Source organism: Deltaproteobacteria bacterium (genome assembly GCA_021737785.1).
GTDB lineage: Bacteria > Desulfobacterota > DSM-4660 > Desulfatiglandales > Desulfatiglandaceae > AUK324.
This window is the reverse complement of sequence record JAIPDI010000018.1, coordinates 1-94379: the sequence shown is the minus strand read 5'-3', so window position 1 is coordinate 94379 and position 94379 is coordinate 1. Positions and strand designations below refer to the sequence as shown.

At 53.4% G+C, this 94379-nt stretch carries 83 protein-coding genes, 1 tRNA gene and 1 pseudogene; 43 read left to right on the top strand and 42 right to left on the bottom strand.

Going from position 1 to position 94379, the window contains the following annotated elements:
* The first annotated feature begins 416 nt into the window (after positions 1-416).
* The 8 genes from K9N21_10880 to K9N21_10845 all read left to right on the top strand — a co-directional run bounded on the left by K9N21_10880 (position 417) and on the right by K9N21_10845 (position 13340).
* Positions 417-872 (top strand): response regulator, encoded by a 456-nt coding sequence (locus K9N21_10880; GenBank protein MCF8144412.1) that lies wholly within the window; start codon positions 417-419, stop codon positions 870-872.
* A 306-nt stretch (positions 873-1178) separates the two neighbouring features.
* Positions 1179-4250, top strand: a complete 3072-nt coding sequence (locus K9N21_10875) for a PAS domain S-box protein (protein MCF8144411.1) — start codon at positions 1179-1181, stop codon at positions 4248-4250.
* A 683-nt stretch (positions 4251-4933) separates the two neighbouring features.
* Positions 4934-5431, top strand: coding sequence for a chemotaxis protein CheW (locus K9N21_10870; GenBank protein ID MCF8144410.1), 498 nt, complete (start codon positions 4934-4936; stop codon positions 5429-5431).
* A gap of 160 nt (positions 5432-5591) precedes the next feature.
* Positions 5592-7502, top strand: a complete 1911-nt coding sequence (locus K9N21_10865; protein ID MCF8144409.1) for a GNAT family N-acetyltransferase — start codon at positions 5592-5594, stop codon at positions 7500-7502.
* 102 nt (positions 7503-7604) lie between these two features.
* Positions 7605-8093 carry a GNAT family N-acetyltransferase gene (locus tag K9N21_10860; protein ID MCF8144408.1) on the top strand — a complete coding sequence of 163 codons (489 nt, stop codon included), beginning with the start codon at positions 7605-7607 and terminating at the stop codon, positions 8091-8093.
* A gap of 139 nt (positions 8094-8232) precedes the next feature.
* Entirely contained in the window at positions 8233-10188 is a 1956-nt protein-coding gene (acs, locus tag K9N21_10855; GenBank protein MCF8144407.1) for an acetate--CoA ligase, read from the top strand.
* A 300-nt stretch (positions 10189-10488) separates the two neighbouring features.
* Positions 10489-11550, top strand: coding sequence for a histone deacetylase (locus tag K9N21_10850; GenBank protein MCF8144406.1), 1062 nt, complete (start codon positions 10489-10491; stop codon positions 11548-11550).
* 59 nt (positions 11551-11609) lie between these two features.
* Entirely contained in the window at positions 11610-13340 is a 1731-nt protein-coding gene (locus K9N21_10845) for an AMP-binding protein (GenBank protein ID MCF8144405.1), read from the top strand.
* Positions 13341-13411: 71 nt separating this feature from the next.
* Here the strand turns inward: K9N21_10845 and K9N21_10840 are convergent, their stop codons facing one another.
* From K9N21_10840 to selA, 9 genes are all read right to left on the bottom strand, one after another.
* On the bottom strand, positions 13412-14035 hold the full coding sequence (locus K9N21_10840; GenBank protein MCF8144404.1) for a MarC family protein: 624 nt from the start codon (positions 14033-14035) through the stop codon (positions 13412-13414).
* Between the two features lie 194 nt (positions 14036-14229).
* The gene (rlmB, locus tag K9N21_10835; GenBank protein MCF8144403.1) at positions 14230-14988 is read right to left on the bottom strand and encodes a 23S rRNA (guanosine(2251)-2'-O)-methyltransferase RlmB; all 759 of its coding nucleotides are present in this window, start codon (positions 14986-14988) and stop codon (positions 14230-14232) included.
* Positions 14985-16976, bottom strand: coding sequence for an excinuclease ABC subunit UvrB (uvrB, locus tag K9N21_10830; GenBank protein MCF8144402.1), 1992 nt, complete (start codon positions 16974-16976; stop codon positions 14985-14987). Before uvrB ends, rlmB begins: the two co-directional genes overlap by 4 nt.
* Positions 16969-18405, bottom strand: a complete 1437-nt coding sequence (gene cysS / locus K9N21_10825) for a cysteine--tRNA ligase (GenBank protein MCF8144401.1) — start codon at positions 18403-18405, stop codon at positions 16969-16971. Before cysS ends, uvrB begins: the two co-directional genes overlap by 8 nt.
* A complete protein-coding gene (gene ispF / locus K9N21_10820) occupies positions 18402-18935 on the bottom strand; it encodes a 2-C-methyl-D-erythritol 2,4-cyclodiphosphate synthase (GenBank protein MCF8144400.1) in 534 nt (177 codons plus the stop codon). Before ispF ends, cysS begins: the two co-directional genes overlap by 4 nt.
* 144 nt (positions 18936-19079) lie before the next feature.
* Positions 19080-19298: a zinc ribbon domain-containing protein gene (locus K9N21_10815; protein ID MCF8144399.1), complete on the bottom strand. Its 219-nt coding sequence runs from the start codon at positions 19296-19298 to the stop codon at positions 19080-19082.
* Entirely contained in the window at positions 19298-20266 is a 969-nt protein-coding gene (locus K9N21_10810) for a hypothetical protein (protein ID MCF8144398.1), read from the bottom strand. The genes K9N21_10815 and K9N21_10810 overlap by 1 nt, the downstream gene beginning before the upstream one ends.
* A gap of 67 nt (positions 20267-20333) precedes the next feature.
* Positions 20334-20924, bottom strand: a complete 591-nt coding sequence (locus K9N21_10805; protein MCF8144397.1) for a D-sedoheptulose 7-phosphate isomerase — start codon at positions 20922-20924, stop codon at positions 20334-20336.
* 1 nt (position 20925) lies between these two features.
* Positions 20926-22359: an L-seryl-tRNA(Sec) selenium transferase gene (gene selA / locus K9N21_10800; protein MCF8144396.1), complete on the bottom strand. Its 1434-nt coding sequence runs from the start codon at positions 22357-22359 to the stop codon at positions 20926-20928.
* Positions 22360-23022: 663 nt separating this feature from the next.
* Between selA and K9N21_10795 the strand changes: the two genes are divergently transcribed.
* The 4 genes from K9N21_10795 (at position 23023) to lgt (ending at position 27530) form a co-directional block, all read left to right on the top strand.
* Positions 23023-23098: transfer RNA gene (locus tag K9N21_10795), tRNA-His, on the top strand.
* Between the two features lie 351 nt (positions 23099-23449).
* A complete protein-coding gene (gene ileS / locus K9N21_10790) occupies positions 23450-26251 on the top strand; it encodes an isoleucine--tRNA ligase (protein MCF8144395.1) in 2802 nt (933 codons plus the stop codon).
* Positions 26218-26715, top strand: coding sequence for a signal peptidase II (gene lspA, locus K9N21_10785; protein MCF8144394.1), 498 nt, complete (start codon positions 26218-26220; stop codon positions 26713-26715). The genes ileS and lspA overlap by 34 nt, the downstream gene beginning before the upstream one ends.
* A 47-nt stretch (positions 26716-26762) precedes the next feature.
* Positions 26763-27530, top strand: a complete 768-nt coding sequence (gene lgt, locus K9N21_10780; GenBank protein MCF8144393.1) for a prolipoprotein diacylglyceryl transferase — start codon at positions 26763-26765, stop codon at positions 27528-27530.
* Between the two features lie 50 nt (positions 27531-27580).
* Here the strand turns inward: lgt and gltX are convergent, their stop codons facing one another.
* Together gltX and K9N21_10770 are read right to left on the bottom strand one after the other, a co-directional pair.
* Positions 27581-28996: a glutamate--tRNA ligase gene (gene gltX, locus K9N21_10775; protein ID MCF8144392.1), complete on the bottom strand. Its 1416-nt coding sequence runs from the start codon at positions 28994-28996 to the stop codon at positions 27581-27583.
* 290 nt (positions 28997-29286) lie between these two features.
* Complete coding sequence (locus K9N21_10770) at positions 29287-30348, bottom strand: hypothetical protein (protein ID MCF8144391.1); 1062 nt, start codon at positions 30346-30348, stop codon at positions 29287-29289.
* 472 nt (positions 30349-30820) lie between these two features.
* On the opposite strand from K9N21_10770, the gene K9N21_10765 reads away from it, so the two are divergent.
* The 10 genes from K9N21_10765 to ribD all read left to right on the top strand — a co-directional run bounded on the left by K9N21_10765 (position 30821) and on the right by ribD (position 38655).
* The gene (locus tag K9N21_10765) at positions 30821-31354 is read left to right on the top strand and encodes a DUF177 domain-containing protein (GenBank protein ID MCF8144390.1); all 534 of its coding nucleotides are present in this window, start codon (positions 30821-30823) and stop codon (positions 31352-31354) included.
* A gap of 84 nt (positions 31355-31438) precedes the next feature.
* The gene (rpmF, locus tag K9N21_10760; protein ID MCF8144389.1) at positions 31439-31621 is read left to right on the top strand and encodes a 50S ribosomal protein L32; all 183 of its coding nucleotides are present in this window, start codon (positions 31439-31441) and stop codon (positions 31619-31621) included.
* 1 nt (position 31622) lies between these two features.
* Positions 31623-32618 carry a phosphate acyltransferase PlsX gene (gene plsX, locus K9N21_10755; GenBank protein MCF8144388.1) on the top strand — a complete coding sequence of 332 codons (996 nt, stop codon included), beginning with the start codon at positions 31623-31625 and terminating at the stop codon, positions 32616-32618.
* A gap of 20 nt (positions 32619-32638) precedes the next feature.
* The gene (fabG, locus tag K9N21_10750) at positions 32639-33388 is read left to right on the top strand and encodes a 3-oxoacyl-[acyl-carrier-protein] reductase (protein MCF8144387.1); all 750 of its coding nucleotides are present in this window, start codon (positions 32639-32641) and stop codon (positions 33386-33388) included.
* A gap of 179 nt (positions 33389-33567) precedes the next feature.
* Positions 33568-33807 carry an acyl carrier protein gene (acpP, locus tag K9N21_10745; protein ID MCF8144386.1) on the top strand — a complete coding sequence of 80 codons (240 nt, stop codon included), beginning with the start codon at positions 33568-33570 and terminating at the stop codon, positions 33805-33807.
* Between the two features lie 107 nt (positions 33808-33914).
* Positions 33915-35159 (top strand): beta-ketoacyl-ACP synthase II, encoded by a 1245-nt coding sequence (gene fabF, locus K9N21_10740; GenBank protein ID MCF8144385.1) that lies wholly within the window; start codon positions 33915-33917, stop codon positions 35157-35159.
* Positions 35160-35237: 78 nt separating this feature from the next.
* Positions 35238-36527 carry a serine hydroxymethyltransferase gene (locus K9N21_10735; protein MCF8144384.1) on the top strand — a complete coding sequence of 430 codons (1290 nt, stop codon included), beginning with the start codon at positions 35238-35240 and terminating at the stop codon, positions 36525-36527.
* 18 nt (positions 36528-36545) lie between these two features.
* Positions 36546-36992, top strand: coding sequence for a cytidine/deoxycytidylate deaminase family protein (locus K9N21_10730; protein MCF8144383.1), 447 nt, complete (start codon positions 36546-36548; stop codon positions 36990-36992).
* Positions 36989-37471, top strand: a complete 483-nt coding sequence (gene nrdR, locus K9N21_10725) for a transcriptional regulator NrdR (protein MCF8144382.1) — start codon at positions 36989-36991, stop codon at positions 37469-37471. The genes K9N21_10730 and nrdR overlap by 4 nt, the downstream gene beginning before the upstream one ends.
* Positions 37472-37560: 89 nt before the next feature.
* Positions 37561-38655, top strand: coding sequence for a bifunctional diaminohydroxyphosphoribosylaminopyrimidine deaminase/5-amino-6-(5-phosphoribosylamino)uracil reductase RibD (gene ribD, locus K9N21_10720; GenBank protein ID MCF8144381.1), 1095 nt, complete (start codon positions 37561-37563; stop codon positions 38653-38655).
* 92 nt (positions 38656-38747) lie between these two features.
* Here ribD and K9N21_10715 read toward each other — a convergent pair whose 3' ends face one another.
* Positions 38748-39569: a purine-nucleoside phosphorylase gene (locus K9N21_10715; GenBank protein ID MCF8144380.1), complete on the bottom strand. Its 822-nt coding sequence runs from the start codon at positions 39567-39569 to the stop codon at positions 38748-38750.
* Positions 39570-40164: 595 nt separating this feature from the next.
* Here K9N21_10715 and K9N21_10710 point away from each other — a divergent pair.
* The 13 genes from K9N21_10710 to K9N21_10650 all read left to right on the top strand — a co-directional run bounded on the left by K9N21_10710 (position 40165) and on the right by K9N21_10650 (position 53329).
* Positions 40165-40794, top strand: a complete 630-nt coding sequence (locus tag K9N21_10710; protein ID MCF8144379.1) for a lytic transglycosylase domain-containing protein — start codon at positions 40165-40167, stop codon at positions 40792-40794.
* Positions 40795-41214: 420 nt separating this feature from the next.
* A complete protein-coding gene (locus tag K9N21_10705; GenBank protein MCF8144378.1) occupies positions 41215-42264 on the top strand; it encodes a Coenzyme F420 hydrogenase/dehydrogenase, beta subunit C-terminal domain in 1050 nt (349 codons plus the stop codon).
* A gap of 3 nt (positions 42265-42267) precedes the next feature.
* Positions 42268-44172, top strand: coding sequence for an indolepyruvate ferredoxin oxidoreductase subunit alpha (locus K9N21_10700; protein ID MCF8144377.1), 1905 nt, complete (start codon positions 42268-42270; stop codon positions 44170-44172).
* Positions 44169-44780 carry an indolepyruvate oxidoreductase subunit beta gene (locus K9N21_10695; protein ID MCF8144376.1) on the top strand — a complete coding sequence of 204 codons (612 nt, stop codon included), beginning with the start codon at positions 44169-44171 and terminating at the stop codon, positions 44778-44780. The genes K9N21_10700 and K9N21_10695 overlap by 4 nt, the downstream gene beginning before the upstream one ends.
* Complete coding sequence (locus tag K9N21_10690) at positions 44770-45663, top strand: PHP domain-containing protein (GenBank protein ID MCF8144375.1); 894 nt, start codon at positions 44770-44772, stop codon at positions 45661-45663. Before K9N21_10695 ends, K9N21_10690 begins: the two co-directional genes overlap by 11 nt.
* 56 nt (positions 45664-45719) lie before the next feature.
* Positions 45720-46661 carry a gluconokinase gene (locus K9N21_10685; protein ID MCF8144374.1) on the top strand — a complete coding sequence of 314 codons (942 nt, stop codon included), beginning with the start codon at positions 45720-45722 and terminating at the stop codon, positions 46659-46661.
* A gap of 173 nt (positions 46662-46834) precedes the next feature.
* A complete protein-coding gene (locus K9N21_10680) occupies positions 46835-47440 on the top strand; it encodes an ATP-binding protein (GenBank protein ID MCF8144373.1) in 606 nt (201 codons plus the stop codon).
* 15 nt (positions 47441-47455) lie between these two features.
* Positions 47456-49195 carry an adenine deaminase gene (gene ade / locus K9N21_10675; GenBank protein ID MCF8144372.1) on the top strand — a complete coding sequence of 580 codons (1740 nt, stop codon included), beginning with the start codon at positions 47456-47458 and terminating at the stop codon, positions 49193-49195.
* Positions 49196-49207: 12 nt separating this feature from the next.
* Positions 49208-50092: an NAD(+)/NADH kinase gene (locus K9N21_10670; GenBank protein MCF8144371.1), complete on the top strand. Its 885-nt coding sequence runs from the start codon at positions 49208-49210 to the stop codon at positions 50090-50092.
* A gap of 280 nt (positions 50093-50372) precedes the next feature.
* Entirely contained in the window at positions 50373-50624 is a 252-nt protein-coding gene (locus K9N21_10665; GenBank protein MCF8144370.1) for a DUF4911 domain-containing protein, read from the top strand.
* Between the two features lie 169 nt (positions 50625-50793).
* Positions 50794-52107, top strand: a complete 1314-nt coding sequence (gene miaB, locus K9N21_10660; GenBank protein ID MCF8144369.1) for a tRNA (N6-isopentenyl adenosine(37)-C2)-methylthiotransferase MiaB — start codon at positions 50794-50796, stop codon at positions 52105-52107.
* Between the two features lie 30 nt (positions 52108-52137).
* The gene (locus K9N21_10655; protein ID MCF8144368.1) at positions 52138-53046 is read left to right on the top strand and encodes a diguanylate cyclase; all 909 of its coding nucleotides are present in this window, start codon (positions 52138-52140) and stop codon (positions 53044-53046) included.
* Positions 53047-53239: 193 nt separating this feature from the next.
* Positions 53240-53329, top strand: a complete 90-nt coding sequence (locus K9N21_10650; protein ID MCF8144367.1) for an aurora kinase A-interacting protein — start codon at positions 53240-53242, stop codon at positions 53327-53329.
* A gap of 86 nt (positions 53330-53415) precedes the next feature.
* Here the strand turns inward: K9N21_10650 and K9N21_10645 are convergent, their stop codons facing one another.
* The 5 genes from K9N21_10645 to murJ form a co-directional block, all read right to left on the bottom strand.
* On the bottom strand, positions 53416-54276 hold the full coding sequence (locus tag K9N21_10645) for a 3-hydroxyacyl-CoA dehydrogenase family protein (GenBank protein MCF8144366.1): 861 nt from the start codon (positions 54274-54276) through the stop codon (positions 53416-53418).
* Positions 54277-54474: 198 nt separating this feature from the next.
* Entirely contained in the window at positions 54475-54702 is a 228-nt protein-coding gene (locus K9N21_10640; protein ID MCF8144365.1) for a NifU family protein, read from the bottom strand.
* A 156-nt stretch (positions 54703-54858) separates the two neighbouring features.
* A complete protein-coding gene (locus tag K9N21_10635; protein MCF8144364.1) occupies positions 54859-55965 on the bottom strand; it encodes a DNA photolyase in 1107 nt (368 codons plus the stop codon).
* The gene (locus tag K9N21_10630) at positions 55962-56954 is read right to left on the bottom strand and encodes a ParB N-terminal domain-containing protein (GenBank protein MCF8144363.1); all 993 of its coding nucleotides are present in this window, start codon (positions 56952-56954) and stop codon (positions 55962-55964) included. Before K9N21_10630 ends, K9N21_10635 begins: the two co-directional genes overlap by 4 nt.
* A 19-nt stretch (positions 56955-56973) precedes the next feature.
* Positions 56974-58593 (bottom strand): murein biosynthesis integral membrane protein MurJ, encoded by a 1620-nt coding sequence (gene murJ, locus K9N21_10625; protein ID MCF8144362.1) that lies wholly within the window; start codon positions 58591-58593, stop codon positions 56974-56976.
* A gap of 108 nt (positions 58594-58701) precedes the next feature.
* Between murJ and rpsT the strand changes: the two genes are divergently transcribed.
* The gene (gene rpsT / locus K9N21_10620) at positions 58702-58977 is read left to right on the top strand and encodes a 30S ribosomal protein S20 (protein ID MCF8144361.1); all 276 of its coding nucleotides are present in this window, start codon (positions 58702-58704) and stop codon (positions 58975-58977) included.
* A gap of 26 nt (positions 58978-59003) precedes the next feature.
* On the opposite strand, the gene holA is transcribed toward rpsT, so the two are convergent.
* From holA to K9N21_10575, 9 genes are all read right to left on the bottom strand, one after another.
* On the bottom strand, positions 59004-60002 hold the full coding sequence (gene holA, locus K9N21_10615) for a DNA polymerase III subunit delta (protein MCF8144360.1): 999 nt from the start codon (positions 60000-60002) through the stop codon (positions 59004-59006).
* The gene (locus K9N21_10610; GenBank protein MCF8144359.1) at positions 60002-60601 is read right to left on the bottom strand and encodes a hypothetical protein; all 600 of its coding nucleotides are present in this window, start codon (positions 60599-60601) and stop codon (positions 60002-60004) included. Before K9N21_10610 ends, holA begins: the two co-directional genes overlap by 1 nt.
* Positions 60602-60605: 4 nt before the next feature.
* Positions 60606-63182 carry a leucine--tRNA ligase gene (gene leuS / locus K9N21_10605; protein ID MCF8144358.1) on the bottom strand — a complete coding sequence of 859 codons (2577 nt, stop codon included), beginning with the start codon at positions 63180-63182 and terminating at the stop codon, positions 60606-60608.
* Positions 63172-63630, bottom strand: coding sequence for a transcription antitermination factor NusB (nusB, locus tag K9N21_10600; protein MCF8144357.1), 459 nt, complete (start codon positions 63628-63630; stop codon positions 63172-63174). Before nusB ends, leuS begins: the two co-directional genes overlap by 11 nt.
* A 92-nt stretch (positions 63631-63722) precedes the next feature.
* Entirely contained in the window at positions 63723-64193 is a 471-nt protein-coding gene (ribE, locus tag K9N21_10595) for a 6,7-dimethyl-8-ribityllumazine synthase (protein MCF8144356.1), read from the bottom strand.
* A gap of 37 nt (positions 64194-64230) precedes the next feature.
* Positions 64231-65436 (bottom strand): bifunctional 3,4-dihydroxy-2-butanone-4-phosphate synthase/GTP cyclohydrolase II, encoded by a 1206-nt coding sequence (locus K9N21_10590; protein ID MCF8144355.1) that lies wholly within the window; start codon positions 65434-65436, stop codon positions 64231-64233.
* A gap of 95 nt (positions 65437-65531) precedes the next feature.
* On the bottom strand, positions 65532-66191 hold the full coding sequence (locus K9N21_10585; protein ID MCF8144354.1) for a riboflavin synthase: 660 nt from the start codon (positions 66189-66191) through the stop codon (positions 65532-65534).
* Between the two features lie 104 nt (positions 66192-66295).
* Entirely contained in the window at positions 66296-67276 is a 981-nt protein-coding gene (locus K9N21_10580) for an alcohol dehydrogenase catalytic domain-containing protein (GenBank protein ID MCF8144353.1), read from the bottom strand.
* An 8-nt stretch (positions 67277-67284) separates the two neighbouring features.
* Positions 67285-68241, bottom strand: coding sequence for a diguanylate cyclase (locus tag K9N21_10575; GenBank protein MCF8144352.1), 957 nt, complete (start codon positions 68239-68241; stop codon positions 67285-67287).
* 233 nt (positions 68242-68474) lie between these two features.
* Here K9N21_10575 and K9N21_10570 point away from each other — a divergent pair, with 233 nt between their 5' ends.
* Together K9N21_10570 and K9N21_10565 are read left to right on the top strand one after the other, a co-directional pair.
* Entirely contained in the window at positions 68475-69356 is an 882-nt protein-coding gene (locus K9N21_10570) for an MBL fold metallo-hydrolase (protein MCF8144351.1), read from the top strand.
* A 39-nt stretch (positions 69357-69395) separates the two neighbouring features.
* On the top strand, positions 69396-70088 hold the full coding sequence (locus tag K9N21_10565; GenBank protein MCF8144350.1) for a transcriptional repressor: 693 nt from the start codon (positions 69396-69398) through the stop codon (positions 70086-70088).
* A gap of 25 nt (positions 70089-70113) precedes the next feature.
* Here K9N21_10565 and K9N21_10560 read toward each other — a convergent pair whose 3' ends face one another.
* From K9N21_10560 to K9N21_10510, 11 genes are all read right to left on the bottom strand, one after another.
* A complete protein-coding gene (locus tag K9N21_10560) occupies positions 70114-70788 on the bottom strand; it encodes a hypothetical protein (GenBank protein MCF8144349.1) in 675 nt (224 codons plus the stop codon).
* A 7-nt stretch (positions 70789-70795) separates the two neighbouring features.
* Positions 70796-71893: a hydrogenase formation protein HypD gene (gene hypD, locus K9N21_10555; protein ID MCF8144348.1), complete on the bottom strand. Its 1098-nt coding sequence runs from the start codon at positions 71891-71893 to the stop codon at positions 70796-70798.
* Complete coding sequence (gene hypF / locus K9N21_10550; GenBank protein MCF8144347.1) at positions 71877-74198, bottom strand: carbamoyltransferase HypF; 2322 nt, start codon at positions 74196-74198, stop codon at positions 71877-71879. Before hypF ends, hypD begins: the two co-directional genes overlap by 17 nt.
* A complete protein-coding gene (gene hypB / locus K9N21_10545) occupies positions 74195-74866 on the bottom strand; it encodes a hydrogenase nickel incorporation protein HypB (protein MCF8144346.1) in 672 nt (223 codons plus the stop codon). Before hypB ends, hypF begins: the two co-directional genes overlap by 4 nt.
* Positions 74867-74915: 49 nt before the next feature.
* On the bottom strand, positions 74916-75257 hold the full coding sequence (hypA, locus tag K9N21_10540; protein ID MCF8144345.1) for a hydrogenase maturation nickel metallochaperone HypA: 342 nt from the start codon (positions 75255-75257) through the stop codon (positions 74916-74918).
* 303 nt (positions 75258-75560) lie between these two features.
* Positions 75561-76520: a DUF2333 family protein gene (locus K9N21_10535; GenBank protein ID MCF8144344.1), complete on the bottom strand. Its 960-nt coding sequence runs from the start codon at positions 76518-76520 to the stop codon at positions 75561-75563.
* A 144-nt stretch (positions 76521-76664) separates the two neighbouring features.
* Entirely contained in the window at positions 76665-78230 is a 1566-nt protein-coding gene (locus tag K9N21_10530) for a long-chain-fatty-acid--CoA ligase (GenBank protein ID MCF8144343.1), read from the bottom strand.
* Between the two features lie 229 nt (positions 78231-78459).
* Complete coding sequence (pgl, locus tag K9N21_10525) at positions 78460-79188, bottom strand: 6-phosphogluconolactonase (protein ID MCF8144342.1); 729 nt, start codon at positions 79186-79188, stop codon at positions 78460-78462.
* Between the two features lie 18 nt (positions 79189-79206).
* A complete protein-coding gene (ilvD, locus tag K9N21_10520; protein MCF8144341.1) occupies positions 79207-80844 on the bottom strand; it encodes a dihydroxy-acid dehydratase in 1638 nt (545 codons plus the stop codon).
* A gap of 243 nt (positions 80845-81087) precedes the next feature.
* Positions 81088-81927 (bottom strand): MBL fold metallo-hydrolase, encoded by an 840-nt coding sequence (locus K9N21_10515; protein MCF8144340.1) that lies wholly within the window; start codon positions 81925-81927, stop codon positions 81088-81090.
* Positions 81928-81950: 23 nt separating this feature from the next.
* Positions 81951-82424 (bottom strand): flavin reductase family protein, encoded by a 474-nt coding sequence (locus K9N21_10510; protein MCF8144339.1) that lies wholly within the window; start codon positions 82422-82424, stop codon positions 81951-81953.
* Positions 82425-83029: 605 nt separating this feature from the next.
* On the opposite strand from K9N21_10510, the gene K9N21_10505 reads away from it, so the two are divergent.
* Both K9N21_10505 and K9N21_10500 read left to right on the top strand, forming a co-directional pair.
* Positions 83030-83350 carry a hypothetical protein gene (locus K9N21_10505; protein ID MCF8144338.1) on the top strand — a complete coding sequence of 107 codons (321 nt, stop codon included), beginning with the start codon at positions 83030-83032 and terminating at the stop codon, positions 83348-83350.
* Entirely contained in the window at positions 83347-83637 is a 291-nt protein-coding gene (locus K9N21_10500) for a BrnA antitoxin family protein (GenBank protein MCF8144337.1), read from the top strand. The genes K9N21_10505 and K9N21_10500 overlap by 4 nt, the downstream gene beginning before the upstream one ends.
* Before the next feature lie 317 nt (positions 83638-83954).
* On the opposite strand, the gene K9N21_10495 is transcribed toward K9N21_10500, so the two are convergent.
* The 3 genes from K9N21_10495 to K9N21_10485 all read right to left on the bottom strand — a co-directional run bounded on the left by K9N21_10495 (position 83955) and on the right by K9N21_10485 (position 88709).
* Positions 83955-84332, bottom strand: a complete 378-nt coding sequence (locus K9N21_10495; protein MCF8144336.1) for a DUF2845 domain-containing protein — start codon at positions 84330-84332, stop codon at positions 83955-83957.
* Between the two features lie 503 nt (positions 84333-84835).
* Positions 84836-86209, bottom strand: coding sequence for a peptidase S41 (locus K9N21_10490; protein ID MCF8144335.1), 1374 nt, complete (start codon positions 86207-86209; stop codon positions 84836-84838).
* 916 nt (positions 86210-87125) lie between these two features.
* Entirely contained in the window at positions 87126-88709 is a 1584-nt protein-coding gene (locus K9N21_10485) for a hypothetical protein (GenBank protein MCF8144334.1), read from the bottom strand.
* A 1119-nt stretch (positions 88710-89828) separates the two neighbouring features.
* On the opposite strand from K9N21_10485, the pseudogene K9N21_10480 reads away from it, so the two are divergent.
* The 3 genes and pseudogenes from K9N21_10480 (at position 89829) to K9N21_10470 (ending at position 92101) form a co-directional block, all read left to right on the top strand.
* Positions 89829-90592, top strand: a pseudogene (locus K9N21_10480) (crotonase/enoyl-CoA hydratase family protein).
* Between the two features lie 542 nt (positions 90593-91134).
* Positions 91135-91839, top strand: a complete 705-nt coding sequence (locus tag K9N21_10475; protein ID MCF8144333.1) for an HAD hydrolase-like protein — start codon at positions 91135-91137, stop codon at positions 91837-91839.
* 52 nt (positions 91840-91891) lie between these two features.
* On the top strand, positions 91892-92101 hold the full coding sequence (locus K9N21_10470) for a hypothetical protein (GenBank protein ID MCF8144332.1): 210 nt from the start codon (positions 91892-91894) through the stop codon (positions 92099-92101).
* A gap of 337 nt (positions 92102-92438) precedes the next feature.
* On the opposite strand, the gene K9N21_10465 is transcribed toward K9N21_10470, so the two are convergent.
* Positions 92439-93173 carry a DUF1566 domain-containing protein gene (locus K9N21_10465; protein ID MCF8144331.1) on the bottom strand — a complete coding sequence of 245 codons (735 nt, stop codon included), beginning with the start codon at positions 93171-93173 and terminating at the stop codon, positions 92439-92441.
* A 757-nt stretch (positions 93174-93930) separates the two neighbouring features.
* A partial coding sequence (locus K9N21_10460; protein MCF8144330.1) for a site-specific integrase occupies positions 93931-94379 on the bottom strand: 449 nt, incomplete at its 5' end.

Sequence of the window (94379 nt, the reverse complement as noted above, 5' to 3'; positions counted from 1 at the left end):
TTATTTATGTTGTCAAAGAGCATTTTTTAGATGCTTGGAACCGAAAGGAAAAAACTTACACTTTATCCGTTCGCCATTATGAGCATATGCTCATAATGGCGGCTTGATTGAGTTCTGACTTTTTACGAGACCGTCAAGAATGAGATGGAAAAAGGCCTTTGAAAAGAAGAGGGGTTCAAATGACAAAGCGCAAAGTGGAGGTGTTACCCTTGGCGTGGCCAATGACGCCTGAGAGAACGGTTGTTACCGAAAAATTCGTCGTGTGTCCGGCCATGCCTCAGGGGAAAGTAAGCAAACCACAGGAATGACGCGTGAATAGCGATTGAGGATGCCATGTGGAAATACATACTTGTTTTATTCGTGTGCGCACTGGTCGTGTGCATGGCCCCGGACATCAGCAGGGCCGGGCAGGAAGCGTGTTCCGGGTTTATTTTCCACTCTTTTCCGAAGCGACCCTCCAGCCGGCCCCGGAGAAACCACCGGGTGGGAAGGAGATCGACACAGGCGGGGTTATCCTGCTGGTGGAGGACCAGAAGATGGTCCGTGATGCGGCCAGGGTCATGCTGAAACACCTTGGATTCGAGGTGCTCACGGCGAAAGACGGGATCGAGGCGGTGCACATCTTCCGTGGCAGGCAGCACGACATCCGTCTGGTGCTCACCGATCTGAGCATGCCCCACATGAACGGGTGGGAAACGCTCGCGGCCATGCGCAAGATACGGCCGGACATCCCCGTGATCCTGGCCAGCGGCTATGATGAGGCCCGGGTCATGCGCGGAGATTACGTCGATAATCCCCAGGTCTTCCTCCCCAAGCCGTATCAGATGGCAACCTTGAGAGCGGCCCTGAACAAGGCCCTTGGGGAAAATTGAGCATAGGTTGCTGGTCCGAGCGAAGCGTAGATCCCGCGGTACGCGGGATTGCGGGTTGCTCGTTGCTGGTTCGTTGGGTTTCTTGAGTTCATTGGTTTTGGCTGGCCTCCGACCTCTGACTTCCGACCTCTCTCTTTGTTCGGTGTTGCTTTGAGCTTTCAGCTTTGAGCCTCGGGCGTAGTGTGCCCGTGAGGGCATGGGTGAGGGATTAATTAAACAGACAGAATTGGGGGTATACTCTTTTGCGCTCGGTACAGAGGCTGTGACTGAATAATTGTTTGCGGATTGTCATCAGAGAGGAAATCCATGAAGATACTTTTTATTAACGACAACCCGGAAGACCAGACGCGCTTTAAAGGTGTTGCAGGGAAGGCCTTTGCCCAAGTAGAGGTTTTGTCTGCCTTGAGTGGGGAAAGCGGGGTCAAACTGGCCTTGGCCGAAGAGCCGGACATGATCCTCCTCGATATTGGGATGCCCGAAATTGACGGGTTTAAGGTGTGCCGGAGGCTTAAACAGGATGCGCGGGCGCGACATATCCCCATCGTCTTTCTCACGGGCCTCGAAACGGATCGTCAAAGCCGTATCAAGGCCCTGGAAGCGGGGGCCGAGGGGTTTCTCGCCAAACCCATAGATGACCTGGAACTGATTGCCCTGACTCGGGCAATGGTTAAAATTAAGACAGCCTCAAAACAACGGCGAGAGGACAGGGACACGGAACTGCGCAGGGGGGAGGAAAAATACCGAAACATCTTCAACAACGCCCAGGTGGGGATATTCAGGACGCGTCTCAGTGATGGGAAGGTCCTTGAGTGCAATGAGCGTTTTGCCCGGACGTACGGGTATGAAACCCCGGAGGCATGTATAACGGATTTTATCGCATCCGAGCACTACATCGATTCCCATGCGCGGCAAAAGATGCTTGATTCCCTTGTGGAAAAGGGGAGCGTGACCGACTTCGAGGCCCGCTTTTCACGAAAAGACAACACAGAGATCTGGACACGGTTTTCCGCCCGTGCCTGCCCCGAAGAAGGGTATCTGGAGGGCATCGGATACGAAATCACCCAGGAAAAAAAGACGCTGGAGGCCTTGCGGAGAAGCGAGGAAAAATATCGAATCATTCTTGAGAACATGGCCGAAGGCTATCACGAGGTGGATCTGGCCGGTAGGTTTACCTTTATTAATGAGGCATGCCAGAAGATCCTCGGATACTCTCATGAGGAGTTGGGGGGCATCAGCTACCAAGACTATTCCGCAGATCAGGAAAACAGGGAAAAGGTGTTTGAGGCCTACAACCGGGTTTTCAAGACCGGCGAGCCGCTGCGTGCTTTTACCTGGGATATCATCCGCAAAGACGGCGTTAGAAGGACAATCGAGGTCTCTTGCTCTCTCATCAGAAACGAGAAGAATGAAAGGACGGGTTTCAGAGGCATTGTCACGGATGTTACGGATCGCAAACGGGCCGAAGAGGCGCTTTCCAAAAACCAGAAACTCCTTGCCGCCACACAACAGCTGGCCAAGGTCGGCGGTTGGGAGTGGGACGTGGAAGCGCAGGCCATGACCTGGACGGAGGAGGCCTATCGGATCCATGATCTGGAAATGGAAGCATTCACCCCCGGATCGCCGGAGCATATCGCCGGGAGCCTGGCATGTTACGCGCCTGAAGACCGGTCAACGGTCCTGGCCGCCTTCCAACGCTGTATAGAACACGGTGAACCCTATGACCTGGAACTCCCCTTCACCTCCGCCAAAGGCCGTCGGCTCTGGATCCGCACCACGGCCAAAGCGGTGACGGCAGAGAACCGCATCGTCAAGGTCGTCGGAAACATCATGGACATCACCGAACTCAAACAGGCAGAACAAAACTATCAGACCTTGTTCCGGGAGATGCTGAACGGATTCGCGCTTCATGAGATCGTCTGCGATGGAGAGGGACGGCCCGCGGACTACCGATTCCTGGCCGTCAACCCGGCATTTGAGGAGATGACCGGCTTGAACGCCTCGGACATATTGGGAAAGACCGTCCTCCAAGTATTTCCCGGGACAGAGCCGCGCTGGATAGAGATCTACGGCAACGTGGCGCAGACGGGCGAACCGGCCTCTTTCGAGGACTACTCGGGCGAACTGAAGAAGCATTTCGAAGTGACGGCCTTCCGTCCATCGCTCAACCAGTTCGCCTGCATCTTTGCCGACATCACCGAACGGAAGCGGGCCGAAGCGGAGAGGCGCAAACTCCAGGCCCAGTTGAACCAGGCCCAGAAGCTCGAGGCCGTCGGGCGGATGGCCGGCGGCGTGGCCCATGATTTCAACAACATGCTGGCGGTGATTCTCGCCCATACGGAGTTGGCCCTGATGGATACGGATCCGGATGACCCGATACAGGAGAGGCTCCAGCAGATCCAACAGACCACCCATCGTTCCGCCGACCTGGTGCGGCAGTTGCTCGCCTTTGCCCGTAAACAGACCGTTGCACCGGTGGTCTTAAATCTCAACGATACGGTAGAGGGGATGCTCAAAATACTCCGGCGGCTCATCGGCGAAGACATTGACCTGGCCTGGATGCCGGGGGCGAAGCTGTGGCCGATCAAGATGGACCCCTCCCAGATCGACCAGATCCTCGCCAATCTCTGCGTCAATGCCAGGGATGCGATCAAGGACGTCGGCAGGATCGTCATCCAGACGGAAAATATACGTCTTGATGGTCCCTATTGCAGCGCTAATCCGGAAGGTGCAATCGGGGACCACGTGGTCCTGTCAGTAAGCGACCAAGGCTGCGGTATGGAAAAAGAGGTCCTCGAAAATCTTTTTGAGCCTTTTTTCACTACCAAAGGAGTGGGCAAGGGGACCGGTCTTGGTCTGGCCACGGTGTACGGTATTGTCAAACAAAATGAGGGATTCATTACCGTATACAGTGAGCCCGGCGAAGGGGCCACATTCAGGATCTACCTGCCGCGGCATGTGGGCGAGGCCACGGAGTTTCAGCAAGACCCAGTGGAGGCACTCAGGGGCGGCCATGAGACCATCCTGGTGGTGGAAGATGAGCTCACGCTTTTGGAAATCGGCAAGAGCATGCTGGAACGGTTGGGATATGAGGTTTTGGTTGCGAACACCCCGAACGAGGCTATCCGTGCGGCAGGTAATTATGCGGGCGAAATCCATCTCCTCATGACCGACGTGATCATGCCTGAGATGAACGGCCGGGATCTATCTGATCGGCTCCTCACCCTATACCCAAATCTCAAGTGCCTGTTCACGTCCGGCTACACCGCTGAAGTGATCACCCACCATGGGGTCCTGGATCCGGGCGTCCATTTTATCCAGAAACCCTTCACGCTTCAGGCACTGAGCAACAAACTTCGGCAGGTGCTGGAAGAGGTGTGACAGTTGCTGGTTGCTCGTCTTTGGGGTTTTTGAGTTCGTCGGGTCTATTGGGTTTGTTGAGTTTTTGCTGGCCTCTGAGTTCTGACCTCCGGGCTCCGGTCTTTGATGTAGGCCCGTGAGGGCGTGGAAATGAAACCGGGTGCCACCCCATAGCACCCCAGAGGGTCTCTGATGTCAACGAATTGACGAAATCCCAAGTTTCACACGCTGCATCGAGCGGTCACGTCAAAGTGTCCGTCTCCATCCACAACTTATTGAAACCAAGATAAGCTCTATCAGGTAACCGTTCGCCGGTCCAGGGAGAGCGTTAATATCCGTCTGATGCGGACGGACTCTGAATCCTTGCCGAGTTAAGCCCCCCTCACGCCTGATTCGATGTTCGTAGTGCCGGGGACCAGGCCGATTTTGGCTGCGTTTCGACCCTGCCCTCATGGGCACATTCCAAATTTTCCCCAACCGATCCGCGGCAAACGCTGCTGCTGAGAACCGTTTCCATCTTCCATGCCCCTTTGGCATAGTTCCTGCTTTAAACGTCCCAGGAAAGAATATTTTCGTTGTTGCTCTGTTCTGATGAGGTTGTCTGCACCACGATTGTTGAGGGGGAAAAGAGGAGTCGATGCTCAACTGACGGTTCCCGGAAGGGTTTTTATCAAACATACGAATAGGAAAGGATGGGAAGAAAAATGTCGGAACTTGCACAAACAATGGACCAGGCAGTAAAGGCCATGGCGGAAAAGGAGGGGAAATATCTGACCTTCACGCTGGCCGATGAGGAGTATGGCATCAGCATACTGAAAATCAAGGAGATCATCGGGATGATGCCGATCACCTCCGTGCCCCAGACCCCGGATTTTGTGAAAGGGGTCATCAACCTTAGGGGGAAGGTGATTCCGGTCGTGGACTTGAGGGGGAGGTTCGGGATGGAGGAAATCGATTACACGGAGCGTACCTGTATCATCGTTGTAGAGATCCGGGGCGAGAACGGGATGGTGATGATCGGTATTGTGGTGGATTCGGTATCCGAGGTCCTGAACATTAAAAAGGAGGATATCGAGGCCACACCCACCTTCGGCGCCCGGCTCAATACGGACTATATCCTTGGAATGGCCAAGATGGAAGGGGGGGTAAAGATACTTCTGGACATCGATCGTGTACTGGGATTGGAGGAGATTGCCGTTTAAAAATAGGCGGGGACTTTGGGTTGTCTGCAGGAAGACTGCCGGGTTGGTAGTGTATTGACACAACCCGGGGATTCCCCGTATACTCCCTTTTCATGAGCAGCAAAAGAACAGAGGGCCTGTACGGTAACCGGGATGTCATACTGAGCAAGAGGCGACCCCAATGGGCCTGAACCCGAATAGAGACCAGGGCTATTGGCCGGACGCGTACCTGGGCAAACGGCAGAGCGCGGCCAGTGCGATCCGGCGGATCAAACGGGGCCGGAGGGTCTTCATCGGGTCTTCCTGCGGAGAACCCCAGGCCCTGGTGAGGGAACTGGCGGGTCAGTTTGAAAATTTCACTGATCTGGAGATCGTTCGCATCCTGAGTCTTGAAACCACCCCGCTCACCGACATCGCGGACAAGACCGCCACCCAGAGCTTCAACATCCGCTCGTTCTATCTCGGTTCGGCCAAACCCAAGGCCCTCTCCAGGAACAAACGATTCATTACCCCCATCAATCTTTCGGCCATTCCCCGCCTGTTCAAGAGCCGGCAACTCCCCATCCATGTAGCCCTGATCCAGGTGTCGGAGCCGGACGATTTCGGATGGATGAGCCTGGGCGTCAGCGTGGATGTATCGATTGCGGCTGCCCAGTCTGCGGATATGGTTATTGCGCAGGTCAATCCGCGAATGCCCCGTGTCATGGGACGGAGCTTCATCCATGTGAATGAAGTGGACTGGATCGTGGAACAGGAAGAGGAACTCCTCACCATAGGCAAACCTCCCGAATTTGAATCGGCCAAGCAGATCGCCCGATATGCGGCTCGGCTCATAGAAGACGGGTCGACCCTCCAGATCAGCCTCGGCACCACCCCGGAGGCCCTTTTCCTCGGCCTTTCCGAGAAAAACGACCTTGGGGTTCATACCCAATTCCTCAGCGACGGCATCATGAACCTCTTTTCACGGGGGGTGATCACCAACCGGAAGAAGGGCTTCAATGAAGGGAAACTGGTGGCCAGCGGTGCTATCGGATCCGCCAATCTTTATGAGTTCCTTCATGACAATCCGGGCATCGAATTTCATCCGTCCGATTATGTGAACGATCCGATGATCATCGCCCGTCACCACAAGATGGTGGCCCTGAACGTGGCCATGGCCATCGACCTGACCGGTCAGGTGGCGGCCGATGCCCTCCCTTACAACAATTTTTCCGGGGTGATCGGGATCATGGACTTTGTCAGGGGGGCCAGCCAGAGCCCGGGCGGAAAGAATATCCTGATGCTCCCCTCAACCACCCTGGACGGCAAGAGCAGCCGTATCGTACCGCTTCTGGAAAGCATCCCTGTAGTGGTGCCGAGGGGCGATATCCAGTACGTGGTGACCGAGTACGGGGTGGTGAATCTCTTCGGCAAGAGCCTTCAGGAACGGGCCATCGCCATGATCAGCATCGCCCATCCCGACTTTCGGGACGAGCTGTTTTACAAGGCCAAGGAGATGGGGCTCTTAGGTCCGGAGCGCACCCTGGTGGAAAGCATCCGGAGTGTGTATCCGCTGAAGATCGAAGAAACCCGTATTATTGACGGCCAGCCGACCCTTTTTCGGCCCGCCAGGCTGACCGATGAAAGGATGATACAGGAGCACTTCTACGGCCTCGATCAACAGGATGTGATGAAACGGTTTTTTCTTCCAAAAACCGCTTTTGTCAGCGAGGATGTGGCCGAGGTTTTCCAGGTCGACTACATCCACAACATGTCGATCGTCGCCGTGATCGGCAGCCCCGGGTTCGAGAAAGTGATTGCAGTGGGATGTTATTTTCTCGATCCGGCAAGCAATATGGCAGAGGTCGCCTACAGTGTGGACAAAGAGTGGCAGGGAAAGGGGATTTCCACAATTCTTCAGGAAAAATTGGTCCATGCGGCCATGGAACATGGGATCAGCGGGATGGTGGCCTATACCACGCCCGGGAACAGATTTATGATCGGGCTCTTTTACAAACTGCCGTATCAGATTCAGACCTCGTGTGACGGAGAAGTGCTCACCCTCAGGGCGCGATTCGATCAATCGGGGATACCCGAGTCTTGCAGCACATAAGACCTTTACACCGGCTGCCGGAATGACATTTTTTTATGGGTTGGGTGTGGCAAGGCAGAACCCGACCGAGCGGCCGTGAACCCCTGAACCCGCGGTTGCGCTATGGGATCCTGCATCTCTATCCATTTGAAGGACAAACGGGATGATCCCCTTGAAATCCGGAGCTGTTCCGAAGGGGACCTATCCTGCCTGTTGGAGATGTATGCGACTTTTTCTCCCAAACCCGCCTCCCAAGGCCTCCCTCCCCAGGACCCCGAGGCATGCAGGCGATGGGTTCAGAAGCTGCTGAAGGAAGGGGAAAACTTCCTGGCATGGAAGGGGGGCCGGGTCATCGGGCATGTCTCTCTTTTGCCGGACTATAAAAAAAAAGACGGGGAATTTCTGATTTTTGTGGACCGGGCCCATCGGAATCGGGGAGTGGGGAGGGCGCTGACGGATGTGGCCCTTAAGCGGGCCGCTGAGCTCTGCCTCAAGACGATTTGGTTGACTGTGGAGCCATATAATTTCAGGGCCATTCACCTCTATAAGAAATGTGCTTTTCAGACCTGCGGAAAAGACGACTGCGAGAGGAAAATGGTTTGCACTATTTGAGGGGTGAAAAGAACGAACGTCCAACATCGAATGAAAGGGAACGATCACCCTCGATCATTTAGCTCGTTTGTGTCCTTTTAGTTATTTTAGTTTAGTTAATACTCACTATATTCTCACGCAGGAAAGGGGGACTTCACCCATGACAGAGACGCCCAAGTGGTATGATGCCCATATAAGTCATTTTCAAGAGGTGGCTTACATCAAGAACCGGGAGGATTACGACCGGCTGTACCGTGAGTCCATTGAATCCCCGGAGACCTTCTGGGCCGAACAGGCCGAGGAGTATCTCACGTGGGAGAAGAAATGGAACTCAGTGCTCGATTATGATTTTGAAGAAGGGCGGATCGCATGGTTCAACGGCGGCAGACTCAATGTCTGCGCCAACTGTCTGGACCGGCATCTGGAGAATGCCGGGGACAAGACCGCCTATTACTGGGAGGGCGACAATCCGTCGGATGCCAAGTCGGTCACCTACCGGGAATTATACGAACAGGTCAACCGGATGGCGGCGGTACTGAAGGCGAAGGGGGTTCGGAAAGGCGATCGTGTAATCATCTACATGCCGGTCATCATCGAACTGCCGGTGACCATGCTGGCCTGTGCCAGGATCGGGGCCGTCCACAGTGTGGTTTTCGGGGGATTCAGCTCAGAGGCCCTGGCAAACCGCATCAAGGACTGCGGGGCAAGACTGGTAGTGACGGTGGACGGGAGCTTCCGTGCAGGCAAGGCCATCCCCCTCAAAAATACCGTTGATGACGCATTGAAGGACTGCCGCGACGTGGAGACCGTGATCGTAATGGACCGGGCGGGTCTGGGCCTCGAGCTCGATCCCCGTCGCGAGGTGTGGTGGCATGAGGCCATGTCGGATCCGTCGCTCCCCGACCATGTGGCCCCTGTATCCATGGACGCCGAAGACCCCCTCTTCATCCTCTATACGAGCGGCAGCACGGGAAAACCCAAAGGCGTGGTCCATACCCATGGGGGCTACCTCCTGTATGCGGCCATGACCACCCGGCTGGTCTTCGATCTCAAGGAGGACGAGGTCTTCTGGTGCACTGCGGATATCGGCTGGGTCACCGGGCACACCTATGGCGTCTACGGCCCCCTGGCCAACGGGCTCACCAGCGTTTTGTTCGAAGGAGTCCCCACGTACCCGGATTACGGGCGATACTGGGAAATCGTGGAACGTTACAGGGTCAGCAAATTCTATACGGCCCCGACCGTGATCCGCGCCCTGGCCAAGGAAGGGTCCAGCTATGTCGAGGCGCACGACATCTCCTCCCTCAAGATTTTAGGTTCGGTGGGCGAGCCGATCAACCCGGAGGCCTGGCGGTGGTATTATCACCATGTGGGGAGGGACTGGTGCCCGATCATGGACACCTGGTGGCAGACCGAAACAGGCGGGCATATGCTGACGCCCCTTCCGGCGGTTTCGCCTATCAAGCCTGGGTCATGCGCATTCCCCTTTTTCGGGGTGGATCCGGTGATTCTTGACGATACCGGGGAGGAGGCGCGCTTTCCCGGGCAAGAGGGGGTGCTCTGCATCCGCAGACCCTGGCCGGGGATGGCGCGAACGGTCTACGGGGATCATGACCGGTTTATCGAGACCTATTTCAGTCAGGTTCCGGGGATGTATTTTTCCGGCGACGGCGCCAAGAAGGATGAAGACGGCTATTTCTGGATCATCGGAAGGATCGACGACGTGATCAATGTCTCCGGGCATCGCCTGGGGACGGCTGAAATCGAATCCGCCCTGGTCCTCCACGAAAAGGTGGCTGAGGCGGCGGTGGTGGGCTATCCCCACCCGGTGAAAGGGCAGGGGATCTATGCCTTTGTCACCCTGAATACGGCTGTTCAGAAGTCAGACGATCTGAAAAAGGAGCTGGTCAAGCTGGTCCGGACCGAGATCGGACCGATCGCCAGCCCCGACGTAATCCAATGGGCCGACGGTCTCCCCAAGACCCGGAGCGGCAAGATCATGAGACGGATCCTCCAGAAGATCGCCGCCGGAAAGATCGATGAACTGGGGGATACCTCCACCATTGCAGATCCCGCAGTCATCCAGGACCTGATACAGGGGAAGGGCGGGGACTGATGATTGTCGATGGATGATGGTTGATTGAACAGTCCCGGGAATGGACCCTCGTGGTGAACGCGGAGCGCGGAAGGAAGAAACTGGAACAGCTTCACAGCCATGAATAACACCCGGCAACCCGTAACGAGCAACCAGAGTCGGAAGAAGAAGGTGAGAAGTTAAGAGGGTCAGAGGGGGAGCCCCCTACCAGCAATCCCGCGTAACGCGGGATCTCCGCTTCGCTCCGACCCGTAACGAGCAACCAGCAACGGGCAACCAGCAGCGAGTAACCAGAAGGTGAGAAGTTAAGAGGATGAGAGGGTGAGCCCCCTACCAGTAACGAGCAACCGGCAAACCCGGGTCGGCATTGTCCGGGATGAAAGATACCTCCTCCACAAACCGGGCCACACCCATCCGGAACATCCGAACCGCCTCAAAGCGGTATACCGGATGTTGGATGGCGATTTCAGCGGGGATCTGATTCCTATTGATCCGCAGCCGGCAACCTTGGAACATCTGGAGCTGGTTCACACCCCGTCCTATGTCAAGCGGGTCCTGAAGACGGCCGATCACCGGTATACCAGCCTGTCCCCGGATACGCCTGCGAGCGCCGAGACCTATCTGGCAAGCTGGCTGGCGGTGGGCGGCTGCGTGAAGGCCCTCGACCGCCTGATGGACCGTTCAGTGGATGTCGCCTTCTGTCTGATCCGGCCGCCGGGTCACCATGCCCTCAAGGACCGGGCCGGGGGATTCTGTGTGTTCAACAACATCGGGATCGCGGCGCGATATGCCATGCAGGCATATGGACTGCGGCGAATTCTCATCATCGATTTTGATATCCACCACGGCAACGGGATTCATGACCTGTTTCACAGTGAAAATGAGATTCTCTATTTTTCCACCCACGACCCGATGCTCTATCCGTATACCGGAGACTGGGAGGATGTTGGAGAAGGGGCGGGGACAGGCTATACCATCAATATCCCGCTGCCCAGGGACCTGACGGATGGGGAATTCGTGCATCTCTACCAGGCGATGGCGGGTCCTGTGATGAGGGCCTACCAGCCCCAGTTGATCCTGGCGGCTGCGGGTTTTGACGCCCATGAGGAAGATCCTATCGGGCGTTCGCACCTGAGTGAGAAGGTATTCGGCAGGCTGGCCCGTCTTCTTATGGAATGGCGGGCGGAGATCGGCGACCCTCCGATCCTTTTTGCCCTGGAAGGCGGTTACTGCCCCAGGGCCCTGGCCGCCTCTGTGAAGGAGGTGGTTCTTGCCCTGCTCACGCCCGGCCATGTGGAGGACGCGGCCGGTATGGAGACCCAACAGGTAGTTGATATGGTGGCGAGGGCCCGCGCCATTCACCAGGGGTACGGCGTCTGGTAGACCGGAGCATTCCAACGGGGGGCGAAACCCCTGAATTCTGAAAAAAAGGGAGGGCATTCATGATCAAGGCCCGGGTGCCGGCAGAGGATCCTGAGGCGAATCTCGGTGACTATAACGAGAGGTATCGGAGCTTCAACTGGTCGGATATCGAGGAACAGTTCACCTGGCACACCACCGGCAGGGTCAATATCGCCCATGAGGCCGTAGACCGGTGGGCCATGGATCCGGAGCGAAAGGACCGGAAGGCCCTTATCTTTGAAAAGGGAGATACGGTTGCCGCATACACCTATCTCCAGTTAAAGGAAAAGTCATCCCAGTGGGCCAACCTCCTGGTACGATACGGGTTCGAAACCGGGGACCGGTTGTTTGTCTTTCTCCCTCCCTGTCCGGAGATCTATTTCGCCCTCCTGGCATGCGCACGGATCGGCGCCCTCTTCTGTCCGGTCTATGCCACATCCACCTTTGATGAAGTCAGCGTCCGCATTTCGGATGCAGTCCCCAGGGGGATACTGACCCATCCTGACCTGGCCGAGATGCTCCCGGCGGATATCCAGGACCACACGGATTTCGTCTTTCTGACCGAAGGTCCGCTTCCGAATCTCCTCCCCAATGAGATTTTGGTGAGCGGCATTCCCCAACAGATGCCCACCGAGTTTTCCACTATCTGGATGCCGCCTCGCGCCCCGCTCTATCTCAGCTATACGTCGGGCTCCACCGGTCCTCCCAAAGGGGTCGTACACGCCCACGACGACATGGTGGGGATACTCAGTACGGCCAGAGACGCCCTCGATATGCGGGAGGATACCATCTTATGGGTGGATGCGGACCCGGCCTGGGTCACGGGGATCGTGTACGGGGTGCTTGGCCCCTGGCTGTGCGGGGCCACGGCCCTTGTTCAGGGCGATCCATTTGAGCCTGCCAACTGGTATTGGACCCTCGAAAAGCACAACGTCTCGGTCTGGTACACCACTCCCCGCACCCTGATGAGGCTGAAAGAGGCGGGAGCCAATCTGGCCAGCCGCTACGACATGTCCCATCTGCGGCACATGGCGACGGTGGGCGCCCCCCTGGTGCCGGATATCTTCTACTGGGTAAAACAGCACCTGGGGCGATCGCCTCACGATACCTACTGGATGACGGAGACCGGGATGATCTGCGTGGCCAATTTTCCTTCCATGGACATCAAGCCCGGCGCCATGGGAAGGCCGGTCCCCGGGGTCCAGGTCGCTATTCTGGATGAAGAGGGCGAACCCATGCCCCCCCTGAGCCTTGGAGAACTGGCCATCAGGTCCGGATGGCCCGCCATGATGACCGGTCTATGGCTGGATGAGGGCCGGTACCGGGCGTATTTCAATGAGAATGGATGGTTTCTTACAGGCGATATCGCCATTATGGATGACGAAGGGTACTATTTTCACCAGGGCCGCAACGACGATCTCATCAAGGCCGGCGGGCACAAGGTGATCGGGCCTTACGAGATCGAGCAGATCCTCTGCATGCACCCGGCGGTGTCAGAGGCGGCAGTCATTTCAAAGGGTGCGGAACCGGACGAAGGGGTCTCTTATCTGAAGGCCTTTATAACCGTCAACAAGGGCTTTACGCCGTCGGCACGGCTCAATCACGAGATCAAGACCTTTGTCAAGGCGAGCCTCTCCGCCGATATTATCGTCAAGGAATTGAGCTTCCTGGAACGGCTCCCCAAGACCCGGAGCGGAAAACTCCTCAGGCGGGTGCTGCGGGCCGGAGAACTGGGGCTTCCGGCCGGAGAGATCGCAAATATGGAGGATTGAGATCCGGCATGGATGATCAGCCCCGCATCACCGGCATGGGTCCGTATCGCAGCATCACTCCCAGATGCTTCCTATGAACCGGGAAATGGTATCTGAACCATGCCGTTTAAAATGAACTGAACGGCAATCGCCGTAAGAATGAGGCCCATCACCCGCACCATTATCTTCAGGACAATTATGTTGAGATGCCGGGTCCGAAGAGTCACAAAGGAAAGGATGGAAAAGGTGAGAGCAATGACGATGAGAATATTGATAACCAGAATGCCTCTTTGAACCCAGGTTGATGCCTGGCTGCTCAGAAGAATGACGGTGGTAATGGCGCCGGGCCCCGCCAGCATGGGAACCGCCAGAGGGGTGACGGCAATATCCTCTTTGCTTGTACCTTCCACCTGTTCTTCATAGGTTTCTTTCACCTGGGTGCGCCTGGCCTGAAGCATGTCTATCCCCACCAGCAATAGAATCACTCCGCCTGCGATTTCAAAGGCCGGCAAGGTGATGCCGAAAATACTCAAGAGGGTATTTCCCATTAAGGCGAAAGCGACCAGGATTAACAGAGAAATGACACAGGCCAATCCTGCCATTTTGATCCTTTCTGCGGCAGTGTTGTGGGGGGTCATGGCAAGGAAAACAGGGATAATGCCGATCGGATCGACAATGATGAAGAGAGATGCAAACGAGAGGATTGCGAATTCCATAGGCAAGGGCCTTTCGCTTCTCTTTGGGCGTTATTCAGAAAGCCGGCAACGTAACCAGCAGGACCGCCCGACCAGAGCTGTCCATCGGCCTTTAATTACAAAAATACTACAGCAGGATATTCCGGGGCAAGGGGAAAGAGAGGAGCGCCGGGCAAAGGATAGGTAATCCGGGTGGCCATCTCAGGTGTGGTGGGTCAGGAGGTTCTCTGGCGGGCAATTTCGGAAAGGACGGCGCCGGCAGCCACGGATACATTAAGGGATTCAACCGGGCCCTGCGTAGGGATCCCCACGATCTCGTGACATGATTTCAGGGCGGGCCTGCTGAGGCCCTTTTGCTCATTTCCCAGGACCAGGACCACGTGCCGGTTCCAGTCGAATCGGTAGATGGACGTGGATGCATCGCCCGAGGTGCCGATGATCCAGAATCCCTTCCTGGCCAGGAGATCCAGTGTGCGTCCGATGTTGACCACCTTGGCTATCGGGATATGGGCGCAGGCTCCGGCTGCACGCTTGAGCATGGCCGGATCCATCCGGGCCGACCGGTCCGCCGGGATGATGATGCCGTGGGCACCGAAGAAGGCCGCGGTCCGGATGAGGGCGCCCAGATTCCCCTGGTCGGTAATGTGGTCGGCCACCAGGATGAGCCCGTGGCCCCCGCCCTGAAGCGCGTCTTCCACAACGCGGTCCAGCTCAGCGTAGCTGAACGCCTCTACCACGCCGACGATCCCCTGATGGGCCACACCCGGAAGGCGTCGGGAAAGCTCTGCCGAATCTTTGAAAGCGATGGGGATCTTCCGTTCTTTTGCCATCCGGAGGATTTCTTCGGATCTTCCCAGTTTTTTTCCGGACGCGATCCAGATCTCCTGAACGGTCCGGTTTCCCTGGATCAATGCCTCCCTGACCCCGTGAAAACCGGGAATCAGAGAGGGGATTTCGGATTTCCGGGGTTTCATCCGCCCAGCACCTCCATCCCTCTCTGTTCGATGGCGGTGATCCGGTCCCTGAACCGGGCAGCTTCCTCGAACTCCAGCTTTGCGGCTGCGTCGAACATTTTTTCCTTAAGCGCTTCTATCATCTTGTCCAAAGATTCCTGGTTCATGTAGACGGCTTCGTCTTCTGCCACCGTCGGAACAGTGACATAGTCGGCCTCATAGGGAGACGACAGGATGTCGTCAATATTCTTCTGAATGGATGCCGGGGTGATATGGTTCACCCGGTTGTATTCCAGTTGAATCTCGCGGCGCCGGCTGCTCTCCGAGATCGCCCGTTCCATGGAACCGGTGACGCGATCCGCGTAAAGAAGGACCGTGCCGTTGATATTCCTGGCGGCCCGGCCGCAGGTCTGTATTAGGGACCGTTCGGACCTTAGAAACCCCTCCTTATCCGCGTCCAGAATGGCCACCAGGGAGACCTCGGGGAGGTCGAGTCCCTCCCGCAACAGGTTGATCCCCACCAGGACGTCAAAGATCCCCAACCGAAGGTCCCGGATGATCTCCATCCGTTCGATGGTCTTGATATCCGAATGCATGTACTGGACCCTGACATCCAGGTCTGCATAGTACTCGGTGAGATCTTCGGCCATCCGTTTGGTCAGGGTGGTCACCAGGACCCGTTCGCCCTTTTCCACGGTTTCCCGGATCCGACCCAGGAGGTCGTCCACCTGATTGGCGGCGGGCCTGATCTCGATCTTCGGATCGATGAGCCCGGTAGGCCGGATGATCTGTTCCACGGTCAACTCGCTCTTCTGGAGTTCATAAGGCCCGGGGGTGGCCGAGACATAAATGACCTGACGGACCCGTTCCTCGAATTCCTCAAACCTGAGGGGCCGGTTATCCAGGGCCGAGGGGAGGCGGAACCCGTAGCGGACCAGGGTCTCCTTTCTGGATCGGTCCCCCCGGTACATCCCGATGAGCTGAGGCACCGTGATATGGCTCTCATCGATGAACAGGAGAAAATCTTTGGGAAAATAATCGAGAAGGGTAGGGGGGGGCTCGCCAGGACCCCTGCCGGTGAGGTGCCGGGAGTAGTTTTCGATCCCGTGGCAGTACCCCATCTCGGCCATCATCTCCAGATCGAACCGGGTCCGCTCCTCGATCCGCTGGGCCTCCAAAAACATTTCCTGCTCCCGGAAGTAGGTCAGCTGTTCGCCCAACTCCTTCTTGATTTCGCGGATGGCCCGTTCCCGGATCTCTCCGGTGGTGACATAGTGGGTGGCGGGATAGATGGCGACGCGGTTGAGGTGATGCAGGGTCTTCCCGGTCAACGGGTCGATTTCCTGAATCGATTCCACCACATCTCCAAAGAAATTAATCCTTACGGCCCGGTCTTCTTCATGGACCGGATAGATGTCGAGGACATCCCCCCTGGCGCGGAACCTGCCCCGGTAAAAATCAGTGTCGCCCCGCTCATAGTGGATGTCCACCAGTTTTCGAACCGCATCTTCCCTCGACATGACCGAATCGGTCTCGAGATAGAGGAGCATGTCGTAATAGGCCTCGGGCGAACCGAGCCCGTAGATGCATGAGACACTGGCCACGATAATGACGTCATCCCGGTCCAGAAGAGAACGGGTGGCCGCGTGTCGCATCTTGTCGATCTGTTCGTTGATGTGGGAATCCTTCTGGATATAGGTATCGGACTGGGGGATATAGGCCTCGGGCTGGTAGTAGTCATAATAGCTGACAAAATACTCCACGGCGTTGCGGGGGAAAAGACGCTTCAGTTCGCCGTAGAGCTGGCCGGCCAGGGTCTTGTTGGGAGCGATGATCAGGGCGGGCTTCCGGGAGGCCGCAATGACATGGGCCATGGTAAAGGTCTTCCCCGAGCCGGTGACCCCCAGAAGCACCTGGTTATGCAATCCCTTCCGAACGCCCTCTGTCAACGCCCGGATGGCCTGAGGCTGATCGCCGCAGGGCGCGAGATCGGTTTCGATCTCAAACATCGAGTCTCCAGGTTGTCCCCTTGGGACCGTCTTCCAGGACAACGCCCATTTTCTTGAGACGGTCGCGGATGGCGTCGGAAGCGGCCCAGTCCTTCTGTGCCCTGGCAGCGGTCCGCTTTTCGATGAGGGCCTCGATCTCCCGGGAATCGATCCGGGGGAAGGCGCCTGTCAATTGCGCGAAAAAGTCAGAAGGGGTTTCATTCAACAGGCCGAGGATGCGGCCGGCGTTCAGAAGCTGGATGCGGTCGCCTTCGAGACCCATGCGGGTATTCTCATCAGTCGATCCATCCGATGCATCCATGACCCGGTTCATCTCCCTGACCTTCTCAAAGATGAGCCCGATCGCCCCGCCTGTATTGAGATCGTCGTCCATCATCTCTAAAAAGCGTTCCATGAATGGGGAAGGGGAAGGCGCGTCAGCTCCCGCAGAGGGGGGGCCATACAGCTCTTCCAGTCGCTGAAGGGTCCTATAGATGCGAACGAGCCCTCCCTGCAGGCCTAAGACATCGTTCTTCGAAAAGTCGAGGGGACCCCTGTAATGTTTCGAGAGGAGGAACAGCCTCAGGACCTCAGGATGATATTCCTGGAGCGCGTCACGGATGGTCAGGAAATTACCCAATGACTTGGACATCTTTTCGGATTCGACGGTCACAAAGCCGTTGTGGACCCAATACCGGGCAAATCCCCCGCCGTTGGCGCAGATGGACTGGGCCCGTTCATTCTCGTGATGGGGAAAGAGGAGATCCCTGCCGCCCCCGTGGATGTCAAAGGTGGGACCCAGGTACCGATTGCTCATGACCGAACACTCCAGGTGCCATCCCGGCCTTCCGGGGCCCCAGGGACTGGGCCATTGGGGCTCCCCTGGTTTGGCGGCCTTCCACAACACAAAGTCCATCGGGTGGCGTTTATGCGCATCCACGGCGATGCGGCACCCCGCCTTCATATCCTCTAATTTCCTGCCGGAGAGCTGGCCGTATCCTTTATATGCCTCTACGGAAAAATAGACATCCGTCCCTTCGGCATAGGCATGTCCCCGATCCAGCAGAGTGGAGATCATGTGGATCATGTCGTGGACGTGTTCCGTGGCCCGGGGTTCCACATCGGCCTTCAGCACCCCCAATTTCCCCATATCCTCATAAAAGGCGTCGATGAATTCCTGGGCCAGGGCCCCGGTATCCTTGCCGGTCAGCCTTGCCCTTTCAATGATCTTGTCATCCACATCCGTAAAATTGCGGACATAGGTCACTTCATACCCCTTTGCCCGGAGATACCTCACCAAAACATCAAACACGATGGTCGACCGGGCATGACCGATATGGCAGAGATCGTATACCGTCACCCCGCACACATAGATGCCGACCTTTCCTTCCTGGAGCGGTTGAAATTCTTCTTTCTTTCGGGTTGCGGTATTGTATAGCTTGAGGGTCATTCCTCAGCTCCTTCTGAATTTTTGAGGGGACGTTCGCCTGGGCCTTGGTCATTTTGATCTTTAATGAGACTGACCACTGCAAATGCCTCCATGCCTTGACCTTTGCCGCAGAAGCCGAGGCGCTCGGAAGTGGTGGCCTTGATATTGACCCGGTCAGTGGAGACCGCCAGTATCCCGGAGAATTGTCTCCGCATGGTGTTGAGATAGGGGGCCAGCCTGGGGGCCTGTGCAACTATGGTGGCGTCCAGATTATTCAGCCGAAAGCCTTCCCCGTGCATCAGATCGGTCGCTGTTTTCAGCAGCAGAAGGCTGGAAACCCCCTTGTAAACAGGGTCGGTGTCCGGGAAATGCTGTCCGATATCTCCGGCCCCCATCGCACCGATGATGGCATCGATAAGGGCATGGGTCAGGACATCTGCATCCGAATGGCCGTCCAGGCCCAGCGAATGGGGGATTTCCACCCCCCCTAATATCAGGGGCCGGCCTTCAACCAGGCGGTGTACATCATAACCGAAACCGATGCGAAACACGGCGCCTCCTGTGAAACTTCGTCTGGATATGGGGTATCAACTCCGGATACTCGTCCCCCCACGAAAATGTCAATGGCCCGCAGGGTCGGACACCGTATGGCCCCATGTCTTTCATATAATCATTTTGCCGGAGTATGAGAAGGCTCAATGACACGTGCTGCAGTTGGTGCTGGAGCAGCCTGAACAACCGGAAGACCCTGAGGAGGGGGTAAAACTGCCGCTGCTCTTGAAGCCGCAGGCGGACATGAGACGCTTTACATCCTCTCCATTGCAGCGGGGACACGTCACGTGCGCATCATCCCCCAGAACGATGGTCTCGAACTCTTCGTTGCACTTGGCACATTTATATTCATAAATAGGCATTAGCTGTTTCCTTTCCACTCTGGATTATCCAGGCCCTCGATGACCGCGGCCGCCAGCAGGGGGAACATAATCTCATGGTGCCCCACCAGGCTGAATCCTTTTCCATTGTCGAGGGTGGGCCGGTGAACCACATTGGTCATGGGTCTGTACTGTCGAATAAAGTCCATGTTGACGGTGGTGATATTTTTGACCGAATGCCCGAGATTCCGCACCAGGGTCAGGGCCTTTAGGAAGACCTCCGGCATAATGACCGCAGAGCCGAGGTTAATGAATACGCCCCCTTCCAATTCTGAAACGAGCCTGGAGAATATCCGAAAATCGCGATGGGAGGTCTTTCCGATGGCGGCCCCATCCGCACTCGGGTGAAAATGAATGATGTCGGTTCCGATAGCGACATGCACGGTCACCGGGATGTCGAGCTCATGGGCCGTTGCCAGGAGGCTGTGGCGGTTATAGGGGAACCCCCCCTCAACCAGTATGGCCCCCACGGATTCCCCCAGGCCGAGCCCTTTGTCCGCGCCTTCGATAATGGCCCTGTTAAGTACCCTCCCGGTCTCTTCGGCCATGCCGAATCTGCCGTCTCCGATGGCCTCGGCCACATCCTCCGAGGTCTTTCCGGCCATGGCGATTTCGGCGTCATGGATAATGCAGGCGCCGTTCATGGCCAGCCCGGTGATAATCCCGCGCCTTAACAAATCGATAATGATCGGGTTGAGCCCCACCTTGATGGCATGGGCGCCCATGGCAAGGATCACCGGTTTCTTCGATGCGACGGCCGTGATAATCCGGTTGCGGATTTCCAGGAGGTCACCCGCGGCCAGGATTCCTGGCAGCGACGCCAACCATCTGCGCATGGGCAGGCCGGCGGTCCATGGATTACCGAAATCGTCGACGGTTACCTTGCTTTTCCTCTCTTCCAGAGGATAGGAAATTACCTTATTCAGGGATATGGGTTTCGGTATAGTCATAATTGCACATTGCGAATGCAGGGAGTCCGGTCCAGTCTGCAGAACGTCTCACCCTGGGGCCATATATTTACGAATCGCTCTCCAGGTGTTTCTGAAAAAGGATGTAATCCACAAGGTGACAGATGATATGCTCTGTCAGGAGATGGGCCTCCTGAACACGGGCGGTTACATCACAATTTGCAGCAAGGGCCGTGTCAACCATTTCCAAGAGGTTCCCGCCATTACATCCCAGAAGTCCCACCGTGTAAATCCCCTGCCTTTTTGCGGTCTCAACGGCTGAAATGATGTTTCTGGACGCTCCGCTGGTGCTGATGGCCAGGAGGATATCCCCTTTCATGCCGAGGGCCTTTACCTGTTTGGAAAAAACCTCGTCAAAAGAATAATCATTTCCAATACTGGTAATCACGGAGGTGTCTGTTGTCAAAGCCAGTGCAGGGAGAGGGGGGCGCTCCAGGTGAAACCGGTTGACGAATTCCGCTGCCATGTGCTGGGCATCGGCGGCGCTTCCACCGTTTCCGCAGATCAGCAGCTTACGGTCCCTCAGGAAGGCCGAGGCGATCCTTTCAGCCACGCCGACAATCGCCGATCTGTTCTCGAGGACAAACTTTTCACCGGTTTCCATACAGCTCTGCACGATGTCCTGAATGATCTGCTCCATCTCAGGCCCCTTTCTCCGGTTGACCCGGTCCGCTGAGCTCTCGAATGGCCCCCACAACCACCTTGAAATCGCCTTCCTGAATGGTCCTTATGTCGAGCATCACCCTGTCTCTCTCCAGCCTGGCAATCACAGGGGGGTCATAGGACCTGAGCCAGAGTTCCATCTGATGGGAGGAGAGGGTCCCCGGAATCAGGCAGAGGAGCCGGCTCTTTAATTCCTGAAGGGGGAGGGCCCCCCCACCGACTTTTGAGGCCCCATCTGCCAACTCTATGGAAAAGCGATCGCTCCCACAGGAATTGACCAGGGCGTACAGACGCTCGGCCTTTGCCGCCAGGGAATCATATCCCTGAGATATCATTCGGAGGGTTGGAATATTCTCTATAACCCTTTGCGGGTCCCTGTAGAGCCTGAGGATTTCTTCCAGGGCCAAAAGCGTCAATTTGTCGATTCGAAGGGCCCGGTTCAGTGGATTCTTGCGGATCGCCTCCACCAGGGCCCTCTGTCCCAGGATAATCCCTGCCTGAGGACCGCCCAGCAGTTTATCGCCGCTGAAGGTGACCAGACCGGCCCCCTGCGCCAATGCCTCCTGTACGGTGGGTTCCTTGATCAAGCCATAGGTGGAGAAATCGATCAGACACCCGCTCCCCAGATCTTCCATAACCGGCACCCCGTGCCGATCTCCCAGGTGAACGAGCTCAGAAAGGGGGACGTCGGAGGTAAACCCCACCACCTGAAAATTACTGGTGTGGACCTTGAGCAGGAGCGCCGTCTCAGGGCCGATAACCTCTGCATAATCCCTAAGATGGGTCTTGTTGGTGGTCCCCACCTCCACCATCCGTGCCCCGCTCTTGCGCATGACGTCCGGGATACGGAACGACCCGCCTATCTCCACCAACTGTCCGCGAGACACCACCACCTCGCGGCCTCTGGCCATGGTTTCCAGGGCGATTAGCACGGCCCCCGCATTGTTGTTGACCACCATGGCGGCTTCCGCCCCGGTCAACTCCTTAAGGATCTCCTCAACGTGCACATACCGGCTCCCCCGTTGACCCCGGGCCAGGTCATACTCAAGATTGCTGTACCCGCCGGCAATGGACTGGAATTTCTCGATCACCTTTTCAGGGAGGATGGACCGGCCCAGGTTGGTATGAACGATAACGCCGGTGGCATTGATGACCCTTCTGAGACTGGGTCTGGATATCACTGTCAGGGTTTTGATCACTCGGAAGGAGACCGATTCAACATCCAGTCCGCCCGCTGTTTCTGAAATTCTTCCTTCCTTGATGTCTGTTCGAAGCAGGTCAAGCACCTGATGGATGGCCTTCAGGACGAGTGCCTTTGGATGGGACGTCAGCGCCCTTTGAACGGCCGGATGGATCAGTAATTGGTCTACGCCGGGTATCTGCCTGAATAACAGCTGCTTGTCTGTAGTCATGACGCTGCACACTCCTGAGGCACCTTATTGACTCTCTTTATCACGGGTCTTCCCTGGAGCGCTACTATAGGAGACTTTTGTCGGAGCGTCAAATGTTTCGTAACCCGTGCAGCAGTCCGCCTGTGCATGGCCGGCCCCCCCTCTTTTTGTGACGTTGGTAGCTTATTCCCTGGTCTTCTGTCATGAAAAACAAGAAAACATGGCCGTCCTTCCTTCGCACGCTTAGCCTTCCGTCATTCCGGCACGATTCCAGCCGGAATCCAGAAATACGGCGGACTGGATTCCGGCCAAGGGCATGCCGGAATGACGGGACAGCACACAGCCGTTTTGGTTGCGGATATCCGCTTTAGTAATATATTTCCAATAACTGCCCTGCACCCTGGGGAGAAGCTGGCGCCGTATCGGTAAGCGTACGAAAGATTTCCGGGAGTTGCACCAATACCTTTTTTTATCTGCGACTGTCAGCCCGCCTTAAGCCCTGTTCTCTGGTGGCTGGCAGGTCGTGAAAAAAACCGCACCTGTTACCAGTAAATGAGGATTTGTGGTTATGATATCCTCACAATTTTCCGGTGTGTACCGAAAAGCTGAACCAGGGGGAATGGGTTTCGGGAAAATTTATGTTGCAAAGGAGATGAAGGCCTGTTATATTATCTTTTTTAAATGGTGGATGTAGCTCAGTTGGTAGAGCACTGGGTTGTGGCCTCAGTGGTCGAGGGTTCGAGCCCCTTCATCCACCCCAAGATAACCACTAAGGGGTGAGTTTAAAAACTTAACCCCTTATTTTTTAGTGCCTGAACGAAAACCCCGTTCAGGCACTATTGAATATTCAAGAATTGAAAAGTGAAAATTGATGGAACAAAATTTACATTAACAGAACCTCTTCTCATGGTTCACTGTTTCTTGATTTTCCGGGTTTCCGTTCGGGTACTATTTATATTGAAAAGGCCGCCACGCACCTTTTTTCCCTCCAAGCAGCTCGCCTTTAAAAAATCCGAATGATAATTTTTCCAGTGAATGCGATGTTGAAATTGACTCGATAAGCGATATCTGATATTTTAATAAATTATCCCAATTTCCGGAGGCGCATTTCATGGACTACAAGCAAACCCTCAATCTGCCCAACACCCCATTTCCGATGAAGGCGAACCTGGTGAAACGGGAACCGGAAATCCTCGAGAGATGGGAGCGCATGGATCTCTACAGGATCATCCGAGAATCCTCCACCGGTCGAAAACGCTATATGCTGCATGACGGTCCCCCTTATGCCAACGGCAATATCCATATGGGTACCGCCTTTAACAAGGTGTTGAAGGATATCATCGTCAAATCAAAGCAGATGTCCGGGTTTGATGCGCCCTATGTCCCGGGCTGGGACTGCCACGGCCTCCCCATAGAGCACCGGGTGGATGGTGAACTGGGGCCCAGAAAGCTGGAAATGTCACAGGTGGAGATTCGCAGGTTCTGTCGTAAATATGCTGAAAAATTTATCGATATCCAGCGGAATGAGTTCAAACGACTGGGCGTCCTGGGGGAGTGGGACAAGCCCTATCTCACCATGAATTATCCTTATGAGGCCACCATCGTCAGAGAATTCGGCAAATTCGCACTGAACGGGAGCCTGGTGAGGAGCAAAAAACCGATATACTGGTGCATCTCGTGTAAGACGGCCCTGGCCGAGGCGGAGGTGGAATATGACGAACATCGCTCCCCTTCTATCTTTGTCAAATTTCCGATGGCATCCGAACTGGACCAGTTGGACCCGAAGTTGAAGGGAAAAAAGGTTTCCATTGTGATCTGGACCACCACGCCCTGGACACTCCCTGCCAATCTGGCCGTGGCCCTTCACCCGGGTTTTAAGTACGCGGCGGTTGAAACCGACCCTAATGAAGTCCTGATCTTGGCGGAAGGGCTCGTGAATTCCTGCATGCGCACCTTCGGTATAAATTCCTATGAGATCCTCAATCAGTATAAGGCCTCCGATCTGGAAGGCCTTGAGGCGAAACACCCGTTATATGACCGACGGTCTGTGATTGTCCTGGCCCCTTATGTGACATTGGAGGCGGGAACCGGATGTGTTCACACCGCCCCCGGACATGGGCGGGAGGACTATGAGACGGGACTTCAATATAATCTGGAGGCCTATTCCCCTGTGGATGACGCAGGCCGCTTTACCCCGGACGTTGAATACTTTGCCGGAATGGAGGTATTTGAGGCGAATCGGGCGGTCAATGACAAGCTCAAAGAGGTGGGGGCACTCCTCAAGGAGGAGGGCATCTCCCACGAATACCCCCACTGCTGGCGGTGCAAAAAGCCCGTAATTTTCCGCTCCACAGAACAATGGTTTATCTCTATGGAGAAAAACAATCTCAGGAAGAACGCCCTGGATGCCATCAGAAAGGTCTCCTGGATACCGTCATGGGGAGAGGACCGGATTTTTAAAATGATCGCCAACCGGCCGGATTGGTGTGTTTCCCGCCAGAGGGCATGGGGCGTTCCAATCACCGTGCTCTTCTGCCAAGATTGCGGCGAACCCTTGGTCTCGCAGGAGATCATCGATCATGTGGCCGCTATGGTTGAAACATCCGGGGCGGATATCTGGTTTATGAAGTCTGAACAGGAGCTGGTCCCCCCGGGGGTACAATGCCCTAAATGCGGATCGGATCGGTTTAGGAAAGAGACCGATATCCTCGACGTCTGGTTCGACTCGGGCGTCAGTTATGCAGCGGTGATGGAGAACCGGAGCTATCTGGACAGCCCGGCAGACCTCTATCTGGAAGGGAGCGATCAGCATAGGGGGTGGTTTCACAGTTCGCTCCTCTGCTCGGTCGGGACCCGCAACCAGGCCCCGTACAAGAATGTCCTGACGCACGGCTTTGTGGTGGACGGGGCGGGCAAGGCCATGCACAAGTCGGCTGGCAACGTAATTTCGCCCGAGGCGTTGATAAAGAAGTACGGTGCTGAAATCCTGCGACTCTGGGTGGCGGGAGAAGATTACCGGGACAACATCCGTCTATCAGAAGAAATCCTTCAGCGGTTGACAGAGGCCTATCGCCGGATCCGGAATACCTGCCGCTATCTTTTAGGCAATTTGAATGATTTTGAGCGCGGAAAGGACCAGGTCCCTTACCAGGAGATGGAAGAACTGGACCGCTGGGCCCTCAGTCGGGTTCAGGGATTGAGTCAGCGGGTTCTGAAGGCATACGAAGACTTTAATTTTCATCTGGTCTATCACAATCTCCACAACTTCTGCGTACTGGACCTCTCATCCTTTTATTTGGACATCATCAAAGACCGGTTGTATACATCTCCAAAGACATCCCGGGCAAGACGCTCGGCCCAGACTGCCATGAATGAAATTCTGGAGGTTCTGACCCGGCTGATGGCCCCTGTTCTCTCTTTTACCGCCGATGAAATCTGGCAGTATATGGAGGACGTAAAAGATCGGGCCCAAAGTGTCCATGCCGATTGTTTCCGTCCGGTAAACGACGCATACAGAGATCCGGAATTGGAAAGGGTGTGGGAACAGATTATCGCTGTTCGAAAAGAGGTCACCAGGATCCTGGAAATCGCACGAAAAGAAAAGCGGATCGGCCACTCTCTGGATGCATCTGTACGTTTAGGTGTTTCCGAGGAATTAAATGATTTATTAGCAAGTTACGTATCCCAACTAAAGTTTATATTTATTGTTTCATCAGTGGTGATGGTAGATATCGACCAGATGGATGGGGGGCATGAGAGTGAGCTGGTCCCCGGACTGAAGGTGGCGGTGTCTTCCGCAACCGACCCCAAGTGCGAACGGTGCTGGGTCCATGATCCCTCTATCGGGGAGGACAGTCAATATCCCACGATCTGCAAGCGATGCCGGAACGTTTTAGAAGAAATTACACCTTGATGATCGGTCCCGCCCTTGGCGTGGTCATCCTGGATCAGATAACAAAGGCAATGATTACCGGTGCCTTGAAGGTTCACGAGTCGATACCTCTGATACAGGGTTTCTTTAATCTGGTCCACGTCAGAAACCGGGGCATGGCCTTCGGGCTTATGAGCAGGTCCCATGCGGATGCGGCCTTCTGGTTTCTGGTGGGGGCCAGTTGCGTCGCCATCGGGCTGTTGCTTTTCTGGTTTTTCCGCCTCAAAGGTGACGATACCCGGATGACGCCGGGACTTTCACTGATCCTGGGCGGTGCCATCGGGAACCTGATCGATCGGATTCGGTTCCGAGAAGTGGTGGATTTTCTCGATGTTTTCTGGGGCCCCTACCACTGGCCCGCATTCAACGTGGCGGACGCGGCCATCACCATCGGCACCATCTGGGTGGCCATCACGATAATTTCCCGGCCGTCATCCGCGGATTGACTGCGTTAAAAAAAGTCCTGCAAATATAATAATATCCGGGGTGCGTCATGTTTCCAGATCTTTTTTCCATAGGTCCGTTTAGCCTCCATACTTACGGCCTTTTTGTGGCCACCGGCTTTCTGGTCGGTCTCATGGTGGCCATCAAGATCGGAAAGTCCGAAGGGATACCGCCGCAGCAGACCACGGATATCGGTTTTCTGATGATCGTGGCCGCCATCGCTGGATCCAGGATCATGTATGTCCTCATGAATCTCTCTTATTATATGGAACGGCCAACGGATATTTTCAAGATGTGGCAGGGAGGGCTTGTTTTTTCAGGGGGGATTGTCTGTGTGGTATTGGCGGTTGTGTGGTATACCAGGAGGCATCAGCTTTCATTCTGGAAAATGACCGATATGTGGGCGCCTGCAATGGCCATCGGTCAGGCCATCGGCCGAATCGGCTGCTTTATGGCCGGATGCTGCTATGGTAAACCCACAGGGTCCAGTTGCGGGGTGGTGTTTACAGACCCCCATTCGCTGGCGCCCTTGAACATCCCCCTCCATCCGACGCAGCTCTACTCCTCTGCCGGCAATTTCATTATTTTTGTTATCCTTCTATTGCTTCACCGCAAAAAGACCTTCGACGGACAGGTCTTTCTCTGGCTCCTGGTGCTGCACAGCACGGCACGCCTTTTTGTGGAGCGTTTCAGGGGGGATGACCGGGGAATGCTGCTGGGAAGCGGCATGACCATCACCCAACTGGTCACGCTGGTGATCCTCATTGCCGCCATCGTGACGCTCTTCATCTTCAAGCGGCGGGGGGCCGGGAATTAAGAGGCTCCGCGGATCAGCTGGAGATGCGGCGATAATCGCCAATGGCCGCTTCACCCTTCCTTCTTGGCCTTGATATGGACAACGGCCTTTTTGATCCTCTCGATCACCTTATTCTTTCCCAGCACTTCCATGACTTCAAAGATTCCAGGGCTGGCCGTCCGGCCTGTGAGCGCGACCCTGAGCGGCTGGGCAAGTTTCTTGAGCGGGACCTGTTCCGCAGCCAGGAATTCCGCAAAGAGGGTTTCGATGCCCTTCCGATCGAAATGGGAGAGGACTTCAATCCTGCCACACAGCGATTCAAACAGGTCCACAACATCCTGTTTCAGAAACTTGTTATCGCCTTTTTTTTCATAATCGATATCATCGGACAAGCAGAAACGGGCGCCTTCAACCATGTCGACCAAGGTCTTACTCCGAACCTTGAGTATAGAAGCGACAGCGGCGATTTTCTCAATATCGAGACCCTGGAACCCCTCTTTTTCCAGAAAAGGCCTCAGGCGTTCTGCCAGGAACCGGTCTGAAGACTCCCGGATATGCCAGGCATTGAGGTCCAAGAGTTTTTCTGCATTGAAGACCCCTGCAGCCTTGCCCACGTGGTCCAGTGAGAATTTTTCTATCAATTCTTCCATGGAGAATTTCTCCTGATCCCCATGGGACCATCCCAATCTGGCCAGTCCATTCAGGAGCGCATGGGGGAGGTACCCCATCTCCCGATACGCCAGGACCGACATGGCCCCGTGTCGTTTGCTGAGCCTGGTTCGGTCAGGCCCAAGGATCATCGGCAGATGCGCGTATTGGGGAATCGGTTCTTCAAGGGCCTTGTAGATCAATATCTGGCGCGGGGTGTTGTTGACGTGGTCATCTCCTCTGATGATATGGGTCATCCCGAGGCTGATGTCGTCGGCCACCACCGCAAGGTGATAGGTGGGGCTTCCGTTCGATCTGCGGATGACGAGGTCGTCAAGTTCCTCGTTATTGAAGCGAATCGGACCTTTTACCAGATCATTGAACTGCGTGATCCCTGCGTGTGGGGTCTTGAGCCTGACGACCGATCCCTGGGCCGGGCAGAGACCCAGGTCCCGGCAGGTGCCGTTGTATTTGGGTTTGAGTCCTTTTTTTCTGGCCTCCTCCCGTTGTCGATCCAGGGTTTCAGGTGAACAATGACAGTGGTAGGCCTCGCCTTTCTCAAGAAGGCGATCAATCACCTCGTTATAGATATGGTATCTGCGGGACTGGAAATACGGTCCTTCATCCCAGTCAAGGCCGAGCCACTCCATCGACTCCAGAATAGCGGTTGTGGCCTCTTCTGTTGATCTCTGTTCATCGGTGTCTTCAATCCGCAGGATGAATTTCCCACCCCGCTGCCGGGCAAAAAGCCAGTTGAACAGGGCCGTCCGGGCCCCCCCGATATGAAGATAGCCGGTGGGGCTGGGTGGAAACCGGGTCACCACGTTCGTATTTGACATAACGGCCAACGTATCCTCCGCTCAATGAAAATCATCAATTCAACCTGAATAGATGATTTAAGTGAATTTAAAAAAGCGTTGCTTATATGCGTGACCTTCTCTTCTGTACAGCAAAAGGTCTCTTCGATATTGCAACCGGCGATGCCCCTCTTGAATCGTATGGGGGCCAGCGCCACTCTTCCCAATCGAGATATCCTCTTCCCCCATGTTCCAGCCGGAACAGAATGTCCGGCCGCCGGCGCCTCTCTGACCCTCGAGTTTCACTCGGGCTTTTGCGGCACGAAAAAGGATCAGTCATCCGTTGAATAAACCCAGTTGTAATGGAGCGGAGTTGCGTGAAGGGCCTCCAGTTTGGGATGGAGGAGTTCGTTTCTAAGGGTAAGCCAGTTGTACGCCGGCCGGATTTTTCTCAGCTTGCCGTCTTTCGGCGGTCTTGAATGGGTCGTATAGGAATAGGATGCCTCAAGGATGCCCAGGCAGGAACCGTCTCCGTCGTAAAGGTAGTTGGACCGAAGGCCATCCAGGGGGATATTCTGCGCCTTGGACAGTGCGGCGATCTGGTTTTCATTAAATTGTATCAGAAAAAATTTTGATACGCCCCTTTCAGAATATCTGTACATGGTCCGTGACTCTGCACTCGACACATATACCGTTGAGACGGAATCCAGTTTCCTCAATAGCTGGGCTGCAATGAGACCGGCCGTTCGTCTTCCCCCGACGCTGTGATGACAGCCGTAATATTCGAAGAGTTTGTTTTGGAGAATCCGGGCTTCTTTCTCTCCATTTTCATACAGATTGTTCTGAATATACTTGAGCCATTTGGCCAGATCTTCCGAAGCATCCGCAATAGGCCAGTCGATTTTGACATGAAAATGGGTGAGGGCATACCGGTTTTTCTTCTTGACAGTGGGATCCTGCTGTATGAGCAGGGCATAATCGATATCCAATAGGTTTTCAAGAAGATCAAAAAATCCGGGACTCTCAAAATAGCGGAGGTTTTGATGGAAGGCCTTGTAAAGCGTGAATTCGGGCAAGTATTGAAGGTTTTTTTTGACGATACTGTTTTCCGGAGAAAACCGGATATAATTTTTCAATTCCGTGCTGAGCACGCCTTCGCAGAGGATGACAAGAAAGGTGTTGAAAAATTCCGACTCCTTTTCCATCTTTTTTGATTTGGGTTTAAGTTCGCTTTTTTCAACAAAGCTGTATTGCGCCCCATTTTTCTGGTAATTATAAAAAGAGTCTATCATTGAGATCTTCATGAGACGGCGTTCGAGCGCGTCTCTCAGCAGCTCGTAAATCGAGCGACGCAACCGTTCATAATAGCTTAACTGTTCTCTGTATTTCCACATGAAAAAATCGTCCCGGCACCCGCGCCGCAGGTATGCCTTTAAAAAATAATAAATTCCATCAATGACAGGTCAATTGATAATCTTAACCACAGGGATGTGTGGGATATTTCGATGCTCCATCCCGGCCTTCAGCGGGATGGGTCCTGTCGCAGAGATCGGGCCTCTGGTTCGTAGTGCCGGGCCTACGCCCCGGAGGGCAAAAGGGGCATGTTCAGAGGTTCTGCCTAATCTATTTTACTCTGGGCACAATTCGATACAAAATTGAGGTATGATATTATTTGAAAATGTGCTAAGTGTCAATAAAAAAAGAAACTTTTCCGGATGGAGAGATCTCCTTGCAAGTGTTCCCCGGAGGGTGTTCCCGAAACAGCCTACATAAATATATTGACAAAATAGGAATTTTTCATATATTCACTAACTTTTGCCTTCAAACGCATCGGATGTGCCCATTTCAAATGTGGGTCACCACCCAATGATTATTCGTTTAAAAGAGATACTGCAGGCGCCCCGTCACATTGACCTCAGTTTTGGATCGAACTGGTGGCGGATGGAGGATTCCGGTGACCCGGTCCTGGATCTTGACGGGCCTTTGGAGGTTCATCTGACGATTTTCAAGGAAGGAGGCCACTATGTTGTGGACGGCAGCCTTTCAGGTAAAATCCGAGTAAGGTGCGACAGATGTCTGGAAGTCTATTCCCGTGAAGTTCAGTCTGATTTCAGACTCCTTCTTGCGTCTCCGCTCCCTGAACCGATCGGCAGCGAGATTGTGCTCTCGGAAGAAGATATGTCGGTCGACTTCTCAGCTGATGATGCAATTGAGATAGATCACCTTGTCAGAGAACAACTCTATCTCACCTTGCCGATAAAATTTCTGTGCCAGGAGCGTTGCCGAGGGCTTTGCCCCGTGTGTGGGATAAACCTGAATCAGGAAGAATGCACATGCCGGACGAAAAGGGGGCATCCGGCATTTTTGAAGTTAAAGGAACTGGAATTGAACAGAGATTAAATCTGGTATTAATCACATATATCTTGAGCCATCCGTCGGGAATATCGATTTCCGCCGGAGGTGAAGCGGAGTGAATTTTAAGTCATGGCTGTACCCAAAAAAAAGAAATCAAAGTCTAAGCGGGATACGAGACGTGCCCACGATGCCATCCAACTGCCTAATACCGGCACTTGCCCACAGTGTCACGAGCCTGTTTTGCCTCATCATGTGTGCCCCGAGTGCGGGACCTACAGGGGTAAAACAATCATAAAAATTAAAGAGAGCTGATATGAACGTGGCCGTGGACGCCATGGGGGGTGATCATGCCCCTGGATTGGTGGTTCAGGGTGCATTGGATGCTGTTGCTGAACTCGGCATCCATATCATTCTTGTCGGTCATGAGAAGAGGGTGGCAGAGGCGCTCAATGGTCATCCGGTGGATAGTCATATTTCCTTCCATCACTGCGAAGATGTCGTGCGAATGGAGGAGTCGCCGCTTAAGGCCTTGCGCAAAAAAAAGGACGCCTCAATCCGGGTTGCGTTTGAACTCGTAAAAAGCGGCCATGCGGACGCCGTGATCAGTGCCGGCAATTCAGGGGCAACACTGGCTGCCGCCGTCATGACATTGGGCCGGATGAAAGGGGTAGACCGACCTGCGATCGCGGGCATTCTCCCTACAGAGAGGGGCCCCATCGTGCTGATCGATGTCGGTGCCAATGTAGATAGCAGGCCATCTCACCTTTTTCAATTCGGGGTGATGGCCAACGCCTTCGCCTCTTCTTGTCTCGGAATAAGCGACCCGACGGTGGGGCTTCTGAGCATCGGCGAGGAAGAAGGTAAGGGAAATGAACAGGTCCGCCTGGCGCGGGAGCTGTTTGTCAAGAGTGACCTCAATTTTGTAGGAAACGTGGAGGGACGCGACATTCTTTCAGGCAAGGTCAAGATCATTGTCTGCGACGGGTTTGTCGGAAACGTGGTGCTGAAATTGACCGAGGGGACAGTGGCGGCCATGGGACAGGTCATTGAAAGGGAATTGATGGGGTCTTTCTTAGGCCGGGCCGCCTTGATGCTGGGCCGCAATGCCATCTATAACTTCATTCGGAAACTGGATTATGAGGAGCATGGCGGGGCTCCCCTGCTGGGCATCAACGGTGTCGGGATGATCTGCCATGGAGGGTCTTCGGCCAAAGCAATCAAAAATGCCATCTCCATCGCGGTTCAGTATGTGAACAACCGGGTCCTCGAAAAAATGACGCTTCAATTGCAGACATCCAAATCCTGCTAATCAGATCAATGGGGAAAACCATGGAGCACTCACGCTCAAGAGTCGTTGTTATTACTGGAGGGTCCAGAGGAATCGGGCGCTCAGTGGCCTTCAAATTTGCGAAAGAAGGCGCCCGGATTATTCTGGCCCACTTTGATGCAGACGAGTCTGCGGCCCGGGAGACTCTGGACAACCTGGAGAGTAAAGGGATAACCGCAGAGGCCCACAAGCTGGACGTATCTTCATTCGAATCCGTAGATCACTGGTTCGGGGATATTTTCACGCGATTTGAGGGCGTTGATGTCCTCGTGAACAATGCCGGCATCACCAGGGACACCCTTTTGATGCGAATGGGTGAAGAGGAGTGGGATGCCGTTTTAGGCGTGAATCTGAAGGGTGTATTCAACTGCACCCGGGCCGTTGTACGGCCCATGATAAAACAGAGAAGCGGGCGGATTGTTAATATTACCTCCGTTGTGGGACAGATTGGAAATGCGGGACAAGCCAATTATGCCGCTTCCAAGGCCGGGGTCATGGGCTTGACCAAGACGACCGCCCGCGAGTTGGCCGGAAGGGGCATTACTGTTAACGGGGTGGCCCCGGGGTTCATTGACACCGAAATGACGGCCGCGCTCTCTGACAAAGTCAAGGAGAGTTTCCTGAGCCAGATTCCAATGGGGAGAATGGGGATGCCCGACGATGTGGCCGAGACCGTATACTGGCTCTGTTCCGATGCCGCCGGCTATATCACCGGACAGATTATTCATGTAAATGGCGGGATGTATATGTAGCGGGGGCGTCCTCTTGCCCGGCATCCGGATAGCCGTACAAGGTCATGTCTTCGGTCGTGAATACCGGCTTCAAAATGATGCCTGAATATCCGGGCTCTAATATCCCTATATCAAATATGCGACACAGTCGATTTTTCGCGGTAATGCGAACATCATTTAAATTATGGAGGTAACGGTTTATGTCAGCAGTTGAGGACAAAATTAAAAAGATCATTTGTGAACAGTTGGACGTTGGCGAAAAGGATGTCGTTCCGGAGGCGTCGTTTGTGGATGATTTGGGTGCCGATTCATTGGACCAGGTGGAATTGATCATGGCGATGGAAGAAGAGTTTGACGTCTCTATCCCGGATGAAGATGCAGAAAAAATAGGGACCGTGCAGGATGCCATTGACTATATCCAAAAGGCGCTTGAAAAATAGTCTGTGGCCGGCCTCCTGAGAGCCTCATCAGAACGCAGGGTCTCGACGTTCACACGTCCCGCCGCAGACATGCAACATCGAACAATAGCATCTGAAGGAGCAGGAAGATGGCCAGAAGGGTTGTGGTAACAGGTCTGGGGATGGTTACTCCCCTGGGAACCGGTGTCGAGAAAAGCTGGGAAGCGGCATGCTCCGGTGCGTCGGGGATTGCTCCGATCACCAAGTTTGACGTGTCGGGATTTTCCTCGCAGATTGCCGGTGAAGTCAAAGACTTCAGATCACAGGACTTCATGGATAAACAGGAGATCCGGCGCTTCGATATATTCATCCACTATGCCATTGCATCAGCAAGGATGGCCCTGGAGGATTCGGGGTTGAGAATCGACGCCGGCAACTGCCATCGGGTCGGCTGTGTGACCGGAACCGGTCTGGGCGGGCTTACCATGCTGGAAAATTATCACTCCATCCTCTTAGAGAGAGGACCGAAGCGCATCAGCCCGTTTTTTATCCCCGGAATCATTGCCAATATGGTCCCCGGACAGATCGCCATCGAGTTTGGGGCCAAAGGACCCAATCTCTCTATCGAGACGGCGTGCGCAGCCAGCGCGCATGCTATCGGCGAATCCTTCCGGATGATACGGGACGGCATTTCAGATGTCATGATCACCGGTGGCGCAGAGGCGGTTATTACGCCCCTGGCCCTCGGAGGCTTCTGCTCCATGCGTGCGCTTTCCACAAGGAATGATGCACCGGAAAAGGCCTCCAGACCTTTTGATCTGAATCGGGATGGGTTCATCATGGGTGAAGGTTCCGGCATACTCATTCTGGAGGATCTGGAGACCGCGCTCGAAAGGGGTGCAAAGATCTACGCCGAGGTCGTCGGCTACGGACTGACAGCGGATGCCTATCATGTGTCAGCGCCCGACCCCGAGGGGGAAGGGGCGATTCAATGCATGAAAATGGCCCTTGATTTTGCAGGACTAACCCCTGAGAGGATCGATTATATCAATGCCCACGGCACCTCTACAAAACTAAACGACCTGTCTGAAAATAAGGCCATAAAGGCGGTATTCGGAGCGCACGCGTACAAACTCTGTATCAGTTCCACAAAATCGGTCACGGGGCATCTCCTCGGCGGGGCAGGGGGAGTGGAGGCCATTTTTACGGCACTGACCTTAAAAAATGGAATCATTCCCCCAACCATGAATTATGAGACCCCTGATCCGGAATGCGATCTGGATTATGTGCCCAATGTTGCACGGAAGGCGGATGTCAAGCTGGCCATGTCTAATTCATTCGGCTTTGGCGGCACCAACGCCAGCCTCATCTTAAAGGCCTATGAAGAAAATTAGATAAGAACTCATCCCCTTTTCCCCTGTTTTCAAATTCGCAACGCCTTCATGAAAATCGAGGTTTGGCTAAACAAAGCGATGGTAAACGGACAAAGACTCATAGATCTGGACCCGGAAGTCTATAACGCGATCAGCGCGGAACTGAAAAGAGAACAGCGCACCCTGGTCATGATTGCTTCGGAGAACTATGCCAGCCGTGCCGTAATAGATGCCCAGGCCAACGTGATGACCAATAAATATGCAGAGGGCTATCCCGGAGCCCGTTATTACGGCGGGTGTGAATCCGTGGACAGGGTTGAAATACTGGCAATTGATCGGGTGAAACGGTTATTTGGTGCCGAGTATGCAAATGTACAGCCCCATTCCGGTTCTCAGGCGAATATGGCCGCTTATCTGGCCTTTCTCACGCCCGGCCACACCATCATGGGCATGGATCTCTCCCATGGAGGGCATTTGACCCATGGGAGTCCTGTGAACTTTTCAGGTAAATTTTTCAAGACGGTTTTTTATGGGGTAGATCCAAAAAGCCACCTGATAGATTATGGTAAGGTGAGAACACTGGCCAGGGAATGCAAGCCTCAGATGATTGTGGCCGGGGCGAGCGCCTACCCCAGGCGCATCGACTTTGCGGAATTCGCAGATATTGCACGTGAATGCGGAGCATATCTCATGGTGGACATGGCGCATATCGCCGGGCTGGTGGCTGCCGCGCTCCATCCCTCACCCGTTGGAAACGCCGACGTCATCACCTCCACCACCCATAAGACCCTGAGAGGCCCCAGGGGCGGATTCATCCTCTCTTCTGAAAAATATGGTGCCAGACTGGATAAGGGCGTTTTCCCCGGTACGCAGGGGGGGCCATTGATGCATGTGATCGCGGCCAAGGCGGTTGCATTCGGAGAATCCCTTGATCCGTCTTTTGTCGATTACCAGAAACAGGTGGTTATAAACGCGAGGGTGCTCGCAGAGGCGCTTATTGGACGTGGTTTTGAGCTGGTATCGAGAGGTACCGATACTCACATGGTCTTAATTGACCTGACGGCAAAAGGGATCACAGGCCTGGAGGCAGAGCAACGTCTTGGAAACGCCGGAATTGTTGCAAATAAAAATAGCGTCCCCTTTGACCGGCGGGGTCCCAAGATAACGAGCGGTCTGAGACTGGGCACGCCGGCCCTTACGACTCGGGGCCTTAAGGAACCTGAAATGAAACAGATCTCGGCCGTGATCACGGACCTGCTGGAAAACCCAAAGGACGCCCGGATTCTGGAGCGGGCTCAGGGAATCGTCTCCGATCTATGCAACAGCTTCCCGATATATGATCAGGATTGCGGAATTCAGGGATTGAGAAATTTTTGGGGAAGATCTTAACTCGCTGTAGGTGGCCTTATGCCCAGACCTTCCTGGGACGAATATTTCATGTCCATCACCGAGATGGTGGCCACTCGATCCACATGTCTCAGACGGTTTGTGGGCGCTATCCTGGTCAAGGATAAGAGGATCCTTGCGACCGGCTACAATGGTGCACCCGCCGGTCTCAAACACTGTGAGGAGACCGGCTGCCTTCGAGCGAATGGGTCTGTACCTTCCGGTATGAGGCATGAACTCTGCCGGGGGTTGCACGCGGAACAGAACGCCATTATTCAGGCGGCCTGCTACGGAATTTCCATTCGCGGATCCACTCTCTACTGCACGAATAAGCCCTGTATCATCTGCTCCAAAATGATTATCAATGCGGGCATCAGAACCGTGTTCTATAAGGAGGGATATGATGATCCGCTGGCCGACAAAATGCTGGCTGAGGCCGGCGTCCAGATTGTGAGGTTTCCTCCGTGATTTGTCCCTACTGTACCAAAATCGACAATAAGGTGATCGATTCCCGACTCAGCAAGGATGCCAGGACCATTCGACGGAGACGGGAGTGTATTGCCTGCGGCCGCAGATTTACCACCTTCGAGAGGCTGGAAGACGTCCTTCCGATGGTGGTCAAAAAGGACGGCAGGCGTGAGGCGTTCAGCCGCGAGAAGATCATATCCGGTATTCGGCAGGCATGCCAGAAACTGCCGATCAGTGTGGCTCGGATCGAAGAGTTTGCAGATTCTCTCGAGACCCAGTTCCAGGATCTGGGCAAAAAGGAAATTAACAGTTCGGAGATTGGGGAACGGGTCATCAATACGCTGAAGGAATGGGATGAAGTCGCCTATGTCCGGTTCGCTTCTGTATACAGGCAATTCAAGGATATCAATGAGTTTATGTCGGAACTTGAAGAGATACTTAAGGCCAAGCAGGACATGGGGAATCCCCGATCCGTATAAACCGCGAAAAGTGCCGAATGACTCCCGATGTGATTCCCCGAAACAAACCCCGTTGAAACTATCCACCAATGAGAAAAGATCCGAATAAAATGGATGCCGAATTCATGAGGCTGGCTCTTCGAGAGGCGCGAAAAGGTTCAGGCCGGACCTCGCCTAATCCTGCGGTAGGGGCGGTCATTGTTAGAAATGGAACAGTCGCCGCAAAGGGATATCACAGACAGGCGGGCCTCCCCCACGCAGAGGCGGAGGCATTAAACCGGTTGGGAAACCGGTCCCCGGGAGATACCCTTTATGTCACCCTGGAGCCCTGCAATCACACGGGTAAGACGCCGCCCTGCACCGAGGCGATACTTAAGAGCGGCATCCGAAGGGTGGTGGTCGGAATGAAAGATCCGAATCCACAGGTGACCGGCGGAGGGTGTGAATTCCTGGAGGCCCATGGTATTGAGGTGACGGTGGGTGTTCTGGCGGCCGAATGCCGGCGGCTCAATGAAGATTTTCTGAAATTTATTGGAGACGGACAACCCTTTGTGATCGCAAAGTCGGCCATGACCCTGGACGGGTGGATTGCAACCTCCACCGGTCACTCAAAATGGATCACCAACGAGGAATCCAGAGCCTTTGTGCACCGTCTGAGAGACAGGGTGGATGCCGTTATGGTGGGAATCGGAACGATTCTTGCGGACGACCCCTCCCTGACCACGCGACTGAAAAGGGGGAGAGGGAGAGATCCTCTTCGAATTGTAGTGGACACACACTGCAGGATCCCGCGCAATGCAAAGGTTTTAAGGCAGCATTCTTCTGCCGATACCCTGATCGTAACGGGTGAAGGTGCGGAGGCCGCGGATCTCCGGTCTTTTCGAGAAAGCGGGATGTCCACTGTCACATGCCCGGTGAGGGAGGGTAAAATCGATCTCGAGGCATTGATGAAACAGTTGGGAAAGATGTCTGTCATGAGTGTCCTGGTGGAAGGGGGCGCCGCCCTCACCGGATCCATGATCAGAGGGAGATTGATCGACAAATTCTACCTTTTCAAAGCGCCCAGGCTCCTTGGCGGAGATGACGGCATTCCGATGGCAGTCGGCCCGGGCCCCAAGAAGATGGAGGATTCCATGGTCCTGAAAGAAATCCGGGTGAGAAGATTTGGAGATGACATCTTGATAAGGGGATACCCCTCGTATTGAATTTGAGAGAGGTTGAGACGGGCATACCACAAATGGAGCGCGCCTGAACAAACATTTCCCAGGAGTCAATTCTCATTCTCGAACACGGTCGATCACTTGGCCGGCAGCCTGCCGATAATCCGTTCCCAGAGATCCGTCAGTACCGGCCCAGCCTTTTGGGATGCGGTGATTACATCTTCCATTGAGGTCTGCTCCATGCAGTCGGGAAGATTTACATTGGTGATAACGGCGATAGCGAGGACCCTGAGGCCGCAGTGGACCGCGACAATGGTTTGTGAAACCGTGGACATCCCCACTGCATCCGCGCCGATCATCCTTAAAAATCGTGTTTCGGCGGGCGTTTCCAAGGACGGCCCCAAGACGCCCACGTAGACCCCCTGGCAGATCATAATCCCCGCCTGAACGGCCTCCTGCCTGGCGATCCGGATCAGATCTTTTGAATAGGCCCTGCTCATATCAGGAAAGCGGGGACCGAACTGATCAAGATTGGCTCCCGGCAACGGATTGGACCCTTTCAGATTGATATGGTCCGTAACAATCATAAGGTCTCCGCTATTGAACTGTGGGTTGAGCCCGCCGGCCGCGCTTGACATCAGCAGATAGCGCACGCCGAGACCGGCCATGACCCTCACGGGAAAGGTGACCTCCTGAGGGGAATACCCCTCGTAGAGATGAAAACGGCCTTCCATGGCAATAATCGATCTGTCGGCGACTCTGCCGGCTACCAGGGTCCCCTTATGACCTTCAACCGTTGATCTGGGAAAATGGGGGATCTTTTCATAGGGAAGACGCAGGTCAGCGGTGATCCTTTCCGTTAGCGCCCCCAATCCTGTTCCTGTAATCATCCCTATTTCAGGGGGTTCCTTCAGCCTGTCTTTCAAGAACGCCACGGTGTTTGATATCTTTTCTTCCATTTGGGCCTCCTTTTCGTCCTCAAGCATTCAGCAGTCAGAAAATTTCAATATACTGCAACGGACGTCAGTATGCCACGTTGAAAATGAGCCGGTCGAATCAGGGACCCACTTAAACGGTCATCCTGTGGTCGACATCCTGTTAAATGAGGCGTCAGCGCCACACTGGCCAAGCGTCATTCATATCCTTTGTCACCGTGCATATTACAAAAAAAACATAAAATCAATAGCATACTCTCCAATACGATGTTGTGGCGCACATTTTGCTTACTTTGGCAAATCCTGAGAAATGCTCTTCCGGGGTGGAATGGTATCAAACAGTCGATCGGATGAAAACAGGATATCCTCTTTCTTCAACACCCGAAAATAGTTGACAGACATTAAATAGTCATTAAATTTTTTAACTTGAGAGTCCAAAGTTCTTACGTCATGCCGGACTTGATCCCCGCAAGTACGGGGAACATTTAACTTATCAAAAAGACACTGGATTCCGGCTTTCGCCGGAATGACGACCTGGAATTTATGCATTCAATAAAATCAATACATTACGAGAACTCTGGACTGTGGAGTTTTTAATCATTAAATCAGGAGTTGAAAAATGGATGAGGACGTATTCATACGATCGATTTTCCTTAAGAAATCTGCTTTTATTCTCTGTATTGTAGTCGCCTCCACCTTCCTTGCATTCAGTTCTTCCGGAGTGACAAGTCTTCGACCCCAGCCTCAATACGAACAGGTGGAAAAAGAACCCGCCGTGGATGTCTATATGCCTCCCGCCTTGAATATCGATATGCCTCCCGCCTTGGGAAAAAAATCCAAGCGCTATCATGATATCATCCTTAAGGCTGCAACCCGTCACATGGTAGATCCTGCGCTTATCAAGGCGATTGTCATGGCTGAATCCGGATACGATCCTCAAGCCGTTTCCAGCCAGGGAGCCACCGGGCTCATGCAGCTAATGCCCAGAACGGCTGAGTCATTGGGCGTGGAGGACGCGTTCAATCCCGAGCATAATGTGAATGGTGGCGTCAGATATTTCAAACAACTCTTGGAAGAGTTCAATTGCGATATCGAATTGGCATTAGCGGCCTACAATGCCGGAAGCAGCACGGTCAAACGGCATCACGGCATCCCTCCCATAAAGGCGACCCAGCATTACGTAAAAAAGGTCTTTGCGTATTATCACTATTACACGAACGAAATCATCGGCCAAGCAGACAACGTTTAGCAATACAGGCCGATGGCATTTCTATTTCCTTTTTATCGGTTTCAACCTTTTTTTCGCCTTGACCTCCTCTCCACCCTGATATAAGTATACGCCGAAGTTGTGTGAGAACCCGGCCGGAGAGGAAATGGGGCGCCGGCATTTCGCACGACTCGCCGATTGATTCAACCAAACAAATCTTCAGTCTGTGAACTCCCGGTGGAATACCGATGGCGGGGGCTCACCGCAGGCGCCTGTAAGACTGTGGAGGGTGTTCTGCACCGTCGTAACATATGCTGAATAGAATCTTTGGTCATAATGTCTCTGCGCCATGCGGAGATGTTGGCGCCATATCAATAAGTGCTCGGAAAAATTTCCGGGATTGCCACCAATACCTTTTTTGGTTGCGGCTGTCAGGCCCGCCTTAGGGGAAATCCGCAAGAGATGAACATACCGAATCCAGAAGGGCAGGGGCGGTTAATTGCACGGGTGATCAACAAAGGCCTTTGTGTTCGATGCGGGGCCTGCGTCGGATTATGTCCCTATTTTAATTATTTTGACGGAAAGGTCGTGGTGATGGACCTTTGTCCTGCCGGGACGTTTCAATGCCTTCAGGTGTGCCCCAGGGCCGATTACGAGGGGACTTCCTCGTTCAAGGGAACCTCCGCCGGCGACATCGGCGAGTGCAGGGAAATTCTGATGGCACGGTCTACCGATGAAGCAATCCAAAAGAGATCGCAATATGGCGGCGTTGTATCCGCGCTTCTCATCTACGCCCTTGAAAAAGAGGTGATATCTTCGGCTGTTTTGACGGATGCCGGAGATCTCTTTGCACCTAAGGGGAGGATTGTGCACAGGAGGTCCGAGGTCCTGGACTGCGCCGGTTCCAGGTATTCGGCCTCTGGGGGACTATCGGCAATGAACACGGCCTTAAAGAAGGGGTATTCCCGTCTGGGGGTGGTGGGCCTGCCCTGTCAGATGGAGGCCCTTGCCCGAATGCGTCTGGTACAGCCGGATGGGGAGGAGAGGGCCGATGCGGTATCCCTCAGAATCGGTCTTTTCTGTACATGGGCACTTGATTATCCCAGTCTGACGGCCTACCTGGCCCGGCAGAAAGTGGAAGGCCCTGTACTGAAAGCCGATATCCCGCCTCCGCCGGCTGAAACATTCAAGGTCCAGACCCAGGTCGGGTGGAGGAGTTTCCCTCTCTCAGATATCCGTCCGATGGTCCAGAAGGGATGCTTCCTGTGTGAGGACATGACCGCCGAGACGTCCGACATTTCGGTGGGGACGGCGGAAGGCCGCAACGGCTGGAACACGGTGATTGCAAGGACAGAAACAGGGTCTCAGCTATTGAAGCGGGCCATTAACGAAGGCTGGCTGGAAACAGATGACCTACCCGGTGCAAGTCTCGACCATCTCAGGGAGGCTGCCCGCAATAAGCGGCACAGGGCCAGGCAGGCGGAAATTGACCGTTCAACACAAGATGAGTGATGCATGAACAGAATCAGCGAAAAGGCCGATGGACAGGAACTCCTTCTTCAGGGAAACGAGGCGATTGCGCGGGGGGCACTGGAAGGGGGCGTTATTTTCTGTGCGGGGTATCCGGGTAACCCGTCGTCGGAGATTATTGAAACATTGATCCAGGCATCCCGTGATCTGTCGATCTATGTGGAATGGTCGGTCAATGAAAAGGTGGCCCTTGAGGCCGCTGCCGCCGCCTCATTTGCCGGGTGCCGGGCCTTGGCCAGCATGAAACAGAACGGCGTGAACGTGGTCTCTGATTTCCTGACCAATCTTGCGCTTTCGGGGACAAAAGGGGGGTTGGTCCTGGTGACGTGTGACGATCCGGGCGGCATATCCAGCACCAATGAGGAGGATGCCCGGCTCTTTGCCCGCCTGGCCCAGATCCCTCTGCTGGAGCCGGCCACCCCCCAGGAGGCCCTGGAGATGACCCGGTGGGCCTTTGAGCTGTCCGAGATCATCGGGAATATTGTGTTGCTTCGGAGCGTGTCCCGGCTCTCCCATACCCGAAGCAATGTCCAAACCGGGGCGATCCCGGATAATCGGGTGACCCCGCGCGTGGATACGAACACCCCTTTTCACACTTTTCCCGTGGTCGCCAAAGACGTGGCGAGGCATGAGAAGCTGATACAGGCGGCCGATCTGTATGAGACCTCTCCCTTTAACTGCTACGAAGGCCCGAACAGGCCGGAGATCCTAATTATCTCATCCGGGTGTGCCTGGAATTATGTTTCCGAGGCGGTCCAGATCCTGGGCCTTGAGGAACGGGCGGGTGTCCTGAAACTGGGAACCACCTGGCCGCTCCCCAAAAACCTGTTGGAGAAACATCTGGGAAGCTGCGATCGCATCCTCTTCGTGGAAGAGATTGATGCGTTTATGGAGGATAATGTCAAGTCCCTGGGCGCGGACCTCGGTAAGAAAATCGGTCTCAAGGAATACATGGGGAGGGCATCAGGCCACATTCCTCTAGGCGGCGAGCTTTCTCCCTCGATTATCCTCCGTGTCGTGGGAGATTTATTCAACCTTTCCTGGAACAATATTGAATATCAACTTAGAATTAAAGAGCTTACAAACGATCTCATTTCTGCGAGGGAATTCGGATTCTGCCCCGGATGCCCCCATCGAGGATCATATTACGCCATCAAAACGGCATTGGCCTGGGACCATCGGGACGGCTTTGTCTCAGGTGATATCGGGTGTTACAGCCTGGGATTGTTTCCTACCGGGTTCAACCAGGTGAAATCCGTGCATGCCATGGGGTCAGGATTAGGCATTGCCTCCGGCTACGGAAAACTCGATAGATTCGGTTTTGATCAGCCCGTGATCACTGTGGTGGGAGATTCCACCTTTTTTCATGCAGGCCTTCCCGGACTGATCAACGCAACTTTCAATCAATCCGACATCCTCCTCCTGATCCTGGACAACAGCGCAACCGCCATGACCGGATTCCAGCCCCATCCCGGCAGCGACGCCACTGCCATGGGAGAGCCGACCGTTCCAGCCGATATCGAAGGGATCTGCCGCGCCTTGGGGGCTTACGTGGAAGTGGAAGACCCCTATGAACTGGACAATGCGGCCCGCACCATTTACCGGCTCATGCAAAAGACGGGGCCCAGGGTCCTTGTGATGCGACGCAAATGCGCACTAGTCCAGGGGAGACAAGGGGGATTCCCGTATCGAATGCGCGTCAACCCGGATCGGTGTCTGGGCGAGGCATGCGGGTGCGGCCGGTATTGCACCCGGGTTTTTCGCTGTCCCGGACTCCTATGGGATAAAGCGGCTGGAAAGGCGAAAATCGATGACGTCATCTGTGTGGGGTGTGGGATTTGCGGAGATATCTGCCCGCAGGAGGCTATTGAGCGAGAGAAAAAATCATGAAAAAGCCGTTAAACCTGATCATTACCGGAGTCGGGGGACAGGGGAATGTCCTGGCATCCCAGATACTGGGTCAGACCGCACTCAGGAAGGGGTTTCGGGTCACCATCGGCGAGACCTTCGGCCTGTCTCAGAGGGGCGGGGCCGTGATGAGTCACATCCGCCTGTCTGAAGCGAAAATTTATGGCCCGCTGATACCGCCCAACACGGCCCACATCATCATCGGGCTGGAGCCGCTGGAGACCTTGCGGATTGTGGAGGAATATGGCAATGAAGAGACGGTGTTTATCACCAACTCCAGGCCCATACATCCCTTGAATGTGATCGCCGGCGATGTGGAATATCCTGATCCTGAATGGATCCGGAACATCCTGGAAAAGGCCGGTCAGAAGCTTTACTGGCTGAACGCCACGGACAAGGCCCTGGATCTGGGAGGTCCCATCATTCTCAACATGATTATGCTGGGCGCACTCTGCGCACTCCCCGGTTTCCCTTTAGCCGCCAGCGATATCCAGGAGGTCATTCAGAGCATCTTCCCCGCCTCCAAACTCCCCGCAAATGTGAGGGCACTGCAACTCGGCGGAGACATGATTCGAGATTATGAAAATTGATCTTCATATACATTCCAGAGACTGCTCGGACGGCAAGCTGACCCTTCCGGAGATCTTCAAAGAGGCCCATTCAAGAGGTATCGGGCTGATTTCAATCACAGATCACGATAATATCGCCTGCCAGGAGACCGCGAGATCCCTGGCATCGCATTACGGGATGGATTATCTGTCCGGGGTGGAATTAAACATCTCTTTTTCACACCCCGACTATAAAAGCGGAAAGGCCGTATCTCTGGATGTCCTGGGATACGACTATGATATCCACGATTCTCCCCTCATCAATAAGATAGGAGAACTGATCGCCTATCGTCGACGCCGGGCCGAAGAGATCCTGAATAAGATCAACCTGGAATTCATAAAAAGGGGTTTGGTTCCCTTTACGCAGAAAGATCTCCTGGCCATTGAAGAGACGGTTGACGGCGCCTTTGGCAGGCCGCACATCGCCAACTATATGGTCAGAAAAGGGATGGTCGCCACACGGCAGGAGGCTTTTGACAACTATCTGGTGGCCTGTAATGTGCCTAAAATGCCCCTTTCCCTGGAAGAGGCCTCCCGCCTTATCCGGGGGGCGGGAGGCAAATTGATGCTGGCCCACGGAAATGACCCCAACGGGACTTCCCTGATGGGCCTGACAACATCCATTCAGGAACAATGCCGGATCATCCGGGAGGCCATGGTTCCCTTTCTGGATGGTCTGGAATGCTGGCATTCGAGGCTCAGCGCTGAGAGCACCTCGGCCTACATCGAGTTGGCCCGGGAGGAAGGATTAATGGTCACGGGCGGGTCTGACTGTCATCAAGACCCGATTATTATGGGTACGGTCGATGTGCCGGGCTATGTGGCGGAACAGTTCGGCATCAAAGCGACGGAAAGCAGATCATGAATACGATTATCAAGGACCTTCAGAATCCCGGCGCCCTCCCGGACAAGACAGAGAGCGTGACCGTGGTGCAGACCCACATCTCCATCGTGTTTGTGGCGGATGCGTTTGTATATAAGGTCAAGAAGCCTGTTAATTTCGGTTTCTTGGACTTCTCCACCCTGGAGAAACGGAAATTCTACTGCCACCGGGAGGTTGACCTGAACCGGCGGCTCAGCAAGGACCTCTATTTAGGGGTCCTCCCCGTCACCCTCCGGGGGACAACACACACCCTTCGGGAAACCGGAGGAGAGGCGGTGGACTACGCGGTCAAGATGAAACGGATCCCGGATGACAAGCTCATGAAATCGCTCTTTCCCCGCAATGGGATAGAGAAAACTCATCTTAAGCAGATCGCCGAGGTCGTTGCCGCGTTCCACGCAAACACCGCCAGGACCCCTGAGATCGACGCCTTCGGGGCGCCGGAACGGTTTAAGATCAATACGGACGAAAACTTCGATCAGATCAGCAAGTATGTGGGGATAACCATTACTGAGAAGCAGTTCCGGTCACTTAAGCGCTGGACAGAGGACTTCTATCAATCGCATGGATCGCTCTTTATGGAGAGGGTAGTGCAGGGCCGGATCAGAGACTGTCATGGCGACCTTCACATGGAGCACATCTGCCTGACAGAAGACCTCCCCATCTTCGACTGCATCGAATTCAATGATCGCTTCCGTTACAGCGATACCATTGCAGATATCGCCTTTCTCTTGATGGACCTGGAGTATCATGGGGGTGGTGATCTTGCCGGAACCCTTTGGGACTATTACAAAGAGCTGGCCCGGGAGGAAGAGATGGATGCGCTGCTGACGTTCTACAAGGTCTATCGGGCGGTGGTTCGGGGAAAGGTAAACGGATTTCAAGTGGATGACGCGTCTATCGGCAAGCAGGAAAAAGAGAGGGCGGTCTTGACGGCCGGAAAATACTTTCAGCTCGCAACCTCGTATATAGGGGTTTAGACTCTTTGTCTGTAACTTCTCTGCAACGTGCGAAGAAATTTGCCCGTCCAGAGCGCTTCCGGGACTTGGGTGAAACCTGTTTGGTTGTGCCCGTCTGGCCACCTTAGGAATTCAGGAATTTTTGGATTGAATCACGCCGCTGCCGTGACAGTAGTGCTGACCAAAGGAGTGATATGATGAAGGAACCATTTGTGGAGTTTATGAATAATGAGTTGGGGCCAAGAACCGTTCTCATTGCCTGCGGCCTGCCCGCATCCTACAAGACGGAAACGACGGAGGTCATCGCCGATCTGAAGGGATACACTATTCTGAGATCCGATCTGATCCGCCTGGAGGTGCTCAAGAACGAGGATATCTTCGATGAAAAGGTGGCGTCCAGTATGAAGAAGCGGACACTGGTGTATGACGAGATGTTCAGGATGGCCCATGAGCTGGCCGCTGACGGCACTTCCATGATCTTGGACGCCACATTTGTCACCCAGGCCCTCAGGATGCGGGCGGCAGAGGTGGCGGAGACACACGGAATGAAGCTGGTGATTCAACAGACCCACTGCCCGAAAGCGGTTTCCCTCAGCCGTATCTCGAGACGGACCAAAGAGAATTATGAATCAAACGCCCTGACCGAGCAGGCCTATACCAATAACGTAAACAGATTCGAGCCGGTGGACCTGGATGCGCTCAAAGGGCATTATTCCAGATCAAGTTTCGTCCATCTTCTGGTGGATACCACATCGGATTTGACCGAAGAATGGTTCGTGATCGGAAAGACGACTCGATAGGAGGTGCATACCCCGATGGGAACTCCGACAGAAACCCTCAGGCGAAGGATCCTGGCCGGCAAAGGAGAGATCCCGGCGGATCTCGTCCTGAAAAACGGCCGGGTCGTCAATCTCTTTTCCAACAAGATCCAGAAAGGGGATGTTGCGGTTTCGGATGGGTTCATCGTAGGGGTGGGGCTTACCTATCACGGGAAAATTGAAGTTGACGTCAGCAACCGATGGATCATTCCGGGCCTCATCGACGGACATCTTCATATAGAGAGCAGCATGCTTTCCCCTTCGCATATTGCAACCGCGCTCCTCGTTCATGGGACGACGGCCATTGTGGCAGACCCCCATGAAATTGCCAATGTCCTGGGTCTTAAGGGTATCCGGTATATGCTGAAGGAGAGCAGCGATATCCCCTTTGATATATTTTTCATGGCCCCCTCCTGCGTGCCGGCCACCCACCTGGAGACTTCGGGCGCCACCCTGACCGCCTCGGATCTTAAGGGACTCCTGGATGAACCCCGCATCCTGGGATTGGCGGAGATGATGAATTTCCCGGGAGTCCTTATGGGAGATCCCCAGGTCCTTGAAAAGATTGTTCTCTTTCAGGATCGGGTGGTGGATGGACATTGCCCCATGCTGTCCGGCTATGATCTCCAGGCATACCTGAGCGCGGGGATCGGATCTGATCACGAATCGACCCTTCGTCAGGAAGCCCTTGAAAAGATGGAAAATGGGATGATGCTCATGATCCGCGAGGGGACATCGGCCAGGAATCTGGATGCGTTGCTTCCGCTGGTCACCGATATGAATCGGGATCGGTTCTGTTTTGTTTCAGACGACCTTCATGCCGAGGATATTCAGGATCGAGGGCATCTTGATTTTGTTATGAGAAAAGCGGTTCGATCCGGTCTGGATCCGATGACGGCCATACGATTGGCGACCTTGAATCCGGCCGCCTACTTCGGTCTGCGCAAAAAGGGCGCCATAGCTCCCGGTTATCAGGCGGATATCGTTGTTTTGAGCGATCTCGAAACTTTCGCGGTCGACGATGTGTACAAGGACGGGAGGCATGTGGTCCGGGACGGTGAGCCGGTTGACTCCGGGTGGTGGAATACTCCGGCGTTTTTGCGTGAACCCTCCAGCCCTCTGCCGATCGCTCCGTTTCATCCTGGTGATTTTCGCATTCCCCATCCCGGGGGCAGGGCGCGAATCATCCAACTGGTGCCCGGACAGATCCTTACCCACACCCGCATGGAAGCCGTTCCATCAGTAAATGGGTTCGTAAAGACAGCCCCTGAAAGGGATCTGCTGAAACTGGCAGTGGTGGAACGGCATACAGGAAGCGGCAACATCGGGCTGGGACTGGTCAGCGGTTTTGGACTCCTGGAGGGTGCGATCGCTTCATCCATTGCCCACGATTCTCACAATGTAATCGTTGCCGGCGTTACGGATGAGGAGATCTGCAGGGCTGTCGAGGTGGTGAGAGACATGGGAGGGGGGCTCGCCGTGGTGCGGGGCCATGAGATCTGTGCGAGCGTGCCCCTGGAAATCGGCGGCCTGATGTCCGCTCAGCCTCTTCAAAGAATGGTCCCACAGCTCAAGATGATCAAGCGGGCCGCTGTTGAACTGGGTTGCCCATTGGAGGACCCCTTTATGGTCCTCTCCTTTCTGGCCCTCCCGGTGATCCCCGAACTCAAGCTGACCGACAAGGGACTGGTGGATGTCAACCGTTTTGAACTCGTTCCCCTTTTTATGGAAGCGTAGCGGAGGGTTCCAATGGCGTCTCAATCGGTCGGAATCATCTATAAACATGATCACGAACCGGCAAGAAAAGAGGCGGAAAGGCTTAGTACATGGTTCAGAAAGAAAGACATTCGGGTTTTTTCAGAAGAAATGGATGCCAAAGGACCTGCGAATGGAACCTTCAAGGAATCGTCTGCCATCCCGACGGATGTGAACTGGGTGGTTGTCCTGGGCGGAGACGGGACCCTCCTGGGGGCGGCGCGTCGCGTTGGCCGCTACGGCGTCCCTATGCTTGGGGTCAACTTGGGAGGTCTTGGGTTCCTCACCTGCATCCCCCTGGACCGGCTTTATCCGGTGGTCGAGACCATGATCCAAAACGGCCTCGATGTGGAAACCCGGGTGATGTTAGAGACCAAAGTCTTACGGAATGCGGCCGAGGCCATCCAGTTTCAGGTGCTCAACGATGTGGTGATCAACAAGAGCACACTGGCCAGGATTATCGATCTTGACGTCACGATCAACGGCAATTTTCTCACAACCTTCAGGGCCGACGGCCTCATCATCTCCACCCCGACCGGTTCCACCGCCTACAACCTCTCTGCAGGAGGCCCGATCCTCTACCCCACGTCCGAGAGCTTTGTCCTGACCCCGATTTGTCCGTTCACATTGACAAATCGACCGATCATTGTCCCGGATAGCGCGGTTATCGATATCAAGATGGGAAAAGAGAGCGAAGAGACCGTCATCCTGACGTTTGACGGACAGGTGGGATTTGATCTGCACCATGAGGACCTGGTGTCCATCCGGAAATCAGATGAAAAGATCATCCTTTTCAAGTCCCCGGATCACAGCTATTTCGAGATCCTCAGGACCAAGCTCATGTGGGGGGGGGCTACCTGTAGGAGGGTTGAAGATTGATGAATATACCCCATGGAACCCGCCGGTTATATCCGGTGACCGTTTCATGGCCCATCCATCTTTAGGCCCTTATTTCCAGTAACCCAGTAAAAAAAACAAGAAAATCTGTTTGTCTCTAGGATTAGTTGCGGGTATCCGCGTTAGATAATATTTTCTCACAAACGCGTATCCATTCAAAGATGCATATATGTATGGTAATCGTATCGGAGTGTTCGAATTTCCAACAGCATCCGAACAATTATTCGGAACCCAGCATCAGGTTCCAGGATCCTCAATGCGCATGTCGTCTCCTTCGACCATCGCGCCTCGTCAAGGGTCGCTTACAAGGCGCTATTTCCGTGTAGATCGCAAGGAAATAGGATACATCCGGTTCACACTCGAATCGTACGCCGGGATGGCCATGGTAACGACAGTGGACCCCATTGCCGCGTGGATCGAGATTTCCATTTCTCCCGGGTGCGAAGAGACCATTTTGGAGTTGCTGGCGTCCCTGAAATCCGACGAAGGTCTTTTCATTGAGCAAAGGCTTTGAAAATAATTTGCATTCTCTTGACATAATTTAAGATTTTCTTCATATATTCAAAGATAGATATTCAGTATTATGCAGTTCCGACCGTCGGGAAATTGAGACGCGTCATCAGTATGATTGCGTCCCCACAAGAAAAGAGGCACTTGTGTCACAGGGCTTTTATATAAAAACCATGGGCTGCCAGATGAATGCATACGATTCTGATTTTCTTGCCCAGTCCCTGATCATTAATGGTTTTGTCCCGGTAAACACGCCTGAACAGGCGGATGTTATTCTCATCAACACCTGCGTCATACGGGCCAAACCTGAACAGAAGGCGTACAGTTTTCTTGGACGGGTTTCCGCCATCAAGGCGGCGCGCCCGCGCACATTCCTTGGACTTGTCGGGTGCCTCGCTCAGATGAAAGGCGCCGAGTTGTTGAAACGGTTTCCTCAACTGGACCTGATTATGGGTTCCAGGGAATTGTCCCGCTTTCCAGAGGTATTGAAGAGAATAGGTCATCCATCGGGAAAAATCGTGGCCACGGGGATGGATTTTGGTCCTCCCGCTCATGCGCCCTGTCACGGGTATTTTCATGGAAGGGTTTCGGCACACATTTCTATTATGGAGGGGTGCAATAACTTCTGCAGTTATTGCATTGTTCCCTACGTTCGTGGACGGGAAATATCGAGATCTCCTGAAGGGATCGCTGCCGAGGCGAATCATCTCCTTTCCGAGGGCGTCAAGGAGATTACGCTCCTTGGGCAAAATGTAAATTCCTATTCCTGGCTAGGGGAGGACAACATGAGATGGACCTTTCCAGACCTCCTGCATGAGCTGGATACACTGGACGGCTTGTTGCGACTCCGCTTTGTCACATCACACCCAAAGGACCTCTCTGATGATCTTATTTCCTGCTTCAAGGAACTCCAGAAGCTTTGCCCGCATATCCATCTTCCATTTCAGGCGGGGGCAAACCGTATTCTCAAGCTCATGCGACGGGGATATACCCGGGAAGACTATATGGCCCTGATCCAAAAACTAAGGGCCGTGAAACCGGATATTGCCATTACCAGCGATGTTATGGTAGGGTTTCCCGGAGAAACCGACCAAGATTTCGAACAGACCCTGGATCTCATCAAACGGGTCAAGTTTGATGCCCTCTTTTCTTTCAATTATTCCGATAGAAAAGGGACCTCAGCAGACAAAATGGATGGCAAAATTGATGACGCGACAAAAGCCTCCCGACTCGCCACTCTCCAGACCATCCAAAAAGGCATTACCACTGAAAAAAATAAGGCGCTTGAAGGAAAGGTGGTAGATATTCTGGTGGAGGGCGGAAGTAAAAGAGGACACCAGCTCTCCGGACGAACAGATTCCCATAAAGTTGTTAATTTTACCGGTAATCCAGATATCATAGGGAGATTAGTAAAAGTAAAAATTAAACATTCTTTTTTCAATTCCCTGTGGGGGGAAGAGATCTCATCGAGTCTGCCGGACCAATAACGTGTTTCGCGGCCTAGGGGTGATGTGACCATGGAAACAGATAATATTTGTTATGGCGATGAAGCCGTCCTCGTGGTGGATGATGAGGAGTTCGTGAGGGAACCGATAGTTGCCATGTTGGAGCGGCTGGGCTTTAAAGCGGAAGCGGAGCGATCCGGGGAGGAGGCGCTGGAAAGACTTGCGGAAAAAGAGTACACCTTCTTGCTGACGGATATCCGTATGCTCGGTGACGTGGACGGTCTTGAATTAATCCGTCAGGCCAAAAGCAAATACCCGAACGTCTGCGCCATTGCAATGACCGGCCATTCTAAAGAATTCAATTATGTGGAGGTGGTTAACGCAGGGGCCACGGACTTCGTTAACAAGCCGTTCGGAATTGAGGAACTCGAGGCCAAGATAAAACGGGCGATCATTGAGCGTAACACCCGTCAGGAACTCAATAGGCTCTCCATTACCGATTCCCTGACCGGGCTTTACAATCAGCGGCATTTTTATGTCCGCCTTAAAGAAGAGATCGTGAGGTCCAGAAGGCAGGATTATAATCTGGCCCTGATCCTTCTCGATCTGGACTGTTTCAAGCAGTATAATGATAAATTCGGACACCTGGCCGGCGACAGACTGCTTCAGAAGGTGGGGGACGTTATCGGCAGCAGCGTCAGGGAGGACGTGGATTCAGGGTATAGATACGGCGGCGACGAATTTGCCGTTATTCTCATAGATGCGGATGCGTCGGTTGCGGAGATGATGTCCGTGCGCATCCGGAATGGGATCGAGGCGGCCTGCGGGTTGACCGCAAGCGCAGGATATGCCGTCTTTTCCGGTAGCATGACAGCTGAGGAGCTGGTAGCTGAGGCGGACCGAAAGCTGTACGAAAAAAAGGAAGAGCTGAAGAAAGGTAACCTGGCGATCCCGGAAAATTCCGCAATTTATTTAGTCTGATAATATATATTATGTAAACTTATAGGGAAGGGAAAAATCTTAGGGAAAATTCACATCCGATTTTGCCTTTGAAAATATAGATTGACAGATCCTCTTAAAATTTGGTAGACACGGGTTTCACTGCAGCGAGTGATCGATCCTGAATCCGACTAAATTCCTTTCCTCGTAAATTATCTAACGGAGGTCGTATCGAATGGGTAGTGTGGTTAAGAAGCGTCGAAAAAAAATTACTAAGCACAAATACAGAAAACTCCGCAAGAAAATGCGTCATAAGAACAAATAATATTTTTCCCTTCTCAGCGCCGAAAAAAGGCAGTTCGAAATCGAACTGCCTTTTTTCATACAAGCAAAGAGTATGGAACACGAGGGTTACTTGCCGTATTCGTACCAACCGCCCCCTGTTTTTCTTCCCAGCCTGTTTGCCCGAATCATGGTCTTGAGGAGATTGGGGGAAACCCATTTGGACTCCTTGTTCAATTCCTTGTAAAAATATTCGGCAACAAAGTAACAGACATCGATGCCCGTCAGGTCCATCAATTCAAACGGCCCCATCGGGTAATTGAGGCCGTTTTTGACCGCAATGTCAACGTCTTCCGGAGTCGCGATCCCTTCCTCAACGATTTTTATGGCCTCTATCATATGCGGAATCATGATCCTGTTGACAATAAATCCGGGAGAATCTTTCCTGACTTCCACGGTAATTTTTCCCATCTTTTGGGCGAGCGCCGTGGTCGTGGCCACGGTGTCATCGCTGGTTGAATACCCCCTGATGATCTCGACGAGCTTCATCAGCGGCACCGGATTGAAAAAGTGCATCCCGCAGACCTTTTCCGGTCGTTTGGTGGCTGACGCGATTTCGGTCAGAGACATGGACGAGGTATTGGAGGCAAGGATCACCTCGGGGGGGCACACCTCATCAAGCTCCCTGAACACGCTCTTCTTTAGGTCCAGGTCTTCGATGACCGCCTCGATCACAAAATCCACATCTTTCATGAGCCCCAGATCTGTAGTCCCCTGGATCCTGCCTATGGCGGCCTTTTTTTGGTCCGCATCCATCTTCCCCTTTTCGACACTTCTGGAAAGAAATCGATCGATACTCTTCATCCCCCGATCGACAAATTCATCCTTGACATCCCGCATCACCACATCACAACCGATCAGTGCCGCGATCTGCGCAATGCCGTTTCCCATGGTCCCGGCACCCACAACGCCAACTTTTTTAATCTCCATAACCGCTCCTTTTCAATTATCTATTTCTACAAACAATAAACCCGCGTGCAACCTATGTTATCGTACCGATGCGTTCGGGCCTGACAATCCCGCAGTGAGGTCCAAATGCGCAAACTGGTCAGACCCAGCACACCGAATGGAGGACAATCCCTCAAGACAGCAGCAATTCGGTTGAAAGGCCTTGAGCAGAATTGCCGGTTATACAGACTCCACCCCTGTCACCTCGGGAACATTCTGTTTCAAGATCTTCTCAATTCCCATTTTGAGGGTCATCTGCGACATGGGACATCCCTTGCAGGCACCCGTCAATCTCACTTTGACCGTGCCATCCTGTTCCACATCGACCAATTGCACGTCGCCCCCATCTGCCTGCAGCGAGGGGCGAACCTTGTCAAGTGCGCTCTCCACCTGTTCCCTTAATGTCATCTGTTTTGTCTCCTTTTGTTTATCTGGTTTGCTTATTGTCGCTTGTCATGTACACTCCTGCCGGAAATGGCGCAATAATTTTCCATTTACCATATATCCCCTTGAATGGCTACCGAAATAGTGACCCAAGGAGACTTAACCATTAGAGGATTACCGCTACTTCGGGGGTGGGGTGCTGAAGAATTTCACCACCCGTCGATCCAAGAATTCTCGAAGGCCGGACGAGTCTCCGGGACTCCACCCCATACTGGACCGCCATACCTCATCCGATTCCATACAGAGATATAGCCCCAGATCCCGATGCCATGTTTCCAGAAGTTGCCTCATAAAATCATACAATTCTATTCGAATGGGTTTGAAATAGCGGATTTTTCCATCCAGACCGAGAATAAACTCGCCATCGAGGACGGCCGATTCCGGGTGGCGCTTGCGGATGATCGGTTTCAGGGGAGGCATGAATCTGAAAGAACCCATGCTGATCCAGATAATCCCCCGCGGGTCGATCTCCCTATCCAACATCTCGATAGTTCTGGCATAATCGTCCTTCCAGCCAGGGTGCGGGACAAGGGGGTCAAAGTGAAATCCCAGGATAAACCCTTCTGATTGGCACTGTTTGGCAGCCTCAATTCGCTTCCGGATGCTTGCCGCCCCCTTTTCCTCCCTTGATGAGATCCCGGGGCCGTTGAGCGACCACGAAAGGATAATCCGGTCTCTGTGCCTGGAGGCAAGCACCCTGCTGATCCGGGTCGTCTTGGTCTTGAGTTCCAGAACCGCATTCTTTAATCCAGAGAACCTGGGCAGCAGCATGTCGCTCCAACATGTTATCGGGTCCAGGGCAAGGCTGTCCGTGAACTCGCCCGTGCCTATCCTGAATATCTGACCGGGCTGGCTCTCGATAAAATCCATCATATCCGCCAGTCTTTCTTCCAGGTTTACAAAGACCCGCAAAAAAGGTTGATGGGCAAAATAGGATTGAAGGATACAATAACTGCAGTCAAGGGGACAATTGGCCGCGAGATTGAGGATCTGATATCCACAGCAGATATACTCCCGGGTTCCTGGGCAGGGTTTCAGGAAATCGCCTTTATAACACTGCAGATAAAGCGTTTCCTTCCCCATGTCGATAGTTGTGATGCGCTCATCAGCCCCCCCGGTCATTGTATTGACAGGAATACCTGGAAATTGCGCCAGGATGTGCCGGGTCAGAGAATATGCCGATGCACCCTCATCCTGAAAGATCCTTTTGATGGTAAATGCGCTCATTCGGGATCTTCCCTCCATGGATGGCCCAACGTGCCCAGGCCCTGTATACGGTTAAGGCCTTCGAGCTTGATTTTCAGGTCCTCCCCTCCCCTGAAAATTACCTCCATTCTGTAATTCTCTCCCTCAAAAAAAGGGGGCGCGCTTATCTGTATCCCGTCCGGCAGATTCAGATCAGAGATGGTTTTTTTGAATTGTTTTTCAGCCCGGACGATCAACGGATTACGCCGGGCCTTCAGCGTGTTGAGCACGGCCTTTGCCTGCTGCGGCCGGTTCACCGGCGTGTCCGGACTTGGCCCATTAAGCCCTTTCTCCCCCAATATGTGGGGAATACTTTTGTTTTCAATAAATGATAAATCGACAAGGTAATCAATGAATTGTGATTGTTGATTAATGTTCAGCCTTAGCTTTGAAATCCATTTCAAGATGGCTGACCTGGATGCGGCATCGATTCTTGAGAGCATCTTCACGGCCTGCCATGAGAGCCTCCCCTCTGAAATAAACGTCTTGACCGGTGTGTCGAATTCCCTTTCCATTTCAATGAGAAAGTGAAGATCTTCCTCCCGGGATCGAAGTCCCAGCAAAGGCATGTAGCGTTCTACAAGTTCTTTCGTGGGCACCCATGCCTCAAGCCGACTGAGGACCATCCCTTTTTCCACATCATTCAGGTGTCTTGTGGCCAGATTGTCATGGAGATTCAAGAGAAGGCATTCGAGGGGCCGGAGGTTGTCACGCCCGGAAATAATTCTGCTTGCGGCCGTCTCAGCCTTCAGTTCCTTCAGTGCCATAATCCTTCGGTAGCCGGTAACAACGGTCAACCCTTCCCGCTCTCTTTTGAGTATGGGCGGGTTAACGAGGCCGATCTCCCGGATAGACCGGGCCAGGGGTTCCAGATCGACCCCGAAACTCATGCAATAGGGACCCGGCGAATCATCAATGTCCTTCAGGGCGATCTGCCGGGACACCGTCTCCATCTTTTCTGGGATAACCATGTTGCTCCTGAGTGGCATCTTATCCGGCGCTTCGACGCTTTGTGCGCTTTCGCCAAAGCATGTACCGGATTGAGCGGATCTCGTTGCAGCCCAAGACGCGGGCGGCCCCGAAGTAGATGATGATACCGATCACGATAAGGGCGGCCAGGTGGATACCCATACTGGATACCCCTGTTTCGGGATCAATGGTCAGCCACCTGGAAAAACACCCATACACTCCAACGCCCATCAGGGCGGCGGCCAGGGCGGATTTGGCTGAAGATATAATAACCGGCTTGATGTTTATAATTGAACCTCTTCTCTTTAATAGAAAAATCAAAAGGCAAAACTGAACAGATGACGCAAGGGAAAGGGCCAGGGCCAGGCCCCCGTGCTTTAGAGGTCCCATCAGCAACAGACTTAATGCCAAGTTGAGCGCCAGGGCGACGGTCGCCACCTTTACCGGCGTCTTTGTGTCCTGAAGGGCATAAAATGCGGACACCATCACCCTGACCCCGGAAAATGCCCAGAGACCCACGGTATAATACAAGAGTGCGCGAGCTGTCATTATGGATGCGTGTGAATCAAAAGCGCCTCTTTCGAATAGAAGCTGAACCAGCGGTTCGCCTAAGACCATCAGTCCCGCCATCGAGGGGAAGGTAATAAAAAAAACCAGGCAAAGGGCGTGATTAAGGGTGCTTTGAAACTGGACAAGATCATTTTTGGCTGCTTCCGTGGAAAGGGAGGGAAGTGCGGCCGTACTGATGGCGATGGCAAAAATCCCTAGGGGAAATTGAACCAGTCGATCCGCATAATAGAGCCATGAAACGCTTCCTTCCTCAAGAAATGTGGCCAGCAATGTTCCCATGAACTGATTCACCTGGTAGACGGCAGAACCGAAAATCGCCGGGAGCATGAGAAAGCCGATCCTTTTGAGCGCAGGATGGGCGGGGTTCCATTTGGGAAGTAAGATGAGGCCTTCTCTGATGACCGATGGGATCTGCAGGCCTACCTGGAGGGCTCCGCCGATCAGCACCCCGATGGCAATGCCCACAATGGGAGCGGCACAATGGGGGGAGATCAGATATGCCGCGGCGATGATGCCCACATTCAATAAAATAGGGGCGGCGGCCGGCGCTGCAAACCGCCTGAGAGAATTGAGGACCCCCATAAAAAAGGCCACCAGGCTGATAAAAAAGATATAGGGAAACATGATCCGGGTAAGAAGAACGGTCAGATCATATTTAATACCGGAACCCCCGAAACCAAATGCCTGAACACGCACGATCCACGGGGAAAACAAGATGCCGAGAACGGTCACCAAGGCCAGGAGGATGGATAGAAGGGTCAGTACCACCCTTGCCAGGTCAAAGGCATCCTTTCTTGTCTTGAGAGTGAGATACTCCGTAAAGATCGGGATGAAGGCAATGGTGAGAGATCCCTCTGCAAACAGACGCCTTAGAAGATTGGGGATGCGGAATGCAACGAAAAATGCGTCCGCGGCCAGCCCGGAGCCAAAAAGACCTGCGATGACCATATCCCGGACCAGACCGAGTATACGGCTCAGAAAGGTAAAAAAGCTGACGACCCCGGCGGCGTAACCCAGTTTCCTGTTTTCGGAATTTGATGGTTTTGGGACCGTTGAAAATTTTCTTGACATTAAAGCCAACTTCTTTTAAATTTATTAATTCGGTTGCTGAAATGAAACAGCAGCGGTAACAGTCGCTTATGTACCACCCATAAAACTATCACATGAGGAGATCCGGATTTGGCAAACCATCCATCAGCGCTCAAAAGGGCACGACAGAACGAGGTCAAGAGAGTCAGAAACAAGGGTTACAAGACAAGGGTTAAAAAGGCGGTTAAGGAGGTTAGAACCGCCATCGCTGCCAATTCGGCAGAGCAGGCCCAACAGAGCTTCAAGGAGGCTGTTTCCGTCCTCCAGAAGACCGCTTCCAAAGGTGTTATTCACAAAAACCAGGCATTCCGAAAGATCTCCCGTCTCGCGCGCGGGATCCGACGGCTTGCCGCTTCCGAAGGATAACTCTCCTCCGCGGTACCCGGCTCTTCCTAGAAGGACAGGAGCAGGTGTTCGAGCATCAGGCGAGGCTGAGAGCCCGACTTCAGATGCCTGTCGGCCTGGCAGAGCAGGTCTAAGGCACGTTCAAGATCATCGATGCGCCAGTTGTGGGCCTGCTGAAGTACCTTGTTCGCCAGAAAGGGTTGGATCTGAAGCCGTTTGGCCACATCAGCGGGCCTTCCGCCCTTGTCCATGACGGATTTTGCCTGGATAATCAGACGAATCTGCCGGTTCAGCATCCCGATGATTCCGAATACGGCATCCCGACCCTCCTCTTCCAAGTACCTGTTCAGAATTGCAAGGGATTTTGCGCGTCTTCTGAGCGATACCTCATCCATTAATTCAAAGATCGTATAGATACGGGTGTTGATGGCGAGTTTCCTGATTTCGGACGCGCCCACCGGCGTGTTCCCATGGCGGAGATAGAGCTTCTCCATCTCAGTATACAGATCCCGTAACCGGTTTCCGACAATGGCCTGCAGGTAAACACATCCCTCTTCTGTGATATTCAACCCCAGTTCGCCGGCAAACCGTTTTATCCAGGGGATCACCTGCCTGTCATACAGCTCCTTGAAATGCACGGCACCGCCGGCCGCTCTGATCTTCTTATAGAAGTCTTTCCTGAAATCGGTTCTTGAAGATATAAATATCAGGCAAGTGGTTTTTACGGGGTTTTCTATGTAAGGGGTTAAGGATTCAAGCGCCGATCCCGGGATGTTTTCAGTCCGCCTGACAATGATGAGACGTTTTGGAGACAAAAACGGGAGCGAGCAGGCCGCATCAGTGATATCTGCGGGGATTGTGGTATCGCTGCCATAAAAGGTCTGAAAGTTGAAATCCCGGGCTGGTTCGGGAATAAGGGCTTTACTAACGTCGCCCAATATCTTTTCAATCTGAAATTCTCCGGGGCCGTAGAAGAGATACACCTTGCCCAACTGGCGGCGTTTCAACAGGTCCAGTATCTGGTCGGGGGAGAGATCTGCTGCCATCAGAATCGTTCCATGGTCCGCAGGTAGATTCTTTCGGCCAGTAATTGGGCGATCCTTCTGGCGGCCTTCCTCTGATTATACCGTGTCCTCAACGGGTCGGAATCAACGGTAAAGGCGGCCTTTTCATCCATGGCCTCTTCATTCCATACGATCTCTCCGGTGGTCCTGTTCAGCAGCCTGGCTGAGAGTCTGATTCTGAGCCAGCGGGAACTGGTTACTTCAAATGTACCGTCGGTGACCCTGTAGCTGAGGGGTTCGGTGGTGATGTCGCTCACATTTCCGATAAGGACGAATGCTGCCCGGTCCCTTGAAACCAGAGGAATCTGGGACTGGCTGACAAATTCCTTTCGGATCATCATGGTGAAGTCGCCCTCAAAACCGAGGGACGACGAGGGGCTTGCCATAAGGGGGATGGCCAGACTCGGGATACTCATCCCTTTGGGCTGTTTCGTGGCCTGGAGCTGATATCCGCATCCGGACATCCAGAGGAAGGACAGGAGTATAACGACTTGAACGATGATATGTGAACTGCAAACAGGATTGCGCTTCAACCCTCCCCCAATTTCTGAATCTCCAAATCCATAACTCCCTGCAGCCATATTCCTATGCCACCACATTTACCAGTTTTTTCTGGACGACGATCACCTTCTTGATCTCTTTTCCGCTGACAAACTGCCGGACCCTTTCGTCTGTCAGGGCCGCCTTCTCAATGGCCCTCTCATCATAGGAGGCAGGCACCTCAATTCGGTTGCGTACCTTTCCGTTCACCTGGAGCACGACCTGTCTGGTTTCAGCCACCAATGCTGCCTCATTGCAGACCGGCCAGGGGACCTCGATCAGGGGGGTGTCATGGCCCAACATCCCCCACAGTTCTTCGGTGATGTGGGGCGCCACCGGGGACAGCAGCACCACGGTCGCCTCTATGGCCTCCCTGACCACCGACCAGGCGACGGCATCCTTTTGTTCGTTACTGTTCAGCAACTGATTCATATCATTCACCAGCTCCATGACTGCGGAGATGGCCGTATTAAAATGGAACCGGTTTTCTATGTCGCCCGTCACCTTCTTTATGGTCTCGTGGGTTTTTCGGTGTAAGGCCCTGAGTTGTCCCTCCAGGATTTCCCCTCCCGCATATGCAGAAACTTCCGACACGTTTCCAAGATGAAGCGTCACCAACCGCCAGATTCGATTCAGGAACCGGTAGGACCCCTCGACGCCCTGGTCGCTCCACTCCAGGTCCTTGTCCGGGGGCGAAGCAAAGAGGCAGAATGCCCGGACCGTATCGGCCCCATACTGGTCAATCAGCTCCTGTGGATCGACCACATTCTTCTTGGACTTGGACATTTTTACCGTGTTGCCCCGTATCACCTCTGCCCGGCAATAACCGCACCTGCCATCCTTGACCTCTGAGGGATAAAGGTAGCCATGCTCCGGACACTCCTCGGTCTCTTTGCAGACCATCCCCTGCGTCAACAGGTTGGTAAAGGGTTCGCTGACCTTCAGATACCCAAAGTCCCTCAGGACCCTGGTATAGAAACGGGAGTAGAGAAGGTGGAGTATGGCGTGCTCGATCCCCCCGATATATTGATCCACGGGCATCCAGTAATCCACCTTTTCTGGATCCAGGGGGCCTTTATCATAGCGCGGGCAGGTGTATCGGTCGAAATACCAGGAAGACTCCACAAAGGTATCCATGGTATCTGTTTCACGTCGCGCCTTTCCGTTGCAGTTTGGGCAGGTCGTCTCGAAAAAGGAGGGTTCAAGAGGGAGGGGGGATCCACCATTCGGTCTCATATCCAGCGCCAGAGGGAGCACCACCGGGAGATCCGCTTCAGGAACCGGAACCGTGCCGCATTTCTCGCAATAAATGATTGGGATGGGGGCCCCCCAGTATCGTTGTCTGGAGATCCCCCAGTCTCTCAGCCTGAAATTCACGGTCTTGTGTCCCGCACCCCTGGATTCCAGATAATCGGCGATGCTGTCCAGGGCATCCAGGTTTCGTTGACCGTTGAATGGACCCGAGTTGACCAGGGTCCCCTCCCCTACGTAGGCCTCTGTCATGGCATTTTCATCGAGACTTCCATCGACCGGTTGAATCACCACCCTGAGCTTCAAACCGTATTTTCCGGCGAATTCAAAGTCCCTCTGATCATGGGCAGGGACCGCCATAATCGCGCCGGTTCCGTAATCAAAGAGAACGAAATTGGCCACAAAGATCGGAATCTCCTCACCGGTCACCGAATTCATACAATACCTACCGGTAAAGGCCCCCTCTTTCACCGTAAAGTCCGCTGTGCGCATAAAGGTGTCCATCTTGAGCGTATGTTCAACAAACTTAAGCACCTCACCTTCTTCGGGGCGTCCTTTTATGATCTCCTGGACCAACGGATGTTCCGGGGCCAGACACATAAACGTCGCTCCGAACACCGTATCCTGTCGGGTGGTGAAGACCTCGATGACTTCCTCCGAACCTGCCAGGGGAAACCGGATGATGGCGCCATAACTCTTTCCGATCCAGTTCCGCTGCATGGTGAGCACCCGGTCGGGCCATCCTGGGAGCTTTTCGCAATACTCCAGGATTTCATCGGCATAGTGCGTTATCTTGAGAAACCAGCTGTCCATCTCTTTTATGCTGACTTCCACGTCCGGATGACGCCAGCAACATCCATCTTCAACCTGCTCGTTGGCCAGCACCGTCTGACATTTGTTGCACCAGTTGACAAAGGTCTTCTTCTTATAGGCCAAACCCTCCTGGTACATTCTCAGAAACACCAACTGCTCCCATCGATAATATTCAGGATCGCAGGTGGCCAGTTCCCGGTCCCAGTCATAGCTGAAGCCCATCCGCTTAAGCTGGACTTTCATGGCAGCGATATTGTCGTAAGTCCATTGGGCAGGATGGGTCTTATTTTCTATGGCCGCGTTTTCCGCAGGCATGCCAAAGGCATCCCATCCCATCGGATGGAGGACATTTTTTCCGCACATCCGTTGATATCTGGCCACCACGTCACCGATGGTATAATTGCGCACATGCCCGATATGAATTTTCCCGGAGGGATAGGGAAACATCTCCAAAAGGTAATATTTTGGTTTAGAGATATCATCTATAGATTTGAATGTTTTATTTTTTTCCCAATTTGACTGCCATTTAAGCTCTATCTCTTGCGGGTTATATTTCATCTTCTGTCACGCCTTCTGTAGTCTCAGTGTCGTTGCATTCTTCATTTATTAGGGTATTGTAGATATTATCCAATACGCCGTTGATATATCTCCCCGAATCTTCGCTTCCGAACTTTTTTCCGATCTCCACGGCCTCATCAAGCGAGACCCTTGCGGGGATTTCAGGGACAAACAGGATTTCAAAGGCTGCCAGCCTCAGTATGGATCGATCCAGCCGCGCCATACGGTCAATACGCCAGTTCTTGGATGCCTGACTGATGGTTTTGTCCAGGCTCTCCTTTTTCCCGCATACCCCCAAGACAAGCATCTTTGAGAACTCTCTGATAGATTCCGAGGCCTCGAAGTTCTCACAAATCAGGTCAAAGACCTCGGACGGATCATCATGGCTGAACTCCAGGTGAAACAGAACCTGGACAGCCAATTCACGAGCCCGTCTTCTTTTCCCCATATTTCACCGTCAAAGAGCGAATTCCAAGGATTCAGGGAATTTAGGAATTTCGAATTACGTTCGACGCCTGGATTCCGCAATCCTCCAAATTGTCAACTCTGCAATTCCTTGAAGAGGTTAACCATTTCGATGGCGGCCATGGCGGCCTCGAATCCTTTATTTCCGGATTTGGACCCGGCCCTCTCAATGGCCTGTTCGAGGTTGTCTGTGGTAAGGACGCCGAAGGTCACTGGGATTTCACTCTCCAGTGCCACGCTGGCGATACCTTTGGATACCTCGGCCGCCACATAATCGAAATGGGGTGTCGCCCCCCTGATCACCGCGCCCACGCATATGACCGCGTCAGACTCTCCGGTCCGGACCATCTTCCTCGCCGCGAGAGGCATCTCAAATGCCCCGGGGACCTTTATGATCAATATGTCTTTTTCGTCGCAACCGTGTCTCGTCAAGGCATCTATGGCCCCTTCCATCAATCTGGAGCAGATAAAATCATTAAAGCGGCTCACAATGATGGCAAAACGAAAGCCCTCCGCCGACAATCGACCTTCTACTACTTTGGGCATAACACCCCCCTTTCAAATGGATGCTTGAATAAACCCATTACTCAATTCTGTTTAACAGATGTCCTAACTTGTGGCACTTGGTGGACAGATATCGAAGGTTTTCCGGCCTCGGTATGCACTCGATGGGCACCCGTCCGGTAACCTGCAACCCATAACCCTCCAGTCCGATAATTTTTTTCGGGTTATTGGTCAGCAGCCTCATTTTCTTGACGCCGATGGCCACCAGGATCTGGGCCCCCACTCCATAATCCCTTAAGTCTGCAGCGAAACCGAGTTCTTCATTGGCTTCCACCGTATCGAACCCCTGATCCTGAAGGGCATAGGCCTTCAGCTTATTTGCAAGGCCGATACCTCGCCCTTCCTGCTGGAGATAGAGTATTACGCCGAGACCTTCCTTCTGGATGATAGACATGGCAGCTTCCAACTGCTCGCCGCAGTCACATCGATAGGAACTGAAAACATCCCCGGTCAGGCACCCGGAATGGACCCTGACCATCACATCTTTCTCCGGATCAATCTCGCCTTTTACCAGGGCCAGGTGCTCGTAATCGTCTATGTCATTGACAAACGCCATGGCCTTCCATTCCCCAAAGGGCGTCGGCAGGACCGTTTCTGCAGCCTTGTGTACAAAGGACTCCTTTCGCATCCGGTAAGAGATGAGATCGGCCACGGTGGCGATCTTCAAATCGTGCTCTTGGGCGAATATCTCCAGGTCCGGCAGGCGGGCCATGGTCCCGTCATCCTTCATGACTTCACAGATCACAGCCGCAGGCTTGAGACCGGCGAGCCGCGCAAGATCGACCGAACCCTCGGTCTGTCCGGTCCTGAACAGGACCCCTCCCCGTCTGGCCCTCAGAGGGAAGACATGTCCTGGATGAACAAGGTCTTCGGGTGTTGCATCATCCGCTATGGCGGTCAAAATGGTATGGGCCCTGTCAGCAGCGGAGATGCCCGTGGTAACACCTCGGGCGGCCTCTATCGATACGGTAAAGGCCGTCTGGAAAGGAGAACGATTCTTGCTGACCATCTGGTCGAGTTCCAATTTTTCCACGATCTCCGGCTCCAATGCGAGGCAGATAAGACCGCGACCATGTTTGGCCATGAAATTGATGGCCTCCGGCGTTACCTTTTCAGCCGCTATGGTCAGATCCCCCTCATTCTCCCTCCCCTCATCGTCCACAAGGATGATCGTCTTTCCTTGTTTCAGGTCGTCTAACACATCTGCGATATTGGATATAGGCATCTTCAAGATCCTTTTTTATGGTGCATCATTAATGGCATCAGAGAGCCGCTCAAAGTCCCCATGAGGTCGTCGCCAGGAAGAGGGTCTCCTGCCTGCTATCTGATGAACCCATGTTTTGCGAGGGCTTCGAGGTCAATTCCCGAGGCCTCTGTGTCCCGGTCCGGCCTCCCTCTGGAAAACAGCTTCTCCACATATTTGCCGATGAGGTCGGTTTCGATATTGACCGGGTCTCCTGTCTTTTTTTTCAAAAGCGTCGTTGCAACGCCGGTCTGAGGGATGATATTTACCTCAAAGAGATCATTTTCACAAGCATTAATCGTCAGGCTGATCCCATCCACTGCAATGGAGCCCTTCACGATGAGGTAACGGGAAAGACCTTGTTCAATCCGGATCCGTATGCGCCAAGATTGCCCGGATTGATCTTTCCCGACGATCGTTCCGACGCCGTCCACATGCCCCGCGACCAGATGTCCCCCCAGACGATCCGTCAACCGGAGGGCCCGCTCAAGATTTACCGAATCCCCCATCTTCAGAAACCTCAGTGTGGAACGGGAAAGGGTCTCGCCGGATACATCCATGCCCAGAGCATTCCCCGATATCTCCGTTACGGTGAGGCATACGCCGTTGACAGAGATGCTCTCCCCGATCTCGCAGTCGATCGCATCAAAAGGCGGGATGATGGTGACCTTCATGTCATTGCGCGAACGTCGAATTCCGCCGACCTTGCCCAATCCTTCAATCAGACCGGTAAACATGTCAATCTGCCTTACCCGGATAATCCGGAACTGTGTTTAAATTGCAGATGGCGAATCTGGTCAATCCAGAACCAAGAGAGTGTCTCACCATCTGAAAAATTTTTTTATTCTTTCACGGCCATGTCAATCAGTATTTTTAATGCCTCCGGACGCTTCGCCGATTCAAATGCCGCCAGCGCCTGTGCCATCGGGTATTCGGCGGAGATGAGGCGTTCAAGGGGCATATCCGGATGAGTCGCCAGCATGCGAAGGCCCACCTCAAACCGGCCGCATCTGGACCCGACCAGTGTCTGTTCATTGACCACCACGCTCGACAGGTCCACCTTCCACTCACCTGCCACCGTGGACTTGAGCACAATTGTTCCGCGGGGCCTGCAGAGCGTTACCGCATCAGTCAAGCCCGCGGCTGATCCGGTGGCTTCCACAACGAAATCGACCTTTCCCGCCATCTCTGCTGGAAATTCCGACCGGATCTTGAGGTCACGCCAGCGGGCGTTTTCGAGCTTTGTCTTATGGTGTCCTATGAGCGTCACATCCGGAAGGGCTGTTGCAAGCGCCCATGCACACAAAATCCCGAGGCGCCCGTCGCCCAATACCACCGCCCGTTCCGACCCGGTTAACGCCAGTTGTTCCAACACCTCAAAGGCTGCGGAGAGCGGCTCCACCAGAACCGCTCTGTTGTCGGCCATCGAGACAGGAACGACGTAAAGGTTGGACACCGGCAGCATACAATAATCGGCCATGCAACCGTTCAAATCGAGGATGCCCAAACACTTCCGGTGAGGGCAATGACGCTGCAGGCCTTTGACGCAGGACGCACAGGCCCCACACCCGGCATTGATCTCGCCGACAACGCGTTTTCCCGTAAAATCAGGCTGATCCCCGATCAAGATATTGGAATCGACCACCCCGACAAACTCGTGTCCCAGAACCCCCTCGAAACCCTTGTACCCCCTGGTAATCTCGATATCCGTAGTACAGATGCCGGCCTTGAGCACCCTGATCCGGGCCCAACCCGGCATCGCCTCCGGTTCGGGATAATCCTCCCTGTATTGGAGATGGCCGTCAAATACGATCGCACGCATGGATCGTCTCAGGGCCTCTCGATTACAGGACTTGCAATGACCTTGTTTCGGCCCGCCTCCTTGGCCGCGTACAGGCATTTGTCCGCCACACGGATCATGGCCTCGTGCGAGATATCCGGCGGAAAGCCTGTCACGCCCTGGCCAGGTGCAAGGCCCGTAACCCCGAAACTGGCCGTAATCCGAATCGCTTCTTCCTTATGGAAGACAATCTGCTTCGATACCTTGGCGCGGAGTCTTTCCGCCAGGACTTGCGCCTTATCAAAATCCGTCTCAGGAAGAACCACAATAAATTCCTCCCCCCCGTAACGGGCGATCCAATCCACTCTTGAACGGATCGACCGGCCCATTGTTTGGACAAAGGCCTTTAATACCTCATCTCCGGCCTGGTGTCCGTACGTATCATTGACCCCCTTGAAGTGATCGATATCCACCATAAGTACGGAAATGGGATGGCCGTACCGCCTTGCTCTTTGAAGCTCATGGGGAAGATGTGCGTCCATATAGGTGCGGTTGTAGCACCCTGTCATGGTATCGGTTATGGATAGCATACGGATGGCGTCATTGGCGTCTTTTAACGATTTTTCCAGATTCAGGATACGGACAGCCGTCTTGAGGCGGGCAAAAAGTTCTGATCGGTCAAAGGGTTTGGTCAGATAATCGTCGGCCCCGGCCTCCAGGCCGGCAAGCATATCTTCCCTGGAGTCCCTGGCCGTCAGCAGAAAGATAAACACATAACCGGCCGAGACCTCCTCTCGGATACTGCGGCATAGCTGCAGCCCGTCCATCTCCGGCATCATCCAGTCCGTAAATACGATGGGAAAGAATTGCGCATTGAAGCATGCCAACGCCTCCTCCCCGTCCTTGGCGGACACCACTTCATAACCGGCCTTTGACAGCGTCATCTCCAAAAGCCTTCGCGAGACCGGATCGTCTTCGACAATGAGGATAGGGAAACGGTTTTCCAAAGGACAGGGACCCTCCCGAACGTGGACCTTCACCTTCATTCGTAAAATATTTTATTTATCATGTTTTCGTATCGGAGTGAACAACTATCTGTCGCAATTCCACACCTTGACTCTCCTCCCCCACATCGCTATATTGACCTCGATTCAAAGGCCTGTTGCGGATCATCGAGGGGCCTGGGTCTGGATTACTGAAGCGTGCGCCACCTTTGTTTACCAGCGACAAAGATAAGCATATGATGGATCGGCTTATTGAGATAAAACAGGATATCCCCGGATTCAATTCCTTTTTCGGATCGTGGATCTGCCGGGGCGATCTCAACCTGATTGTGGATGTGGGTCCTGCCAACAGTGCAGACCGGCTGATCCGGTCGCTCTCCCGGCTCCAGCTCCCCCGGGTGGATTATATCCTCATCACCCATATTCACCTGGATCATGCCGGGGCCCTGGCCCGGATACTGGAAGAATATCCCATGGCCCGGGCAATATGCCATGCTGACGCGATCCGGCACCTGATCAACCCGGAAAGACTCTGGATCAGCAGCCTGAATGTCCTGGGGGATGTTGCAAGCGCATACGGCCCGCCAAAGCCGGTTCCCGGGGAAAAGTTGATCCCCCATACCGGGGTGAAGCTTAAGGAACTTCTTGTGATAGAGACACCCGGCCATGCGGTTCACCACCTCAGCTACAGCTATCAGGAAAGACTTTATGCCGGTGAGGCCGCGGGCAATTATATCGATTTTGACGGTCTGGACTATCTGCGTCCAGCCACCCCCCCAAAGTTCTTTTTGGATGGTTTTCTGAAGAGTCTCGATGCGCTGTCAACCTTAAAGGATCAACCCATACGGTACGCCCACTTCGGCAAGGCCCGAGGTTCCCACGCCATGTTGAGTCGCTTCCGGGAGCAGCTTCTCCATTGGAAGAAAATCATCGGCCAATGTGTCCGTCAGGGGGGAAACGATGACACCATCATCCGAAACGCCATGGATCTCCTGCTCGAAAACGATCCCAATCTGGCGGCATTTCACCGCATGAATTCAGATATGCAGAATAGAGAACGGATGTTTATGACCAATAGTATCAAAGGGTTTGTTGGATTCCTAAATGCTAAACATTAATAAATCAGTTATGAAGTGTATCTTCAGGATAGTTCGCATATGACACATTCTAACGATCTGGAAAAGGCCAATTTCAAGGCCCTTATAGAAGAAGACGGCACGGACCGGATTCAGGAACGACTCGATATCATTGATGTTTTTCTTGGAACCGAGGCACATATCACCTTCGAGGAGATGGTGCAGCTTCTGAAGGAAAAGGGCTATGCGTTTGATCCGGTGTTTGTGGCCCAATGCATGAACCGGATGGTTGAATTGGGATTTGCCCGGAAAAAGCAGTTTGACGGGCAACCGATCCGGTATGAGCATCGTCATCTCGGCAGGCATCACGATCACCTGGTCTGCACCAAGTGCGGGAAGATCGTCGAATTTTCCGACGAACATATTGAGAGGTGCCAGTTGACAGTGGCCGCGAGATATGGGTTTCACATGCTTCAGCACAGGATGGAAATCTATGGATTGTGTTCGGATTGTCTCTCAAGAAGACAACGTTTGATGCCCCTGGCCGCTGCCAAACCCGGAGAGCGGGTGATTATCCGAGAGGTGTCCGGTGGGAGGACGCGGAGGGCCCGCCTGGCCGCCCTGGGATTGCGTCCCGGCGATACCATAGAGGTTATTGCCAACAGCGGACAAGGAAGGATTATTCTGGGGCATGGGCACACACGGCTGGCCATCGGCAGGGGGGTCGCCCAGGTCATTATGGTCGCCCTGGACCAGGAGAACGTCCGGAGCTGAGCATCCTGATTTGGCTGACGCAATCTTACGCAGCCTTCTGCAGCATCTCTCTGAGCCTGTCCCTGACGCCCCTTATAAATTTTTCACCCGTGCTTCGATAGACGTAACGCGCCCTCTCTTCGGGAGTCACGGTTTCAGGGGAGTGGCGTAATTTGAGTTTGATGACGGCCAAGAGATCGTCCAACAGGAACCTGCGGTATATGAGGCGCAGGAGGGGAAGTCGAAACTCCGCCTCGCTGATGGATGCGGCCCAGTCCACGATGTAGGGATGCCCGTCCTCCCCCAACAGGGTATTGGGCGCCCGTTTCAGATCACAGTGGGCCAGGCCCCTTCGGTGAAAACAGGCCACCAGGTCATTCAACTCATTAAAAAAGGCGGGAGGGAGTCTCATCTCCTGTTCGAGGTTCTCCAGGCTTCTTCCGGGAATCTCCTCTATGATCAGGGCGATCCCGTCAATGACCCGGTACAGTGTCGGCACCCCCTTTACTCCCTTCAGCCGCCTGTAGGCCTTCGCCTCCCGCCATATGAGAAAGCGGCCCACCGTATTCCTGAAAAGATATCTGTTGGCGCTGAAATCCTTGACCACCGCCCGCATCCCCTTCTCCTCCACACGCCGGATCGCAGGCCGCGTGCTTGAGGCCGCCCTCAACATGCCGCGGCGTTTCTGTCGGGGATCTGAAAGGCTGAGTCTCTCAAACAAGGGAAGTTCATCCTTCTTCGTCGTCGTCATGGTATTTGAAATAGGCCGCGCATGTCCCCTCGCTCGAAACCATGCAGGGACCGATCGGCGTACGAGGGGTACAGGCCTTTCGGAAGAGCCTGCAATCCGTAGGGCGGACCGCACCCCTCAGGATTTCCGCGCAACGACATCCCGCAGGTTCGCTGGCCGGCGGCACGGCGATGTCGAATCGGCTTCGGGCGTCGCAGAGCGAATAGCGCTTTCGAATCGCCAGACCGCTTCGGGGTATGTTGCCCAGGCCCCGCCACGGGGAATCACAGGGTTCGAACACCTCATCCATCAGGTGGAGGGCCGCCTGATTTCCTTCCGGGCTCGCCCCGCGGCCGTACTGGATCTGTACCGTCGCCCTTTGCTCCTCCACCTGTTTCACCAGCATGAGGATCCCCTCCAGGATATCCACCGGTTCAAATCCGGTCACCACGCACGGGATATGATATCGCTCCGCCACCTTTTCATAAGAGGCGGTGCCGATAATGGTGGTGACATGGCCGGGGCAGATAAAGCCGTCTATGGCAAGGTTCCCCGCCGACAGGAGCGCATCCATGGCCGGAGGGAGGAGCTTGTGGGCGGAAAGCACCGAGAAGTTCTTTTGCCCCTGTTCATGAGCCGTCTTGATGGCGGCGGCAACCGTGGGCGCCGTCGTCTCAAATCCTATCCCTAAGAACACCACCTCACGATCGGGGGTGTCGATCGCAAGTCTGAGGGCATCGATGGTGGAATACACCATCTTGACGGCGGCGCCATTGGCCTGTTCATTTTTCAAGGAGGATAAGCTTCCGGGAACCCTGAGCATATCTCCGAAGGTGGTCACCAGGACTCCGGGAATCCGTGCCAGTTTGACCGCCCTGTCTATCTCCTCCATGGCCGTCACGCAGACCGGACATCCGGGTCCTGAGACCAATTGGATGTGCTCCGGCAAAAGACTGCGGATCCCGTGCCTGAAAATGGCCATGGTATGGGTCCCGCAGATCTCCATAAACCGGACCGGTCGTTGCGAAACCTCCCGGATCTTTTCGGAGAGGGCCTTTGCCACATCCCTGTCCCGGTATTCATCCATATATTTCATTGCTGTCCTCAAATGCCCCTTTAAGGCCGAGATGTCTCAGTCCGGCGCAGACGGCCTGGCCGAGGCATATCCCCCCGTCATTGGCCGGCACCCTGGCATGGGTATATACGCTGAAGCCTTCGGCCTCAAGCACCCTGGTCAGGCCGGTGAGGAGGGTGGCGTTCTGAAACACGCCGCCGCTGGCCGCGATCTGTTGGATCCCGGTTTCTTCCCTCATCATAAGGCAGACGTCTCTCAGCATTCGGATGAGGGTGTTGTGAAACCGCCGGGCCATGACCCCCCTCCCCTCTCCGTTCTCCATATCCTGAACAATGCCGTGAATGATTCCGGCGGTCTTTATTATCCAGCCGCACCCTTCCGGACTTACCTCCCAGGGGTAAACCCCTTCATCTGTGCCGGATTGTGCCATTTCAAGTTCCACGGCCGCCTGGCCCTCGTAAGCGATGGTCCGCCTCAAGCCCAATAAGGCGGAGACTGCATCAAACAGCCTTCCGCAACTGGAGGTCAAGGGTGAATTGATCCCCTTCAGCGCCATCCGGAGGACGATGGAAGCCTCCGGTGGATTGAGATCCCGGACAAAGGGGATGGAAAGATCGAAGAGGTCCTCGCCATAGGACTTGTAAAGATAGATAAGGGCCATGCGCCAGGGGTTCTTGGCGGCGGCGTCCCCGCCGGGGAGGGGGACATACTCAAGTTGCGCCTTTCGGTTGAACGAGGTTAAATCGGAGACGATGACCTCTCCTCCCCAGATATGGCCGTCCAGGCCCAGTCCGGTCCCGTCCATCGCCACCCCGATGACCGGTCCCCTGAGACCGTGTTCCGCCATGCAACTGACGATATGGGCATGATGATGCTGTACCGCGACGACAGGGCGCTCCTTTTGGCCCCGTGCGAACCGGGTGCTGAGGTAATCAGGGTGAAGATCACAGGCCACTACCTCGGGTTCGACCTCCAGTATGCGACTCAGATGGGACACGGTCAGAGAGAAAAAGTCAAAGGTCTCCAGATTCTCCATATCTCCGATATGCTGGCTCAAGAATGCACGGTTTTTCTTGGTCAGACAGATCGTATTTTTGAGTTCCGCCCCCACTGCCAGAACAGGGGGGAGCATTTTCAACTCGTCCGGCAAAAAAATCGGTATCGGCACATATCCCCTGGAACGACGAATCTGTCTTGAGATCCCGTCCACCACCCTCAGGACCGAGTCATCGCTCCTGAGATAGATATCGCGATTGTGGGTCAGGAAGTAATCGGCAACTCCTTTGAGACGATTGACCGCCGTCTTATTGTCGATGCAGATCGGTTCTTCCGTCATATTCCCGCTGGTCATGAGCAGGGCCCTGAACGGGCCGTCCATCAACAGATAATGGAGCGGCGTATAGGGCAGCATCACGCCCAGATACCTGTTCCTCGGGGCAACCAAGGAAGATAGGCCATGGGACCGCCGTTTTTTCAGAAGGACCACAGGGCGCTGCCGGGAACCCAGGAGTCCGGCCTCCTGGTCATTGACATGGGCAATCTCGAAGGCGGCATTCATATCCCTGACCATGACGGCCAATGGTTTTTCTTCCCGGTGTTTTCTTTTTCGGAGTCCGGCCACGGCCGCGTGGTTGGATGCATCCGCCACCAGATGGAATCCCCCCAGCCCCTTAACGGCAAGGATGGCCCCTTCCTGAAGGAGGGATATGCACGCGGCAACGGGGTCCTCGCAGGAAATGGCATTGCCGTCTCTGTCGTGAAGCGAGGTCTTCGGACCGCACTCCCAGCAGGCATTGGGCTGGGCATGAAACCGCCGGTCAACAGGATTATCATATTCCTCCTGACAGGCGCGGCACATGGCAAATTTCCGCATGGTGGTGGCGGGCCGGTCATACGGGACATCTTCAATAATGGTATATCGGGGGCCGCAGTTGGTGCAGTTGATGAAGGGATATCCGAACCGCCGGTTCAGCGGGTCCCGCAGTTCCGAGAGGCAGTCGGGACAGATGCAGACATCAGGGGAGATGAGGGCCGATCGTTCCGGCCCTTCCCGGCTTTGGATGATGGTAAACGCCACCTCATTTTTCGGCGCGATCTCTTCCCATCGGACATCGGCGATGTAGGCCAGAGGGGGATGCTCGGTCGCCACGGCGCGGGCAAACATCCGGATGTCCGCTTCAGCGCCCTCAACCTCTATCTCCACCCCGACAGGCGAATTGGCGACATACCCGCTCAGGCCGTGCCTTGCGGCGAGACGGTAGACAAAAGGGCGAAAACCAACCCCCTGGACAATGCCCTGGATAGCCCCTCTGGACCGTTTGTTCATTGCTGTTTCCGCGCCGACCCCCGGGCCTTCACCTTCTCTCGGAGCCAGTCATACCAGGCCGACAGACCCTCTTCTGTCCTGCAGGAGATCTCGAAAATAGAGAGACCCGGGTTTATCTTCAAGGCCTCCTCCCGAATCTTTTCAACCGAGCAGTCCACATAGGGGAGAAGGTCAATTTTGTTCACCAGAAGGACCTCTGATTCGTGAAACATGAGAGGGTACTTGGCCGGCTTGTCGTCCCCCTCGGCCACGCTCAGGATCATGGCCTTGAAATCTTCTCCAACCTTGAATTCCGCCGGACAGACAAGATTGCCCACGTTCTCAACCACAAGAAGATCGAGGGCGTCAAAATCAAACTCCTTGAAGGTATCTCGGATCATGTTCCCGTCGAGGTGGCAGGCGCCTCCGGTATTGATCTGCACGGCCGGGATCCCCATTGCCGCGATTCGCTCGGCATCCTGAGATGATTGGATGTCTCCTTCAATGACCCCCATCCGAATTTCGTCCTTGAGGGCGCCGATCGTCTTTTCCAGAAGGCTGGTCTTTCCCGCCCCAGGGGAACTCATCAGATTAACCACCAGGAGATCCTTTTCGTCAAATATTGCCCTGTTCTCCTGAGCAATGCGCTCATTGGCCTCCAATATATTCTTTACCACCGATACCTTCATTTTAGTACTCCTTCATGCTGGAATATTTGCTGCCGGATGATCGTTGCACTCAGTCCACTTCCATTTCCACGATGGATAATTCCTGACCGGATATGGTTTCAATATCCCGGCTGTGGCAATGGGGGCACTCAAATGCGTAGTCCTCAATCTCAAATTCCTCCTTGCACTCTCGACAGATTCCCCTGAGGGGGATAATTTCCATGTCCAGCCTGGCGCCTTCCAATGGGGTGCCCCTCGTCATCACCTCGAAGCAGAAAGAGAGGGATTCCGGCACAACGGCTGAAAGCCGGCCGATATTAAGGCGAACCGAACGCAATACCCTTGCGTGGTGTTTTTCCATCTCTTCCTTTATGATATCGAGAAGGCTTTGGGCAATCGACATCTCGTGCATTAGACGGCCGCCTTTCCTGAAAAGGCCCTGCCGGGCCTTTCGATTCCGCTCAAGAGATATACGCTGACCGATTAAAATTAAGAGGGCTTGGAAACGGAATGGCAAAAGACGGGCATATCCCGGGTGGAAACTCCCTGACCCATAATCCAGATATTGATCATGCATCGGTCCCGGTGCAACCACCGACGGATTGCGACCACGGGGAGATAGCCTTCAGTTACACCCCATTGCCAGTGTCTGCGACTGAAAGCCGCATCTGCCCTCTTTGGCCGAAGCGATGATGAAACCGGAATATAAACGTCGTTATCCCTGTTGCAGGGCCACCGTCAAAGAGTAGATCTTCTGCCGCGCATCATTGAAAACACCCGAGACATTCAAGGAGTGATTGGCAAAGATGCTGTCGGGCGAACCGTTGAACACTATCCACGGTTCAAATTGGCACCGTGCAAGCAGTTCAGTAATTTTATCGATGAGTTTGAGGGAATTTTTACGGTCCAGCACCTCATAAAAATCGATCCGGATGGCCTTGAACGCTTCATGGAGGGCATAGGCAACGCCCTGGGCATAGTAAAAATTATCATCAATTTGACGCCAGGGGATATCGATCTGGACCATTTCGTCTGCCGATGACGGCTTCCCCGCATCTTCCGTGACCGGCAGGACCGTCCCCTTGCGCTGCGGCGCATTGATCAGCCGGGTGTTTACCCCGCCCATGAGCGATGCATACTGGTTCAGCAGTTCCACCAGATTGTCAGCCCTGGGATAAAAAAAGGATGTTCCATTCTTCAAGCCCTGATAATAGCCTTGCAGGTCTTTGTAGGCCTTCTGCCATCTGCTTTCGGCCGATGGAAACCACCACTTGTAGGGGTCGTTGGAAAGCGCGGTAAAGGCGCCTTCGGCCCATCGATCCAGTTTGTCCGTGGTCCGCATCCGGGAGAGATTATCCCTCAGCACCCGTATGTTGTACCGGATCACCTCCAGCTGGCCGATCTGGAAATTGGGCATGTTATCCAGAAAAACCGTGGGCCAGAAGAGATCGTTGGGCAGCCAGTTATCGCTCATCTGTTCAATCAGGAGTTCATTTGCCTTGACAAAAGCAGCCCCGTTGACGGTCTTGTCCAATTCCCCCAGCTGGAGTGGCTCGGGTTTTCTCGAGTTGATCGCCATGATAATGAGGGAAACCACGACCAGAACTAAAATGATGACACCGATGATGCGGCCGTATTTCACCTTTTCCTTATCTTTGTCATTCTTCGCGTCCATTGCCTTTTATCCCTTCTGAGGTCGTCTCTCGAGGTGTAATGCATAGGTTCTCTAAGGAGAATATCGCTAATTTTAGAGGCAAGCAGGTGCAGTTGTCAACAGATAATCCTGCTTCACATGGCATCGAATCTCCGTTCATGGTCATTACGTTTTTTGAATGTAAGGATCCCGCAGTCCTTTCTTATATATCTTGCCGGAGCCTGTCTTGGGAATGGTTTCCAGGAAATCAATGCTTTTCGGTGCCTTGTAATGGGCCATCTCGTTCTTGCAGAATGAGATGAGACCTTCGGCCGTCGCCGCACACCCCTCCTTCAATACCACACAGGCCTTCACCGCCTCCCCCCAGTGGGGATCGGGCACCCCGATGACTGCCGCCTCCAGAACGGCCTCGTGCTGATAAAGGACATTCTCCACCTCGGTGGAATAGACGTTTTCGCCCCCGGTCAGGATCATATCCTTTTTCCGGTCCACAATGGTCACATACTGCTCCTCGTCAATGACCGCCAGGTCTCCGGTGTAGAGCCAGCCGTCGCGGATGGCCGCCCGGGTTTCCTCGGGCAGCTCCCAGTAACCGGGCGTCACCGTGTCCCCCCGGACAATAATCTCTCCTACCTGGCCATTATCCGTCGCGACATCATCCCCCTTTTCATCCACCACCCTGAGACTGACGTTGATAAATTCCCGTCCGGTCTTGGCCTTGAATCGGAGCTGCTCCTCCCACGGGAGGTCCTTGAGGTAATTTTTGAGAATCGAAAGGGTCAGATAGGGGCTGGTTTCAGTCATCCCGTATGTCTGAATATAGTCGCACTTGAAGGCGTCGATGATCTTGCGCACGGTTTCAGGGGCGATGGGCGCTCCCCCGCTCAGGATGACACGGAGACTCGAATAATCGAATCCGTCCACATCAGGATGGTTGACCATCAGGTTCAACATGGTGGGGATCAGATTGGACAGGGTGATCTTTTCCCTCTGAATCATGCGAAGCGCCTCAAGGGGCTCAAACGAGGGGAGGATCACATGCTTCCCGCCGACCCAGGTAATGGCAAAGGTGGCCCAGGCGTCGGCCAGATGGAAGAGCGGGGCCACATGAAACCAGTTGTCGCTGTCCGTGAGATGGAGTTCGGCAATGGTGCCCAGGGCATGACTCTTGACATTCTTGTGCGTCAACATCACCCCTTTGGGCCGGCCGGTGGTGCCGCTGGTATAGTAGAGATGGGCCACGTCATCATCTTTGAGGGCCTGCACAGGCGGTGGTTCCGGCCTCTGACCGGCCAACAGCGATTCATAACCCAGTTCCCGTGGACCGCCTGGTTCAAAATCCGCCCGGGTCCAGATCACCTGTTCGATGGTGGGAACGGATGCGGGAAGGGCGTTGACCTTATCGTGAAATTGGCCCTGTGAGATGAGGATGCGCGTCTGGCTGTCGTTGAGGATCACTGCCAGTTCCTTGGCAGACAGCCGGAAATTGAGGGGGACCAGGATGGCCCCCAAGTGGGCCGCGGCAAAGTAGGCCTCAAGGAATTCGTTTGAATTCTCGTGGATAATCGCTACACGTTCATTCCGCTTTAGCCCTAATGAGATCAACCCCTGACACAGCCGCCAGACCCTTTGGCCAAAGGCCTGGTAGTCCATGCGGGCCTCACCGCAGACCACGGCTTCTTGTTTGGGATGCAGCTTGAGTGCCTTGGGGAGAAGTTCATCGAGTGGCATGGATATACCTCCGTAAACAAAATCGCAGACTGACGGCTTTTACCTTAAGAGATTCTAAGCAAAATTGCAAGGATCATGTCGGTCATGGCCCTTTCGGTGAGGCGGCGTTCTCAGGTGAGGTATAAAGAGATCGAGCCCGGAGTCTGTGCGTGTGACAATGACGGCGCTACCTGTCCTATATTTTTGTCTGCTGAGGTCAAGGCAAAAACCGGGGAGATTTTTTGGAACTTCACCAATGGCGCCGGGGAGCCGCTTCCCGGTCCAGTAGCCAGGTAAGATTGCCATGGATCGGTTGGATCATCTGCGCGGGATATTTACCTGGAGGTCCCTCGAGGATGGACTTCAGGATTGGTGCCTTGCGCTTTCCCGAGACCAGAAAGACGATTTCTAAGGCATTGTTGAGCAGGGGAAGTGTCATGGTCAGGCGGTCGACATCAGGATCCCCTCCCCTGACCGGGACCACTAGCCGCTCTTGCTCCCTCAAGGCATTATCGCCGGGAAAGAGGGAGGCCGTGTGTCCGTCGGTCCCGATGCCGAGAATGATGAGATCAAATACCGGAATCTCTGAAGGCGGTGATTGAAAAAAGCGGACCAGTTCTTCCTGGCAGGTCGCGGCCGCCTCCTCAGGGGAAAGATTCATTGGCATGGGGTGAACCTGATGGGGAAGGACAGGCACCCGGTCAAGAAGGTCGGCCCTGGCCGCCCCATAGTTGCTTGCCGGATCATCTGCAGGAACGCAGCGCTCATCCACCCAGAAGATATGGGTCCTGTCCCACGGGATCTCATTAAGGTGTGGCGCTTCACACAGGAGGCGGTGCATGGGCCTGGGGGTCGACCCGCCGGACAGGGCAACCATGAAGCGTCCCCTCAATGCGACGCTCATTTGCGCGGTTTGTGAAACTATGGCTGCTCCCTTGCGGGCCAGATCGGCCGGATCGGACGCGATCATGATTTTCAATAGAGCGCTCCTCCCGGTCTAATGCCCATAACAGTTGATCCCACTAAACTTTTCTCTGTAATGTTTCAGGAGAGGCGTTAGCGCTCTTTCGGGAACAGAGACATCTTTCAGCCTCTGCCTGATCTGTTCATCGCTTAATCGCACATTCAGGTGTCTGTTGGGGATGTCGATATCGATGATGTCCCCATCCCTGACGGCGCCGATGGGCCCGCCGTTATAGGCCTCCATTTCAACGTGCCCGATGCAGGGACCTGATGTGGCCCCTGAAAACCGGCCGTCGGTAATCAGGGCCACTTTCTTATACCCGGCCCCCTTGATGGCATCGGTGGGGGTCAGCATTTCCGGCATTCCGGGGGCGCCTGCCGGTCCCTGAAAGGGGAGGACCACCACATCCCCCTCTCTGATCTCCTTATTTTCAAGGGCGGCCAGGAGATCCCGTTCCGCATAGAAGACCCTTGCCGGACCGGAATGGGCCTGCATCTCCGGCGCCACTGCCGTTTGTTTGATAATGGCGCTGTTTCCCATGTTGCCCTTTAGTACCGCAATCCCGCCTTGTGCATGGTAGGCCTTGTCAAGGGGCCGGATAATGTCATCATCCAGGACCTTCCCTTCAATGGCGACCTCCCTGATGGATGTGCCATTCACGGTTGGGGAGTCCTTTATCTGATGGCGCAGCCGGCTGAGGACCGCCGGTATCCCACCTGCCCTCCCGATATCGGCCATCTCATGGGTGCCGGCGGGAATGATGGCGCACAGGTGCGGCGTCTCCAGCGAAACCCTGTCAAACAGATCCAGGTCGATCTGTATCCCTGCCTCCCGGGCGATGGCCGGGATGTGGAGCACTGCATTGGTGGAGCCTCCCATCCCCATATCCACCCGGATGGCATTTTCAAAGGCCTGGGGCGTCATGATGGACCTGGGCCTCACATCGTTCCTGATCAGTTCTACGATCCGTTTCCCAGATTCATAGGCCTCCTCCTTTTTCCGGGGATCGATCGCAAGGGTGGTGGCGCACCCGGTCACGGACATGCCCAGGACCTCGGTCACCACGGACATGGTATTGGCCGTATAGAGCCCCACACAGGAACCGGCCCCGCAGGTCATGGCGGGAAGCATTGCCTCTGCCTCCTGCGCCGTCATCCGGCCCCCCTTCACCTGCCCGACCAGTCCGAATCCCTCGATCGGATGGTGCTTCAAGCCGTTCACGATATTTGCCTTCATGGGTCCGCCGGTCAGCATGAGGGCAGGCAGGTTGAGACGACCGGCCGCCATGAGCATTCCGGGCGTAATCTTATCGCAGGCCGTAACCCCGACCCATCCGTCCAGGGAGTGCGAAAGGACCATGATCTCGATGTTGTCCGCAATATGCTCCCTGCTGGGGAGGCTCAACCGCATCTCCACAAACATGGCCACCCCGTCGCATACGCCAGGAACCCCCCATTCCAGCGGGACCCCGCCTGCGTCCCGGATACCCCTTTTGACCTCACGGGTCAATTCGTTGAGATGGATATGACCGGGAATAATGGTGTTGTAGCTGTTGGCCACGCCCACAAACGGCCTGTCCGCATCAAAATCCTCCTTTTTCAAACCTGCCGACATGAGCAATGCCCGATGCGGCAGTGTCTCGATATCTTTCTTTAATATGTCTGAACGCATGGTATTAAAACCTCCTGATAAATGGTCTTCTGTCCGGTCTTTGGTTATTCAGGACCTTATTGCCAGGTTTTCTGTCATGAAAACAAGAGAATACGGCCATCCTTCCACTGCCCACTTAGCCTTCCGTCATTCCGGCACGTTTCCAGCCGGAATCCAGAAATAGGGCGGACTGGTTCCGGCTAAGGGCATGCCGGAATGACGGGACAGCACACGGCTGTTTTGGTTGCGGTTATCCGCAGATTTTTAAAAAGTGAACGTCTTTCCCGCGGATGCGGCCGCAAATCGATCGCCGAAATGGTTTGAGAGTTTGACGGCCGCCTGAAAACCCGTGCAGTGGGAGACCCCCACCAGGTCAACGGAAAACCTCTCAAACTCCTTAATCACCCCGGGCAGGTCCTCCGGGCCGTAGAACATCAGATGGGTCCCCCCCAGGATGGCGCGGAGCCTGTCAATCCCCATCTTTGTCCACAAATACTCCAGGATGTTCAGGACCCCTGCATGGGCGCACCCCAGGATCAGCACAGGAGCGCCATCTGTCTCAATGAGAAGCGATGCGTCGTCTTCGATGAAATCCTGCACAAATCCATTTCCTTCAGGCACTACCAGCCGGGGATCCTTCGGCGCTTTATCAGGGTCCCGGTCTATTCCGGTCACAAACCAGACACCGGGTGCCGCCTCCTCTGTGTGGTCCATAAACCTGAAGATCGCGCCGGACCGCTCCAACTCCTCTCGGGAGGCCGGGCATCCGATATACCGGGGAGGCTTGTCCGGTGCCGCCGGATCCATGACCATATGCCGGGAAAAAACCGCGGGATGGGCAACCACCTTGATCTCGCCCACCTGCTGCACCGCCCACGGGAGTCCGCCCGTATGGTCATAATGCCCATGGCTGATAAATATCCTTTTCAGACCCTTGAGGTCCATGTTCAGCGTTTCGAGATTAAGGGGAAGGGACCTCCCCGGACCCGTATCGAAGAGGTATTTCTCATCTCCCCTCTCAATGAGGCAACTGAACCCGTGTTCGCCCACAAATCCCGACCGGCTGATGCTGTTGTCGCAAAGAATGGTAATGCGTGTCTCCATGTGGTCTCCCCTCATTCGCGCAATCATGCCTTGCCCAGGTAGCTGCCCTCGTAGTCCAATGTGCAAAGTGGTCTTTTTTCAGCATTGAAAACCGCGTTAACCACCTCACCGATGAACAAGGTATGGTTCCCTGGAGCCAGGCTTTGTATGATACGGCATTCCATGCAGCCGATGCAGTCTGCCAGGATCGGACACCCGGTCACACCGTATTTCCAGTCAATCGATTCAAATTTTTCTTTGGCGATTGGGCCTTTGAAACGGTGCAGGAGACTCTTCTGTTCGCTGGAAATAATGTGTAGGGCAAAAGACCCGCTTTGCACCAGCAATTCGTGTGAGTAGCGGTTGGGATGGATTGCCACCATGAATAACGGCGGCTCGTAGGAAACCTGGCTCATCCAGGAAGCGATCATGCCGTTGATGCTCTGTTCAAAGCGTGTGGTGAGCACATAAATCCCATAGGTCATATGGGCCATATTTTTCAAAATCGCTTCCTTCATCATCCGCTCCTGCCGATGTTCAAGCCTTTCCTCGTCATTTGCCATCAATAACGAAGGCCCTATCCATCCCTTTTGATTCTTAATGCCCCCAATCATGAGCAATGTCAATCCAAACCATGAAATGCCGATGTCCGCGCGATGCAATCGCATAATAATATCAGGGAGATCAGCATCGTCGGATTGCGGATACGGGGCTGATGGAGGTTCTCAGTAAGATACTGCTATTTCAACGGAATGGCGTCTTAACGGGGACCGGTGAACCATCCCAGGCATGATCATTCCCACCTTCGATCCGGCTCACTGAATGATAGTATCACAAGCATTCAGCTTCAACATGAAAACTTTCCATGGCAGAAGAATCTTTCAGATTTCAGAATGTGAGATTCGAATGACGGCAGTGCTTGCAACCGAAAAGCCGGCGCCGGATGGACAATTCACCCTCTGCAGCGAACTGCTGTGTGACGAAAAGACGGGGAGACCGTTACAAGAGGAAGGTTGATTTTCTCTGCCAGGTGAGCGATGTTACGCTTTTGATTGGGAAAGGAGATCTGAACATCCTGATCGGGAGACTTGACGTAATCAAATGATTACGCTAAATTCTATTTATGATTAGACCTGATGAGAATCTTGCACCTGATTGGGACGAAGACAATATCAGCCATATTGCTGAGCATGGGTTGACCCCGGAGCAGGTTGAAGAGGTCTATTACAGCGAGGGGCCGTTTCCGACCCTGGCTGTTAAGCAGAAGAAAAAACATATAAAATCAGGTGAATATAGATACCGGCTGTGGGGCACAGACGCTTCGGGCACATGTATCGAAGTGATTGTTGCCCCTTATCCACAGTATGGCGCATGGCGTTGCGTGACGGCATTCCCCATGTCGAACACCACCCAAAAGGCCTATTTCAAGAGGATAAAGAAATGAGCAGGATTCCAGAAAAGACAAGAAAAAATCTCAAACAAGAGGCTGTCCGGTGGGACAAGGAGATTTCGAGAGAGACTCCTGAGCAGATTCAGGGATTGCTGAATGACGCTGAGCCGTTTCAGGTTCCCCGTCCTCCCCGTCAGCCCGTCTCCCTCCGCATGGACCCCTTTGATCTTTCGATGATCAAGCGCCTCGCCCGAAAGAAAGGCGTTCCACACACCCAACTCATGGCAATTTGGCTTCGCGAACGGGTCGAAAAAGAAAAGAGGCTTGATGCCGCGAAATGACATCACCGAGTGTCTCTCGCAGAGTTCACAGGGATTACAGAGTCTTGTTTTTGGACAGGATTTGAGAGATACCCGGGCTTATTATGGACAACCGCTTAAAACTCTATGTGAACTGCCCTTGGGAATGAAAATAAACCGGTTTCCTTTCACCACCATAGGCACTTTACATGAGATCGACGCCTCTTCGGGATCTCTATCGGGATCTCGAAGCCCCGCAGGTGGCCGGATTCCGAGCTGCCCCAAACCTTCTGAGTAGATTAGCATCCTTTCTCATTCGAAACTGAAATGGCTCAGAAGGAAAATAGTTGGCGATAGTTCTAATAGCCATAACCTCCTGTTTCAATCGCAACTAACCTGCCGTTTCGGAAAGTGAGATATCGAATAAATTGTGTGCTCCCTAAATTGTAGGTCCACACCTCAACCTGTATTTTTCCAAGAACATACTTGAGTTCCTCATGGCCCTCCGGATAACGGTGCATGAATCCCCTCGCGATTCCTTCGGTTCTTTCCTCAATGCTGGTGGGTTCTCCACATTTCTCAAGAACGTAATCTCGAGTAGCTCCCACAGCTATAATTCTTCCGCCACATCGGAAGTTTGCCCCTGCGATGGCAGAAGCACTGCCAGCAAATACGATCAAAAGACATGTGAATATGAGAAACACCCCATATTCCATTTGCATTTTCATCTCAGTCATCTTTACCCTCCGCTTTTCTCTCACGTGTTGAACACCCATTCATACTGAGTTACCCACAGCACGAGAATTACGATCCGGATGCTTAAAAGCAGTGGTATGGAACATACACGCTCCTATTTTGAATTTATCACAAAGCGTTGTTCAGTACCGGGCAGGATTTCAGGGTCTTTTGTTGGAATTGTTCCTGGAAAAACGGCATTGGCAAGGCAGACAAAGATCCGGAGCGCTCCGCCAAAGTCATTGCTCTGATTCAGAAGGATAATGAAAGTGGCTTTTTTGGCTGGAAGATAGAACATGGCCGCGCCGAGGTATTTGAAAGGTTCAATCCTTATTCGCCGTAACCTATCATAAAATCTTTGGTGAATTCAATCAAGAAAAACCACATCTTCAACAGGATGTCCTGATTAAATAACTTCGTGAAATTGATGTAGCATTATAGGAGCAGAGGCCCTCTTGTGTGGATTCAAAAGTCAAGGATATAGGGTATTCCAGAGCAATTTTGGTCAACTCCCCTTTTGAAGAATAGCGATGGCAAATTGCAATTCGACGTCATCACCGTTTGCATAAGCCAGCACATTCTCCAAAGTCCGAGGAACACGGTTGTTTGGAAAGACGCCTCCCTTTCCATCCTTTCCGCTGTCAATCTGAACAACGAAGTCGGCATCGAGGGAGCGGCCGATCGGGTATGCGAACCCGCATCTGAACTCCGATGTATAAGGCATGATGATCGTACCGCCCGTAATGCCAAAAGACCCGTTCGTACCGAAAAAGCCAACCACACGCCCATTCGGAGAACCCTTAATCCCCATGGCGATCCCTTCTCCTGAACTGATGCACGCCGGATTAACAAGGGCGATGACCGGACCGCCGTAATAGACGCTTTGGGGCATTATCTCAAGAGGCTTGGGGATAGGAAGGATGTCACCCTCTTTCTCGTCCATAAACACCCACATGAATTCGCCGGTCAGTGCATTGTACAGGAACTGGTTTTCATAATGCCTGGCTTCTCTGTAGAAAAATCCGGAAAGATCGGCTGCGGTTTCATCCGATCCGCCCATATTCCCCCGCAAATCGACGATGAGACCCGGAACGTTTAGTTCAACAAAATACTTAATGGCTTCCTCAAATTTGGCGTATACAGCCCAGGCATATTCGGATTCACCATCCATATCACTTTCAACATACACCCTTACATATCCATAGCCGCTGTCCAACACCCGGTATTCCACCAGTTTCATGACATCTTCCATATCAGGACTGGGGGCAAAATTGACCAGATCCAGCCCCTTCTTGTGGTCATCGATTGCGATCATGACAGCACTATGAGGTTCGCTTTCACCGGGATTCCTGAAATCGACGGTTCTCGCCGCCCCAACAGCGGCACGGGTGAGAAAGCGAATCTTTTCCATGCGCCTGTTTTCATTCGTAGCCGGCGGCTCTTTGTTCCAAAGAACGGAAACTGCTTCTACGGCCACATCGACTGGGACACCGTTCCAGGCCAGGAGTTCGGCTCCCACCTGGATGCCGGCATTTGCGGCCGGCCCGCCGTCTGTAACGGCAGCGGCGATGATCCTGCCATCGTCCAGTTCAGCTGCGACCAGACCGAACCCGCCTGCGATCTCGTCCGCTGAAAGGCCGACTTGATCGGGAGAGGTAATCATAATATGACCATCAGGAATGGAAAAAAGATACTCTCTCAACGTACGGTAATAGGTGTCTGTATCGGCCGCAGCCTCAGCCGCAGCAATTCTTGGTGCAAACCTCGCATAGAGGTTCCCAAAATCGACACCTTTCCACTCCGTAAAGGCATATTCCCTGGAGAATTTGGCGTTCGCGGCCTCAAATGCCTCGCTCCAGCTAAGGGTGCTGTAATCCACTGTTTCGGGTAGGCTATAGGCAGATGTGGAGCTGCCATCGTCATCGCTGCAGGAAGACACAGTTAAGATTAATGACAAAGCACAAGAAATCACTAACAAAGAAGGCTTTTTGAGAAACATAAAAATCACTCCTCTATGTCGGATGATATTGGGTAAGCCGATGGGTCTCATGAAACCAAAAGCGAAAAATGGCAAACAGCCGATGCGTCTTTTTGAGGGAGGTACTTTATCATAGGGTCCTTTTAGCCGCAATCGTTTTGCTTACGGGTATCTCGATAATATTCATTCGGAGAGATCAGCGAATGGGAGGAAATTGTGAGAGTTGGAAAGCTCCGGGCGACACGGAGTTACCATCTGGTTATCTCACGGGTTCAGTACCAATCCTTTTGACAGATAACTGCCATCTCTGGCAAGCTGCGTATGCCAATAAAGCATTTAATATCAATAAGCTACGGCCACACAAAAGAGTCAGCAGGGTGAAGACCGTCCTAGCCTCCACCCCGTCCTCATCATGTTATAGGAATTGCCCACAAAATGTAAGGGTCCTTGACACAAGCTTTGAAGCCGCTTTCAAATAATAGCGTTGGGTAGATGGCATCTACCCAACCGCTTCCACCTGACATACCTGAGATATTTACAGGCCCTTGCCTCTCGAATTCCACGTGTGTCATGGCCGACTTTTCGCTCATCTGAATGAAGATACCAAGACATTTGAATTGGTTGACTTACTATCGGGTACGCCCAGTAAGCCGAACGCCATATTTCGAGGCGTGTGCATGAAAGAGAATTTGTCTTTCGAGGTTTTTTATTTAGGTTTTGGCAAAAACCATGATTCAGAAGTGCCCATTTGAGCTTTCAAGCGAAAGAACATATTCCAGTCGCTCTGATTGCCTTTTCCTATTTTTTCATTTAGTCACTATTGATTTGTTTTATTCAGCGAATCTCCAAAATCAATGGGGTAAAATGCGCCATTTTGAGCAGGTTTGGCCCCGGCCGCCGCGACCCATACGACACCCTTTGTGCTCGATTCAGGGTCAAAGACACAACTGTACACGCTCGCAAGTGAATAATATGTGATCGCTTTGTCGGGACCATTTATTTGCGGCACAGGTTCACCGTCAAACCAAATTATCTCTTCAGAGGCATGGGAAATAATTCCCCCGTGTGGCCCTTCTTTTGTATCGCTCATGAATGCGATCACATCTTCAACGGTAATCGTCTCGTATTTGGAAGCGTACAAATCCCATAATCGGCTCCAACGATCCCATGATCCCGAACGTGCATAATCTTGTTTCTGAAATTGGGCTTCCCAATTAACCATATATTCATCTCCCGTGCCCCACGAGGATGTATCCACGCCGTCGTATTGCATTTGATCCACGGTCAGATTCTCACCCGAATAACCGCGGAACCCGGGACATGACATATACTGGTTTGTAACACACAGTCCTTGAGCTTCATTTACCGAAGGTGTTGCGGGATCATCCCAGGGATAGACGGGACCAATCTTGAGGGTCGAACATTCGATATCCACCGCTTCTCCGGTATTGGCGTCCGAAACCAGGATGTTCCATCCGGACGCACCGCCGTAGGTTTTAATCGTCTCCGTTGCCTGTTCCAGGTCATTGGCGTACTGGACCATCATCCTCATATGCAGGGTATGGGGAATTTCCGGATTTTCGAGAAGATTTGTATCCGAGGAAGGGGAAGCCATTTCACTTGCCGTTATTCCCGCCTCGTTCATGCCGGACATGGTAAACCATCCGGGAAAGCTCACCTGAAGGAAGGCATTCCCCGTATCGGGTTTCGCAACGGTAACAATGGTCTGATCCAGCAGGCCGACACTGACAAGATCCTGGTTTGCACCATGGATGATTCTGCCATCGAATGTGGCGGACCCCCAGGCGGCAAAGCCCGAGCAAGCGAGTCCTGAAATGGACAATTCAGCCACATTAGGCGCCAATTCAAAAAACTCAAGAAAAAGCATGTTTTCATTGTCCACTACGTCTATTAGGCCTGCCATGGCAACGATATCATCAAAACCAAAAGGAGATCCTTTTGCAGCCAAACCATCCGCCATTCCCTGAATTTCCTCCAAAAGCTCGGGGGTTTTCTCTTGAATAACATTCAGGAAGTATTTTTTGGACTGTTGAATCAGCAGTTCATGAAACGCCTTCAACTGCGTCTGTTCGAGAACCACCATCTCTTCACCCTGAAAAATATGATACAGGTATGCGGTGAATGTGAAAAAGGCGCTGTAAGCCTCTGCGATACGATCCGCCAGAAGGTATCCCTGCTGAAAGCCCATTTCATAATGATTGCCTTCAATATGCAAAATAGCGGGATGATTTTCTCCCGAAGGCTGTTCAAGAAAGGCCCCCTTCAATAGATAGCTGTAATCTTTGCGGGTGTCACTGCTATCGCTTGAACACCCCAAAACTGTGCCAAAACACAAGGCTAACAGCAAATATACAATCCTGGAAAAAGATATCTTTTTCATCGGTTTCTCCTTTCGATTTTTTCCGACAATTCCACTCACCAAATTGTTGTTTAATAGGCCTTTTTCGCCTTCATCTCTTCTCAATCGTTCCATTCCTGTGCAGGATATCGCCCGGCTCTTTAGCCACCGGAGAACGCCAGTTTTCATTTAAGAGACTAACAGTCAGCAGTAGAGCTGACCCGCAATCATGCAAAATCACCATCACCCGTCGCCACGTGACTTGCAACTGCCAACGTTATCAGCTGACTGAAGCTGGGGAGATCTTTGGGGAGGAAAATCCAGCGTATCCAGAAGTTCTTTTCCCGCTATTCGGGAATATCGGGAAATGGGGGTTGTCACTGTGATTTCCAGGACTGGACTTCCAACTCAGCGGCTTGCTGTAAATCCGCAGAAGCGGTGTGTCCTTTCATTCGTACATCTTTTGGAAACCTCAAAAATTTCGGCGCACCAAAAACGCTACATATGCCTACTCGGTCCCAGCCCTATGGATTCATTAGGTTTTTCTGGCAGCCACAACATATTGCGGTGTGCCGTTCCGCGAGATTCTGTTGATACTTACTACACCACGTCTCTACGCGCAACCAAAATAGACGATCTTTTCTAAGAGTGTCTTTATTGAAAGGGAAAGATATCGATAGGGGCAAGGTTGATCGGTTTTGCATGATCTTTTTTAATGACTTGGACGGCCGTAACAGAGAGGAGTAACTTTAGGGAGCCACCGGGCTTATCTTCTGGATATATCAAAGAATTGCGACCTCTCAAAACCTGAGATATCTGCCATCTCTGGCAGCATCCTCGATGCTAAATATTCTGCAATATCAATTAGATAGACTATAAGCATCTGAAGCGATCTCAATCTACTCATCTTTTCAAAACCGCCAGCTGAATGTCTGTATTTGATTAGGACATGGAGCCTCCCGCTGCTTATTATACAGATGCAGATTCATGGAATGGATGGAATGGATTCCCTTGTTGACAATTTTCTTCAAATTTCGGTACGATGAAAGAAAATTGCGACGTGAGATTGAAAGGAGTTTGATTCCCGGCGATATGGATAAAATTAGGGCTAAAGCAGAGAAGATTAGATCCGGATTAGTGGCTTGACGAGGGAGAATAAGAATGAATGTGATCATTGAAAAAGAAGCACGTGTCACAACAATAATCATCAATCGCCCGGAAGTGCGCAACGCCGTAGATCCATCGACGGCCAAGGCGTTGGCCAATGCATTTCGAGATTTTGAGGCGGATAAGGATGCCAGAGTGGCCGTGCTGACCGGGGCGGACAACTGTTTTTGCGCAGGTGCCGACCTGAAATCTCTGTCAAAGGGGATTTTCCATCGCTGGTTAACCGATGACAATGCCCCCATGGGACCTTCACGCATGAAGTTGCCCAAGCCAGTCATTGCCCAGTGAGCGGGTACGCCGTGGCCGGAGGGTTGGAACTGGCCCTGCTGTGTGATCTTCGGGTCATGGACGAAGACGCCGTTTTTGGCGTCTTCTGTCGACGTTGGGGTGTTCCCTTGATTGACGGCGGCACGGTCCGTTTGCCTCGATTGATCGGAGTCTCCAACGCTTTAGATATGATCCTGACGGGTCGGCCCGTAGGCGCCGAGGAGGCGCTCAGGATGGGCCTAGCCAACCGGGTGGTTCCTTACGGAAAATCCAGAGAGCAGGCCGAAGAATTGGCCCTTGAAATCGCTCAGTTCCCCTGGAACTGTGTGCTGTCCGATAGACGTTCCGCTTATGAAGCGTTGGAATTGTCTTTTGAAGAAGCCATGAAAAATGAGTTTAAGCTTGGATTGGCGACGATCGAAAGCGGGGAGACTGTAAAGGGAGCATCACGTTTTGCGGGAGGCATGGGACGACACGGATCGTTCAAATAGTACCGGAAAAGACGCACCATACCTCGAATTTTTCGCCGTACCGTGAACGACGACTATCAGTTCTCGGTAGCCGACCAACAGCAAATTCTTGAATTCAGTGGCCGGGATCATGTCTTTAAAGCTTGTCATCATTGTCACTCAGACTGAAGAGAATGCTATGAAATCATTGGGATACAAAGTCGATTACAAGGGGTCATTGGTTACCAGTTGGATCAAAGAAGGTTTTGTTCCATTAAATGGGTAGAAGATCTAAATCAACAGGAAATGCACAACGTTTTTGTTTCACCCCGATGTTGCATTAAAAACCGCATGAAGCAATGGTATATCCTGCTATATATGTGCCAAAACCACTTGACCCGCCCTATCCGGGACAGCACAGATGATGAGGTCCTTGCAGGGCATTCGACAGCTGCTTCCAAGCTCACATACGCGATTCATTTCAAGCAGCTTCCGAAATTTTGTGCAACATCGGGGTTTAGTTTCAGGTTCATTGTCAGAAGCGTCTGAATGGAAATCGGCTTATCAAGACCACTGGAGGCCATATGGACAATGTCAAAGGACTATTTTTCGATGTCGGGGGCACCGTGTTTGACTGGAAGAACACGGCCCGGGAAAACATTCAGAAACTGGCCGATGAAAAAGGAGAGATTATCGACAGTGACGCTTTTGCCAATGCGTGGCGGGCAGAGATGTTCAAGGTTCATACCCAAGTCAGGCAGGGAAACCTGCCTTGGATGAACGCCGACCACATGCATCTTCAGGCATTGGTGAACATGGCGGGCGACTATCCACTGCTGGACGGGCTTGACAAAACATCTCTGGTCGAAATGACCTGGAGTCATCTCAAGCCCTTTTCTGGTGCGGCTGAAGCCATCGACCGATTGCGGACCCGATACACGGTCGTGGTGCTCACCATTTTGAGTTGGGAGAGCATCGTTCAGAGTTCCAAGAGAGCCCGTGTCCAATGGGACGGCATTTTGTCCTGTGAATTCTTGGGCTATTACAAACCGTCTTTACAGGCCTACCTGAAAGCAACAGGGCTTTTGGGGCTGAAGCCGTCTGAAGCCATAATGGTGGCTGCCCATGAAGGGGATCTGGCTGCAGCCCGGGCTGCCGGTTTGCATACGGCATATGTCAACGTCCCTGAAGAGGACAACATGGCGGAAGGTTTTGAGGAGCCGGATGACCCCAATTTCGATATTGAAGCCCGGGACTTCGACGAGCTGTGCCGCAAGCTGGGGGTATGATTTTCATGGCACCTTTGCGGCAATCGGACAATCGCTTAAAAGGAATGGAATTATGGATTTCGAAACACTTTCGCAATGGCTCATAGACTACGCTGCCAGCTACCCGGAGGAATACAATCAGATAAACATTTGGCGGAAGCCCATGATGGCCTGTGCAAAGGCCGACAATCGATTTCTGCGTCTGAGAGAAATACGGCCACTGCAACCGGCTGGCGTGATGAACTGGCAGATGGCAAAAAGAAGGACGGTGGGAAGTGTATAGAGGCCTGCCCCATTGACGCCTTATCCGAGGATGGTCTTGATCGAGCGACCTGTTACGCCCGTTTGCTTGATGCGTTTCGTCTGTTGTTTGCGGGCCTTCGGTGATCAGCGTGTCTGAACCGCCGTATCAGCAGGTAACCTGAAATACATTTTTTGGCTTAAACAGCCAATGCCCTTGGAGAACTTCTCCAGCTTACCTTTATAGGCCATTTTTAAATTCAGTGCACCCCGTCTTTCACGTCTTTCGGTCGAGTCTCAAAAAATGGTCGCGAACAGGGCGATACAATCCCCCTGTACCCCCTCAAGACTGCAATAACCAAATAATTCAAATCATCCAATCACCGAGCATCATACCCATGTCCGCCGCGCACACAACGGACGTAATAGTCACCCGTCTTAGCGTAGTAGTGCACGAACCCAAAGTCGAAATCGACGTACCACGCGCCGTCCGGGTAGCCCGCGTAGGTACTACTGCTCGACCAGTGAAAATCAGCCACTTTCACATTGGTAAACGGATGGCCTTCTGGCAAGGCCGGGTCGGTTCGGCTTGGATCCACCAGACTGGACAACTCCTCTATGGTCGGAAGCCGCCACCCTTTGCGGCCTCCCAGACTCAACATGTAACAATAAGCGCAAGCTCCATTCCAGTCTCGTAGGGCGTTATCCGTGTCTCGCTGCCAGACAAGCCCCGTCTCTTTGTCCAGAACGGCAGGGTATTCCATATGGACGATGGGGTCGAGCACAAGCCTTCCCATCACGAGCTGAAATCGATCAGCAGCCGGCAATATCTGCGACCACGGCGGGGTAGCGGCCATGGTCTGGGTGGAGGCGTTTGGAAATGTCACGCCATCAGGGGTTATCTTCATCTCACCAGTTGATTGGGATGCCATAATTAATAACGATAATGCAGCGCCGATAAAAACGATTCCTCTTTTCATTTGGACCTCCTTCAAATGTTGCGAAACGCTGTTGATATTAATTTGACTATCAAATGTTTGAATCTGGTTTTGAAAAGACCATGTTCCCAGGCTTACAGTCGCTCCATCCGGACAGTGCCTCCGAACGGAAAACATTCTCAACAGATTTTGAGAGGTTGCTCCATGCAATAACCCCCTGTTACGAGGTTATGGGTTTGGTAGGAGTGTTTGGCTTATCAGCAACAACTTGCCAAGTAAGTCAACAGAAATGGTTCTTCGGTATGTGTGGGATAATCCGGTGGCGTACAAGAGACATAGGTCCGGAGTTTTATCCATAGTCCATCATAGACCACCGGTACTTGGGATATCCCCGATCCCGGCGGCTTGGTGAATATGGAATATGATTCTTCTGTCGGCTATGCGAAATAGCCAGATATATTTTCGTAATCTCATAGATTCTGGCCCAGCAAAAACCTGAGATATGCCTACGTCGGTCCCAGCCCTATGAATTCATTCAACTTTTCTGGCACCCACAAGATATTGGGGGTCCTGCTTCAAATGATTCAGTGAATATCTACCACATGAGATCTTTCCGTGCAACCAAAACAGGCAATGTTTTCCAAATAGACTCACTATCAGAACGGAAAGCTGTCGATTGAGCTAAGATTGATCATATTTTGCTTAGATGTATCAGCGGCTGAAACCGGTCCTAATCAGCAGTGTTACAAGAATAAGATCGCCGCGCTTTCCTTTTGGATAACCCACAAATTCAGCACCACCGATTTTGACGGATATCTGCCATCTCTGGCAGGCTTTGCATGCCAATAAGTCTATTAATATCAATTGGATATGTCATTCGAAAAGAGTCAGCAGGGCTGAAGGCCTTTATGGCCTCCACCCCGGCCCGATCACGTTACGCATAGATGTTCTCGATCCACCTCATAGCCTCGGCGTCAGGCACTTTTCCCAAATAAATCTGGGTAGTTGACAGGTTCGCATGCCGTAAGATGACTTTTGACACGATCTCGATGGGCACACCTGACCGAGAGGCATATGTCGCAGCATGTCTCCTGAGATCATGGGGCCTGAGCCGAATCCCGACCCTTTTGCCTGCCTTTTTCACCATGCTACGTGTGGCCTCGTAGGACAAGGGAAAAATTCTCTGGTCCGGGTGAATCCCGTTGTCCCTGATGTATTCCTTGAGCCGGTCAGCCACTTTCTGTGGGATGAAAACATACTCCCGTTCTTTGCCGCTTTTCGGGTCCCTCAGCGTCAGTTTCCGGTCATGGACGTCCATCGCCCTGAGTTTCAGGACTTCACCAACCCTCATCCCGCCTCTGGCCATCAGTTCAAGCATGAGAC

Excerpts from the sequence above, each read along its gene's own strand:
- hypB (MCF8144346.1), bottom strand. The coding sequence starts at position 74,866 with ATGAAGGTATCGGTGGTAAAGAATATATTGGAGGCCAATGAGCGCATT.
- K9N21_10515 (MCF8144340.1), bottom strand. The coding sequence starts at position 81,927 with ATGGAGACACGCATTACCATTCTTTGCGACAACAGCATCAGCCGGTCG.
- K9N21_10510 (MCF8144339.1), bottom strand. The coding sequence starts at position 82,424 with ATGAAGGAAGCGATTTTGAAAAATATGGCCCATATGACCTATGGGATT.
- K9N21_10870 (MCF8144410.1), top strand. The coding sequence starts at position 4,934 with ATGTCGGAACTTGCACAAACAATGGACCAGGCAGTAAAGGCCATGGCG.
- K9N21_10845 (MCF8144405.1), top strand. The coding sequence starts at position 11,610 with ATGATCAAGGCCCGGGTGCCGGCAGAGGATCCTGAGGCGAATCTCGGT.
- K9N21_10705 (MCF8144378.1), top strand. The coding sequence starts at position 41,215 with ATGAACATACCGAATCCAGAAGGGCAGGGGCGGTTAATTGCACGGGTG.
- plsX (MCF8144388.1), top strand. The coding sequence starts at position 31,623 with ATGAACGTGGCCGTGGACGCCATGGGGGGTGATCATGCCCCTGGATTG.
- rpmF (MCF8144389.1), top strand. The coding sequence starts at position 31,439 with ATGGCTGTACCCAAAAAAAAGAAATCAAAGTCTAAGCGGGATACGAGA.
- miaB (MCF8144369.1), top strand. The coding sequence starts at position 50,794 with ATGGGCTGCCAGATGAATGCATACGATTCTGATTTTCTTGCCCAGTCC.
- K9N21_10875 (MCF8144411.1), top strand. The coding sequence starts at position 1,179 with ATGAAGATACTTTTTATTAACGACAACCCGGAAGACCAGACGCGCTTT.
- K9N21_10670 (MCF8144371.1), top strand. The coding sequence starts at position 49,208 with ATGGCGTCTCAATCGGTCGGAATCATCTATAAACATGATCACGAACCG.
- K9N21_10700 (MCF8144377.1), top strand. The coding sequence starts at position 42,268 with ATGAACAGAATCAGCGAAAAGGCCGATGGACAGGAACTCCTTCTTCAG.
- K9N21_10635 (MCF8144364.1), bottom strand. The coding sequence starts at position 55,965 with ATGAGCGCATTTACCATCAAAAGGATCTTTCAGGATGAGGGTGCATCG.
- K9N21_10585 (MCF8144354.1), bottom strand. The coding sequence starts at position 66,191 with ATGTTTACCGGTCTGATTGAAGGATTGGGCAAGGTCGGCGGAATTCGA.
- rlmB (MCF8144403.1), bottom strand. The coding sequence starts at position 14,988 with ATGAAACCCCGGAAATCCGAAATCCCCTCTCTGATTCCCGGTTTTCAC.
- K9N21_10655 (MCF8144368.1), top strand. The coding sequence starts at position 52,138 with ATGGAAACAGATAATATTTGTTATGGCGATGAAGCCGTCCTCGTGGTG.
- K9N21_10495 (MCF8144336.1), bottom strand. The coding sequence starts at position 84,332 with ATGACTGAGATGAAAATGCAAATGGAATATGGGGTGTTTCTCATATTC.
- K9N21_10865 (MCF8144409.1), top strand. The coding sequence starts at position 5,592 with ATGGGCCTGAACCCGAATAGAGACCAGGGCTATTGGCCGGACGCGTAC.
- K9N21_10530 (MCF8144343.1), bottom strand. The coding sequence starts at position 78,230 with ATGCCACTCGATGAACTTCTCCCCAAGGCACTCAAGCTGCATCCCAAA.
- K9N21_10645 (MCF8144366.1), bottom strand. The coding sequence starts at position 54,276 with ATGGAGATTAAAAAAGTTGGCGTTGTGGGTGCCGGGACCATGGGAAAC.
- lspA (MCF8144394.1), top strand. The coding sequence starts at position 26,218 with ATGCCGGAACGTTTTAGAAGAAATTACACCTTGATGATCGGTCCCGCC.
- K9N21_10580 (MCF8144353.1), bottom strand. The coding sequence starts at position 67,276 with ATGCGTGCGATCGTATTTGACGGCCATCTCCAATACAGGGAGGATTAT.
- K9N21_10680 (MCF8144373.1), top strand. The coding sequence starts at position 46,835 with ATGATGAAGGAACCATTTGTGGAGTTTATGAATAATGAGTTGGGGCCA.
- ilvD (MCF8144341.1), bottom strand. The coding sequence starts at position 80,844 with ATGCGTTCAGACATATTAAAGAAAGATATCGAGACACTGCCGCATCGG.
- fabG (MCF8144387.1), top strand. The coding sequence starts at position 32,639 with ATGGAGCACTCACGCTCAAGAGTCGTTGTTATTACTGGAGGGTCCAGA.
- K9N21_10815 (MCF8144399.1), bottom strand. The coding sequence starts at position 19,298 with ATGCCTATTTATGAATATAAATGTGCCAAGTGCAACGAAGAGTTCGAG.
- K9N21_10475 (MCF8144333.1), top strand. The coding sequence starts at position 91,135 with ATGGACAATGTCAAAGGACTATTTTTCGATGTCGGGGGCACCGTGTTT.
- K9N21_10805 (MCF8144397.1), bottom strand. The coding sequence starts at position 20,924 with ATGGAGCAGATCATTCAGGACATCGTGCAGAGCTGTATGGAAACCGGT.
- leuS (MCF8144358.1), bottom strand. The coding sequence starts at position 63,182 with ATGAAATATAACCCGCAAGAGATAGAGCTTAAATGGCAGTCAAATTGG.
- K9N21_10665 (MCF8144370.1), top strand. The coding sequence starts at position 50,373 with ATGTCGTCTCCTTCGACCATCGCGCCTCGTCAAGGGTCGCTTACAAGG.
- K9N21_10650 (MCF8144367.1), top strand. The coding sequence starts at position 53,240 with ATGGGTAGTGTGGTTAAGAAGCGTCGAAAAAAAATTACTAAGCACAAA.
- K9N21_10485 (MCF8144334.1), bottom strand. The coding sequence starts at position 88,709 with ATGAAAAAGATATCTTTTTCCAGGATTGTATATTTGCTGTTAGCCTTG.
- acs (MCF8144407.1), top strand. The coding sequence starts at position 8,233 with ATGACAGAGACGCCCAAGTGGTATGATGCCCATATAAGTCATTTTCAA.
- K9N21_10640 (MCF8144365.1), bottom strand. The coding sequence starts at position 54,702 with ATGACATTAAGGGAACAGGTGGAGAGCGCACTTGACAAGGTTCGCCCC.
- uvrB (MCF8144402.1), bottom strand. The coding sequence starts at position 16,976 with ATGTTTGAGATCGAAACCGATCTCGCGCCCTGCGGCGATCAGCCTCAG.
- K9N21_10710 (MCF8144379.1), top strand. The coding sequence starts at position 40,165 with ATGGATGAGGACGTATTCATACGATCGATTTTCCTTAAGAAATCTGCT.
- K9N21_10690 (MCF8144375.1), top strand. The coding sequence starts at position 44,770 with ATGAAAATTGATCTTCATATACATTCCAGAGACTGCTCGGACGGCAAG.
- K9N21_10770 (MCF8144391.1), bottom strand. The coding sequence starts at position 30,348 with ATGTGGAAATACAGAGAACAGTTAAGCTATTATGAACGGTTGCGTCGC.
- K9N21_10810 (MCF8144398.1), bottom strand. The coding sequence starts at position 20,266 with ATGACTATACCGAAACCCATATCCCTGAATAAGGTAATTTCCTATCCT.
- lgt (MCF8144393.1), top strand. The coding sequence starts at position 26,763 with ATGTTTCCAGATCTTTTTTCCATAGGTCCGTTTAGCCTCCATACTTAC.
- K9N21_10465 (MCF8144331.1), bottom strand. The coding sequence starts at position 93,173 with ATGTTTTCCGTTCGGAGGCACTGTCCGGATGGAGCGACTGTAAGCCTG.
- selA (MCF8144396.1), bottom strand. The coding sequence starts at position 22,359 with ATGACTACAGACAAGCAGCTGTTATTCAGGCAGATACCCGGCGTAGAC.
- K9N21_10570 (MCF8144351.1), top strand. The coding sequence starts at position 68,475 with ATGATGGATCGGCTTATTGAGATAAAACAGGATATCCCCGGATTCAAT.
- K9N21_10630 (MCF8144363.1), bottom strand. The coding sequence starts at position 56,954 with ATGGTTATCCCAGAAAAGATGGAGACGGTGTCCCGGCAGATCGCCCTG.
- ileS (MCF8144395.1), top strand. The coding sequence starts at position 23,450 with ATGGACTACAAGCAAACCCTCAATCTGCCCAACACCCCATTTCCGATG.
- hypA (MCF8144345.1), bottom strand. The coding sequence starts at position 75,257 with ATGCACGAGATGTCGATTGCCCAAAGCCTTCTCGATATCATAAAGGAA.
- ade (MCF8144372.1), top strand. The coding sequence starts at position 47,456 with ATGGGAACTCCGACAGAAACCCTCAGGCGAAGGATCCTGGCCGGCAAA.
- gltX (MCF8144392.1), bottom strand. The coding sequence starts at position 28,996 with ATGTCAAATACGAACGTGGTGACCCGGTTTCCACCCAGCCCCACCGGC.
- hypD (MCF8144348.1), bottom strand. The coding sequence starts at position 71,893 with ATGAAATATATGGATGAATACCGGGACAGGGATGTGGCAAAGGCCCTC.
- K9N21_10715 (MCF8144380.1), bottom strand. The coding sequence starts at position 39,569 with ATGGAAGAAAAGATATCAAACACCGTGGCGTTCTTGAAAGACAGGCTG.
- K9N21_10470 (MCF8144332.1), top strand. The coding sequence starts at position 91,892 with ATGGATTTCGAAACACTTTCGCAATGGCTCATAGACTACGCTGCCAGC.
- K9N21_10535 (MCF8144344.1), bottom strand. The coding sequence starts at position 76,520 with ATGGACGCGAAGAATGACAAAGATAAGGAAAAGGTGAAATACGGCCGC.
- holA (MCF8144360.1), bottom strand. The coding sequence starts at position 60,002 with ATGGCAGCAGATCTCTCCCCCGACCAGATACTGGACCTGTTGAAACGC.
- nusB (MCF8144357.1), bottom strand. The coding sequence starts at position 63,630 with ATGGGGAAAAGAAGACGGGCTCGTGAATTGGCTGTCCAGGTTCTGTTT.
- K9N21_10500 (MCF8144337.1), top strand. The coding sequence starts at position 83,347 with ATGAGCAGGATTCCAGAAAAGACAAGAAAAAATCTCAAACAAGAGGCT.
- K9N21_10695 (MCF8144376.1), top strand. The coding sequence starts at position 44,169 with ATGAAAAAGCCGTTAAACCTGATCATTACCGGAGTCGGGGGACAGGGG.
- murJ (MCF8144362.1), bottom strand. The coding sequence starts at position 58,593 with ATGTCAAGAAAATTTTCAACGGTCCCAAAACCATCAAATTCCGAAAAC.
- K9N21_10730 (MCF8144383.1), top strand. The coding sequence starts at position 36,546 with ATGCCCAGACCTTCCTGGGACGAATATTTCATGTCCATCACCGAGATG.
- K9N21_10860 (MCF8144408.1), top strand. The coding sequence starts at position 7,605 with ATGGGATCCTGCATCTCTATCCATTTGAAGGACAAACGGGATGATCCC.
- K9N21_10590 (MCF8144355.1), bottom strand. The coding sequence starts at position 65,436 with ATGCCTATATCCAATATCGCAGATGTGTTAGACGACCTGAAACAAGGA.
- K9N21_10840 (MCF8144404.1), bottom strand. The coding sequence starts at position 14,035 with ATGGAATTCGCAATCCTCTCGTTTGCATCTCTCTTCATCATTGTCGAT.
- hypF (MCF8144347.1), bottom strand. The coding sequence starts at position 74,198 with ATGAACAAACGGTCCAGAGGGGCTATCCAGGGCATTGTCCAGGGGGTT.
- fabF (MCF8144385.1), top strand. The coding sequence starts at position 33,915 with ATGGCCAGAAGGGTTGTGGTAACAGGTCTGGGGATGGTTACTCCCCTG.
- K9N21_10505 (MCF8144338.1), top strand. The coding sequence starts at position 83,030 with ATGATTAGACCTGATGAGAATCTTGCACCTGATTGGGACGAAGACAAT.
- acpP (MCF8144386.1), top strand. The coding sequence starts at position 33,568 with ATGTCAGCAGTTGAGGACAAAATTAAAAAGATCATTTGTGAACAGTTG.
- cysS (MCF8144401.1), bottom strand. The coding sequence starts at position 18,405 with ATGACCCTCAAGCTATACAATACCGCAACCCGAAAGAAAGAAGAATTT.
- ribE (MCF8144356.1), bottom strand. The coding sequence starts at position 64,193 with ATGCCCAAAGTAGTAGAAGGTCGATTGTCGGCGGAGGGCTTTCGTTTT.
- K9N21_10765 (MCF8144390.1), top strand. The coding sequence starts at position 30,821 with ATGATTATTCGTTTAAAAGAGATACTGCAGGCGCCCCGTCACATTGAC.
- K9N21_10610 (MCF8144359.1), bottom strand. The coding sequence starts at position 60,601 with ATGGCTGCAGGGAGTTATGGATTTGGAGATTCAGAAATTGGGGGAGGG.
- K9N21_10565 (MCF8144350.1), top strand. The coding sequence starts at position 69,396 with ATGACACATTCTAACGATCTGGAAAAGGCCAATTTCAAGGCCCTTATA.
- ribD (MCF8144381.1), top strand. The coding sequence starts at position 37,561 with ATGGATGCCGAATTCATGAGGCTGGCTCTTCGAGAGGCGCGAAAAGGT.
- K9N21_10735 (MCF8144384.1), top strand. The coding sequence starts at position 35,238 with ATGGTAAACGGACAAAGACTCATAGATCTGGACCCGGAAGTCTATAAC.